The 115,343-nt window shown below is 62.9% G+C and carries 99 protein-coding genes, 2 pseudogenes and 1 riboswitch (2 of these 102 running past the window's edge); of the genes and pseudogenes, 48 read left to right on the top strand and 53 right to left on the bottom strand.

Annotated elements, in window-relative coordinates:
* On the bottom strand, positions 1-10,082 hold the 5' portion of the coding sequence (locus REH34_RS02125; protein ID WP_311970569.1) for an Ig-like domain-containing protein. The gene continues 8,047 nt to the left of window position 1, outside the view; 10,082 of the gene's 18,129 nt are visible here — the first part of the coding sequence; it begins with the start codon at positions 10,080-10,082; its stop codon lies off the left edge, out of view.
* Positions 10,083-10,443: 361 nt separating this feature from the next.
* On the opposite strand from REH34_RS02125, the gene REH34_RS02120 reads away from it, so the two are divergent.
* The gene (locus REH34_RS02120) at positions 10,444-10,758 is read left to right on the top strand and encodes an EthD family reductase (protein WP_311970568.1); all 315 of its coding nucleotides are present in this window, start codon (positions 10,444-10,446) and stop codon (positions 10,756-10,758) included.
* Between the two features lie 61 nt (positions 10,759-10,819).
* On the opposite strand, the gene REH34_RS02115 is transcribed toward REH34_RS02120, so the two are convergent.
* The 3 genes from REH34_RS02115 to REH34_RS02105 all read right to left on the bottom strand — a co-directional run bounded on the left by REH34_RS02115 (position 10,820) and on the right by REH34_RS02105 (position 13,505).
* Positions 10,820-11,176: an NUDIX hydrolase gene (locus tag REH34_RS02115; RefSeq protein WP_226504583.1), complete on the bottom strand. Its 357-nt coding sequence runs from the start codon at positions 11,174-11,176 to the stop codon at positions 10,820-10,822.
* Between the two features lie 291 nt (positions 11,177-11,467).
* Positions 11,468-12,835, bottom strand: coding sequence for a HAMP domain-containing sensor histidine kinase (locus tag REH34_RS02110; protein WP_311970567.1), 1,368 nt, complete (start codon positions 12,833-12,835; stop codon positions 11,468-11,470).
* Positions 12,813-13,505, bottom strand: a complete 693-nt coding sequence (locus tag REH34_RS02105) for a response regulator transcription factor (protein WP_226504581.1) — start codon at positions 13,503-13,505, stop codon at positions 12,813-12,815. The genes REH34_RS02110 and REH34_RS02105 overlap by 23 nt, the downstream gene beginning before the upstream one ends.
* Before the next feature lie 130 nt (positions 13,506-13,635).
* On the opposite strand from REH34_RS02105, the gene REH34_RS02100 reads away from it, so the two are divergent.
* The 4 genes from REH34_RS02100 (at position 13,636) to REH34_RS02085 (ending at position 17,058) form a co-directional block, all read left to right on the top strand.
* Positions 13,636-14,337, top strand: coding sequence for a response regulator transcription factor (locus tag REH34_RS02100; protein WP_311970566.1), 702 nt, complete (start codon positions 13,636-13,638; stop codon positions 14,335-14,337).
* A 104-nt stretch (positions 14,338-14,441) separates the two neighbouring features.
* Positions 14,442-15,740: a HAMP domain-containing sensor histidine kinase gene (locus REH34_RS02095; RefSeq protein WP_226504579.1), complete on the top strand. Its 1,299-nt coding sequence runs from the start codon at positions 14,442-14,444 to the stop codon at positions 15,738-15,740.
* Between the two features lie 107 nt (positions 15,741-15,847).
* Positions 15,848-16,519, top strand: a complete 672-nt coding sequence (locus tag REH34_RS02090) for a class I SAM-dependent methyltransferase (RefSeq protein WP_226504578.1) — start codon at positions 15,848-15,850, stop codon at positions 16,517-16,519.
* Positions 16,520-16,650: 131 nt separating this feature from the next.
* On the top strand, positions 16,651-17,058 hold the full coding sequence (locus tag REH34_RS02085) for a response regulator (protein ID WP_226504577.1): 408 nt from the start codon (positions 16,651-16,653) through the stop codon (positions 17,056-17,058).
* Here REH34_RS02085 and REH34_RS02080 read toward each other — a convergent pair whose 3' ends face one another.
* Complete coding sequence (locus REH34_RS02080) at positions 17,059-18,108, bottom strand: spermidine/putrescine ABC transporter substrate-binding protein (protein ID WP_311970565.1); 1,050 nt, start codon at positions 18,106-18,108, stop codon at positions 17,059-17,061.
* A gap of 319 nt (positions 18,109-18,427) precedes the next feature.
* Between REH34_RS02080 and REH34_RS02075 the strand changes: the two genes are divergently transcribed.
* Complete coding sequence (locus tag REH34_RS02075) at positions 18,428-19,033, top strand: LysE family translocator (protein ID WP_226504575.1); 606 nt, start codon at positions 18,428-18,430, stop codon at positions 19,031-19,033.
* A 14-nt stretch (positions 19,034-19,047) separates the two neighbouring features.
* On the opposite strand, the gene REH34_RS02070 is transcribed toward REH34_RS02075, so the two are convergent.
* Together REH34_RS02070 and REH34_RS02065 are read right to left on the bottom strand one after the other, a co-directional pair.
* Positions 19,048-19,869 carry an aldo/keto reductase gene (locus REH34_RS02070; RefSeq protein ID WP_311970564.1) on the bottom strand — a complete coding sequence of 274 codons (822 nt, stop codon included), beginning with the start codon at positions 19,867-19,869 and terminating at the stop codon, positions 19,048-19,050.
* Positions 19,870-19,945: 76 nt separating this feature from the next.
* A complete protein-coding gene (locus REH34_RS02065; RefSeq protein ID WP_311970563.1) occupies positions 19,946-20,830 on the bottom strand; it encodes a LysR family transcriptional regulator in 885 nt (294 codons plus the stop codon).
* A 160-nt stretch (positions 20,831-20,990) separates the two neighbouring features.
* Here REH34_RS02065 and REH34_RS02060 point away from each other — a divergent pair, with 160 nt between their 5' ends.
* From REH34_RS02060 to REH34_RS02045, 4 genes are read left to right on the top strand one after another with little or no spacing between them, the layout of a single operon-like run.
* The gene (locus tag REH34_RS02060; RefSeq protein WP_311970562.1) at positions 20,991-21,689 is read left to right on the top strand and encodes a CoA transferase subunit A; all 699 of its coding nucleotides are present in this window, start codon (positions 20,991-20,993) and stop codon (positions 21,687-21,689) included.
* A 30-nt stretch (positions 21,690-21,719) separates the two neighbouring features.
* On the top strand, positions 21,720-22,376 hold the full coding sequence (locus REH34_RS02055; RefSeq protein ID WP_226504571.1) for a CoA transferase subunit B: 657 nt from the start codon (positions 21,720-21,722) through the stop codon (positions 22,374-22,376).
* A gap of 60 nt (positions 22,377-22,436) precedes the next feature.
* Positions 22,437-23,855 (top strand): TIGR00366 family protein, encoded by a 1,419-nt coding sequence (locus REH34_RS02050; RefSeq protein WP_311970561.1) that lies wholly within the window; start codon positions 22,437-22,439, stop codon positions 23,853-23,855.
* Between the two features lie 48 nt (positions 23,856-23,903).
* On the top strand, positions 23,904-24,749 hold the full coding sequence (locus REH34_RS02045) for an AraC family transcriptional regulator (protein ID WP_226504569.1): 846 nt from the start codon (positions 23,904-23,906) through the stop codon (positions 24,747-24,749).
* 59 nt (positions 24,750-24,808) lie between these two features.
* On the opposite strand, the gene REH34_RS02040 is transcribed toward REH34_RS02045, so the two are convergent.
* From REH34_RS02040 to REH34_RS02030, 3 genes are all read right to left on the bottom strand, one after another.
* A complete protein-coding gene (locus REH34_RS02040; RefSeq protein ID WP_311970559.1) occupies positions 24,809-25,396 on the bottom strand; it encodes a LysE family translocator in 588 nt (195 codons plus the stop codon).
* Positions 25,397-25,611: 215 nt separating this feature from the next.
* Positions 25,612-25,860 (bottom strand): hypothetical protein, encoded by a 249-nt coding sequence (locus REH34_RS02035; RefSeq protein WP_226504567.1) that lies wholly within the window; start codon positions 25,858-25,860, stop codon positions 25,612-25,614.
* Between the two features lie 17 nt (positions 25,861-25,877).
* Complete coding sequence (locus tag REH34_RS02030; protein ID WP_311970558.1) at positions 25,878-26,204, bottom strand: hypothetical protein; 327 nt, start codon at positions 26,202-26,204, stop codon at positions 25,878-25,880.
* Positions 26,205-26,559: 355 nt separating this feature from the next.
* Here REH34_RS02030 and ilvA point away from each other — a divergent pair, with 355 nt between their 5' ends.
* Positions 26,560-28,071, top strand: a complete 1,512-nt coding sequence (ilvA, locus tag REH34_RS02025; protein ID WP_409373303.1) for a threonine ammonia-lyase, biosynthetic — start codon at positions 26,560-26,562, stop codon at positions 28,069-28,071.
* Between the two features lie 80 nt (positions 28,072-28,151).
* Here ilvA and REH34_RS02020 read toward each other — a convergent pair whose 3' ends face one another.
* Both REH34_RS02020 and REH34_RS02015 read right to left on the bottom strand, forming a co-directional pair.
* Complete coding sequence (locus REH34_RS02020) at positions 28,152-29,504, bottom strand: GntP family permease (protein WP_311970557.1); 1,353 nt, start codon at positions 29,502-29,504, stop codon at positions 28,152-28,154.
* An 88-nt stretch (positions 29,505-29,592) separates the two neighbouring features.
* Positions 29,593-30,132, bottom strand: coding sequence for a gluconokinase (locus REH34_RS02015; protein ID WP_311970556.1), 540 nt, complete (start codon positions 30,130-30,132; stop codon positions 29,593-29,595).
* A gap of 217 nt (positions 30,133-30,349) precedes the next feature.
* On the opposite strand from REH34_RS02015, the gene REH34_RS02010 reads away from it, so the two are divergent.
* Positions 30,350-31,366 carry a LacI family DNA-binding transcriptional regulator gene (locus REH34_RS02010; protein WP_226504563.1) on the top strand — a complete coding sequence of 339 codons (1,017 nt, stop codon included), beginning with the start codon at positions 30,350-30,352 and terminating at the stop codon, positions 31,364-31,366.
* 28 nt (positions 31,367-31,394) lie between these two features.
* Here REH34_RS02010 and REH34_RS02005 read toward each other — a convergent pair whose 3' ends face one another.
* From REH34_RS02005 to REH34_RS01995, 3 genes are read right to left on the bottom strand one after another with little or no spacing between them, the layout of a single operon-like run.
* The gene (locus REH34_RS02005) at positions 31,395-32,798 is read right to left on the bottom strand and encodes an efflux transporter outer membrane subunit (protein WP_311970555.1); all 1,404 of its coding nucleotides are present in this window, start codon (positions 32,796-32,798) and stop codon (positions 31,395-31,397) included.
* Between the two features lies 1 nt (position 32,799).
* Entirely contained in the window at positions 32,800-33,828 is a 1,029-nt protein-coding gene (locus REH34_RS02000; RefSeq protein WP_311970554.1) for an HlyD family secretion protein, read from the bottom strand.
* An 11-nt stretch (positions 33,829-33,839) separates the two neighbouring features.
* Positions 33,840-35,366: an MFS transporter gene (locus REH34_RS01995; protein WP_311970553.1), complete on the bottom strand. Its 1,527-nt coding sequence runs from the start codon at positions 35,364-35,366 to the stop codon at positions 33,840-33,842.
* A 125-nt stretch (positions 35,367-35,491) separates the two neighbouring features.
* Here REH34_RS01995 and REH34_RS01990 point away from each other — a divergent pair, with 125 nt between their 5' ends.
* The gene (locus tag REH34_RS01990; RefSeq protein ID WP_226504559.1) at positions 35,492-36,238 is read left to right on the top strand and encodes an IclR family transcriptional regulator; all 747 of its coding nucleotides are present in this window, start codon (positions 35,492-35,494) and stop codon (positions 36,236-36,238) included.
* Positions 36,239-36,303: 65 nt separating this feature from the next.
* Here the strand turns inward: REH34_RS01990 and REH34_RS01985 are convergent, their stop codons facing one another.
* A complete protein-coding gene (locus REH34_RS01985) occupies positions 36,304-36,633 on the bottom strand; it encodes a glycine zipper domain-containing protein (RefSeq protein ID WP_311970552.1) in 330 nt (109 codons plus the stop codon).
* 111 nt (positions 36,634-36,744) lie between these two features.
* Positions 36,745-37,104, bottom strand: coding sequence for a hypothetical protein (locus REH34_RS01980; protein ID WP_311970551.1), 360 nt, complete (start codon positions 37,102-37,104; stop codon positions 36,745-36,747).
* A 365-nt stretch (positions 37,105-37,469) separates the two neighbouring features.
* On the opposite strand from REH34_RS01980, the gene REH34_RS01975 reads away from it, so the two are divergent.
* Together REH34_RS01975 and REH34_RS01970 are read left to right on the top strand one after the other, a co-directional pair.
* Complete coding sequence (locus REH34_RS01975; protein WP_226504556.1) at positions 37,470-38,708, top strand: EAL domain-containing protein; 1,239 nt, start codon at positions 37,470-37,472, stop codon at positions 38,706-38,708.
* 89 nt (positions 38,709-38,797) lie between these two features.
* Positions 38,798-39,340: a glutathione peroxidase gene (locus tag REH34_RS01970; protein ID WP_311970550.1), complete on the top strand. Its 543-nt coding sequence runs from the start codon at positions 38,798-38,800 to the stop codon at positions 39,338-39,340.
* Between the two features lie 107 nt (positions 39,341-39,447).
* On the opposite strand, the gene REH34_RS01965 is transcribed toward REH34_RS01970, so the two are convergent.
* Positions 39,448-39,843 (bottom strand): helix-turn-helix domain-containing protein, encoded by a 396-nt coding sequence (locus tag REH34_RS01965; RefSeq protein WP_226504554.1) that lies wholly within the window; start codon positions 39,841-39,843, stop codon positions 39,448-39,450.
* Between the two features lie 101 nt (positions 39,844-39,944).
* Between REH34_RS01965 and REH34_RS01960 the strand changes: the two genes are divergently transcribed.
* Positions 39,945-41,066 (top strand): NADH:flavin oxidoreductase, encoded by a 1,122-nt coding sequence (locus REH34_RS01960; RefSeq protein WP_311970549.1) that lies wholly within the window; start codon positions 39,945-39,947, stop codon positions 41,064-41,066.
* Between the two features lie 49 nt (positions 41,067-41,115).
* Here REH34_RS01960 and REH34_RS01955 read toward each other — a convergent pair whose 3' ends face one another.
* From REH34_RS01955 to REH34_RS01920, 8 genes are all read right to left on the bottom strand, one after another.
* Positions 41,116-42,168 (bottom strand): substrate-binding domain-containing protein, encoded by a 1,053-nt coding sequence (locus tag REH34_RS01955; RefSeq protein ID WP_311970548.1) that lies wholly within the window; start codon positions 42,166-42,168, stop codon positions 41,116-41,118.
* Complete coding sequence (locus REH34_RS01950; protein ID WP_311970547.1) at positions 42,165-43,211, bottom strand: substrate-binding domain-containing protein; 1,047 nt, start codon at positions 43,209-43,211, stop codon at positions 42,165-42,167. The genes REH34_RS01955 and REH34_RS01950 overlap by 4 nt, the downstream gene beginning before the upstream one ends.
* A 26-nt stretch (positions 43,212-43,237) precedes the next feature.
* Entirely contained in the window at positions 43,238-45,337 is a 2,100-nt protein-coding gene (locus REH34_RS01945) for a TonB-dependent siderophore receptor (RefSeq protein WP_311972029.1), read from the bottom strand.
* A 358-nt stretch (positions 45,338-45,695) separates the two neighbouring features.
* Positions 45,696-48,110, bottom strand: coding sequence for a TonB-dependent receptor (locus REH34_RS01940; protein WP_311970546.1), 2,415 nt, complete (start codon positions 48,108-48,110; stop codon positions 45,696-45,698).
* A 100-nt stretch (positions 48,111-48,210) separates the two neighbouring features.
* Positions 48,211-49,356, bottom strand: a complete 1,146-nt coding sequence (ampC, locus tag REH34_RS01935) for a class C beta-lactamase (protein ID WP_311970545.1) — start codon at positions 49,354-49,356, stop codon at positions 48,211-48,213.
* A 50-nt stretch (positions 49,357-49,406) separates the two neighbouring features.
* Entirely contained in the window at positions 49,407-50,411 is a 1,005-nt protein-coding gene (locus REH34_RS01930) for a FecR domain-containing protein (RefSeq protein WP_311970544.1), read from the bottom strand.
* On the bottom strand, positions 50,408-50,998 hold the full coding sequence (locus REH34_RS01925; RefSeq protein WP_409373302.1) for an RNA polymerase sigma factor: 591 nt from the start codon (positions 50,996-50,998) through the stop codon (positions 50,408-50,410). Before REH34_RS01925 ends, REH34_RS01930 begins: the two co-directional genes overlap by 4 nt.
* Before the next feature lie 93 nt (positions 50,999-51,091).
* Positions 51,092-51,370, bottom strand: a complete 279-nt coding sequence (locus REH34_RS01920; protein WP_311972202.1) for a hypothetical protein — start codon at positions 51,368-51,370, stop codon at positions 51,092-51,094.
* Here REH34_RS01920 and REH34_RS01915 point away from each other — a divergent pair.
* The 4 genes and pseudogenes from REH34_RS01915 to REH34_RS01900 all read left to right on the top strand — a co-directional run.
* A pseudogene (locus REH34_RS01915) lies at positions 51,275-51,472 on the top strand (hypothetical protein); the annotation flags it as partial. The gene REH34_RS01920 and the pseudogene REH34_RS01915 overlap by 96 nt on opposite strands.
* 72 nt (positions 51,473-51,544) lie before the next feature.
* Complete coding sequence (locus REH34_RS01910; protein WP_311970543.1) at positions 51,545-53,692, top strand: PAS domain-containing protein; 2,148 nt, start codon at positions 51,545-51,547, stop codon at positions 53,690-53,692.
* 106 nt (positions 53,693-53,798) lie between these two features.
* Positions 53,799-54,578: an SDR family oxidoreductase gene (locus REH34_RS01905; protein ID WP_311970542.1), complete on the top strand. Its 780-nt coding sequence runs from the start codon at positions 53,799-53,801 to the stop codon at positions 54,576-54,578.
* Between the two features lie 403 nt (positions 54,579-54,981).
* Positions 54,982-55,224, top strand: a complete 243-nt coding sequence (locus tag REH34_RS01900) for a hypothetical protein (protein WP_311970541.1) — start codon at positions 54,982-54,984, stop codon at positions 55,222-55,224.
* A 6-nt stretch (positions 55,225-55,230) separates the two neighbouring features.
* Here the strand turns inward: REH34_RS01900 and REH34_RS01895 are convergent, their stop codons facing one another.
* From REH34_RS01895 to REH34_RS01870, 6 genes are all read right to left on the bottom strand, one after another.
* Complete coding sequence (locus REH34_RS01895) at positions 55,231-55,488, bottom strand: hypothetical protein (protein ID WP_311970540.1); 258 nt, start codon at positions 55,486-55,488, stop codon at positions 55,231-55,233.
* A gap of 112 nt (positions 55,489-55,600) precedes the next feature.
* Positions 55,601-56,452, bottom strand: a complete 852-nt coding sequence (gene copD, locus REH34_RS01890) for a copper homeostasis membrane protein CopD (RefSeq protein ID WP_311970539.1) — start codon at positions 56,450-56,452, stop codon at positions 55,601-55,603.
* Positions 56,453-56,455: 3 nt separating this feature from the next.
* Entirely contained in the window at positions 56,456-56,833 is a 378-nt protein-coding gene (gene copC, locus REH34_RS01885) for a copper homeostasis periplasmic binding protein CopC (RefSeq protein ID WP_226504541.1), read from the bottom strand.
* A gap of 201 nt (positions 56,834-57,034) precedes the next feature.
* Entirely contained in the window at positions 57,035-57,937 is a 903-nt protein-coding gene (locus tag REH34_RS01880) for a sugar phosphate isomerase/epimerase (protein ID WP_311970538.1), read from the bottom strand.
* A gap of 209 nt (positions 57,938-58,146) precedes the next feature.
* The gene (locus REH34_RS01875) at positions 58,147-59,934 is read right to left on the bottom strand and encodes an IlvD/Edd family dehydratase (protein ID WP_311970537.1); all 1,788 of its coding nucleotides are present in this window, start codon (positions 59,932-59,934) and stop codon (positions 58,147-58,149) included.
* A gap of 85 nt (positions 59,935-60,019) precedes the next feature.
* Complete coding sequence (locus tag REH34_RS01870; protein WP_311970536.1) at positions 60,020-61,210, bottom strand: fumarylacetoacetate hydrolase family protein; 1,191 nt, start codon at positions 61,208-61,210, stop codon at positions 60,020-60,022.
* 137 nt (positions 61,211-61,347) lie between these two features.
* On the opposite strand from REH34_RS01870, the gene REH34_RS01865 reads away from it, so the two are divergent.
* Positions 61,348-62,280, top strand: coding sequence for a LysR family transcriptional regulator (locus REH34_RS01865; protein ID WP_226504537.1), 933 nt, complete (start codon positions 61,348-61,350; stop codon positions 62,278-62,280).
* 37 nt (positions 62,281-62,317) lie between these two features.
* On the opposite strand, the gene REH34_RS01860 is transcribed toward REH34_RS01865, so the two are convergent.
* The 5 genes from REH34_RS01860 to REH34_RS01840 form a co-directional block, all read right to left on the bottom strand.
* Complete coding sequence (locus REH34_RS01860) at positions 62,318-62,566, bottom strand: DUF6555 family protein (protein WP_226504536.1); 249 nt, start codon at positions 62,564-62,566, stop codon at positions 62,318-62,320.
* A 172-nt stretch (positions 62,567-62,738) separates the two neighbouring features.
* Positions 62,739-63,665 carry a glyoxylate/hydroxypyruvate reductase A gene (locus REH34_RS01855; protein WP_311970535.1) on the bottom strand — a complete coding sequence of 309 codons (927 nt, stop codon included), beginning with the start codon at positions 63,663-63,665 and terminating at the stop codon, positions 62,739-62,741.
* Positions 63,662-64,432: a class II aldolase/adducin family protein gene (locus REH34_RS01850; protein ID WP_311970534.1), complete on the bottom strand. Its 771-nt coding sequence runs from the start codon at positions 64,430-64,432 to the stop codon at positions 63,662-63,664. Before REH34_RS01850 ends, REH34_RS01855 begins: the two co-directional genes overlap by 4 nt.
* Before the next feature lie 156 nt (positions 64,433-64,588).
* Positions 64,589-65,458, bottom strand: coding sequence for a transporter substrate-binding domain-containing protein (locus REH34_RS01845; RefSeq protein WP_311970533.1), 870 nt, complete (start codon positions 65,456-65,458; stop codon positions 64,589-64,591).
* Positions 65,459-65,591: 133 nt separating this feature from the next.
* Entirely contained in the window at positions 65,592-66,839 is a 1,248-nt protein-coding gene (locus REH34_RS01840) for an OprD family porin (protein WP_311970532.1), read from the bottom strand.
* 600 nt (positions 66,840-67,439) lie between these two features.
* On the opposite strand from REH34_RS01840, the gene REH34_RS01835 reads away from it, so the two are divergent.
* Positions 67,440-68,402, top strand: coding sequence for a LysR family transcriptional regulator (locus tag REH34_RS01835; RefSeq protein ID WP_226504531.1), 963 nt, complete (start codon positions 67,440-67,442; stop codon positions 68,400-68,402).
* A 2-nt stretch (positions 68,403-68,404) separates the two neighbouring features.
* Here REH34_RS01835 and REH34_RS01830 read toward each other — a convergent pair whose 3' ends face one another.
* Positions 68,405-69,391 (bottom strand): LysR family transcriptional regulator, encoded by a 987-nt coding sequence (locus REH34_RS01830; protein WP_409373229.1) that lies wholly within the window; start codon positions 69,389-69,391, stop codon positions 68,405-68,407.
* 175 nt (positions 69,392-69,566) lie between these two features.
* Here REH34_RS01830 and argH point away from each other — a divergent pair, with 175 nt between their 5' ends.
* The 9 genes from argH to mqo all read left to right on the top strand — a co-directional run bounded on the left by argH (position 69,567) and on the right by mqo (position 79,740).
* Positions 69,567-70,994 (top strand): argininosuccinate lyase, encoded by a 1,428-nt coding sequence (argH, locus tag REH34_RS01825; protein WP_311970530.1) that lies wholly within the window; start codon positions 69,567-69,569, stop codon positions 70,992-70,994.
* 16 nt (positions 70,995-71,010) lie between these two features.
* Positions 71,011-71,886: an amino acid ABC transporter permease gene (locus REH34_RS01820; protein WP_311970529.1), complete on the top strand. Its 876-nt coding sequence runs from the start codon at positions 71,011-71,013 to the stop codon at positions 71,884-71,886.
* Between the two features lie 12 nt (positions 71,887-71,898).
* Positions 71,899-72,663, top strand: a complete 765-nt coding sequence (locus tag REH34_RS01815) for an amino acid ABC transporter ATP-binding protein (RefSeq protein WP_311970528.1) — start codon at positions 71,899-71,901, stop codon at positions 72,661-72,663.
* A gap of 36 nt (positions 72,664-72,699) precedes the next feature.
* Positions 72,700-73,533, top strand: coding sequence for an ABC transporter substrate-binding protein (locus REH34_RS01810; protein ID WP_311970527.1), 834 nt, complete (start codon positions 72,700-72,702; stop codon positions 73,531-73,533).
* Between the two features lie 167 nt (positions 73,534-73,700).
* On the top strand, positions 73,701-74,549 hold the full coding sequence (locus REH34_RS01805; RefSeq protein WP_226504525.1) for a polysaccharide deacetylase: 849 nt from the start codon (positions 73,701-73,703) through the stop codon (positions 74,547-74,549).
* Positions 74,542-75,435, top strand: a complete 894-nt coding sequence (locus tag REH34_RS01800; protein WP_311970526.1) for a polysaccharide deacetylase — start codon at positions 74,542-74,544, stop codon at positions 75,433-75,435. Before REH34_RS01805 ends, REH34_RS01800 begins: the two co-directional genes overlap by 8 nt.
* Positions 75,432-76,799, top strand: a complete 1,368-nt coding sequence (locus REH34_RS01795) for an MmgE/PrpD family protein (protein WP_311970525.1) — start codon at positions 75,432-75,434, stop codon at positions 76,797-76,799. The genes REH34_RS01800 and REH34_RS01795 overlap by 4 nt, the downstream gene beginning before the upstream one ends.
* A 45-nt stretch (positions 76,800-76,844) precedes the next feature.
* A complete protein-coding gene (locus REH34_RS01790; protein WP_311970524.1) occupies positions 76,845-77,651 on the top strand; it encodes a transporter substrate-binding domain-containing protein in 807 nt (268 codons plus the stop codon).
* A gap of 433 nt (positions 77,652-78,084) precedes the next feature.
* Positions 78,085-79,740: a malate dehydrogenase (quinone) gene (mqo, locus tag REH34_RS01785; protein WP_311970523.1), complete on the top strand. Its 1,656-nt coding sequence runs from the start codon at positions 78,085-78,087 to the stop codon at positions 79,738-79,740.
* A gap of 96 nt (positions 79,741-79,836) precedes the next feature.
* Here the strand turns inward: mqo and hpxO are convergent, their stop codons facing one another.
* On the bottom strand, positions 79,837-81,030 hold the full coding sequence (gene hpxO / locus REH34_RS01780) for an FAD-dependent urate hydroxylase HpxO (protein ID WP_311970522.1): 1,194 nt from the start codon (positions 81,028-81,030) through the stop codon (positions 79,837-79,839).
* Positions 81,031-81,430: 400 nt separating this feature from the next.
* Between hpxO and REH34_RS01775 the strand changes: the two genes are divergently transcribed.
* The 6 genes from REH34_RS01775 to REH34_RS01750 all read left to right on the top strand — a co-directional run bounded on the left by REH34_RS01775 (position 81,431) and on the right by REH34_RS01750 (position 89,025).
* Positions 81,431-81,889 carry an Lrp/AsnC family transcriptional regulator gene (locus tag REH34_RS01775; RefSeq protein ID WP_311970521.1) on the top strand — a complete coding sequence of 153 codons (459 nt, stop codon included), beginning with the start codon at positions 81,431-81,433 and terminating at the stop codon, positions 81,887-81,889.
* A 347-nt stretch (positions 81,890-82,236) separates the two neighbouring features.
* Positions 82,237-82,848, top strand: a complete 612-nt coding sequence (locus REH34_RS01770) for a YitT family protein (protein WP_311970520.1) — start codon at positions 82,237-82,239, stop codon at positions 82,846-82,848.
* 29 nt (positions 82,849-82,877) lie between these two features.
* Entirely contained in the window at positions 82,878-84,071 is a 1,194-nt protein-coding gene (locus tag REH34_RS01765) for an amino acid aminotransferase (RefSeq protein ID WP_311970519.1), read from the top strand.
* Between the two features lie 187 nt (positions 84,072-84,258).
* Positions 84,259-85,464, top strand: coding sequence for a multidrug effflux MFS transporter (locus REH34_RS01760; RefSeq protein ID WP_311970518.1), 1,206 nt, complete (start codon positions 84,259-84,261; stop codon positions 85,462-85,464).
* Between the two features lie 99 nt (positions 85,465-85,563).
* Entirely contained in the window at positions 85,564-87,462 is a 1,899-nt protein-coding gene (locus REH34_RS01755) for a sigma 54-interacting transcriptional regulator (protein WP_311970517.1), read from the top strand.
* Positions 87,463-87,729: 267 nt separating this feature from the next.
* Entirely contained in the window at positions 87,730-89,025 is a 1,296-nt protein-coding gene (locus REH34_RS01750; protein ID WP_226504516.1) for a serine hydrolase, read from the top strand.
* On the opposite strand, the gene REH34_RS01745 is transcribed toward REH34_RS01750, so the two are convergent.
* Entirely contained in the window at positions 89,000-90,049 is a 1,050-nt protein-coding gene (locus tag REH34_RS01745) for a LacI family DNA-binding transcriptional regulator (protein ID WP_311970516.1), read from the bottom strand. The two genes, REH34_RS01750 and REH34_RS01745, sit on opposite strands and share 26 nt — an antisense overlap.
* Before the next feature lie 182 nt (positions 90,050-90,231).
* Here REH34_RS01745 and REH34_RS01740 point away from each other — a divergent pair, with 182 nt between their 5' ends.
* Genes REH34_RS01740 through REH34_RS01725 form a run of 4 tightly spaced genes read left to right on the top strand, consistent with a single transcriptional unit; the run spans position 90,232 to position 93,820 of the window.
* Positions 90,232-91,314 carry a fatty acid desaturase family protein gene (locus REH34_RS01740; RefSeq protein WP_226504514.1) on the top strand — a complete coding sequence of 361 codons (1,083 nt, stop codon included), beginning with the start codon at positions 90,232-90,234 and terminating at the stop codon, positions 91,312-91,314.
* Positions 91,315-91,348: 34 nt separating this feature from the next.
* Positions 91,349-91,684, top strand: coding sequence for a MocE family 2Fe-2S type ferredoxin (locus REH34_RS01735; RefSeq protein WP_409373227.1), 336 nt, complete (start codon positions 91,349-91,351; stop codon positions 91,682-91,684).
* A gap of 58 nt (positions 91,685-91,742) precedes the next feature.
* Positions 91,743-92,984 (top strand): FAD-dependent oxidoreductase, encoded by a 1,242-nt coding sequence (locus REH34_RS01730; protein ID WP_311970515.1) that lies wholly within the window; start codon positions 91,743-91,745, stop codon positions 92,982-92,984.
* Between the two features lie 2 nt (positions 92,985-92,986).
* Positions 92,987-93,820 (top strand): sugar phosphate isomerase/epimerase, encoded by an 834-nt coding sequence (locus tag REH34_RS01725; RefSeq protein WP_311970514.1) that lies wholly within the window; start codon positions 92,987-92,989, stop codon positions 93,818-93,820.
* Positions 93,821-93,871: 51 nt separating this feature from the next.
* On the opposite strand, the gene REH34_RS01720 is transcribed toward REH34_RS01725, so the two are convergent.
* The 5 genes from REH34_RS01720 to REH34_RS01700 form a co-directional block, all read right to left on the bottom strand.
* Complete coding sequence (locus REH34_RS01720; protein ID WP_409373226.1) at positions 93,872-96,280, bottom strand: membrane-bound PQQ-dependent dehydrogenase, glucose/quinate/shikimate family; 2,409 nt, start codon at positions 96,278-96,280, stop codon at positions 93,872-93,874.
* 115 nt (positions 96,281-96,395) lie between these two features.
* Entirely contained in the window at positions 96,396-97,178 is a 783-nt protein-coding gene (locus REH34_RS01715; RefSeq protein ID WP_226504511.1) for an ABC transporter ATP-binding protein, read from the bottom strand.
* Positions 97,175-98,212, bottom strand: a complete 1,038-nt coding sequence (locus REH34_RS01710; protein WP_226504510.1) for an iron ABC transporter permease — start codon at positions 98,210-98,212, stop codon at positions 97,175-97,177. The genes REH34_RS01715 and REH34_RS01710 overlap by 4 nt, the downstream gene beginning before the upstream one ends.
* The gene (locus REH34_RS01705) at positions 98,209-99,234 is read right to left on the bottom strand and encodes an ABC transporter substrate-binding protein (protein WP_311970513.1); all 1,026 of its coding nucleotides are present in this window, start codon (positions 99,232-99,234) and stop codon (positions 98,209-98,211) included. Before REH34_RS01705 ends, REH34_RS01710 begins: the two co-directional genes overlap by 4 nt.
* Positions 99,235-99,274: 40 nt before the next feature.
* Positions 99,275-99,472, bottom strand: a riboswitch (cobalamin riboswitch).
* A gap of 316 nt (positions 99,473-99,788) precedes the next feature.
* A complete protein-coding gene (locus REH34_RS01700; protein WP_311970512.1) occupies positions 99,789-101,231 on the bottom strand; it encodes an alanine/glycine:cation symporter family protein in 1,443 nt (480 codons plus the stop codon).
* A gap of 174 nt (positions 101,232-101,405) precedes the next feature.
* Here REH34_RS01700 and REH34_RS01695 point away from each other — a divergent pair, with 174 nt between their 5' ends.
* Positions 101,406-102,224, top strand: coding sequence for a helix-turn-helix transcriptional regulator (locus REH34_RS01695; protein WP_226504507.1), 819 nt, complete (start codon positions 101,406-101,408; stop codon positions 102,222-102,224).
* A gap of 211 nt (positions 102,225-102,435) precedes the next feature.
* Positions 102,436-102,966: a cysteine hydrolase family protein gene (locus tag REH34_RS01690; protein ID WP_311970511.1), complete on the top strand. Its 531-nt coding sequence runs from the start codon at positions 102,436-102,438 to the stop codon at positions 102,964-102,966.
* Positions 102,967-103,129: 163 nt separating this feature from the next.
* Here the strand turns inward: REH34_RS01690 and REH34_RS01685 are convergent, their stop codons facing one another.
* Together REH34_RS01685 and REH34_RS01680 are read right to left on the bottom strand one after the other, a co-directional pair.
* Positions 103,130-104,488, bottom strand: coding sequence for an amino acid permease (locus REH34_RS01685; protein WP_311970510.1), 1,359 nt, complete (start codon positions 104,486-104,488; stop codon positions 103,130-103,132).
* 133 nt (positions 104,489-104,621) lie between these two features.
* Complete coding sequence (locus REH34_RS01680; protein WP_226504504.1) at positions 104,622-105,233, bottom strand: TetR/AcrR family transcriptional regulator; 612 nt, start codon at positions 105,231-105,233, stop codon at positions 104,622-104,624.
* 157 nt (positions 105,234-105,390) lie between these two features.
* Between REH34_RS01680 and REH34_RS01675 the strand changes: the two genes are divergently transcribed.
* Entirely contained in the window at positions 105,391-106,521 is a 1,131-nt protein-coding gene (locus REH34_RS01675; protein ID WP_311970509.1) for an MBL fold metallo-hydrolase, read from the top strand.
* Between the two features lie 313 nt (positions 106,522-106,834).
* Here REH34_RS01675 and REH34_RS01670 read toward each other — a convergent pair whose 3' ends face one another.
* The 5 genes and pseudogenes from REH34_RS01670 to REH34_RS01650 form a co-directional block, all read right to left on the bottom strand.
* Positions 106,835-108,280, bottom strand: coding sequence for a hypothetical protein (locus REH34_RS01670; RefSeq protein ID WP_311970508.1), 1,446 nt, complete (start codon positions 108,278-108,280; stop codon positions 106,835-106,837).
* On the bottom strand, positions 108,258-109,304 hold the full coding sequence (locus REH34_RS01665) for a nucleoid-associated protein (RefSeq protein ID WP_311970507.1): 1,047 nt from the start codon (positions 109,302-109,304) through the stop codon (positions 108,258-108,260). The genes REH34_RS01670 and REH34_RS01665 overlap by 23 nt, the downstream gene beginning before the upstream one ends.
* Before the next feature lie 202 nt (positions 109,305-109,506).
* The gene (locus REH34_RS01660; RefSeq protein ID WP_226504500.1) at positions 109,507-109,701 is read right to left on the bottom strand and encodes a hypothetical protein; all 195 of its coding nucleotides are present in this window, start codon (positions 109,699-109,701) and stop codon (positions 109,507-109,509) included.
* Between the two features lie 103 nt (positions 109,702-109,804).
* Positions 109,805-110,053 (bottom strand): hypothetical protein, encoded by a 249-nt coding sequence (locus REH34_RS01655; protein WP_311970506.1) that lies wholly within the window; start codon positions 110,051-110,053, stop codon positions 109,805-109,807.
* A 264-nt stretch (positions 110,054-110,317) separates the two neighbouring features.
* Positions 110,318-110,653 (bottom strand): annotated as a pseudogene (locus REH34_RS01650) (queuosine precursor transporter); the annotation flags it as partial.
* On the opposite strand from REH34_RS01650, the gene REH34_RS30075 reads away from it, so the two are divergent.
* From REH34_RS30075 to REH34_RS01635, 4 genes are all read left to right on the top strand, one after another.
* On the top strand, positions 110,642-110,845 hold the full coding sequence (locus REH34_RS30075) for a DUF3077 domain-containing protein (protein ID WP_409373368.1): 204 nt from the start codon (positions 110,642-110,644) through the stop codon (positions 110,843-110,845). The pseudogene REH34_RS01650 and the gene REH34_RS30075 overlap by 12 nt on opposite strands.
* A 148-nt stretch (positions 110,846-110,993) precedes the next feature.
* A complete protein-coding gene (locus REH34_RS01645; protein WP_311970505.1) occupies positions 110,994-111,881 on the top strand; it encodes an RHS repeat-associated core domain-containing protein in 888 nt (295 codons plus the stop codon).
* Between the two features lie 214 nt (positions 111,882-112,095).
* Positions 112,096-112,899 (top strand): N-acetylmuramoyl-L-alanine amidase-like domain-containing protein, encoded by an 804-nt coding sequence (locus tag REH34_RS01640; protein WP_226504497.1) that lies wholly within the window; start codon positions 112,096-112,098, stop codon positions 112,897-112,899.
* A gap of 25 nt (positions 112,900-112,924) precedes the next feature.
* Complete coding sequence (locus REH34_RS01635; protein WP_226504496.1) at positions 112,925-114,358, top strand: MFS transporter; 1,434 nt, start codon at positions 112,925-112,927, stop codon at positions 114,356-114,358.
* A gap of 120 nt (positions 114,359-114,478) precedes the next feature.
* Here REH34_RS01635 and REH34_RS01630 read toward each other — a convergent pair whose 3' ends face one another.
* Positions 114,479-115,343: the 3' portion of a response regulator gene (locus REH34_RS01630; protein ID WP_311970504.1), read on the bottom strand. It continues 1,076 nt past the right edge of the window; the window shows 865 of its 1,941 coding nt (coding positions 1,077-1,941); its start codon lies beyond the right edge, outside the window — the gene reads right to left on this strand; the stop codon is at positions 114,479-114,481.

Here is a 115,343-nt window from a genome sequence, read left to right as displayed (position 1 = left end):
GCGTCGGTCACCGAGTAGGTGAAACTGTCGGCGCCATTGTAGTTGGCGGCCGGGGTGTAGGTGTATTGACCGTTGGCAGCGACGGTCAAGGTGCCGTGGGCCGGCCCGGTGGTGATGGCGAAGGTCAGGGCATCGCCGTCGGCATCGGTGGCGGTGGTGTTGAGGTTGATCGGCGCCGAGGTGTCTTCGGCCAGGGTCACGGTGGCATTGCCGGCCACCGGAAGGGTGTTGACCGCCGTGAAGGTGAACGTCTGGGTGGCGGTGCCGCCCAGGCCATCGGCGACGCTGACGTTGACCGTGTAATTGCCGCCTGCTCCGCCCGCACCATTACTGCCCTCGGTGGAGGCGCTGCTGTCGAGGGTGCCGGTGATCAGGCCGGTGGAGGCGTTGATGCTCAGGCCGTTGGGCAGGCCGGTGGCGCTGTAGGTCAGGGTGGCGTTGTCGGGGTTGTTGAAGTTGCCGGCCACGTTGAGGCTGACGCTGCTGTGATCGAACGCGGTCTGGGTGGCAACGGGCGTGCCGGCGGTAGGCGCGTCGTACACCGGGGTGACGTTGAAGGTGAGGGTCGCGGTGCTGGTGGCGCCGTCGGCGTCGGTCACCTGGTAGTTGAAGCTGTCGCTGCCGTTGAAGTTGGCGGCCGGGGTATAGGTGTAGGTGCCGTTGGCGTTCAGCGCCAGGGTGCCATGAACGGGCTGGCTGGTGGCGACGAAGGTGAGGGCGTCCTGGTCGGCGTCGCTGGCGTTGCTGAGCAGGGTGCCGGTAGCCGGAGTGTCTTCGGCCAGGGTCACGGTGGCATTGCTGGCCACGGGCACCGTGTTGACGGCGGTGAAGATGAAGGTCTGGGTAGCGGTGCCGCCCAGGCCGTCGCTGACGCTGACGTTGACGGTGTAATTGCCGCCAGGGCCACCTGCGCCGTTGCTGCCTTCGGTGGAGGCGCTGCTGTCCAACGTGCCGGTGATCACGCCGGTGCCGGCGTTGATGCTCAGGCCATTGGGCAAGCCGGTGGCGCTGTAGGTCAGGGTGGCGTTGTCGGGGTTGTTGAAGTTGCCGGCCAGGTTGAGGTTGACCGAGGTGTGATCGTTGGCGGTGACGTTGGCCACCGGTGCGCCGACGGTGGGCGCATCGTAGACCGGCGTGACACTGAACGTGAGGGTCGCGGTGGTGCTGGCGCCGTCGGCATCGGTGACCCGGTAGTTGAAGCTGTCGCTGCCGTTGTAGTTGGCCGCCGGAGTGTAGGTGTAGCTGCCGTTGGCATTGAGCACCAAGGTGCCGTGGGTGGGCTGGCTGGTGGCCGCGAAGGTCAGGGTATCCTGGTCGGCGTCACTGGCGTTGCTCAGCAAGGTGCCGCTGGCCGAGGTGTCTTCAGCCAGCGTGATGGTAGCGTTGCTGGCGGTCGGTACGGTGTTGACGGCGGTCAGGGTGAAGGTTTGCGTGGCAATGCCACCCAGGCCGTCGCTGGCGCTGACCTGCACGGTGTACACGCCATGGCCGCCAGGGCCTTCGGTGGAGGCGCTGCTGTTCAGGGTGCCGGTGATCAGGCCGGTGTTGGCATCGATGCTCAAGCCGATGGGCAGACCGGTCGCGCTGTAGCTCAGGGCGGTGTTGTCGGCATCGGTGAAGGCCGCGGCGGCATTGACGTTGACGCTGGTGTGGTCGTTGGCCGTGACCGCCTGGATCGTGCCACTGGCAACCGGGGCATCGTAGACCGGGGTGATATTGAACGTCAGCGTCGCGGTGGTGCTGGCGCCGTCAGCGTCGATAACCCGGTAGCTGAAGCTGTCGGTGCCATTGAAGTTGGCCGTCGGCGTATAGGTATAGGTGCCGTTGGCATTGAGGCTCAAGACCCCGTGTTGTGGTGCGGTCACGGGTGTGGTGTCGACATGCAGGGCATCGCCGTCCGGATCGCTGGCGTTGACCAGCACATTGCCGGTGGCGACGCTGTCTTCGTTGATGGTCAGGGTGCTGTTGTTGGCCGCAGGCGCCGGGTTGTTGACCGTGAAGGTGAAGGCTAGAGATGCGCTGGCGCTGCCGTCGCTGGCGGTGATCACCACGCTGAAGACACCGCCGACGCCGCCGGTACCGTTGCTGCCGGCTTGCGAGGCGCTGGTGCCCAAGGTGCCGCTTATCAGCCCAGTGGCCGGATCGAGGTTCAGGCCTGGCGGCAGGCCGGTGGCGGTGTAGGTCAGGGTGCTGTCGACATCGGTGAAATTGTTGGCGACGTTGAGGCTGAACGCACTGCCGTCGTTGGCGGCCTGGGCGCTGATGGTGCCGTTGGTGACCGGTGCGTCGTTGACCGGGTTGATGGTAATGGCGACGGTCGCGGTGACGGAACCGCCATCGGCGTCGACCACACGGTAGCTGAAGCTGTCGCTGCCGTTGTAGTTGGCGGCAGGCGTGTAGATGTAGGTGCCGTTGGCGTTGAGCGTGAGCACGCCATGGGCAGGGCCGGTCACCGGGGTGGTGTCGATGTGCAGCGCATCGCCGTCCGGATCGCTGGCGTTGGCGTCGGTCAGCAGGTTGCCGGTGGCGACGTTGTCCTCGTTGATGACCAAGGTGCTGTTGGCCGCCGTGGGCGCTGGGTTGCTGACATTGAGGGTGAAGGTCTGAGCGGCGGTGGCGCCTTGGCCGTCGTTGGCGGTGACGGTGATGCTGTAGGCGCCGGTGCCGTTGAGGCCGCCGGTGGAGGCGCTGCTGCCCAGCGTGCCGGTGATCAGGCCGGTGGCCGGATCGACGCTCAGGCCACTGGGCAGACCGGTGGCGCTGAAGCTCAGGGTGTCGCCGTCGACATCGCTGAATTTGTTGGCGATGTTGAGGTTGAACGCCGTGCTGTCGACGCCGGTCTGGGTGCCGATCGAGCCCGGCGTGGTGCTGGGCGCGTCATTGACCGGGGTGACTGTGAGGGTCACGGTGGCTGTGGTGCTGGCGCCGTCGGCGTCGGTCACGGTGTAGGTGAAACTGTCGGTGCCGTTGAAGTTGGCGGCCGGGGTATAGGTGTACACGCCCGTGGTGGCGTTGAGCACCAGGGTGCCGTGGCTCGGGCCGGTGGCCGGAGCGAAGGTGACGGTGTCATCGTCGGTGGCCACCAGCGTGGCGGACACCGCTGTGTCTTCGGCAGTGGTGACAGCGCTGTTGGCAGTCACCGGTACGGGGTTGCTGACGTTCAGGGTGAAGTTTTGCACCACGGTGCCGCCATGGCCGTCATCGGCGGTGATGGCGACGCTGTAGAGGCCATGGTTGCCGCCTTGCGATGCACTGCTGGCGAGGTTGCCGCTGATCAAGCCGTTGGCATCGATGCTCAGACCCGTCGGCAGGCCGCTGGCGCTGTAGCTGAGGGTATCGCCGTCGACATCGCTGAAGCGGTTGGCGACGCTGAGGCTGAACGGTGCGGCATCGATACCGGTTTGCGCGCCGATGCTGCCTACGGCGGCGGGAGCGTCGTTGACCGGTGTCACGGTGAGGGTCACGGTGGCGGTGACGACACCGCCATCGGCGTCGACCACCTTGTAGGTGAAGCTGTCGGTGCCATTGAAATTGGCAGCCGGGGTGTAGGTGTACACCCCGGTAGCGCTGTCGAGTGCCAGCGTGCCGTGGGCGGGTTGCGTGGTGGCGCTGAAGGTCAGGGTGTCGAGGTCGACGTCGTTGGCCGCCAGGGTGCCGGTGACGGCAGTGTCTTCAGGCGTGGTGTTGGTGCTGTCGGCGGTGGTCGGCACCGGGTTGATGACGTTGAAGGTGAAGGTCTGGTTGACCGAGGCACCGCTGCCGTCAGTGGCGGTGACGACCACCGTGTAGGCGCCCTGATTGCCGCCCTGGGAAGCGCTGCCGCCCAGCGTGCCGGTGATCAGGCCGTTGGCGCTGATGCCCAGGCCGGCGGGCAGACCGGTGGCGGTGTAGGTCAGGGCGTCGCCATCCGGGTCGCTGAACTGCCCGGCGACATTGAGGGTGACGGTGGCGCTGTCGTTGGCGGTCTGGTTGCCGATTGCACCGGTGGTCACCGGCGCTTCGTTGACGGCGGCGATGTTGAGGGTAACGGTGGCCGTGGCGGTGCCGCCGTCGGCATCGACGACCTGATACTGAAAGGTGTCCGTGCCGTGGAAGCGCGCGTTGGGGGTGTAGACGAAGCTGCCGTCGCTGTTGAGCACCAGAGTCCCGTTGGCCGGACCTTGTACCGGCGTGGTGCTGATCTGCAGCGTGTCGCCATCGGGGTCGGTATCGTTAGTCTTCACATTGCCCGTGATGGCAGTGCCTTCAGTGCCGTTGAAGGTGTCAGGGTTGCCAATCGGGGCGGGGTTGCTGACTATGAGCACGAAGCTCTCGCTGACCAGGCCGCCTCGGCCATCGTTGGCGGTGACCACGATGGCGTAGGCGCCACTGGTCACCGCCGTCGATGCATGGCCGCCGAGGGTGCCGGTAATCAACCCGGTGGTGGCGTTGATGGTCACGCCGGCAGGCAGGCCGGTGGCGCTGTAGGTCAGCGGATCGTTGTCGGCATCGCTGAAATGACCGCTGACATTGATGCTGACCGGCTGGCCGTCGGTGCCGGTCTGATTGGCGATGGCGGTGCCCACGGGCGCGATGTCCGCAGCGGCATTGACGGTGATGGTGACCGTGGAGGTCTCGCGAGTGCCGTTGGACAGCACCGTGTAGGTGAAGGTGTCGGTGCCTGTGAAACCGGTCGCGGGGGTGTACGTGGTGTTGCCCTGGGCATCGATGGTGACGGTGCCGTTGGTGGGGTTGGTGTGGCTTTCGATCACGCGGCCAGCGTTCTCGAACGTGTCGTTGGCCAGGACGTTGAAGGTCACCGGGTTGTTGGTCGTGGTGGTAGCGTAGTCCGGGACGATGTCGGCAACCGGGGTGATGGTGATCGGCAGGTCGACATTGACGTTGAGAATGCCGCCTGTCAGATGACCGAGCGCCAGGGTGATATTGAGCGGGCCGTTGTAATCGGCGCCGGGGGTGTAGACCAGGCTGTTGAGCGCGGCATTGATGGCCGCCGTGGTGCCGGAAAAATGCAACACCGAAGACCCTGTGCTGCTGCCCTCGGACAACGAAATGCCGGTGGTGTTGGTGAGGCTCAACTGCCCCAGCGGCACGCTGATGCGCAGGTCCAGAATGTCGCCATCGACGTTGCCGACCGTCAGGTGCTGGCCGACGATATTGGCGAATATCAGGGGGGTGTCTTCAGCCAGCAGCGGAATCGACGGCACCTGGATGGTTGGTAGATCGATCACCGGCACCACCACCACCGCAGCGTAACCAGTGGCTGTAGCGCCATCGGCGTCCTTGACCTGGTAAGTGATGGTGTCGATGCCGTTGTAGTTGGCGGTCGGGGTGTAGCGCAGCGAGCCGTCGTTGTTGATGGTCACGGTGCCGTGCAGCGCGGTGGCGCCCGTCACGGTGATGGTATCGCCATCGGGGTCGACCACGCCCAGCGCTGCGGCGGTGATGTCGATGGGCGTGTCTTCGTTGCCGGTCACTTGCAGCCCGATCAGGGGGATCGGGGCTGGGTTGGTGACCTGAATCACCAGGTTGCTGGTGGCGCTGGCGCCCGCCAGATCGGTGGCGGTGACCACGACATTGTAAGTGCCGGTGCCATTGAGGCCATTGACAGAGGCGTGGCCGTCGACCTGGCCGCTGATCAACCCGGTCAAGGAATTGATGGTCAGACCGGCAGGCAAGTTGGTCGCCGTGTAGTGCAGCACATCCAGCGGATCGACATCGGTGAAGGCCTGGGCGGTGGACAGCGCGACGGTCAGTTGGCCGTCGAGCAGCGGCACGGTGCCGAGGTTGCCATTGGACGTGGGTGCATGGTCGCCGACGCTGACATTGACCGCGACGGTCTCGGTGACGCCGCCGGAAGTTACGGTATAGGTGAACGTGTCCGCGCCCAGGTAGCCCAACGCCGGGGTGTAGGTGACCGCGCCATTGAGACCCAGCACCACCAGGCCGTGAGCGCCCTGGCTGATGCCGGTGATCACCGGAGTGCCGGAGAACGTATCGTTGGCCAGCGGGAAGAACGTCACGGGCGCCAATGGGCCTGTGGTAATGGTGTCGGCAACGCCGTCGGCCACCGGATTGATGGTCAGGGCGATGCTCGAGCTTTGCACCGCGGCGATACCGTCGCTGGCCTGCACGCTGATGGTAGCGCTGCCGTTGTAATCGGCAGTGGGCACGAAACTCATGCCATTGAGTGCGGCGTTGATCGCGGCGGAACTGCCGGAGAAGGTCATGCTGCCATCGGCGTTGCCGTCGCCGCTGGTGAAGGTCAGGCCGGTGGTCTGGTGCAGCGTCAGGGCGCCGTGGTTGGTGCTGAGGGTGACGGTCAGAATGTCGTTGTTCTGATCGGCCACCGTCACGGCATTGCCGTTGGCGCTCGAGAATACCTGGGAGATGTCCTCATTGAAGGTCAGCGAAGCCGGAGCGCTGATGGTCGGCGCGTAGTTGGGCAAGATGGCATTGATGTGGACGGTAGCCGTCTCGTACGTGCCATTGGATTTGACGGTGTAGGTGAAGCTGTCGCTGCCTGTATAGCCGGTCGTGGGGGTGTAGATGGCGTTGCCTTGGGCATCGATGGTCACGGTGCCGTGCAACGGCGTGGTGTAGCTGTCGACTACGCGGCCGGAATTTTCGAAGGTGTCGTTGGCCAGGACATTGAAGGATGCGGGCGTATCGAGCGTGGCGGTGACGTTGTCGTCGACGATGTCGGCCACCGGCGCGATGCTGATCGGCAAAGTGGCGTTGACGCTGATGATGCCGCCCAGCAACTTGCCCAGGCCGATGGTGATGTTCAGCGGGCCGTTGTAGTCGGCGGCCGGGGTATAGACCAGGTCGTTGAGCGCGGCGTTGACGTCGGCCGACAACCCTGAGATGCGCAGGTGTGTGCCGAGGGTGTCGCTGGTCTGGGTCAGCGATACGGCGGTGTGGTTGGTAAGGTTGGCGATGCTCAACGCACCGATGCCCACGGGCAGATCGAGGTTGATGGCCACGGCATCGCCGTCGATATTGCCGACGCTCAGTTGCTGGCCGAGCAGGTTGGCGAAGATCAGCGGGGTGTCTTCGAGCAACAGCGGAATCGATGGCAGGCTCAGCACCGGAATGTGCGGTATCGCCGCCAGGACCACGGCGACATAGCCGGTGGCCTGACCACCGTCGACGTCCTTGACGGTGTAGGTGATGGAGTCGAGGCCGTAGTAGTTGGCGTTGGGCTGATAGCTCAGCGAGCCGTCGTTGTTGATGGTCACGGTGCCGTGCGCGGCGGTGGCGCTGGTGATGCTGAAGGCGTCGCCATCGGGATCGACGATCGCCAGCGCGCTGACGCCAATACCGAGCAGGGCGTTTTCGGTACCGCCGACCTGCAGCCCCAGCAACGGAACAGGCGCAGGGTTGGTGACGGTGATGGTGCCAGTCGAGCTGGCGCTTTGGCCCGCCAGGTCAGTGGCGGTGACCACCACGTTGTAGGTACCGGTGCCGTTCACGCCATTGACCGAGGCGTGGCCGTCGACAATCCCGCTGATGGTGCCGAGCAGCGGATCGATGGTCAGCCCGGCAGGCAGACCGGTGGCGGTGTAGTGCAAGACGTCGAGCAGGTCGGCGTCACGGAATCCCGCGCCGGCGAGGACCAGCACCAAGCCTTTGTCGACTGTCGCCAGGGTGCCCAGGGTGGCGGGTGCTGTGGGCGCGGTATCACCGACCGTGACGGTAATCGGGATGGTTTCGGTGACGCCGCCCGAGGTGACGGTGTAGCTGAAGGTGTCGGTGCCGGAATAGCCGATCGCCGGGGTGTAGGTGACGCTGTTGCCTAGCAGCAGCGCCACACCATGGGACGGCGAACTGATGGAGGTGATGCTGGCTCCTGCCGCGAAGGTGTCGTTGGTTAGGGGCGTGAAGGTCACTCCGGTCAGAATTGAGGTACTGACGTTGTCGGTGACGCCATCGGCGACCGGGGTCAGGCTCAACGCCACGCTGGCGCTCTGCACCGCGGCGATGCCGTCGCTGGCTTGCACCGAAATATTCGCCGTGCCGTTGTAGTCGGCGACCGGGATGAACTGCAGGCCATTGAGGGCGGCGTTGATCGCCGCTGCCGTGCCGCGCACCACCATGCTGCTGTCGGCAGTGCCGTCACCGCTGGTAAAGGTCAGGCCGGTGGTTTGCGACAAGGTCAGGGTGCCGTGGGTCGAGGCGAGGGTGACGGTGAGGATGTCGTTGTTGGCGTCGGCCACGGTGATGGCGTTGCTGTTGGTGCTGGAAAACACCCGGCTGGTGTCTTCGTTGAACGTCTGGGTGGCGGCCGGCACGGTGATGGTCGGCGCGTAGTTGAGGAGGGTGGTGACGGTGACGGTACCGGTTTCGCTCTTGCCGCCGGAGGTCACGGTATAGGTGAAGGTGTCGGTGCCGGCATAGCCGGCGGTCGGGGTGTAGACCGCATTGCCCTGGGCGTCGATGGTGACCACGCCATGGGCAGGGTTGGTGAAACTGGACACTACCCGACCGGCGTTGGAGAAGGTGTCATTGCTCAGCACGTTGAAGCTCGCCGGGGTGCTTTGTTTGGTGGTCACCGTATCGGCGACCACGTCGGCCACCGGCGCCAGTACCAGGCCGACGGTGGACGTGGCGGTGCCGCCCAGCGAGTCGACAGCGGTGACGCTGAGGTTGATCGGCGCGGCGGCGGTGCTGTTGGCATCGGCGACCGGTGTGTAGACGAGGCCGTTGAGTGCGGTATTGACGGCGGCGACGGTGCCGCTGAACGTGACTGTCGAGGTGCCGCTGGCGCTGCCTTGGGTAAAGGTCAGGCCGGTGGCGGTGGACAGCGCCAGGGTGCCGGTCGGCACGCTGAGGGTGACGGTGGTGGTGCTGTTGTCGGTGTCGGCGATGGTGATCAGCTTGCCAGCGCCGGACAGCACGATCGAGGTGTCTTCGGTGCCATTGACCACGCTGGGCGCGGTGACGGTGGGGGGGTGATCGAGGGTCAGCGATACGGTGGCGGTGGAGGTCACCAGACCGCCCAGCAAGGTGAGCTTGTAGCCGAAGCTGTCGGCGGTGCTGGCGCCAGCCGTCGGCGTGTAGGTCACGGTATTGTCGGCGTTGATCACCACGGTGCCGTGGGACGGGGCAGTGGTAATGGTCACGCCTTGCAGCAAACCGCCGAGGGTATCGTTGGCCAATATGTTGATGACGTTGCCGGTGCCGTAATAGACCGTGGCCGTATCGTTGGTGGCCAGCAGCAGATCGTGATGCCAGTCGGTGGCCTGGATGGCGGTGGTCTCGATGTTGCCGACGTGGTCTTCCAGCACCCAGTCGCCATCCACCCCGGTGGTGTTGGAGGAGGCCGCGACGTCGGCATTCAGGGCACTGGCCAGCGCGACGACTGTGGCGGCGCCATCGGAGCCGGCGGCGAAATCGCAGCCGTAGATCAGCACATCGCCGGTCTTGCTCATGTGCGAGCCGATCTCGGCCAGCAACGCGTGGTACTGGCCTTCGATGGTGGCGGTATCGACGATGCTGTCGCCGATGATCACGGCGCCTTCGGTGGCGTGGGTGATGATATGGATCGCATCGACGTTTTCCCGGCCTTGCAGGGCAGCGGCGATTTGCGTCAGGCCGTCGCTGTGGCTGTCGAGGTAGACGATATCGGCGTGGGCCGGGAGGTTGGCGACCAGAGTGTTGAGGTCTGGCAGGCTGGAGTCGACGAAGAATATCTCTTGCCGGGCCGGCGCCAGATCCACGGGCGCGGTGGCTGTCAGCGCATCGTGCAGGGCATCGGTGGCGCTGGCGTGGTGCTGATCTGCGTCAGCGGTGGCATGGCTGGTGTCGGCGGCCGCAGGCGCGTCGCTGCTGTGCACGGCGGATTGGCTGCCGGTAGCGGCCAGCGTCGGATCGCTGTGGGTCGCGTCGCTGGGTGCCGTGGTATGCGCGTCCGTCGGTGCGGTGGCGTGGGCGTCCACCGCCGGTGCGGCCGCCGCAGCAGCCACGGCGGCGGCAGGGGCGTGGGCAGCGGCATCCGCGGTGACGACGGCCGCGCCGTCGAACATCATTCGGGTTTCCAGTGCGATGCGGATGGAAGAACTATGCGAATGACGTTTGTTCATGTGCGGGCAGGCCTCCGGCCGTACGACTTGATATTCCCCGCCTCTGGGTGCGCGTGCTCTCACGCACTTTATCCAGGGCATTGCTTATCCATCGGCAATGACAACGGGAAGATGACGCCGCCCGTCCGACGAAACATTGGCGCCCGACGAAACAGCGTTATTTGACTGTTTGTTGACGTCAAATCTAGTAGTGGCACTGTGACGCGTCAAGGCAGCGGGGATGAGCTGCACGGTGCAGCAAGACTGATTGGCTATTTGGCTATGGTCAGGTCTATGTATTGGCTATATGGGGGAGGGAGTTGGCGTGCTGCATGGCGTCGCTGCATACTGGCCGCTAATTTAAACGTCGAGGACCCGCTTCGTGATCAAAGTCAGCGTGCTGTACCCCTACCAGGCCGATGCCCGTTTCGACCACGACTATTACCGAGACAGCCACTTGCCGCTGGTCAAGCAGTACATGGGCGCCAGCCTGCTGCGCTACAGCATCGAGAAGGGCTTGGGTAACGGCATTGCCGGCGAGCCGCCGATCTACATCGCGGCCTGCCATCTGTATTGCGATTCGGTGGAATCGTTCCAGGCGGGCATGGGGCCACACTCCGATATCGTCAATGGCGATATCAAGAACTATACCGACCTGGTGCCGTTGATTCAGATCAGTGAGGTGGTGGTGGCGTAGGGGGCTCGTCAGGGCCGGTTCACTCGGGCTGGCTGGGTCGTCAGCCAGGAGGGCGTCTTGGTCAGCGCCCGAGCGCTTTCACCAGGCCCTTGATCGACGGATTGAGGTCGCGGTCGTTTAGCTCTTTCCAGGTGAGCCATTTGCAGTTGGCAATTTCGTTCTGCGCCGAGGCCTTGGTGGATTTCGGCACGTCGATGGCGAAGACGTGATGCAACACCTTGTTGCCTTCGTAGAGGGCGATGAAGTCGAGATTGGGCGCCAGCACGCCGGTTTCTTCGGCGAGTTCGCGCAATGCGGCTTCGAAGGGGGTTTCGCCGTCTTCGACCTTGCCGCCGGGCAGGTTCCACTTGGCCTTGGGCTTGCGCACAAAGAGGATTTCCTGATCGCGCTTGCAGAGAATAGTGGCGCGCTGCTTCATAGGTGCACCTGCTGTAATAAAACCTTCATCAATCTGTCATATGCAAGGCGCAAGCCAAACTTGTCATTGCCCCCGTCATAACTCTAGATCGGCCGGTCAGGCGCTTTCGATAGGGCAAAAGGCGCTCATTTCAGCGTGACGGTCGGCGATATTCAGGTGGTTGAGAGGGGTTGGCGGCGATTCGTTCAATGTAATCGCGCTCAATGACCGGTGGCCGACGAGGCGCTGCACCGGTTGTGGTCGTTCTGCACCCTGTTGATGCGCCATCAACAAGACGATGGGGGCCGCTGATCAGGCGCGTGCAGGCCTGAGCCGCAATTCGACCAGGCAGCCGGGTTGCGCGTCGCCGATGCACAGACTCATGTCATGCAGGCGCGCCACCGCCGCGACCATGCTCAAGCCCAGGCCATTGCCAGGGGTGTGTCGGCTGGCTTCGGCGCGGTACAGGCGGCGCAGCACTGCCTCGCGCTCGGCCTCGGCAATGCCCGGGCCGTTATCGCTGACGTGCAGGCTGACGCCCTCGGGGCCGTCGCTGATGCTCAAGTGCACTGCACCCTGGTCCGGGGAGAACTTGATGGCGTTGTCCAGCAGGTTGCAGGTCGCATCGAACAACAGCTGGACGTCGCCGGAGATCATCGGCGTGTTGGGCGAGGGTGCATAGGTGAGGCTGATGCCGCGCTCCTCGGCCAGGGGCTCGAACAACTCGGCGGCGTCCGCAGCGACAAGATTAAGGTCCACCGGTGCGAAGTGGCTGCGGCGGGCGCTGTCCTCTATCTCGGATATGCGCAGCAGTGCGCGGAAGGTCGACAGCAGCGCGCCGGCCTCGCTCAGCGCCGCATCGATGGTGCGCGCATAGTCGTCGGCCGTCACCCCGCGGCGCTGGGCGCGCTCGAGGCCGGCCATCAGCCGGGTCAAGGGCGTGCGCAGATCGTGGGCGATGTCGTCGCACACGCCTTTGACTTCGCTCATCAGGCGTTCGAGCTCGTCGAGCATGCCGTTGACCACCATGGCGATACGGTCGACGTCATCGTTGTTGCCGCGGGTGGGCAGCCGGCGTGACAGGTCGCCTTTGACGATTTCGCTGATCGAGTGGCTGAGTGAATCGAGGCGGCGACGGGCGAAATAGCCCAAGGCGATCGACCCCACCAGGCCGACCAGCAGCAACAGCACACCGCCGGAAATCATCGCGCGCACCAGCAGCTCGTTGAATTCATGAATGTCGTGGGCATCCTGGGCGACCATGAGGATGTTGCCGTCGTCGAGGCGGTGCAGCATGAAGCGCAGCGGGCGGTGGCGGTCGTCGGCCTTGTGCCAGTTGTAGTCAGAGGGGCGATCGAAGACCTTGGTGTCGGGCAGCTGTTTGACGGCCCCCGCCAGGTGGTTGCCTTCGGCATCGAACAGCGAGTGCGGGGTGCGTTGATCGGCGTCCTGGCGGTTGTGCACGAGGATTTCCTGCAGGCGGTCGACGCTGCTCAGGCGGCTGCGGTTGTCAGCCTGGCGATGCAGCGCGGCGTCGGCTTCGGCGCGCAGGTACACGGTGGTCTGCCAGTAGATGTAGCCGAACAGCGCCAGAAAGGAGAACAGGAACAGGCCCAGGAACATCAACCCAGTGCGGAAACTGATGGTGCGCGGGATATCACTCAGGCGCACGGAGTACATAGCCGGCTCCCCTGACCGTGTGCAGCATGGGCGGCTCTTGCTCGGCATCGATCTTGCGGCGCAGGCGGCCGATGTGCACCTCGATGACGTTGGTGCGTTCGTCGTAGCTGTAATTCCACACCGCTTCGAACAGCATGGTGCGGGTCACCACCTGGTCCGGGTTGCGCATCAGGTGTTCGAGCAGGGCGTACTCGCGCGGGACCAGTTCGATGACTCGCTCGCCGCGGCGCACGCTGCGCTTGAGCAGGTCGACCTCCAACGGGCCGACTTTCAGGCGGCTTTCACTGTGCGTTGCCAGCGGGCCGATGCGGCGGCGGTTGAGGGCGTCCAACCGCGCAGTGAGCTCGATGAACTCGAACGGCTTGGTCAGGTAGTCGTCGCCGCCGGCACGCAGACCGCGCACGCGTTCGTCCAGCGCGCTGAGGGCACTGAGGATCAGCACCGGGGTGGCTACCCCGGCAGCGCGCAGGGCGGTGAGCACGGCCAGGCCATCGAGGGCGCCGTGGAGCATGCGATCAAGGACGATGAGGTCGAAACTTTCGCTCAGAGCCCTGACCAGCGCGTCGCGGCCGTTGTCGACCTGGCTGACACTGAAACCGTGATCCTGCAGGGCGGCCTCGATTTCGCGGGCGGTGGTGAAGTCATCTTCGACGACCAGAACGTGGGTCATGGCGGTGCACCCCTCCTTGACGATGCGCTTTAACAATGAAGTTGCATGGCATAGTGTGCCACGGGGTGGGGGTGGCAGATGTCGTCGTCGCCTAAACAAAAGTTTAGCCACGCGGTGGCGGAGGTGCGGGTTGCGCGTGCTGGTGATAGAAGACGATGGTCCGACAGCCCATTACCTGTTGCGCGGGTTGACTGAAGGTGGCCATGTGGTGGATGTCGCCGTGGATGGCCACGGCGGGCTGGCCATGGCGCTGGAGGCGATCCACGACGTGCTGGTGGTGGATCGGCGCTTGCCGGGGCTCGACGGTCTGCAGGTGATCGCGCGGTTGCGTGAGCAGGGGGTGGCGACGCCGGTGTTGATGCTCAGTGCTCAAGGCTCGACCCAGGACCGCGTCGAGGGCTTGCGGGCCGGCTGCGACGATTACCTGGCCAAGCCGTATGCCTTCGCCGAGGTGCTGGCACGCCTGGATGCGTTGTGTCGGGGGCGCCAGCAGCAGGGCCAGTCGCTGGATCAGCCCCGGCGCCTGACGGTGGGCGAGTTAAGCCTGGATTGCGCCACGCGGATGGCCACGCGTCAGGGCCGAGTCATCACCCTGCAGCATCGCGAGACCCTGCTGTTGGAGAAACTCATGCGCCACAGCGGCCAGGTGGTGACGCGCGATATGCTGCTCGACAGCGCGTGGAACTATGCCTTCGACCCGAATGACAACGTCATCGACAAGCACATCCACCGTTTGCGGCGCAAACTTGACGAAGGCTTCGAGTATTCGTTGATCCGCACCATAGCGGGCGCGGGTTACTGCTTCGACGGCGGAAAATCAACAACCCCGTAGCGAGGTGCGAGACTTTCTGTACGTGTCGCAAGACTTGCACGCTACAACTGGTTATCTTCTGCAACGCTTTGCCTCTGGTCTGTCATAAGGAACACCGAATCACCATGGATTTCAAACAAAGCCTGGCGCAGCGCATTGTCATTGTCTTCGCGCTGATGAGCACCGTGGTGGCGGGTATTTTCGCTATCGGGATCGTGGCCGCCGTGCACGTGGTCGAGCGCCGCCTGACCGATGCCAGCATGGGCGGCAACCTCAATCGCCTGCTCAAGGTCGACAACGCGCAGGACTGGGTGCATCGCCCGGAGAAGGACGAGCTGTTCTTCGCCGACAACGGTCCGCGGGACCTGGCCCTGACTGACGAATTGCGCGCGCTGCCGATCGGTTTTCAGGACGCGGTGTTCAATCAGGACCCATATTTCGCCATGGTCGGCGAGGTCGACGGGCGCAAATACGTGCTGTTGCGCGATCGCCAGAGCGTCGAGCATCGCGAGCAGTTGCTGATTGCCGTGGTGGTCGGCGGTTTTGCCCTGAGCGTGGTGCTGGCGATGGTCCTCGGCCGTTTGCTCGCCCGGCGCGTCATGGCGCCGGTGATCCTGCTGGCGCGGCAGATCCGTCAGCGCGACGAAACCATTGCGTTGGCGTCGCCGCTGTCGACCGACTACGCCGCCGATGAAGTGGGCGAGCTGGCGGTGGCCTTCGATCAGACGCTGGGCAAACTACGCGCCGCTCTGGGCCGCGAGCAGCAGTTCACCGCCGACGTCAGCCACGAATTGCGCACCCCGCTGCAAGGCCTGCAGCACGCCTGCACCTCGTTGCTCGACAACCCTGACATCGATCCTCGTGCCCAGCGCCAGGTGGTACGTATCGCCCGCGCCAGTGCCGAAATGCATCAGTTGATCGAAACCTTTTTACTATTGGCCCGCGCCAGCGACCCTGCCGCCGGCTCCGGCCAGCAAGCGACCCTGCATCAGGTGGCCGACGATCTGGTGGAAATCTGGGGACGGCAGATCAACGAAAAGGGCCTGGAGTTTTCCTACGAGTGCGAAGTCGACAGCCCCACGCTGTTCAACCACACCTGTCTGTATTCGGTGATGGGCAACCTGTTGCGCAACGCCTGGCACTACACTGACCAAGGCTTCGTGCGCCTGACGCTGCAGCCCCATGGCTTTATGGTCGAGGACAGCGGCATCGGCATCCCCGAGGAAAAACGCAATGCCATGTTCCAGCCTTTCGTGCGCGGCGACGAGCGGCGCGGCGAGGGCCTGGGCCTGGGCTTGTCCCTGGTGCAGCGGATCTGTAACAGCCAGGGCTGGCATGTGACGCTCACCAGCCGTGAGCCCCATGGCTGTCGCTTTAGCGTGGAATGGGGCGCCGTTCATCTGCCGGCATTGGCAAAAGGCTGATCCGAGCGCCCAAGCCCCAGAAAACATGACAGTTTTTTCACAAATGGTTGGCCATGCTGCGCCAACTTACGCGGTAATCTATCGCTCATGCATAACCGGAGAGCGCCATGAGCGGCCCGATCACACCTCGTCAAAACGATCAGGAACATGCCTCGCGCGATTTTATGAAAGATCAGGCAACGCTCTCACGCAGACTGTCGCAGCACCGCGACGAACAACTGGCCCGCAAAGCGCTGTCGCGAGCGGGCGATCCGGGGCTGATCCTCGATCTGCCCTGCGGTAATGGCCGTTTCTGGCCCATGCTCGGCGAAAAACCCAACCGCGTGATCATCGCTGCCGGCAGCTCGGCGGCCAGCATCGAGGCCGCCAGCGCCCTGCAGCCCGCCGAACTGGCAGCGCGCATTCGGCCATTGCAGACCTCGGCGTTTGCCATCGACCTGCCGGACAACGCCGTCGACAGCATCTTCAGCATGCGCATGCTGCATCGTGTTGGCGATGCCGCACAACGCCTGAAAATGCTCAAGGAATTCCACCGTGTGACCCGCGAAACGCTCATCGTGTCGCTGTGGATCGATGGCAACTTCAAGTCCTGGAAACGCAAGCGTCTGGAGCAGCGCCGACACTTGCTGGGTCCGCAGCGTGACGAGCATCACCGTTTCGTGATCCCCCGTGCCACGGTCGAAGACGAGTTCCGCCAGGCCGGTTTTCGCGTGCAGGAACGTCTGGATGCCTTCCCGCTTTACGCCTTGTGGCGCGTCTACGTCCTGTGCAAAGCCTGAAAATCAAGTTTTTCCATCGCCAAATAGACAATCGGTTGTATCAAAAGTGAATCTTGTCGCTCTTAGTCGCTCACATCTTGCACAGGCTGTTGAAAATGCTCGATGGCGCCACTGACTACGGGTAACTGAACGTGAATGCAATCTTGAAGGAACGCTCCCCCGAACACCGGGGATTGGTATTGGTCGTTGAAGACGAGCCGATCATTCGGGACTTCGTGTGCGAGATGCTGGAGTTGGAGAAGTTTTCTACCTTTGCGGTGGAAAATGCAGACTTGGCGCTCGAGGAACTGAATAGACGTTCTGCAGAGTTCGACTTGCTGCTGACCGACATACGCATGCCGGGCAGCATCGATGGTGCCGGGCTCGCCAATGTCAGCCACGACAAATGGCCCGAGTTGCCGATTCTGGTGATGTCCGGCCATGAAACGCCGGAAAGCTCCGGGGTCGTGCATCCGGTGACTTTCCTGCGCAAACCCTGGACCATCGGGCAAATGCTCGACGGAGTCGACAAGGCGCTTGGCATTCAGCATCCCAGTTGATCAGGGCGCGGTCACCACGTCCCGCACCGCTGCGGTATAAGCCTGGTGCGTCGCATCGCTGACATCGCGTAGCAAATGCATCTTCAAGAGTTCTGCCGGTGTTGTGGTCAAGTTGGGAAACTTGGCCAGCAACGCCGGATCGACACCGTCCATCGCTACCCTGTTGGGGATCTTGTAGTCGACATTCTCGACCACCCAGACGTGATTTTTCGGCGTCAGGATGAAATTGACGAAGGCTTGGGCGTTATCGATATTCTTCGACTTCTTCAAAATCACCATGGTGTCGACCCACAGGTCGGAACCCTCTTTGGGCACTGCAAACTTGACGTCGGGGTTTTCCGCCGTGCCGTAGTTGCACCAGCCATCGAACGCATGGGCCATGTAGGTTTCGCCGGACACCAGTTTGGCGTGAAAGGTGGTGTCATCGAAGCCCAGGATGCGTTTGCGCGCTTTCAGCAATTGATCGCGCACCGCTTTGATATGCGCCGGATTGCTGTCGTTCACATCCCACCCGTTAGCCAGAAAACCCGCCGCCATCAGCCAGCGCTCGGTACTCAGCAAGGTCACCTTGCCCTTGAGTGCGTCGCTGGGATTGAGCAGTTGTTTCCAGCTGTCGGGCGCGGGTGACACTTTGTCGGCGCGGTAGCAGATGCCGGTGGTGCCCCAAGCGTAGGGCACAGAGAAGTGATTGCCAGGGTCATACTCGAGGCGTGTGGCCTCGGGGTAGAGATTCTTGAGGTTGGGTACCTTGGTGGGGTCGATCTCAGCCAGCAGGCCTTTTTTGTGCAGGATCTCCGCGGCGGGCGAGGAGACGAAGAGTACGTCGAAGCCTTCACCGCCGTTAGCCAGTACCTTGGTGAGGATTTCCTCGTTGGTGGCATGGATATCGGTAATGACCTTGGCACCGGTGAGTTTTTCGAAGTTGTCGGTGGTCTCCGGGGCCATGTAACCATCCCAGTTGGAAACTACCAGGTCGGCGGCGTGAGCGAGGGGGGCGCTCATCAGCATTGCAAGAGAAAGACGGGCAAAGCGACTGCTGGCTTTTTTCATGTCTACGGCTTCCCTGTACGACAAATGGTCTTATTGGCTCTACTTTCCCGGCGGCGGCGAAAGCCTCAAGCGGTACCGATCCTATCGGCCCCGGAAGTTGCTTCTGTAGGGGCACCCAAGGTGCACCGACGAAGAGAACTGCTGTTGCGTTGCAGCATAGACGCTACGGGCTGATCGCGCCGCTGCGCGAGGATGGATTGCGCGTGTGCCAGTACAGCGAAGTGTGATGTAACAATTTGTTTCGACTGTATGGGTTTCTGGCGCCTCGGAATGGCTACCGTGAGTGCATAACCAGAAACCTGAGCATGGATGTGTAGCGATGTCGTTTACCGTGGATCTGCTGGCTGCCTTTACTCTTTTCGCGTTCGTTTCTTCGATCACGCCGGGCCCGAACAACACCCTGCTGCTGGCATCGGGGGTCAACTTTGGTTTTCGCCGCAGCATCCCCCACGCCCTCGGGGTGAGCATCGGTTTCATGGTGATGGTACTCGCGGTGGGGCTGGGTCTGGGGGCAGTCTTCAAGGCGGTGCCCGTGGCGTACACAGTATTGCGCTACGCCGGGGCCGCGTATTTGTTGTATCTGGCCTACCGGATCGCCACGTCGGGGCCCATTAGCACGGACGGTAGCACCGGCGAGCGCCAGCCCATGAGCTTTTTGGCGGCTGCGGCCTTCCAGTGGGTCAATCCCAAGGCCTGGGTCATGGCGATCGGCGCCATTACCACCTACACGCCGGCCGATGGTTACATCGCTAATGTCTTTGTAGTGGCGCTGGTGTTCGCGGTCGTCAACCTGCCCAGCGTGTGCGTCTGGGTGGGCTGCGGCACCGCTTTGCGCCGAGTGTTGCAGGAGCGCCGCTGGCTGATGCTGTTCAATGGCCTGATGGCGGCGCTGCTGGTGGCGTCGTTGTATCCGCTGTTGAAGTAGGCTGGGGCGTGGTTCTACACCATCGATAGGCGCTGCTTGCGCTTGGGCGCCGCGAACGCCGCGTCGATCAAGGCGAAGTCTTCGGCGTCTAGACGCAGATCCGCTGCAGCGGCGTTTTCGGTGATATGGGCGCTGCTGCTGGCCTTGGGAATCGCGATCATCCCGGGATGGCGTAACACCCAGGCCAGGCACGCCTGGGCCGGGGTGATGCGGTGGCGCTCGGCGACCTGGCGTAGGGCCGGATGCTGCAACACGCCGCCGCCCTGCGCGATCGGGCAGTAGGCCATGATCGGCAGTTGCGCCTTTTGCGCCCAAGGCAGCAGGTCGAACTCGATGCCGCGGGCTTGCGGGTTGTAAAGCACCTGATTGGTGGCGCAGCGGGTGTCGGCCAGTTCCTCCATATCGGCAACGTCGAAGTTCGAAACCCCCCAACGACCGATCTTGCCGTCGGCCATCAGTGATTCGAAGCCTGCGACCGTTTCTTCCAGCGGTTCACTGCCGGGCCAATGCAGCAGATACAGGTCGATGTGCTCGGTGCCCAGGCGCTTGAGGCTGCGCTCGCAAGCGTCGCGCACGCCTCGGCGGCTGGCGTTGTGGGGGTACACCTTGCTGACCAGAAACACCTTGTCGCGCTGACCGCGAATGGCCTGGCCGACCACTTCTTCGGCGCCGCCTTCGCCGTACATTTCAGCGGTGTCGATCAGGCTCAGACCGTGCTCCAGGCCTTGTTGCAGTGCACGGACTTCCTGGGCGCGCTGGCTGGGGTCTTCTCCCATGCGCCAGGTGCCCTGGCCGATGACGGGGACGGATTGGCCGGCGAGTTGCAGGGTTCTCATCAGTGTTCTCCTGCCGTTTGGCAAATGAGTGGCGAATTGAATGTTCCTGTATTGGGCAGCCGCAGCGTGGGCGGGTTCAGCCCGATGCGCAAGCGATCAGCACCTCTTGCAGCGCTTGGGCGGCGGCGGACAGTTTGTGATCGGCCAGGTGCATCAGGCCGATGCGGCGTTCGATGCGCGGGGCTTCAAGGGGTACGCAGCGGGCGCCGAGTTCCTGCATCTGCTCGATGCACAGCGAGGGCACGGCGCTGACCCCCAGGCCACAGGCGACCATACGCCCGACCGTGCTCAGTTGATGGCTTTCAAAGGCGACCGCCAGCTTGCCATGTTGCTCGTGCAGGTCGGCCTCCAGCAGCAAGCGTACCGCCGATGGTCGCTGCAGGGTGATGAAATCGTGCGCGAGCAGTTCTCCCCAGGTCACCTGTGGCCGCTCGCTCAGCGCCGAATCCGCCGGTACTACCGCGACGAAGCGGTCGGTATAGAAGGGTATGAACACCAGCGACTGGGTGGATTCAGGTTCGAAACCGATGCCCAGTTCTACCCGGCGGTGACGGACCATTTCCAGCACCTGTTCATTGATCACATCGTGCACGGCGACATTGACCTTGGGGTGACGGTCGCGAAATCGCTTGAGTGCCTCGGGCAGGCGGTTGCCGGCAAAGGAGGGCATGGCCGCGATCGACACCTTGCCCAGCTGCAAGGTGAAATGCTGGCGCAGCAGTTCCTCGGTGTTGTCCCAGTCGGCCAGCAGTTGCCGCGCCAAGGGCAGCAGGGTTTCTCCCTCGGGGGTGAGGGCGACGCTACGGGTGGTGCGGGTCAGCAGCGCGCCGCCGAGATCATCCTCCAGGCTCTTGATCGCCAGGCTCAGGGCCGGCTGCGACAAATGCAGGCGTTCGCCGGCTTGCACGAAGCTGAGGTGCTGGGCCACGGCCAGAAAGGCGCGCAATTGCTTGAGGTTCACGGGTCGCCTCGATGGATTATTGATAAGGGATTTAAATGAATTTATCAGAAAAACAAAATTATCAAATGACTGCGCGCAGGGGAATATAGCCCTACGCTCTATGACGCGGGTCCCCGACGACCTGCGGCCGACTCTATAACGACAAAAAGGCGGATTTAGCATGGCGGGACTCGACAAACGTGTCGCAACCCTCGAACAAGCCCTGGAAGGCCTGACCGACAACATGACGGTGCTGTCCGGCGGCTTCGGCCTGTGCGGCATCCCGGAAAACCTCATCGCCGAGATCAAGCGCAAGGGCGTGCGCGGCCTGACCGTGGTCTCCAACAACTGCGGCGTCGACGGCTTCGGCCTTGGCGTGTTGCTGGAAGACCGGCAGATCCGCAAGATGATTGCCTCCTATGTAGGCGAGAACGCGCTGTTCGAGCGCCAGCTGCTCGACGGCGAGCTGGAAGTCGAGCTGACCCCCCAAGGCACCCTTGCGGAAAAGATGCGCGCCGGCGGTGCCGGTATCCCGGCCTTCTTCACCGCCACCGGCTACGGCACACCGGTGGCCGAGGGCAAGGAAGTACGCGAGTTCAACGGTCGCCACTACATTCTCGAAGAAGCCATCATCGGCGACTTTGCCATCGTCAAGGGCTGGAAGGCCGACCATTTCGGCAACGTGGTGTACCGCCACACCGCGCAGAATTTCAATCCGCTGGCGGCCAGCGCGGGTCGGATCACCGTGGTGGAAGTCGAAGAGATCGTCGAGCCCGGCGAGCTCGAGCCCAGTCAGATCCATACGCCAGGCATCTTCGTCGATCGGGTGATCCTCGGCACCTTCGAGAAGCGCATCGAAAAACGTACTCTCAAGGCCTGATCGCCGCCTACGACAACAAGAGGTTTCAGCATGGCATTGTCCCGCGAACAGATGGCTCAGCGTGTGGCGCGCGAGCTCAAGGACGGTTATTACGTGAACCTGGGCATCGGTATTCCGACCCTGGTGGCCAACTATGTGCCCGAGGGCATCGACGTCATGCTGCAGTCGGAAAACGGCCTGCTGGGCATGGGCGAGTTCCCGACCGAGCAGACCATTGACGCCGACATGATCAATGCCGGCAAGCAGACGGTCACCGCGCGCAAAGGCGCATCGATCTTCGATTCGGCGCAGTCATTCGCGATGATCAGGGGCGGCCATGTCGACCTGACCGTGCTCGGCGCCTTCGAGGTGGACGTGCAGGGCAATATCGCGTCCTGGATGATCCCCGGCAAGCTGATCAAGGGCATGGGCGGCGCCATGGATCTGGTAGCCGGTGCCGATAACATCATCGTCACCATGACCCATGCCTCCAAGGACGGCGAGTCCAAGTTGCTCAGCCGATGCAGCCTGCCGCTGACGGGCGCCGGGTGCATTCGCAAGGTGCTGACCGACCTGGCCTATCTGGAGATCGAAGACGGTGCGTTCATTCTGCGCGAGCGGGCGCCGGGGGTCAGTGTCGAGGAGATAGTCGCCAAGACTGCCGGCAAGCTGATCGTGCCGGAGCATGTGCCGGAAATGACGTTTTAGCGTGACGCTGTCTGGCTCTGCTCGCTGTACCCATAATAATTCCAACGAAGGTATGACCCGATGGCCGCTTCATTGCAGGAAAGCCGTTACGCCCTGTTCGCCCTGCGTTGTTCCAACTGGGCGGAACGCTGGTTTCCCGATTCCTATATCTTCGCCGCCGTCGCGGTGCTGGTGGTAGCCATCAGCGCCCTGGCCATCGGTGGCACGCCGACCGCCACGGCCACGGCCTTTGGTGACGGCTACTGGAGCCTGATCATCTTCACCCTGCAGATGGCCTTTGTGGTAATTGGCGGTTATGTGGTGGCCAGCTCACCACCCGCCGCGCGGTTGATCGACAAGCTCGCGCGTCTGCCGCGCAACGGCCGCTCGGCAGTGGCGTGGGTGGCGGTGATTTCGATGGTCGCCTCCTTGCTCAACTGGGGCCTGTCGCTGGTGTTCGGCGGCTTGCTGGTGCGGGCGCTGGCTCGCCGCACCGATTTGAAAATGGACTATCGCGCCGCCGGTGCAGCAGCCTATCTGGGGTTGGGCGCAGTCTGGGCGCTGGGGCTGTCGTCTTCGGCCGCGCAGCTGCAGGCCAACCCGGCGAGCTTGCCGCCGTCGATCCTGTCGATCACCGGCGTCATCCCGTTCACCCAGACCATCTTCCTCTGGCAATCGGCGGCCATGCTGCTGGTGCTGATGGTGGTTTCGCTGGTGGTCGCCTATGCCACCGCACCTGGGCCGCAGAGTGCCCGTGACGCCAAGGCCTGCGGTATCGATCCCGGTGTGAGTGTGGCCTCGATCACGCCGCGCACACGCCCTGGCGAATGGCTGGAATACAGCCCGCTGCTGACCCTGTTGCTGGTGCTGCTGGCGGCGGGATGGCTCTACCACGAGTTCTCGAGCAAACCGGCAATCACCGCGATCTCGGGCCTCAACACCTACAACTTTCTGTTCATCATGCTGGGGGCGTTGTTGCATTGGCGGCCGCGCAGCTTCCTCGATGCGGTAGCGCGTGCGGTGCCGACCACCACCGGGGTGTTGATCCAGTTTCCGTTGTACGGCTCGATCGCGGCGATCATGACCACGGTCAAGGGCGGCGACGGGCAGACCTTGGCGCATCACATTTCGAGCTTTTTCGTACAGATCGCCTCCCACGATACTTACGCCTTGCTGATGGGCATCTACTCCGCGGTGCTGGGCTTTTTCATCCCCTCCGGTGGCGGCAAATGGATCATCGAGGCGCCCTATGTGATGCAAGTGGCCAAGGATCTGCAATATCACCTGGGCTGGGCGGTGCAGATCTACAACGCCGCGGAGGCATTGCCCAATCTGATCAACCCGTTCTATATGCTGCCGCTGCTGGGTGTGCTGGGGCTCAAGGCGCGGGACTTGATCGGTTTTTCGTTCGTCCAGCTGCTGGTGCACGCGCCGCTGGTGCTGTTCCTGCTGTGGGCGCTGGGGTCGACGTTGGCCTACGTGCCGCCGGTGTCACCGTGACGGCGATGGGGTAAGCTTTGGGCACTGTGTCCTAGGGATGGAACTGCCATGTCCGTGTTCGTGCCTGCCTCGCTGAAAGCCGAGGCTGTTTCGCGTTTCTGGCGTGACCCGGCGCTGCCGTTTATCGAGGCGCGGGACGTCAGCGACGGCCGCTGGATCAGCCATGCCCTGCATGCCCACGAGAGTTTCTCGATTGGCGCGGTCACAGCCGGGCAGAGCACCTATCTCAATGGCGACCTGCGCTGCGACATCCAGGCGGGCACCGTGGTGTTGATGAACCCCGGCGCCGCGCATGCCTGTAATCCGCTCGACGACCAGCCCTGGGCGTATCACATGCTCTACGTCGATACCCCTTGGCTGGCGGCATTGCAGGGGCGCATGGGCATAGGCGACGGCACGCACTGGGTGCCGCTGGCGCCATTGCTGTCCAGCGATCGGGCTTTGTTCGATGGGGTAGTCGACCTGTACGCCTGCCTGGTCGACGCCGGCTGCAGCCATGCCGAGAAGGAGCGCATGGCGGTGGAATTCTTTACCGTCATGCTGCGCACGCTTGCCGTGGTGGATGACACGATGCAAGACGGTAGTGTGCGGTTGCAGCGAGTAGTCGACTTGATTCGCGCGCGGTGCACCGAGGCATTGACCCTGGAGCAGATGAGCGAGGTGGCGGGGCTGTCGCCGTCGTACCTGATTCGCGCCTTCAAGCAACGCTACGGCATGACGCCCCATGCCTGGCTCAACGATGCACGCCTGCAGCACGCGCGCCGGCAGTTGCGCGATGGCGTGGCGATTGCCGACGCGGCGCAGGCTGCGGGGTTTGCCGACCAGGCGCACTTGCAGCGGCTATTCAAGCGCAGCCTGGCGACAACACCTGGGCATTATCGGCAGGGACGGTGAGGGACGATGGTGGCGGTGAACAGACCATGAAACCCAGCGACACTGTCACTGAACGCTTGCTACTCCACCAGCAACCCCGCCGCACACAGCGTCAGCAGCACCGCCATCACCCGATTGAACAGGCGCACACCCGCCGCCTTGTCGAGGTGACGCTGCAGGTAGGTGCCGGCCACCGCCCAGCAGGCGATCGAGACAAAGCACACCACAAAGTAGATCAACGCAAAGCGGCTCACCGTACCACTGTCGCCATCGGCGGCGAAGGCGCCCATGCCCGCCAAGCTGGCCAGCCAGGCCTTGGGGTTGAGCCATTGCATGGCTGCGCCGCCGAGCAAGGTGGGGCGCGGCGAGGTGCCGTGCGCCTGCAGCCGGCCGTTGTCAGTGGCGAGTCTCCAGGCCAGGTAGAGCAGGTAGAGCACGCCGGCCAGGCGAATGCCGGTGGTCAACAATGGCCAGCGGATGAGTACCTCGTACAGCCCCATACCTATCAGTACCAAGAGCAAGGTGAACCCGGCCGTGGCGCCGGTGATATGCGCCAGTGTGGCGCGCAGGCCGTGGCGAGCGCCGCTGCCGAGCGCGACTAGATTGACGGGGCCAGGGGTGATGGACGAGACCAGCGCGAAGGCGGCCATCGAGAGCAACAGAGTCATGCGGGGGATCGCCAGATAGCCAGAGGAGGGCTGACCTTAGCGAGGTGAGAGGAGGGCGGTATTGAAGGAAATTGACATGCCTGAGAGTGTGGCAAGGGAGGTTACCCCCGAAAAATCCCTGCCGCCCTGCAATTTCCGATGGGGCGAAGATTTTTCGGCGCCGCAGGGCTGCCCCCTCGCTACAGGGTCTGGGGGCACGGCCGGGGGCGCTGGGGCTAACCGCCGTCTGTATCGATATCGGCATCCTTGGCGACACCCGGCTTGCTCTTGTCCGGATCGGGTTCAGGTGCGAAATCCGGGCTGAAGGCATTATCCTTGGCCTTGTCGTCGCCCGCGCCACTGGTGGTCTCGCTACCCTCAGGCAGCTTGCCATCCGGGTCGATCGCCGGGTCGTTGCGCCCAGCCGCTGGATCGGAGGGCGTACGTGGCGTGTCTTCATTCGGAGTTGGCGTTTGAGTGCTCATGCTGATCTCCCGTGCGGTTATTTGGCGTCGTCATCGTCGTCGTCATCATCGCCGGCGCTGTTGGCTTTGTTCGTCTGGCCACCCATCGAACTGCCCTCCGGATTGCCGGATTTCTGCGGGGTAATGTTGGCACCGCTACTGCCGGCCGAGCCGGTAGTCGCCGAGCCATCAGTATTACCGTTGGGCATGCCCTGGCTGGTACCGGCAGGCACACCGACAGTGGACGGATTGGTGCCCTTGGGCGCCGGATTAGTCGGGCCGGTGCTGTCGTCGGCCTGGGCGCCGATGCTGCAGCCCGCCATCGCCAGGGCGAAGGTCAGGGCAGTGAACGAAGTGCGTATCATGGTCGATCTCCGTTATTAGGGTCTCTTGCAGTTGGGCTGCCGCCGCGCGTCGCAGGTGCCATTGAGGCGACGAGTGGTTGACGACTGCCCACGCTACGGGTTAGTTTCCTTGCCATGAACCTGAACACGCCGATGTTTGCCGCCAACATTATTATTACCGCCATTCCTCACTTGGCGGGCTAGCGCTCATCTGCACCCAACCCGCCCAAGAGGCGGGTTTTTTCTCTGTCTCTGGGCGTACCGAAACCCGGAGACCTGCATGCCCACTACCCTCGCCACCCGCACCGACGCCACCCAGACGCCATCCCAGCCGCTTTTTCGCCCGGCGCTGGTGCCGGCCGCGGCGCTGGCACCGCTGCTTGCCGAATACGTGAAAAAAACCCTCGCCGCGCCGGTCTATGACGTTGCCGTGCAAACGCCGCTGCATGCCGCCCCGGCGCTGTCCGAACGTCTGGGCAATCAGGTGCTGCTCAAGCGCGAAGACCTGCAGCCCACGTTCTCCTTCAAGATTCGCGGCGCCTACAACAAGTTGGCGCAACTGACCGCCGAGCAGTGCGCGCAGGGGGTGGTCACTGCGTCGGCCGGCAATCATGCCCAGGGCGTGGCGCTCGCGGCACGGGAGCTAGGTATCGAGGCGATCATCGTCATGCCCACCACCACGCCGTCGCTCAAGATCGAAGGCGTGCGTTCGCGCGGTGGCCAGGTGGTGCTCAAAGGCGATGCCTTCCCTCAGGCGTTGGCCCACGCGCTCAAACTGGCGGAACAGGGCTACACCTTTGTCGCGCCCTTCGATGACGCCGACGTGATTGCCGGCCAGGGCACCGTGGCCATGGAGATCCTGCGCCAGCAGCCTGGCGCGCTGGACGCGATCTTCGTGCCGGTGGGTGGCGGTGGCTTGATCGCGGGCATCGCCGCGTACGTCAAGTATCTGCGCCCGGAGGTCAAAGTGATCGGGGTCGAGCCCCATGATTCCAATTGCCTGCAGATGGCGATGGCGGCAGGGGAGCGGGTGGTGTTGCCCCAGGTCGGCAGCTTTGCCGATGGCGTGGCAGTGGCGCAGATCGGCGAGCACCCGTTCGCGCTGTGTCGGCATCTGGTGGATGAAGTGATCACGGTCAGCAGCGATGAACTGTGCGCGGCCATCAAGGACATCTATGACGATACCCGCTCGATCACCGAGCCGTCAGGCGCGCTGGGTGTGGCCGGCATCAAGCGTTATGTGGCGCGTTACGGGGTAACCGGCCAAACGCTGGTGGCCATCGATTCCGGCGCCAACGTCAATTTCGATCGCCTGCGGCATGTGGCCGAACGGGCCGAAGTGGGCGAACAGCGCGAGGCGATCATCGCCGTGACCATCCCCGAGCGCCCCGGCAGCTTCCAGCGCTTCTGCCAAGCGTTGGGCAAACGCCAGATCACCGAGTTCAATTACCGTTATCACAGTGATCGCGCCGCGCATCTGTTCGTCGGCGTGCAGACCCACCCGCAGCACGATCCCCGCGCGCAATTGCTCAAGAGCCTGGGCCAGCAGGGCTTTGCGGTGCTGGACATGACCGACGACGAGCTGGCCAAGGCGCACCTGCGCCATACGGTGGGTGGCCACGCCCTGCATAACGGTGAGGAGTGTTTGCTGCGCTTCGAATTCGCCGAGCGGCCGGGGGCTTTGCTGACGTTCTTGCAGGCATTGGGCGAGCGCTGGAATATCAGCCTGTTCCACTATCGCAATCATGGTTCGGCGGATGCGCGGGTGTTAGTGGCGTTACAGGTGGCGCCCGGGGCGCGGGGGCAATTGCTGCAGGCGCTGAGCCAACTGGGTTATCGCTATTGGGATGAGAGCGATAACCCGGCGTATCGGATGTTTCTCAGCTGATGCCTGTGAGAGCGGCTCTGCCTGCAAAGCCTTTAACGGTCTCGCAGGCAGAACCTCCTCCCGGCAGGGGATGTGGTGTATCAGACCACCAGCGACAACAGCATGATCAGGATGATGCCCACCACCGAGAGGATGGTCTCCATCATGCTCCAGGTCTTGAACGTTTCAGCCACGGTCATGTTGAAGTACTGCTTGACCAGCCAGAAACCCGCATCGTTGACGTGGGAGAGGATCACCGAGCCAGCGCCGGTCGCCAGTACCAGCAGTTCGCGGTTGACGCCCGGGATCAAACCAACCACCGGGGCGACGATACCGGCGCCCGTGATGGTCGCTACGGTCGCCGAACCTGTGGCCACGCGAATCACCGCAGCCACCAGCCACGCCAGCAGGATCGGCGAAATCTCGGCCTGCACCGCCATGTGGCCGATGATGTTACCGACCCCGGTGTCCACCAGCATCTGCTTGAAGCCGCCACCCGCACCCACGATCAGCACGATGGCTGCGGTAGGCGCCAGGCTCTGGTCGAGCATCTTCATGATTGCTTGACGGCTGAACCCGCGCGCCGAACCAAAGGTGTAGAAGGCCAACAGCAACGCCGCCAACAACGCGGTGATCGGGTGACCGAGAAAGTCCATCCACTGCCGGAAGATATGATCGGCCGGCAGGATGATATCGGCGAAGGTCTTGAGCAGCATCAGGAACACCGGCAACAGAATGGTGATCAGAGTGATGCTGAAGCTTGGCAGGTTTTCGTGGGTCGATTCCTTGGCGATCTGGTCCATCAGTTCGGTGGACGGGTTGCCCGGAATGCGCTTGGAAATCCAGTTACCGTAGATCGGGCCGGCGACGATGGCAGTCGGCAGGGCGACGATCAGGCCGTAAAGGATGGTCTTGCCAATGTCGGCACCGAACACCCCGATGGCCAGCAGCGGCCCCGGGTGCGGCGGCACCAGGCCGTGGACTACGGAAAGGCCGGCGAGCAGCGGAATGCCGATTTTCACCAGCGATACGCCTGAGCGCCGCGCGACGATGAACACCAGCGGGATCAGCAGCACGAAGCCAATTTCGAAGAACAGCGGGATACCCACCAGGAACGCCGAGAACATCATTGCCCAATGGATGTTCTGCTTGCCGAACTTGCGGATCAAGGTTTGCGCGATCTGGTCGGCGCCGCCCGAGTCGGCCATCAGCTTGCCGAGCATGGTGCCCAGCGCCAGCACGATACCGACAAAGCCCAGTACGCCGCCGAAGCCGTCCTGGAAGGATTTCATCACCTTGGCCACCGGCATGCCGGAGGTCAGGCCCAAAAAGCCGGCGGCGATGGTCAAGGCCACGAAAGGGTGAACCTTGGCCCAGGTGATCAGCAGGATCAGGCCAATAATGGTCACCATTGCATCCAGCAGCAGGTACGTGTCGTTCGCTAATCCAAACATGGACTCAATGCCTCATCTTGTTTGTGGTTTTTTTCAAGGCCGATCAATGTGGGGTAGCGCTGTCTTTGCAACCCCACACATGCGCGTTTCAAGCCGTACGGGTCAGGGTCGGTGCACCGAGGTCGTCGATCCAGTGGTCGACCTGCACGGCGATGTCGGGGATAGGCACTGACGCGTCGACGGTCAGCGTCAGGGGTTCACCTGTCGGTGACTCGAGCGTGGCGAACTGGCTGTCGATCAGGCTGGCGGGCATGAAATGGCCTGGGCGGTGCGACACGCGGTAGGCGGCATCGCTGCGCGTCAGCTCGAGGAACACGAAACCCAGGTTGGGCACCGCGTCGCGCAGTGTCTTGCGGTAGGACTTCTTCAATGCCGAGCAGGTCAGGATGGGGCGATCACCGGCTTTGACGCAGCGCGCGAGCTCTTCGCCCAGCTTGGTGAGCCAACCGGCACGGTCGGTATCATCCAGCGGGTGGCCAGCACTCATTTTTTCGATATTGGCAGCAGGGTGAAAGCTGTCACCTTCGATCAGGTGACCGCCGCTGACTTTGGCAATTTCGGCGCCGACGCTGCTTTTACCGCAACCTGACACGCCCATGACCACGATCGCGGAAAGAGGGGAAACCATCGGTACCTCCAGGGGGGTCATTGCCGTCGTCGATCACCGCAAAAGGTGTCGAGGTTCGCCATGCCCTTGATTTTATTAATGTAGTTTGTGCAACGTTGTTATATTCGATTATCCGCGCAGCGTAGCAGCGCGTTACAAAGCAATATTGCCACTACGCTGAGACAGCGCTACCTTAGTGCCCGTTCCCCGTCCTTGCAAGTCGAAAAAAACAAAAATCATGACCCGAATCGGCACCCGTACCACCGGTCGTCCTACGCTCAGCGAGGTGGCCAAGCTCTCTGGCGTTTCGCCCATCACCGCTTCGCGCGCCTTGCGTGGCGTGCCTACTGTCGCGCCCGAGCTGGTGGCCAAGGTCCAGCAGGCCGCGGCCAGCCTGGGTTACGTGGCCAACACGGCGGCGCGCGCGCTGGCCAGCGCCCAGAGCCAATCGATCGTGGTGCTTATCCCGTCGCTGTCCAACCAGCTGTTCATCGATACCCTCGAAGCCATTCACCAGGTCATGCATGGCCGTGGCCTGGAAGTGCTGATCGGCAATTTCCACTACGATGTCGGCGCCGAGGAAAACCTCATCCGCAACTACCTGGCCTATCAGCCGCGCGGTTTTCTGCTGACCGGCTTCGATCGCACCGAGGCGTCGCGGCGCATGCTGGCGGCCAGCGGGGTGCCGTGTGTGCACATGATGGAGTTGCAGGCCCAGAGCGACGCGCCGTGCGTGGGGTTTTCCCAGCAACAGGCCGGGCAGGTGGCCGCCAGCTATCTGCTTGAGCGCGGGCGCCGGCATATCGGCTACGTCGCGGCGCAACTGGATCCCCGCGTGATGCAACGCGCCGAGGGCTTCCGGCAGACCCTGCGCGATGCCGGCTGTTATGACCCGGCACTGGAGTTCATGTCGCCGTTGCCATCGTCCATTGGCCTGGGCGGCGAGATGTTCGCCAGGGTGCTGCGCGAGCACCCGCAGGTCGATGGGCTGTTCTTTTGCAACGATGACCTGGCACACGGGGCGATCTATGAAGCCTCGCGTCAGGGCGTTGCGGTGCCGCAGCAGGTGGCGATGATCGGTTTCAACGATTTGCCGGCCTCGGCCCACGTGGTGCCGCGGTTGACCTCGATCCGTACGCCGCGCGCCGCCATTGGCCGGCACGCGGCGCAGAAGCTGCTGGACCTGCTGGATCACAAGCCCGGCGAGCCCCAGGTGCAGGACCTGGGGTTCGAGTTGATGGTGCGCGAGAGCTGAGAGGGTGATGGCGCAGAGGCCGTCAGCCTCAGCGCAACGCTTGCGGCCAGCCCCCACCCAGCGCCCTGTACAACTGCACTCGATCCAGCGCCGCCTGGGTCGCACTGCCCACCAGTGCGCTTTGCGTCTCCAGCAATGCCCGTTGCACATTCAGCACGTTGATAAAGTCGATCGCGCCCTCCTTGTAGCGCTGGCGAGCGGTGCTCAGTGCGAGCTGGTTCTGCTCGACCGCGCGATTCAACGCCGCATAATGCTGCTGCTCGGCGGCGTAGTCGGTGCGCGCGTCGTCCACTTCATGCCAGGCGGCCAGGACCGTCCGTTGGTAATCGATCGCTGCGGCCTGCTGCTGATGCTCGCGCAAGGCCAGGGTGCCGGTCAGGCGGCCGCCCTGGAAGATCGGCAGATACAGGCTGGGTCCATAGGACCAGTCACGGGAATTCCAGCTGCCCAGATCACTGCCGTCCAGCGCCTGAAAGCCGACGCTGGCGCCCAGGCTGATGCGCGGATAGAAGTCCGCCTTGGCCACCCCGATGGCCGCTGTGGCGCGGTGCAGGGCCGCCTCGGCGCGCTGGATATCGGGGCGCCGCTGCGCCAGCTCCGAGGGCAGGCCCAGGGGCACGTCAGGCGCCGCATGGGGGATCGCCTTGGGGGTCTGCAATTGGGCGTGCAAGGCGCCGGGCTCGGCCCCCAGCAGGAAGCTCATGGCATTGATCAGGCGCGCTTGTTCGGCCTCCAGCATCGGCAGCGTCGCTTGGATGGTTTCGACCGCAGCCGCTGCGTTGGCGGTGTCCAGGTTGGTGGTCACACCGTTTTCAAAGCGCGTCTGGGTTAGCGTCTGGTTCTGGCGGGCGATCTCGAGGTTTTGCCGGGCCACGTCCAGGCGCGCCTGAACACCGCGCAGGCGCACATAGTCATCGGCCATCTGCGCGGTAATGCTCAGCACCACGCCATCGCGCTCGGCCTGGGTGAGGGCGATCTCGGCGTCGGCGGCTTCCAGGCTGCGGCGCACATGGCCCCACAGATCGACTTCCCAACTGGCATCGACGGTGCTGTTCCACAGTTCATAGGGCGCCTTGCCGTCCTCGAAGGACGGGTCATTGAGGCCCACCCCACTGTTGCGAGCCCGCTGATAGCTACCCGTGCCACTCACCCCTGGCAGCTGCGCCGCCGCGCTGATCTGGCGGCTGTTGCGGCTCTGATCCAGGCGGTTGCTGGCGGTGCGAATATCGAGGTTGGCCTTGGCCGCGCGCTCGATCAGCGCCGTCAGCTGCGGATCGCCCAACAGCTGCCACCACTGGCGATCCACTGGTGCGGCCTGTGCCTTGTCGGCCTGCCATTGGCTGGGCAGCGCGGGCGTCGGCTTGACGAAATCCGGCCCGACGCTGCACGCGGCGAGGCTGGCGACACTCAATAACAGGGCAAGACGACGCATGTCACTGGCCCTCGCGAGTGTCGACATCGACCACCACCGACATGCCCACGCGCAGGGCATCCATATGCTGCTGACCGGGTTCGAAGATGATTTTTACCGGAATGCGCTGAGCGATCTTGGTGAAGTTGCCCGTGGCGTTGTCCGGGGCAATCGCCGAAAAGCTCAAACCGGTGGCAGGCGACAGGCTTTGCAGATGGCCCTTGAAGAGCTGATCCGGATGGCTGTCGGCATGGATGCTCACGGTTTGATTGGCGCGCATGTCGGCCAGCTGGGTTTCGCGGAAATTGGCCACCACGTAGATCTGGTCCAGCGGAACCACTGCCATGAGCGGCGTGCCGACCGGCACGTAGGCACCCGCCCGCGCTGAGCGCTGGCCAATCATGCCGTCCTGCGGCGCGGTGATGCGCGTGTAGCCGACGTTCAGATCCGCCTGGCGCAGTGCGGCCTGAGCGTGATCGACGGTGGCCTGGGCCACTTCGCGCTGGGCCTTGAGCACATCCAGGCTGCGCGCCGCTGCTACCTGCGCCGCAGCGTCGCGATCACGGGCGGCTTCGGCGCCTTGCAGTTCGGCATCCGAGCGCTGGCTTTCCTGCTGGGTGCCGGCACCGCTGCTCGACAGGTTGCGATAACGCTGGGCGTTGGCCTGGGCGTATTTGAGTGAGGCGCTGCTGGCGCGGGTGGCCGCCGCGGCCTGATCGATGATTGCGGCCTGACGGGCAATGCTGGCGTCGAGGTTTTTCAGCTCGGCGCGGGTCCCGGCCAGGGTCGCCGCCGCAGCGGCCTGGGCTGCGAGGTAATCGCCGTCGTCCAGGCGTGCAAGCAGATCACCGGCCTTGACCCGCTGGTTGTCTTCGACGGCCACTTCGCTCAGCTGGCCGGCGATACGCGGGGCAATCAATACCGAGTCGGCGCTGATATAGGCGTCGTCGGTGCTTTGCCGGGCATCGCTGCGCAGCAGGTGGAAGGCGCCATAGCCGACGCACAGGACGACGGCCAGGCTGACCAGGGAGACAGCGGTTCTATGTTTCATCAGACGAGGGCTCACGTGGGAATCGGGGGTTGCGGGGGAAGGGCGCGCTTGGGCAGGATCAACAACACCAATGCCAGGAGGGCGATCACTACAAGTACGGCCATATACGCGTCGGCGTAGGTCAGCACCAGGGCCTGTCGATGCACCCGGGCGGCCATTTGTGCGGTGTTGCTGTCCAGCAACGGTGCGACCAGGCTGTGACGGTTACCGAGCTGGTCGAGCAGCACGTTGGAATGAAAATGTTCACGGGCAGTGATGAAGTTTTCCAGGGCGACGCTGGCCAGTACCGAGGCCAGGCCGCGCATGCTGTTGACCATGGCCGAGGCGAACGGTCCTTCCATCGGATGGATCACGCCGGTGGCCAGCATCAGCAAGGGCACCACGATCATGGGCTGCGCTACCGCATGAATTGCCTGCAGCCAATAGAAATTGTCGCGGTTCCAGTCATCGGTCAACTGCGCGCCGCCCAGGCAGGCGACCGTCAGCAGCACCAGGCCGGTGGCGATCACGTAGCGGGCGTCGACCCAGTTGCGGTTGATCAGGGTCGCCACCAGCGGCGCCAGCAATAATTGCGGCAAGCCGATGCTCAGTGCCAGCGGCATGCTTTGCAGCGGTCGATAGCCCTGTACGCTCGTCAGGTAGGCGGTCGGAATGGCGGTGCCGGCCAGGCCCACGAACAAAAACAGCATCAGGGTCAGTACGCCGTAGGCGAAGTTGCGCCGTTCCAGCAGCTGGATCTTGAAGATCGGCAGCGGATGGAACCACTCGTTCAGCACAAACAGTGGCACGCACGCCGCGGCGCCCAGCAGCAGCCAGGCGATCAGCGGTGACTCCAGCCAATCGAGGCGTTCGCCTTGCGTCAGGGCAACGATCAGCATGCTCAAACCACCGGCGCCGAGCAGCGCACCGCGCCAGTCGAACTGCTTGAAGCGTTCAAAGCGGACCGGGTCCTGGGGCAAACCGAAGGCGATCAACGCGGCGCCCAGCAAACCGGCCGGTACGATCTCCCAGAACACCAGGCGCCAGTCGGCGCCTTCGGTCCACAGTGCGGCCAAGGGCAGCGCCAGGTTGGGGCCGAAGGTGGCGGTGAGCGCATAGGCCGACAAACCGTACAGTTTGATATGCCAAGGCAGAAAGCGCAGCGCCACCGTCATCAACAGCGGCGGCAGCGCGCCGCCGGCGAGGCCCTGCAGCACGCGCAAGGTCACCAGGCTGGCGACGTTGGGAGCAAAGGGGCAGAGCATGCCGAAAGTGACGAACAGCAAGGTGACGACGATAGCGAAGCGGCGCAGCGACAAGGTCACCGCAAACCATGGTGCCAGCAGCATCGCCGAGACTTCAGCGGCGGCGTAGGCGGTGCTGATCCACGTGCCTTGGTCATGGCCCAGGCCGAAATGTCCAAGCAGATCGATCAGCGCGATGTCGGTGACGCGGTCGTTGATGCCTGAGGTCAGGGCAGCGATCAGCACCCCGACAAGGCCAAGGGCCAGGCGCCAGGTAAAAGGCGCAGGGGCGGGTGGAGCAGGAGGCGGACTCATGACAGGGGTTTCATCGCAAGGGGGGGCTCGACAGGCAGCCTGCTGAAATAAACTGGCAGTGCCGAACACAAAATGGGCTAGAATTCGGTGCAGTGTACCGATCAGCGATACAGGGAGCAAGGCAGATGAGTTCCGATGATGCAGAGCGCAGTGGCATTCAAGTGATTTCGCGCGCGGCGTCTATCCTGCGCAGTCTTGAAGATGAGCCCAAGGGGCTGAGCCTGGGGGAGATAGCCAAGCGTATCGAGTTACCGCGTTCCACCGTACAACGGCTGGTCGATGCCCTGGCGCTCGAGCAGTTGCTCGAGGTGCGCGGCGCAGGCGGCGTGCGTCTTGGGCCTGCGCTGATGCGCCTGGCCGCGCGCAGCCACTTGGACATCACCCACCGCGCCCGGGCGTTCCTCGAGGCCCTGTCGCACCAGACCGGTGAAACCGCAGTGCTGACCCACGCCAATGGCCTGGAAATGTTGATCCTGCATTCAGTGGTGTCGCATCAGGAGCTGCGCGTGGCGCCTGGTTCGGGGACCTTCCTGACGGTCTATGCGTCGTCGGCAGGCAAGGTGGTGCTGGCATCGATGAGCGATGACGCGGTGATCGAGATGCTGACCGGCAAGATGAAACAGATGACACCCATGACGCGGACGCTGGAGCAATTGCTGGTCGAGCTCGCCGCAGTTCGCCGTGAGGGCTTCGCCTATGATGCGGGGGAGCACAGGACAGGGGTCGGTTCAGTGTCGACCAGCCTGCCGATCGATCAGGGCCACTATGCAGTTTCGGTCGTTGGCCCGACTGCTCGGATTGCCGAGGCCCATGACAGCATCAAGATGGCCTTGAAAGAGTGCCGTCAGGGGATCTTGCAAGTGGTCTTCTGACTTGAATGCAGGCCTTCCAAAGCGCTGCAGCGACTGCAATGGCAAATGGACTCAGGCTCTGAGGATCAGCGTGGTCCGTCACCGGGCGGGCCGCGACGATCATCGTGAAAGTGCTCGCCGCCGGGTCCACCTGGGCCACGCATCTCGGGGCCGCGGCCGCGCTCTTCATGATGATCGTGATGGCCGCCGCCGTGACCCTCATCCAGCAGGTTCGACACCACTGCGCCCAGCACGCCGCCGGCCACCGCACCGACTACAGCGCCCTGAGTGCCGGCGGCCTGATTACCCACCACGGCACCGGCAGCTCCACCGACCACCGCGCCCACCACTTCATTGGCGAGGGCGCCAGTGCTTGCCAGGGACAACGCCAAGGCCAAGGCAGAGAGGACTTTCATTCGCATGACTCACACAGGTAGAAAAAGGTGCGCGATGCTCATCGCTGCACCCGGTGTCAGGCAAGTGAAATCGAGTATCCAGCGAGTATCATGGTTGATACACGCCTCAATTCAGTCGTCGCCACTGCTATGGCATTCACGCCGGCTGTTATTGGCCACCAAGTTATTGGCCGCATGGCCGTTGATGCTCGACATGGAGTAGTCCATCAGCGTGACCTTGATCAGCCTGACCTCGATGCAGCGTACATCGGAGCCCTGCCACACATGGTTGAAAGTTTGCGGACCGATACTGTCGCCGGACTTGAGCGGCGCACTGAAGGTGACTTCGCCACCGGGCGCCGAGGTGCGTTTGCCAGCGACATCGTAAGGCGTGATGACCAGTGTGATGGAGCGGATTGCCACCGCCGAAGCGTTCTTGACCGCCACCGCAACATCGACGCTGTCGGTCGCGCTGTCGACCGACGCGTTCATCTGCGTGACCTGAACCGGAAAGTTGCTGCTTTGCCCCTCGGTAAATTGACCTGTGTTACAGCCTGCCAGAATGCAGCAGAGTCCCGTCGCTGCTAGTCGTTTCATAGACATCCCTTATCCGGTGTACCAATAGACTCAGCCCTGAGTGTAGGCATGCATTCGCGCTAGCACGAGGCAGGTCACTGTTTTTATCCATTACCCGGCCGAAATCCTTCGCATATCGACGGGGTGGCCATTAGTCAGATAATTGACGGCCGTTCGGCAGTTGATTCGCCGGCGTTACACAATACTGCTAATCTGAGAGCAGTGCTCCCCCTATACCCGCGTGTTTTATCTGTAGTCGCAGGCCACTGGAGGTCAATGGAATGTCAGCCGTTCAACTCGCCGAACTGATCAGCCTAAAAGATACCGTCGATGCCGATTCCGGTCATATCGAACGGGTCCTGCGCTCCCTGCGCAAGCATCTGGGCATGGATGTCGCCTTCGTTTCGCGTTTTCGCAGTGCCGACCGGGTGTTCATGCATGTCGATGCCGAGGGTATTTCGCCCATCAAGCAGGGCGATGTGCTGTCGCTGGAAGTGGGCTACTGCCAGCGCGTCGTCGACGGCGCATTGCCCGAACTGATCGCCGACACCTCCCAGGTGCCGTTGGCGATGAGCCTGCCGGAAACCGCCGCACTGCCGATCGGCTCGCACATGAGCGTGCCGATCTACCTCAGTGACGGCAACTTGTATGGCACCTTTTGCTGCTTCGGCTTCGCCCCCGACCAGAGTTTGAGCGACCGCGACATGCAGGTGATGCGTGCCTTCGCCGAGCTGGTCACCGAGCAGCTCGAGCTGGACCTCAAGGCGGTCAGCGAGCGGACCATCAAGCACCGCAGGATCAGCGCGCTGCTGCAGGAGTTTCAACCCTCGATCGTCTATCAGCCGATCTTCGACGCCAGGACCCTGGCCATCGGCGGCTGGGAGGCGCTGTCGCGATTCACCAGCGATACCGCGCGCACGCCGGACCTGTGGTTTCAGGACGCGACGGAAGCCGGCCTGGGGCTCGAGCTCGAGTGCCGGGCCATCGAGTTGGCGCTGCTGGGGCTGTCGCGCTTGCCTGATAACATCTATGTGAGTGTCAACTGCTCGCCGCAGTTGATCTTCAGCGGCCGCCTGACGCCGTTGCTGCACGGTTATTCGGCGCGGCGCATCGTGTTGGAAATCACCGAGCATGCGGTCATCTCCGATTACGAACGCCTGCAAACGGCGCTGGTCAACCTGCGTCGTGCGGGTGTGCGCCTGGCCATTGACGATGCCGGCGCCGGTTTCGCCAGCATGCGCCATATCGTCAAGCTGGCCCCCGACATGATCAAGCTCGACATGAGTCTGACCCGCGGCATCGATCAAGATCCAATCTTGCGCGCCATGGCGTCGGCACTGATCGCTTTCGCCCGTGAAACCGACAGCACGGTGATCGCCGAAGGGGTGGAAACTACCGGTGAACTGGATGCCTTGCGAGCCTTGGGCGTGCATCGGATCCAGGGCTTTCTGCTCGGCAGCCCGATGGAGTTGCATGATGCCCAGCGCCTCAGCGATGACGATCAGCCGCGCCAGGCCTGACGTGAGGAGGGGCAGTGCGGGAACATTTGATTGTAGGGGCTGCCCGTGGTCATTACAGTGGTTGCCCGACTTCTCTTCTGGAGCTGAGCATGAGCAACCTTTACACCATCCCCTTGACCACCATCGACGGCGCCCCACAAACCCTGCAAGCCTATGCCGGCAAGGTACTGCTGGTGGTCAATGTGGCGTCCAAGTGTGGTCTGACGGCGCAATACGAAGGCCTCGAAAAGCTCTATGAGGAAAAACATGCGCAAGGGCTGGAAGTGCTTGGCTTCCCGGCTAACGACTTCAAGGCGCAAGAGCCCGGCACCGAGGACGAGATCAAGGCTTTCTGCAGCCTGACCTACGGCGTTAAATTCCCGTTGTTCTCGAAGATCTCGGTAGTGGATGAAGACAAGCATCCGCTGTATCAGGCGCTCACGGCGGCCAGACCGGACGCGGTTGGCGAAGGGCCATGGCGTGAACGTCTGACTGGCAAGGGCATCCCGGTACGTCCCGTGCCGGAAGTGCAGTGGAACTTCGAAAAATTTCTGATCAGCCGCACCGGCGACGTGGTCGGGCGCTTTACTCCGGACATCGCTGCCCACGATCCGCAGCTGCTGGCGGCGATCGAGGCTGAGCTGGCCAAGTAGGATCCCGCTCCTGTAACGCGCAGGCTTGCCCCCGGAAATCGGCCTGGCACCCGGGGGTATCTGGGGGATCGGATCGGCGGCAAGCCCCCTCGCTACAAGCGTCGGGTTCAGTCAGTGGTTTCCAGCACCCGCTCATCAAACGCCTGCTGCGCCTGCAGCACTTGCTCTGAATGATTCACCGTCCAGTGATACAACGCCCGAAACGGCTCTTCCAGTGTCCGGCCCAGTGGCGTGATGCTGTACTCCACCGCGACCTGCGAGCTGGGAATCACTCGCCGCGCGACGATCCCGCTGCGCTCCAGGCGCCGCAGGGCCTGGGTCAGGGCCTTCTGTGTGATGCCATCGAGTCGTCGGCGGACTTCGTTGAACCGCAAGGGCTGCGGGCACAGCGCCGCGAGGATCAGGACCGACCACTTATCGGCGATCTGCTCCAGCAGCAAGCGGCTGGAGCAATCGGCGCGAAACACCTTGCGTTCGACGTGTTCATTTTGATCGGCGGGCATGACGGGTTTCCTCGGGTATACCTGATAGCTTTTCGGTGCCTGATTGATATCAGGTATACATCTTATACTATGGGCGTTCATTTCCACTGGAGCTTTCAACCGTGAGCCAATCCAGCCTCGATCCGTTGTTCAAGCCTTTCACGCTCAAGTCGCTGACCCTGAAGAACCGCATCGTCATGGCGCCGATGACGCGTTCGTTCGCCCCCGAAGGCGTGCCGGATGCCAACATCGCCGCCTATTACCGCCGTCGTGCCGAAAGCGACGTCGGCTTGATACTGTCTGAAGGTACGGTCATTGATCGTCCAGCTTCGCGTAACGACCCTGGCATTCCGTTTTTCCACGGCGAAGCGGCCCTGGCCGGTTGGCAGCAGGTGATCGACGAGGTGCATGCGGTTGGCGGCAAGATGGCCCCGCAGATCTGGCACGTCGGCGCGGTGGCCAGCTTCCTCACCGACTGGACCCCGTCGCACGGCATCGAAAGCCCGTCAGGCCTGGTGGCCCCGAATACTCCGCGTGGCGCCGCCATGACTGACGAAGACATCGCCGACACCATCGCCGCCTACGCCAAAGCTGCTGCCGATGCGCAGCGCCTGGGTTTCGATACCGTTGAAATCCACGGTGCCCACGGTTACCTGATCGACCAGTTCTTCTGGGGCGGCACCAACCAGCGCACCGATCATTTCAACGGCGCAACCATCAAGGAGCGCTCGCGGTTTGCCGCCGAGGTGGTCAAGGCCACGCGTGCCGCGGTGGGCGAGGACTTCCCGATCATCCTGCGCCTGAGCCAATGGAAGCAGCAGGACTACGCCGCACGCCTGGCCACCACACCGCAGGCCATGACCGACTGGCTGGTGCCTCTGGTCGAAGCCGGGGTGGATATTCTGCATTGCTCGCAGCGACGCTTCTGGGAAGCGGAATTTCCGGAGCTGGACGGTGAAGAAGGGCTGAACTTCGCCGGTTGGGCGAAAAAGCTCACCGGTGCGGCGACCATCAGCGTGGGTTCGGTGGGGTTGTCCGGAGACTTCATGGCCGCGTTTGGCGGGGAGAGCTCGCAGCCGACCAGTCTCGACAAGCTGGTCAAGCGTATGGAAAAGGACGAATTCGACCTGATCGCCGTTGGCCGCGCGTTGCTCAGCGATCCGCGCTGGGTCGCCAAGGTCCGAGATGGCGACCGTGAGAGCCTCAAGCCTTTCAATGCTGCCGATCTGGGCGAACTGGCTTAGTAACCCGGCACCTCAATGCAGCGAGGGGGCATGCCCCCTCGCTGCAGGGCTACAACCCCTTCAGCTTCTCGCGCTCTGTCGCCAGCTCCTCGGCACTCAACGGCACATACCCCTCGGCGGTATCACGCTGAGCCCTCACCAGCGCTTGACCCTCGTCGCTCAACGCCACTTGCAGGTACGCCTTGATAAACGGCTCCAGCGGCTGCCCCGGCGTGGCATTGACGAACAAGTGCAAGTACGACGACAACGGATAGGCGCCGCTGGCCACCTCGTCATAGGCCGGGCCATGGGCCGCCTGTCCCGGGGCCGTGCTCAACGCCACCAAACGCAAGCCCGGCGCGAGTTTGCCGGTGCTGGCCCAGCCGGTCAGGGCGATGCCATGACTGTCGCCGGCCACTGCCTTGAGCACCTGGGCGACGCTGTCCAATGCCTCGTAGTGGACGCTGAACGGCAAGCCGCCAAAGCGATCCATCCGCTGATTGGTGGCAAATCCGCCATCGTCGCGCAGGCCGTACACATGGATGCGCCGCGCCGCCCAGTCGCCGGTCAGCCCCAACTGGCCCCAGGTGTTGATATCGCCTGCTGCCTGCCCGGCGGTCACCACCTGCGCCAGCTGCTGCAGGCTCAACTGCGCCAAGGGGTTGTCCGGGTGCACATACACGGCCGGTGGCGTCTTGCCGCTGTCCCGCGGGCCCCAGCCGGAATAGCCGATGCGGATGTCCAGCGGCTTGCGCCCGAACACCTGCTCATAGCCGTGCATATCGCCCAGCCAGGGTTCCCGCGACAGCGGCGCGATTGCCGTGGCGCCTGCGGTCAGGGCCGGCAGGCCGACTGAGGAGCCTTCGCCGCGCACGGCAAAACGCAATCCCGGGTGCTGCTGGATGAACAGCGCATCGAGCTGCTCGATCAGCGGCTGCATACCGTCGTTGCCGATAATGGCGATGGCGCCGTCGCGGGTCACGTAGCTTGCTTTGGCGGGTACGCGAAAGTCTTCAGCGTGCGCCGCACCTGCGCCCAGTGGCGCGGCGATCAGCAGGGGCGCCAGCAAGGCGAAGCGGGCGGCGGCGCGTCGGGTCGATTTGATCAATGCAGGGCCCATCATTGCGGTGCTACCTCATCCAGTTTGGCCAATTCGGCACGGGCATCCGCTGCGCTCAACGGGAAATACCCCTTGGGCTGGGCGGCGATGATCTGCTGGCCTTGACGCGACAGCACAAAACGCAGGTATTCACGGGCCGCCGGGTCGATGGCCTTGCCGGGTTCGCGGCGCAGGTACAGATACAAGTAACGGCCATAAGGGTATCGGCCGTCGCGCACTTGCGCCGGGGTGCCGGTGGTCAGCGCGCCACTGGCGTCAGCGATCGGCAGTTGCTTGATGTGCGCGTTCTCCAGGCCGATGGCGGCCACGGCCAGGCCGGCGGGGTCGGCGGCCAGGCGTTCGAGGATTGCCTCGGTGTTGCCATAGGCCTCATAGCCCGGAGTCAACGGCCGGCCCCGCAGGTGGGCGGCCTGCATGTAGGTACCGAAGCCGGTGAATTCAGGCGTGCCGTATGGATGAATGCGGCGCAGGCGCCATTCGCCCGCGAGGCCCAGTTGGCCCCAGGTCGACAGGTCGCCCTCAGGGTTGCCGACGCTCAAGGCGCGGGTCACCTGCAGCGCGCTGAGCTGAGCCAGCGGGTTGGCACGGTTGACATACACCGCCAGCGACGTGGCCAGGTGCTGGGAGGTGTCGTTGGCTGCATAGGCGATACGGATTTCCAGCGGCGCGGTGCCGACGATCTTGCGGTAGGCGCTGGTTTCCAGCTCATTGATGCCACGGCCCATGGCACCGAACAGCGTTACGCCGTGGGTCAGCAATGGCACGGCACTGGTGGTGCCCTTGGATTCGTTGACGAAACGCCAGCCCGGATGCGCCGTGGCCAGCGCCGTGTTGAAGCGCTCGACGATGTAGTTCACGTGTTCGGCGCCGCCAATGCGGATGGCACCTGTGGCGTCCAGATACGAGGCGCCTGCCGTGGGGCTCAGGCTTTGTGGCTGGTAGTCGCTCAATCCGGCATCGAGCACGGGTGGCCTAGCCGCACTGGCGTGGCCGGCGAGCAGGGCGCCCGTGGCCAAGGCCAGTGCGCGCAGCAGGGTAACGGGCATGCAGGGTCCTTTCAAATAGGCAGGCATCAGAAGGCCACGGTCACTTTGCCGATGACCTGGCGCGGTTCGCCGATCACGATGGCGGGCGAGCCAAGGCCGCTGCTGCTGACGTAGTAGGTTTCGTCGAAGAGATTCTTGACGTTGAGCTGCAGGGTTACATCCTTGTGCTCGACCTTGAGCTTATAGGCGACGAAGGCATCGGCGACCTTGGCTTCAGGCAGGTAGTACTCGTGGTTGGCTGCGCCCGTTGCGCCGTCGTTGACCCCCCATTTGCTCATGTAACGCCCGCCGAAGCCTGCGCGCAGATTGCCGATGCCGACCTGTCCGAAGTCGCGGGTCAGGTACAGCGCGGCGGTGTTTTTCGACACGCCGTCCAGCGGGGTGCCCTTGAGGATCGGGTCTTCGGTCCATTCGGTGTCGGTGTAGGCATAGCTGCCGGTCACGCTCCAGGCGGCGCTGAGCTGGCCGGTGACGTCCAGTTCGACACCGCGCGAGCGCGCTTCGCCGCCGACCCGGGTGCAAGTCTCGGGGCCGCAGGTTTCGCTAGTCTGAACGTTCTTTTTGACGATATTGAACACCGCCAGGGTGGCGGTGACCTTGTCGTTCTGGAACTTGGTGCCCACCTCGTAGGACGTGCCTTCCTCGGGCGGCAAGTCGCCGATCGGCGTGGCGATCGAGGTGTTAGGCCGGAACGACTTGGTGTAGCTGCCATACACCGACCAGTCCGGGCGGATCAGGTACACTAGGCCCAGGCGCGGTACCAGCTTGCTGCGATCTTGATCGGAACCGACGATGAAGGGCCGGCCCTTGCCGGTGTATTCGGTGAATGAGTCGTAGCGCAGGCCGGCCTGCAGGATCCACTGGTCGTTGAGGTGCAGGTTGTCTTGTACGAAGAGCGCGTGGGTTTTGAGATTGTCGGTCTGGTCGCTGTCCTTGGCGCTGACGGTGCTCGGCACCGGCACGTTGCCGTACACCGGATCGTTGTAGTTGAAAGAGCTCTCGTTGGCGCTGCGCATCAGGTCGCCCAGGGTGCGGTCGTTCTTCATGTAGTCGACACCCACCAGCAGCTCGTGACGCATGCCGGCGAACTCGACATTGCCCAGCGCATTGACGGTGGCGGTGTGAGCGGTCTGCAAGGCATCGCGGGTGGCGTCGCCGCGGCGCACGATGGTGCCGGTGACGAAGTTGCCCGAGATGTAACGCTGCTGATGGTCATTGTAATAGTTGCGGCTGTAGCCATACGCGGCGCGCAGGGTCCAGTCGTCGTTGAGGCGATGCTCGGCGTTGAGGTTGAAGGCGTCCGAGCGCCCGGTAGTGATGTTGAAGTGCTCGTCCAGGCGCCGCGAGCGGGGGATGTCGAGGACCTTGCCGGTGGTGGTGTTGATCTGCGTGCCGCGGTCGAACGGCACCGAATACTCCATGTGCTCGTAGGCGGCGGTAAGAGTGGTGTCTTCACCGAACCACGACAACGACGGCGCGATCACTTCCTGATCGGTGCTGCCGAAGTTGCGCCAGTAATCGTATTGTTGCTTGTCATAGATAAAACGATAGGCCAGGCCGGTGTTGCCCAGCGGCCCGGTACTGTCGATCTGCGCGCCGCCGCCGCCGAAGCTGGTGTCCCAGGCAGAGATGGAATTGGCCTGGGTCAGTTGTGGCTTCTTGGTCACCACGTTGATCACGCCACCCGGGTCCTGAACGCCGTAGAGCATGGACGCCGGGCCCTTGAGCACTTCGACGCGTTCGGTGGTGGGGGTGAAGTTGCGCGCGTTCACCGATTGCATGCCGTCACGCATGATCGAGTTGTCGCGGTTGGTACCAAAGCCACGCTTGATGATCGCGTCCTGAGTGCCGCCCAGGGTGTTGCCCTGTTTGACGCCGCTGACCGCGTTGATGGCCTCGTCCAGGCTTTGCGGGGCGCGGTCTTCGATCACCCGATGGGTGACGACGTTGACCGACTGCGGCGTTTCGATCAGCGGGGTTTCGGTGCGGGTAGCCACGGTGGAGCTGACAGCCTGGTAGCTGACCTGACTTTTCTCGGTGGCGGTCTGCTCGGTGGTGCTGTCGATATTCACCGCGCCGATCTCGAGCGTGTCCGCAGCCCACACGGGTTGCCCCAGCGCCAGCATCAATACCCCGGCGGCGCACGCAGCGCTCCTGTAGCGAGAGGGCGTGCCCCCGATAATCTCCAACTGTGACGCCATCAGGGCGCCGGGCGCCATCGCAACAGGGTGTTTCATGAGTGGTGATCCGTATGAAGTGAGTGCGAACAAGATTGCTTTTCATTCACTACACGGAGACCGAGGGTAAACACCTCAGTAAAAAGTTTGAATAATTTTCATTCAGGCTGGATTTTATGCAACCTGTACCGGCCTCTTCGCCAGCAAGCTGTGCTCCCACAGAGCTGGAACTGTCGGCATGCATCTGTGGCAGCAAGGGTGCGAGTTCGGCAGGGAAGGGACCAGACGCCTCAGCGCCATTCACTGGTCAGAATTCCACACTACTCGACAACACTACCTGCCGTGGATCGCCCACCGATACCATGTACTGGCTCACGCTAGACGGGTAATACTCGCGGTTGAACAGGTTGTTCACGTTCAACTGCAACTGCATTTTGTGCCCCCCTACATGGGTGTCCAGCCGCGCGAAGGCGTCCGTCACCGTATACGCCGGCAGACGAAAGCTGTTGGCGGCGTCACCGGCGCGCTCGCCGACGTAGCGCGGGCCGCCGCCGATATGCACGTCGCCCAGGCCCATCAAACTGCCCATATCCCGGCTCGCGTACAACGAGCCACTCTGGCGCGGCACGTTCTGCAGCGGCTTTCCCTGCAACTGCGGGTCGCGTGTGACCCAGGCGTCGGTGAACGAGTATGCCGCCATCAGCTCCCAGTGCTCGGCGACGGTGCCACTGGCTTCCAGTTCGATGCCGCGCGAGCGCACAGCGCCCGCGTTGCGGCTGACGGGCTCGTCATTGACGGTTTCGCTGACCAGCACGTTACGCTTGCGAATGTCGTACAGCGCCAGGCTGGCGGTGAGGCCTTGATCGCGCTCGTATTTGAGGCCGGTTTCCCAGGCCTTGGCTTGTTCCGGGCGGATGGTGGAGTCGATGATCTGCGTGGTGGCAGCATTGAGCGGGGCGATGCTGGAGTTGGGCTTGAACGATTCGCTGTAGCTGGCGTACCAGGACCACTGCGGGGCGAAGCGATACACCAGCCCGGCGCTGGGCACCCAGGCGCTGCCGTTGATGTCAGTGTTGGCATGGAACGGCCGACCACGACCGGCGTACTGGTCGTATACCAGGGCGCGGGCGCCGAGGGTGGCGATCCATTGATCATTGAGGTGAATACTGTCGCGCAGGTACCAGGCGCTGGTGCGCAGGCGGTCCGACTGATCGCTGTCGCCGGGCGAGACAGTGGTGGGCGCGACTTCACGGCCGTACACCGGGTCCAGATAGCTGAAGGTGCTCAGGGCGCTCTGGCGCAGCAGATCGCCACGATAGTAGAGCCGGTGCTCGTTGCTCATGCCTAGCAGCAGGTCGTGCGCCTGGCCCCACAGCTGCGTGCTGCCGGACAGCTCGAGCTGGCCTTGCTGGTCGCGGCTGATGGAGTCCAGGGTGCCGTCCATGCGCCGCGTCAGGGTGCCGGTCTGGGTGTTCACGCCGCTGATGCGCACTTGATAGGCATCGTAGGATTCTTCGTTGTAGCTGTAGGCCGCGCGCAGCTGCCAGTCATCGTCCAGGTGATGGGTGTAGCTCAGGCGCAGCAGCTCCGAGCCCCCCGTCATGTCGTTGAAGGGTTCATCCAGGCGCCGGTCATAGGGGATGTCGAGTATATGGCCGGTGGAAGGGTTGATCACCGTGCCGCGGTCGAAGGGGGTGACGAAGGTGCGGTGCTCATAGCCGATCTGCACTTCATCGGCCTCGCCGTACCAGGCCAGGGACGGTGCCACCAGGGTTTCGCGGTGCTGGCCGTAGTTGCGCCAGTAGGTTTCGTCCTGATGATCGATGATCATCCGGTAGGCCAGGCCGGTGCTGCCGGTCGCGTCGCTGAACAGCGGGCCGGTGCTGTCGAGGGTCACATCGCCGCCATTGCGGCCTTGGGCAAAGCTCGAGGCCTTGCCTTGCAGCTCGTTGCGGGCACGCAGCTGCGGGGTCTTGCTGATCACGTTGATGACCCCGCCAGGGTCCTGAATACCGTAAAGCAGGGCGGTAGGGCCCTTGAGCACCTCGATGCTTTCGGTGGCGGCGTTGAAGTTGCGGCCTTGCACCACGGGCATGCCGTCACGCAGTATCGAGCCGTCGCGGTTGTCACCAAAGCCGCGCTTGATCAGCGTGTCCTGGGTGCTGCCGAGCGTGTTGCCCTGGGTCAGGCCGCTGACGTGGCGCAAGGCGTCGTCCAGGTTGCGCGGCTGCTGGTCGCGCAGTACGTCGTTACTGACGCGGCTGATGGCTTGCGGTTGTTCCAGCCAGAGCTGGCGGGAGTGGCTGATCCGGGTCACGGCATCGGGCTGATAGCCGCGCGGGCGGTCGCTATCGATGTTCAGGGGCTGCAGCTGGATGTTATCGCCCGTGGGCGCCGGTGCGCTGATCGCCAGGGTATGCATGTCGCTGCGCTGGACCGCCAGCGAGGTGCCGGCCAGCAGCCGCGTCAAGGCTTCTTCGGCGCTGAAAGTGCCTTTGAGGGGCGGCGCTTGCAGGCGATAGGGCAGGTCCTCGGCATACACCACGTTCTGGCCGGTCAGGCGGCTGACGGCGGCCAAGGCGTCACTCAGGGGTTGCGCGGGGAGGGCGAAACCGTAGCGCGGAATGCTGCTCTGGCCCAGGTCGGCGGCGAAGCCATTGGGCGCTACCGCGATGCCATTGAGCAAGAGTGCCAGCAGGGTATAGGGCAACCGGCAGCGCATCGCGGGCTAAGCTCTTGATCAGGGAAATTAATGCGAATATATCTCATTAACAATTGATGTGCACGCGTCAAGTGGGTGGCGCGCAGGCCTTCCTGTGGATTCAGTTGAGCAATGCATACGCCAGGCGCACCCGAGCTTCATTGGGGTAGTTCTTGTTGGCGAGGATGACGATGCCCTTTTGACGTGCGGGCATGAACGCCACATAAGCACCAAAGCCGTTGGTAGAGCCGGTCTTGTTGATCCAGCTGGCGGCGGACGCAGGCTGAGGTGGGTCGATCGCGGTGACAGGCAGGCCTTGGGTGATGACTTCGCCAGCATTGCCGGCCACCAATGCTGTCAGCGGCGCCGACGACGGGTATTGCTCCCAGATCAACGCCTGGGTAAACGGCCCGGCCCGATAGTAGCCGCTGTGGGTCATGGCGATGGCGCGGCCCAGTACCGAGTGCGGGTCGATGCGGCCGAGATTGGCGTCGACGAAGCGCAGCATGTCCCGGGCGGAGGTCTTCACGCCGTAGGCCTCAGTGGCAAGCACGCCCGGGTTGACGCGTACTTCACGGTTGTCCCTGGTGTAGCCGAACGCGTAAAAACGCTGCTGGCTGGCGGGCACTTCGATAAAGCTGTGTTGCATGCCCAATGGCTTGAAGATGTTCTGCACCACGGCATGATCGTAGGGCTGGGCGAGTGTTTGCGCGGCGATCACACCCAGCACGCCGATGCTGATATTGGAGTAGGTGCGGTAACTGCCTGGCGCCTGTTCAGGGTGCCAAGCGCTCAGGTAACTCAATAGTTGTTCATTGCTGCCGATCGAGTCGGGCACCTGCAAGGGCAGGCCGCCAGTCGTGTGGGTTGCAAGGGCCAGTAGCGGTAGCTGGCCAAACGCTGAACCTGCCAGCGACGGGACATACTTGCCGACACTGTCCTGGAGTTGCAGATGGCCTTCGATCTGCGCGACCGCTGCCAGGGTGGCGGTGAAGGTTTTGCTGACCGAACCTACTTCGAACAGGGTATCGGCACTGACCGCCGTGGCCGGCGCTCGGGTCGCCTGGCCGACGCTGTAGAAACGATGTTGGCCTTGCTCGGTAATGGCCACCACCATGCCGGGGATGTCGTATTGCTGCATGACCGCCCTAATGCGCTCGCGCACCTGTTGGTCTCGCGGGTCGGATGCGGATGCGGATGCGGCGCTGGCTCCGGTGGCGAACACGAGCACGGCCAACGACAGGAGGTTTCTTACAGTGATGGGCATAGCGGCAGCCTTGGCAGTTTTGTATCGGTTTGCACGCGCAGGCGCACGCATCAACGAATCAGCAAGGTACCGCCCGGCAGGCGCTGTTGGGAAAACCCCAGCACGGCCTGGAAGGCGGCCAGGACCACCGTCGGATCCTGACTGCTGAACTCGCCACTGACCGGGCGGGCGCCGAGGCTGCTATCGAGTAGCACGATACGCTGCGGGTAGTAGCGTTGCACCACGGCGAGGGCATCGGCCAGTGGCACGCGGCGAAAGCTCAGGCGGCCCTCGCGCCAGGCGAAGGCCTGTTGTGGGTCGACGCTTTGCAGGGCGCCGGCGTGGCCGTCGCGGTAGTCGATACGTTCGCCGGCGGTCAGCACCTGAGCACCGATGCCTGGCAACGGGCTGACCGCGACCCGGCCTTCTTCGACAGTGACTTCAGTGCCATGCGCTTCGCGGCGCACTTCGAAGCGCGTCCCGAGCACCGTCACCTCGCCCGTGTCAGCGTGCACCACAAAGGCCTGGCCGGTATGGCGAACCTTGAAGAACGCCGCCCCACGGCGCAGGTGCACGTTGCGAGCAGAATCGGTCACTGACACGTCCAGCGCGCTGTCGCCGTCGAGGGTCACTTCGCTGCCATCGGCGAGGGTCACGGTGCGCAGCTGCCCAGGCGCGCTGGAGTAGTCGGCCTGCAGGTTGTCAATCCAGCGCTCAGGCTGCCAGGCGAGCATCGAGACGGCCGCGAACAGCAGGCTCGCGGCAATCGCCAGCGCCGCCAGGCGTCGCCGTGGTCGCTGTCGGCCACGGCGCAGGATCGCTTGCAGCGCGGCATCTTCTTCGCCAGCCAGACGCGCCGCCGGCATCGCGGTCAGCTGCCACAACTGGCGGGCACGGGCGTAGGCCTGCGCATTGCCGGTGTCGGCGTCGAGCCAGCGCTGCAGGTCACCTCGCTCCTGAGGGCTCAAGCGCGCTTCGGCCAGTTGCCGGTTATCCGGCTCGGCCGCCAGGCGGGTGACCCACAGCAGGGCGACGTCTTCGCTCTGCTGGCGCGATGCAGGAGTGATCGGGGTCATGATCGGGCCTTCCGGTGGCTGTTACGGCTGGACGAGTCCATGTCGATGCTGTCTTTGCAGACCTGCAGGGCACGCATCATATGCTTTTCCACGGCGCTGGCGGAGATCCCCAACGCACCGGCGATTTCGCTGTAGGACTGGCCATGGATGCGGTTGAGCAGGAACACGTGGCGAGTACGCTCGGGCAGTGTCCGCAGCGCGGCATCGACCTGATGCAGATCGTGGTCGGCCTGGTGGCCATCTTCCACCGCGCTGGGCGCGCCCACCATCTGCTCGGGCAGCAGCGCCGATTCGGTGCGCAGGCGGCTGCGTTGGCTGCGCAAATGGTCGATGGCCAGATTGCGCGCGCTGCGCATCATGTATTGGCCCAGGTCTTCGACCTGCACATCCTTGCGCCGCCACAGGCGAATGAACAGCTCCTGGACCAGGTCAGCAGCCGTGGCGCGGCAAGCCACCCAACGGCTCAGCTGTTTTTCCATACGCCCCTGTTGCTGCAGAAACGTCTGCAGCATGGCCTCGGAGCCGCCGGCAGACGGCTCGGTGGCTGGAGGTGGGCCGCAGGGCTCGTGAGGAGGGAGCTCGGACATGGGCGTGGAAGGCTGACCAAGGGAAACGCGCATGATAAGCGCTCTTGATCGCGATGGGTATGCCTAACGCCCAACCCTGTCCACGGCCCGACCTCATCCCTCGCTACGGGCCAGCGGCGATTGCTCGTCCAGCAGCGCCGCGCGGATGAAGTGCAGGTAGCGGGTCGAGCGCGGTGACAACTGCGGTTGCTCGGGGGCTTCCTCCACTGCTGTCAGCGCGCGTTGGCGGTTGCTCGCCGAAGGCTCCTCGAAGGCCCGGATCAGCGAACGTCCTGGCTGCTGCCGGCGTACCGTCTGCGCGACCTCAACCTCTACGCCATCTATCCGTCCCGCCAGTTTCTCGATGCCAGGATCAAGACCTGGGTCGAACACCTGCGCGCCACGTTGTCCGAGGCCCTGCCAGCGAGGAGCGCGACTTGCAGGCAGATGCTTGAAGCACGTGAACACCGGCGATCGCGCCCAGTCGGAGATTGAACCGCCCTCGCAGATAGGCTATATAGCGCTCACTGCAAAACACGTATTTGCCCCCCTTTTTCGAGTGGCTCGATGTCCTTTCTATCTGATGACCATGGTTGCCCCGGCTGGCGCGGTGAAATGGCCGAGCGTATCCGCACGCTCGACTGGTCGACCACGGGCCTCGGGCCGCTGCAGCAGTGGAGCCCGGCGCTGCGTCAGGCCGTGCAGTATTTGCTGGCCTCGCCGATGCCGCTGGTGATGCTGTGGGGCACGGACGGCTACATGATCTATAACGATGCCTATGCCGTGTTCGCCGGTGGGCGCCATCCTTACTTGCTGGGCACCGCCGTCGAGCTGGGCTGGCCCGAGGTGGCGGAGTTCAACCGCTACGTGGTGGACACCTGCCTGGCCGGTGGCACCTTGTCCTATAGCAACAAGGAACTGGTACTGCTGCGCGATGGCCAGCCCGAAACGGTGTGGATGGACCTGCATTACAGCCCGGTGCCGGGTGATGACGGCGCGCCGGCCGGGGTCCTGGCGGTGGTGATCGAGACCACGAGCCATATCATCTCGGAGCAGCGGCGTGTCGCGGCCGAGAATGCCTTGCGCATCACTAACGAGCGCTTGCAACTGGCACTCAATTCCGGCGCCTTGCTGGGCACCTTCGTGTGGGATATCCGCATCAATCGGCTCTCTGGCGACGAGCGTTTCTCCCGCACGTTCGGTTTCTCTCATGAGCAGATGCTGGAAGGACGTCCCATCGAAGAGGCCACGCGCATCATCCACCCCGACGACCTCGAATACGTCAACCAGCAGATCGCTCTGGCCGTCGCCAATGGCAGTAACTACAGCGCCGAATACCGCATCCGCCGCCCGAACGGCCACTGGCTATGGGTGCTCGCCAGTGGCCGTTGCGATTTCGATGCGTCCGGCCAACCGCTGCGTTTCCCCGGCGTGCTGATCGATATCCACGAGCGCAAGATCGCCGAAGAGGCGCTGCTGAGCCTGTCGCGCACCCTCGAGCAACGGGTGATCGATGAGGTCCAGGCCCGCGTCGCCATGGAAGAACAACTGCGCCAGTCGCAGAAGCTCGAAGCGATCGGCGCGCTGACCGGCGGCGTGGCGCACGATTTCAACAATTTGCTGCAGGTGGTTGCCAGCAATCTGTACTTGCTGGCACGCCATGAGGGCGACAACCCCCGCGTGCAGGCGCGGGTGACTTCGGCGCTTGGTGCAGTGGACCGCGGGGCACGGCTTTCGGCGCAGTTGCTGGCATTCGCCCGGCGCCAGCCGTTGTCCCCGGCGGTGTACAACGTGCGCCACATCTATGAAGGCCTGGGCGATCTGCTGCAGCGTGCCTTGGGTGAAACCATCACGGTGGATGTGCAGATGCCTGAGGAACCCTGGAACCTGAGGGTCGACCGCAACCAGCTGGAAAACGCCATCCTCAACCTGGCCATCAACGCCCGCGACGCCATGGACGGCGAAGGCACCTTGCGCATCACCGGTGCCAATCGCCACCTGGACGCCGAGTTCTGCGCCGACAAGGAGCTGGTGCCCGGCGATTACGTATTGCTGGCGCTGGCCGACAGCGGCCGCGGCATGAGCGCCGAGGTGCTGCGTCGGGCGTTCGAGCCGTTCTTTACCACCAAGGCCGTGGGGCAAGGTACGGGGCTGGGGCTGAGCATGGTGTTCGGCTTCGTCAAGCAGAGCGGCGGTTACATGAGCATCACCAGCCAGCCCGGGCTGGGCACCACGGTGCACCTGCTGTTCGCCCGGTGTCACGATGGCATCGACCAGCCCCTGGGCGTCGAACTTGCCGACGACGACCCGTTGCGCGGGCACGAGACCGTGCTTGTGGTGGAGGATGACCCAGGCGTGCGCCAGACCGCCATCGAATTGCTACGGCTACTGGGTTATCAGGTCGAGGCGGCGAGCAATGGCGATGAGGCCATGGCGCTTTTGCGCCAAGGGCTGGCGGTCGACCTGATCTTCAGCGATGTGGTGATGCCCGGTCGAATCAAAAGCGCCGATCTGGCCGCCTGGGCACGGCAGCAGCACCCGCCGATTCCGGTGTTGTTCGCCTCGGGCTATACCCGCGAGGTCATTACCCGCAACAACGAGCTGCATGCCGGCACCTATCTATTGAGCAAGCCCTATTCCCCGCAGGACCTGGGCACCATGCTGCGCACGGTATTGACTCAGCAGCCCCTTGCGGCGGGTAGCGTTCAGGGCTGAACCGGCTGGAATTAGCCTTGGCGGCAACGGTGGCAGGCAGTCTATGCTGTAGGCCTTTGAGCGCACCGCTCTGCACCCGCTGCATAACTGCCCAGGAGTCATGACAATGTCCGATAACAACCCGACCACTCCCGCCCACGGCAAGATCGCGCTGGTGACAGGCGCCGGCAGTGGCATCGGCCGCGCCGTAGCCCTGGAGCTCGCCGCCGATGGCTATCGCCTGGCACTGGCCGGGCGTCGCATCGAGCCGCTGGAAGCCCTGGCGCAAGAGCTTCGCGCGCAAGGGCGCGAAGCCGTGGCCATTTCTACCGACGTGCGCGACCAGGCCAGTGTCGACGCCCTGTTCACCACCGTGGAAGAGGTCTATGGCCGCCTCGATGTGATCTTCAACAATGCCGGCATCGGCGCCAAGGCCGTGCCTATCGACGAGCTGCCCGTCGAGGACTGGCTCAACGTCATCAACACCAACGTGACCGGCGTGTACCTGTGCAGCCGTGGCGCCTTCGCACTCATGCGTCGGCAACAGCCTCAGGGCGGGCGGATCATCAACAACGGCTCGATCTCGGCCCACACCCCGCGGCCCTTCAGCGCTCCCTATACCGCCAGCAAGCACGCCGTGCTGGGCCTGACCAAGACCCTGGCGCTGGATGGTCGAGCATTCAATATCGCCGCAGGCCAGATCGACATCGGCAATGCCCTGACCGAACTGTCGGCGCGCATGACCAAGGGCGTGCTGCAGGCCAATGGCACTACAGCGGTGGAGCCGATGTGCGACGTGAAGGATGTGGCCGAAGCCGTGCGTTATATGGCATCGCTGCCGCTGTCGGCCAACGTGCTGAATATGACGGTGATGGCCACTAATATGCCTTTTGCCGGCCGTGGCTGACGTCACCAAGATGCCGGAAACTGCGATAAACCCTTCTAGACCGGGGGTTTACCGCCAGTGTGGGAATTATTGGCGCCAATATAGCGGTGTAACGAAAATCACTCGGAATTAGCGCGCCAAGTTGTCGTCACTTATAAAATCCATATAAATCAACAAGTTAAAAATAACGTGAAAATTTCGTTAGCTATATGACGTTATTCCGACGGGTGGCGGCCTTGGGCCATTGTTCGCCCTGATATCCAAGCGCAGAATCCGCCTCAATCGATGGGCAAATCCCCGTTTTGGCAGCCGCCAGGCGCTTCCCCATTGGCTATTTCCGCAGCCTTTCAGACCGTTTGTGGCAGCCATGCCCCGAGCACGGACGACTGTGGGTCACCGCCCGGCAAGCAAGGAGATCTCGGCAATGATGACAGTCTTTTTCGTAGTGATGACACTGTGCAGCGGTACGGAAGGGTGTGTCGACGAGCGCAAGCGCGTGGCGTATGCCTCGGAGGCCGAATGCATGGAGACGGTCAATGCCATGCCGGCACGGCGCGGCGTCAAATACCGTTGCCACCGGGGCCCGCAGCAACTGGTCAGTGAAGTGATCCGCAGCAGCGCGCCGCAGCCGCACCTGGTTACCACCAATGTCCCGGTGACGCCTTGATCGCTGTCAGCGCTTGCCCATCGAGCGGCGCGTGCCGTTAGGGGCGCGGCCCGGCGTCTTGTCGTGGTTGGATTTGCCAGCGCCCGGATAGTTGGCCGGGCCCGGCTTGGTCAATGCGCCTGCGTTGAAAGGAAAGCGGAAGGCCGGAACGGCAGCTTTGCTGTCTTGAGCGGGGGCGGTTTCGGGTGCGACCGCAGCGGCGTCGATGTCAGCCTCGATGCCGGTGTCTGGTGCGGCGGCGACAGTAGGGGGCTTGGCAGGCATAAACGACTCCGAAACGTACACAGTGGTAATTGAGCGCGGCAGTATACCCGGCCGATCACTGCGCCGCTGCGGATTTGCATGCGGCGCCGGACGAACTGCCGACATGACCGACTCAGTTGAGCGGCACAGGAGCCAGGGTACCCAGCAGCGATACCGCCGCCAACGCGCCGAAGCCCAGCAGCCATTCCGCCGAAACACTGGCGCGCAGGCGTTCCAGGCTGGCTGTCGCGCTGCAGCGGCGGTTGTAATTGGCCAGGATCAGCATCCCCAGCACCAGTACCAGTTTGATGACCAGCACCCAGGCAAAGCCTGACGCCCCAGGCAAGAAGGTGCCGGTCATGGCCCGCACGTTGATGATCCCGGAGGCGATGATACCTGCCACCAGCCACAGCCCATAGCCACTGAAGCGTGCCAGCAGGGCGCGCAGGTCGTCGTCCTGCGGGCGGTTCTGGAGCCATGCGAGCAAGGTCAGCGCCCCCAGCCAGGCACCGGTGCACGCCAGGTGCAGGGCTTGGTTGGCGATCAACAACACACCAGCGATACCGTTGAACATCGCGCCATGCCCGACCGGTGCCAGGGTCAGCAGCACCAGGCTGGCCAGCACCAGTGGAATGCGCGCCGACCGCCCGCCGGGAATACGCCAGTAGACCAGTTGCACCAGGCACAACACCACGTGCACGGCCCAGACCTTGCCGAAGAAGGTCTCGAACAGAACCTTGCGCAGCGTCTCGGCCTTGACGCCCACCGGCCATGAACCGGCCATGTCGGCGGCCGCCGCGAGCAGCCAGCCGACCGCGCTGAGAAACGCCAGCAGCGCGATGATGCACAAGAACGGGTCCATGCGCCGGCGCAGGCTGGCCAGCAGGGCCGGTGAGCCGACCAGCAATGGCCGAAACACGCTGACCCCGAACAACACCAGCACCGCCGAAAAGTGCACGAACCGCAGCAGGACCAGAACGCTCATGAATTACTGGCCAACCGTGAAGCTGTAGTCGCCGTTGCTCTTGTGGGTGTCCACCGACAGCACCTGCCACTGCACCTTGTATTTGCCGGCCGCCAGCGGTGCGGCGGGGGTCACGATCAGAGTCTTGTTATCGCCGGTGGCGGTGTTCAGTGCCTTGACCGCGACACTTTTGCCATCTGCACCGGTCACGGTGACCTGGCTGAAGCTCGGCTCGACACCTTCGGAAAAACTCAGGCGCAGCTCGGTGGGCGCGGCAACCGTGGCATCGGCGGCAGGCGTCTGGGTTTTCAGGTGGGCGTGGGCAAAGGCCAATGGCGACAGCAGGCAGCCGAGCAGCACAGAGGTACCGGCGAACAGCAGTTTCAGGCGGGAGGCAGGCATGGGCAAATCCTTGGCAGGGGGAAAAGGCTGCCAATAAACCATAACCAACGGGGGGGATAAAGCTTAAATATTGTTCAGGTGCAGGGCAGTGACATCATCCGAGCGCGCCGCTTCGCGGGCCAGCCTCGCTCCCACAGGTGTACGACGCTGGAACGTGGGAGCAGGGCTGGCCCGCGAAGCGGCCCTAAAGGCCGCCAGCAATCAACGAAAATACTTGTCCACGTACTTCTGGATTTCCTGGCGCATGAATTTGCCCGACTCATCCGCGCGCTCTTCCCAGCCGAACACGCACGCCGTGACGATACCGTCGAAGCCGGTCTTGGCCAGCGCGCCGAAAAACACGTCCCAGTCGATCTCGCCCTGATGCATGTCCATGTGCTGGTGCACCGTGACCTTCGCCCCCGGTGGATTGACGATATAGCGCAGCCCTGAGGACGCCTTGTGGTTGTAGGTGTCGGCGATGTGCACATGGGCGATCATCGAGCCCGCCTCGGCGATCATCTTCGCCATGTCGTCGCCGAAGTAATAGGTGTGCGGTGCGCAATACAGGAACTTGACGTTGTTCGAGCCGATGGTCTTGATGATGTCCAGCGCCGGGTTCAAGGTTTCGCACCAGTCTTCAGGGTGCGGTTCGACGTTCAGGGTGACGCCTTCGTGTTCCAGAATCGGCACCAACTCTTCCATCGAGCGCCACCAGGCCGCTTCACTGGATTCGTGGCTGTGCACGCCGCCACAGCAACTCACGGTATGGCCACGATCGGGTGACGGGCCGCGACCGAATTCCGAGTTCATGGTGGTGCAGCCCATGTCCACGGCGATCTGGATGGCCTGTTTCCAGTGTTCGACGGCGGTGCGTCGTTCGTCTTCATGGGGGCTGGCCCAGCGGTACATCGGCAGGATCGACGCCAACTGCACGCCATGATCACGCAGGGCCTTGTTGAATTCGCCGATGCGCTCCTTGTGGGCGCGCGGATGCACCCACCAGGGCAGAAAATCATCGCGCGGCGACATCTCCAGGTATTCGAAACCCATTTCGGCCGTTTTCCGGCACAGCTCGGGCAAGCTCAGGTGGCGGTGCATGTAGGGGTCGAGGGCGATCTTCATTGTTGTTCTCCGAAGCTCTTTATTGTTATGAACGCTCGGATTCGATGCTAGGCAGATGCAAGCGCGGCAGCAACAAGGGGGTTGAAGTAAACACGTCAAAAAGCCCTTGTCGCCTCCTGGACCCTGGCGCCCCCGGGCGCGCACGCCCGCTCCCAAAGGTTTACACAGGTAAATGTGGGAGCAGGCGCGCCCGCGCGGCGGCGAAGCGCTTAGTGGGAATGGCGCGGCTCGCCACCGGTACGGGCGATCACGCGCAGGTGCAGCGTCGCCGGCTCCAGGCAGCCGCCGGTCGACAGCTGGCCCACCAATTGGCGATACAACTCCTGCCAGGGCGTCTGCGAAGCCGGATAGCTGGGCGACCAGGCGGCGCGGCGCTCGGCCATCTCGGCCTCGTCCACCAGCAGGTTGACGCTGCGGTTGTTGAGGTCGACGCGCAGCCGGTCATTGGTTTTCAGCAGCGCCAGGCCGCCGCCCACGGCCGCTTCGGGGGACATGTTGAGGATCGACGGGCTGGCCGACGTACCGCTCTGGCGACCATCGCCCAGGCACGGCAGCGAGTCGATACCTTGTTTGATCAAGGCTGCCGGCGGCGCCATGTTGACCACCTCGGCGCTGCCCGGATAGCCCACGGTACCGGCGCCGCGAATCACCAGAATGCAGCGCTCGTCGATGTCCAGCGACGGATCGTTGATGCGCGCGTGATAGTCCTCGGGCCCTTCGAAGACGATGGCGCGGGCTTCGAAGCTGTTCTCCGCGCCAGGTTCCGAAAGATACGTCTTGCGAAACGCTTCGCCGACCACCGACATCTTCATGATCGCGCTATCGAAAAAGTTGCCGCTCAGCACAATGAAGCCGGCGCGGTGCTTGAGCGGATTGTCGTATGGCTGGATCACATCGGCATCGCTGCTGGCGGTAGCGCTGACGATCTGGCCGATGGTCTTGCCGCTGACCGTGGCGCAGTCTTCATGCAGCTGGCCGGCCTTGCGCAGCTCGTGCATCACCGCCGGTACGCCACCGGCGCGGTGAAAACTCTCGCCCAGGTACTTGCCGGCCGGCATGCAGTTGACCAGCAGGGGGACGTCTTCGCCCAGCGCTTGCCAATCCGCCAGACTCAGCTCGACGCCCATGTGCCGGGCGATCGCGATCAGGTGCGGCGGGCAGTTGCTGGAGGCGCCGAGTGCAGAGGCCACTTTGATGGCGTTCTCGAACGCCGGGCGGGTCATGATCTGCGACGGCCGGATGTCCTCGCGCACCAGGTCGCAGATGCGCTTGCCGGTGGCATAGGCCATCTGCCCGCGCTCGCGATAGGGCGCCGGGATGCTCGCGCAGCCCGGCAGCGACATGCCCAGTGCTTCGGCCAGAGCGTTCATCGACAGCGCCGTGCCCATGGTGTTGCAGTGGCCCACCGACGGCGAGGCGGCGGTGGTCATTTCCATGAAGCCTTCGTAGTTGATCTCGCCGGCGGCCATCAGGTTGCGGGCGTGCCACAGCACGGTGCCGGAGCCGATCAACTGGCCCTTGTGCCAGCCATCGAGCATCGGCCCGCCGGAGAGTACGATGGCGGGCAGGTCGGTGGTCGCCGCCGCCATCAGGCAGGCGGGGGTGGTCTTGTCGCAACCGGTGGTCAGCACCACGCCATCGAGCGGATAGCCATGGAGGATTTCCACCAGCCCCAGGTAAGCCAGGTTGCGATCCAGCGCGGCGGTCGGGCGGCGGCTCTGTTCGGCGATCGGGTGGACCGGGAATTCCATGGGGATGCCGCCCGCGTCGCGAATGCCGGCCTTGACGCGCTGGGCCAGTTCGATGTGATGGCGATTGCAGGGGGTCAGGTCACTGCCGGTCTGGGCGATGCCGATGATCGGCCGGCCGGATTGCAGCTCGTCGCGGGTCAGGCCGTAGTTCATGTAGCGCTCGACGTAGAGCGCGGTCATGTCCGCGTGTTCGGGGTCGTCGAACCACTGCTGGCTGCGCAGGGGACGGGGGCGGGTATCGCTCATGGCGGTGTGCTCTTGTAGTTATGGGAGTGCAGTCGGGGGCAAGCCCCCTCGCGATCGGTTGCAGGCTGGTCAATGGTACGCGCGGTCAGTGTGAGTCGGGTGACAGCAACCCGCGCCCGGCCAGATTGCGCAGCAGCGCGCCGACGCCGAAGGTCCAGGGCGCGGCGTCGCTGCTATGGGTGACCTGATTGCGCAGGGTGCCCAGCAGCGGCGAGCTGATGCTCACTTGGTCGCCCAGCTTGTGGGTGAAGCCGCCGCCGGCATGGTCGCGGTCCTCGGTGGGCGCGAACAGCGTCCCGAGGAACAGCACGAAGCCGTCCGGATACTGGTGGTTGGCATTCAGCGCCTGGCCGGCGAGGTCTTCGGGATCACGGCTGATCTGATCCATGGAGCTGGAGCCCTGCAGCACGTAACCGTCCTCGCCACGCACTTCAAGGCCGACTACGCAGCGGCGCACGTCGTCGAGGCTGAAGTGTTCATCGAACAGGCGGATGAACGGGCCGATGGCGCACGAGGCGTTGTTGTCCTTGGCCTTGCTCAGCAGCAGCGCACTGCGGCCCTCGAAGTCGCGCAGGTTGACGTCGTTGCCCAGGGTCGCCCCGACGATCTGTCCGCGGCTGTTGACCGCCAGCACCACCTCGGGTTCGGGGTTGTTCCATTCGGATTTTGGGTGAATACCGATCTCGCCGCCACTGCCGATCGCCGCCAGCACCGGCGCCTTGGTGAAGATCTCGGCATCGGGGCCGATGCCCACCTCCAGGTACTGCGACCACAGCCCTTGTTCGATCAGCACCGCCTTGAGCCTGGCCGCCTGTTCGGAGCCTGGCTTGATACTGCGCAAGTTATCTCCGATGGCTTGCTGCACGGTGGCGCGCACGCTTTCGGCCTTGGCTGGATTGCCCTTGGCTTGTTCCTCGATCACGCGCTCGATCATGCTGGCGGCAAAGGTCACCCCGGCCGCCTTGATCACCTGCAGGTCCACCGGAGCGAGCAAGAATGCCTTGCTCGGGTCGGTATGGGCGCCGCTATTGGCCAGCAGCTCCTCGACGCTGCCCAGGCGTTTGCCCGCAATGCCACGCACCGCTTGCAACGGCACCTCGGCCTCGAGCAATTGGCTCAACGTGCTGTAGCGCTCGGACAGATCGAACACCCCATCGGCGCGCAACACCACTGGCGAAGGCCCCGCGACCTGGCCCGGCACCCAGGCGCGACCGATCAGGGTGCCGGCCAGGCCGTCGGCGGGCAGGGTATTCTGGGCAGTGAGGGTGATCGTCATCGCAGGCCTTCCTTATTGTGTAAAGCCTTCACGCTAGAGGGGGTGACCGATAAACTCCAATGACATATCTTCAGTCATTGATAACGCCGGGTTATTGCCAACCTGCGCCCGTCACCCCCCACAACAAAGGCTTCCCCATGTCGGACCTGTCCTTTTCGAACTTCTGCAACTGGCTCAAATTTCGCCATCTGGTGCTCATCGATACCCTGGGCCGCACCCGCAACATGCATGCCGCTGCCGAGCAGATGAACCTCAGCCAGCCGGCCATCAGCAAAATGCTCAAAGAGATCGAAAGCCTGCTCGGCTTTGCCGTGTTCGAGCGCCTGCCACGCAGCATGCCGCCGACTGCCCTCGGTGAATACGTAGTGCGCTATGCCCATATCGCGCTCAACGACGCCCGCGGTTTCGTCGAACAGATCAGCAGCCTGCGCGAGGGCGGTCATGGTTATCTCAAAGTCGGCGGTATTTTTGCCGCCACCGCGGTGTCGTTGCCCGGTGCCATCGTCACCATCAAAGAGCGCTGGCCGTTGCTGTCGATCGAGGTGGTGGAGCAGACCAGCGATCACCTGATGGAGATGCTCGACGCCCGCACCCTGGACCTGGCCGTGGCGCGCTACACCGATGAGCGTCAGCAGCATCGTTACGACTTCACCGCGCTGGGCCCGGAGCCCTTCAGCATCGTCGTCAACAGCCGCCATCCGCTGTGCGAGTCGGGGCCGACGCCCTTGGCGGAGCTGGGCAAGTGGCCGTGGATTCTCTACCCGGTGGGGGTGCCGATCCGGGCGCGCATGGACGCTGCCTTCGCCCGTGCCGGCATCGCCACGCCGAAGAACACCATCGATACGATCTCGATGCAGACCTTTCTGCAGGTGTTGCAGAGCGGGCCGATGATCGCCATGCTGCCCGACTCGATGGTCGGGCCGCATATCGACAGTGGCTTGCTCAAGGTGCTGGAGACGCCGCTACGGCTGGCGCCACAGGATTACGGCATCCTCACCCGCAAGGGCGAGGCGCTGGTGGGGCCAGCGCAGGAGTTTGCGCAGATATTGATCGATAATGCTCAGCGTTGAGAGGCCAGTGAACAGGGTCGAGATCTCCCTCCCGAGCTCAGTCCGGCATCATCGGTGCCATCTCCGACGCGCGCCAGACCACATCGGTAATGCCGTACTTCTCGGCCATGGGCTTGCTGGTCTTTTTCACCTCGCTGCGGCCAAAACGGCCGATGCGTCCAATGCCGGCGTCGCAGCTCGCCCAATGCCAGGCTTCGGCGTTGTCCATCTTGTCGGCACGCAGGATGAATGACTTGTGCTCGCCATGCAGGTTGTAATCGATGACGTAGAGTTTTGCGTTTGGCATGTCTGGGGCTCCCCGGTGGCGATGATTAAATGATTCGGGGCAAAGCGCAAAATTCAGTCAAAAAATTATCAAAGGCGACGAGCGGCTGCTAAGGCCCTGATTGACCTGAATATCTACGGTCCGTCAAGGGTCTGGCGCGGCCTTTTGCCGGGGCAAATCAGCGCATCGGCACTCAGTAGCCCAGCTGACTGTCGACGGTATTGAGCAATGGCAAGCCGGCCTCGAGACGGTCGATGTTGGCCAGGATCTGCTCGGCGATCACCTCGAACGAAGCACTGGAGGCAATGTGCGGGGTTACGGTGACGCCGGGTGTCTGCCACAGGCTGTGGTCGGGCGCCAACGGCTCTGTTTCGAATACGTCGAGCAAGGCCGCGCGCAGCTGACCGCTGGCCAAGGCGTGTTGCAAGTCGGCGCTGCGCAGGTGCGCGCCGCGCCCGCAGTTGATCACCACGGCGCCGGGCGCCAGCTGGGCGAACGTCTCGGCGCACAGAATGCCGCGCGTGTGCTCGGTCAGGGGCAACAGGCACACGAGGATATCCAGGCCCTCGAGGAAGGCCGGCAGTTGCGAGCCGGCGAAGGTCTGCACGCCGTCGATCTGCTGCGCGCTACGGGCCCAGCCACGCGTATGGAAGCCCAGCCGGGCCAGCTGCACCGCCGCCGCCTTGCCCAGTTGGCCGAGGCCCATGACGCCGACGCGAGTCTGCTGCGCCGGCTTTTGCGCCAGCCGCTGCCAGTGTTGGCGCTGGTGATTGGCGAGTATCTGGTCGAACTGCCGGTGGTAATGCAGCACGCCCCAGAGCACGTATTCGAGCATGCCCTGGCAGTGCCCCGGATCGACGATCCGGCACACGGCCAAGGTGGCCGGGCGGCTGGGTTCACGGATGATCGGATCGGCCCCGGCTCCCACCGAATGCACCAGCTTGAGCATGGGCAAGGCGCCCAGGCTTCCGGGTGGCGGCGTCCAGCAGATGGCCACTTCGGCGTGCTGGGCTTCGGGATCGCCGGGGCGGCAGAACTGCAACTCGGGCCGGCGCTGCACCATGATCCGCTGCGCCTGGGTGATGTCGTTGCCCATATCGATCAACACGATCGGGCTCATGCGCAGTAGTCCTGGCGTTGCGGTTCGATCAGGGTCAGCGCGGCGTGCCAGCCGAGTTCGATCAAGCCACTTTCGTCATCGCCCTCATACTGCTGGGCAGTGAACTCGCAGGTTTCGGCATCCGGCAGGATCAACTCACTGTTGCCCGCCAAGGCCTGGATCTGCGCCTGGCAGGCCCGTTCGAGGATGAAGATAGTCTGGAAGGCTGCCGCCGCGCTCGGCCCCGCAGCCAGCAGGCCGTGGTTGCAGAGGATCATGGCGCTGTGCGGGCCGAGGTCGCGCACCAGTTGTTCGCGCTCGTCCAGGCGCAGGGCGATGCCTTCGTAGCGGTGATAGCCCAAGCGGTTGTAGAACTTCAACGCGTGCTGACTGATCGGCAGCAAGCCCTTGGCCTGGGCCGACACGGCTATGCCGGCGGCGGTGTGGGTGTGGATCACGCAATGCAGATCCGCGCGCGCGGCGTGGATGGCCGAGTGGATGACGAAGCCCGCGCGGTTGACCCGGTGATCGGGGAAATAGCGATCGACCACGTTGCCGTCGCCATCGATGCGCACCAGGTCGCTGGCTTTCATGTGCTCGAACAGCACGCCGTAGCGGTTGATCAGGAAATGCCCGGAGCCGTCCTCCAAGCGCAGGGAAATATGGGTGTCGATCAGGTCGGTCATGCGAAAGTGTGCCAGCAGCCGGTACAGGGCGGCCAGTTCGCAGCGCGCGGTTCGCTCAGGTTCCGGCATGCTGGTCAGCAAAGTGTTGGGCAGGGTGTTCATGGTGGGGTCATTCCTCTTGTGGCTGCTCAGGTATCGAGCAGGTGTGGGCGGTTGAGCGTGGCAGTGCAGTTTGACGGTCGGTCGGGCGTCCATGCGTGTCTTCGCTCATCGGCAGGCGCGGTCTTCACGTCAGGTTGTGCTTGATCCGCTGGCCTATCAATGGGCCAGGATAGCGTTGGCGGCGCTGTTATTACCGAGGTCGTATTTGGCCAGTGCGGTGGCATAGCTGCCGTCGGCCACGGCGTCCTTGAGTGCCTGGCTGACCGCATCGCGCAGGGCGCTGGACTGTTTGGGGAACGCGGCGACGATCTGCAGGCTGTTGAGCGGCTTGCCGATGGTCACGTAGGTGCCTTGTTCCAGCGCCATGCTGGTGGGCACCGATTCGCTGCTCTGCACGGCGACGTCGACGCGGCCTTGCTTGAGGTCCAGGCGCGCGGTGGCGGTGCCGTCAGTGGCTTGTACCTGCACGGCAGGCAGGCCTGCGGGCAGGCAGTTGGCATCGCTCCATTTGCGCATGGCCGCGTCGAAGCCATTGCGCCGGTTGGCGCCGACCTTGAGGCCGCAGATATCCAGCGCGCTGGCGATCGGTGCATGGCTGGCGAGCGCGTAGGGTTGCATGCCCGAGGTCAGGTAGGGCAGATAGTCGAGCCGGTCGGCCGCTTCCGGGGCGTCCAGCAGGCTGAAGGCCATGTCGACGCGGCCGGTGACCAGCGAGTTGATGGCCGATTCATAAGACACCTCCTGCCATTCGATGGCCACGCCCAGGCGCTTGCTCAGGTAGTGGGCAAGCTCGACGTCGACGCCCACCAGCTCGTTGGTGTCCGGCTTCTTCCAGGCCATGGGCGGGAAGCCGGCGAACAGCGCGATCTTGATTTTTTTTGCGGCCAGGATGTTGGCGGGCAGGGCGATAGCGGCCTGACGGGTGTCGGCGGCATTGGCCATGCCAGTGCACGAAAGCAGGGCGACGGCCAGGGCAGCATTGCCAATGGCCGCGGTACTCAGGTGACGAAACGTGCGCTTGAACATCGGTCACTCCAGTCACGAAAGGGGGAGCCACAGGCATCGCCCGTGGCTCGTGTCCGGCGGTCTGCACGGTGCTATCGATTCACCAGCCAGCGATTCACCAACGAGCCAATCACCATGCAAAAGCCTTTCCGGATTACAGGATGTTGAACGGGTACTCGGTGATGATGCGGATCTCGTCGATCTGCCCACCGCGATCGGAACTGCGATAGGCCGCCTGGCGCACCCGGAACGACAGGTTCTTGACCGGGCCGCTCTGCACCACGTAACGCGCTTCGATGTCACGCTCCCAGGCCTTGCCGTCGAGGTCGGCAGCGGTGCCGCTCTTGAAGTCGTAGCCCTTGATGTAGCGGGTCATAAAGGTCAAGCCTGGCACGCCGTAGCCGACCATGTTGAGGTCGTAGCGGGCCTGCCAGGACTTTTCGTTCTCGTAGTCGAAGTCCGAATACTGGACCGAGTTGGCAAAGTAGAAGTTGGCGTTGCCGTCCGGGCCATAGATGTAGTCACCGGTGCCCGATACCCGTTGGTGGGCGAGGGTGAAGGTGTGGGAGCCAATGCTGTAGGCGGCCGCCAGGCTCCAGATGCGGTTGTCCAGGTCGCCGCTGCGGGCCTGGCCGATGCTCTTGGTGTCGTAGCCGTTGAAGTCGAATTTCAGCGCTTGGGATTGGCTCAGAGGCAGCACGTAGTTGGCGTTGACGTAGTACTTGCGAAAGTAATCGTCGGTCTTGGCGTAATAGAGGCTGCCCGACAGCGCCTCGGTGAGCTTGTACTGGCCGCCCACATAGTCGACCGAAGTCATGCGGCCGCTGTCGTAGGACGATTGGTTGCGGTTGGTCAGCGCGGTGAAATGGCCGGCGTCCAGGCGCAGGTTCTTGATGTCCTTGCTGGTGGCCGAGAAACCGTCGACGGTCTCGGGCAGCAGGCGGCTGTCGGAGGTGCTCAGCACGGGGATCGAGAGGATCTGCGTGCCGTATTTGAGCACGGTGTTGGAGACGCGCATCTTGAACACGCCGCCGGCCTTGGCGTACTGGTCCTTGGGGCCACTGCTGTCGGTTTCCAGCAGGTTGGTGCCGCCACCGTAGCGTCCGCCGCCGGTGTCCAGCTTGATCGCATATTGCCCCAGCACGTCGACGCCGAAGCCCACGGCGCCTTGGGTGAAGCCCGATTCCAGCACGCCGACGAAGCCCTGCGCCCATTCTTCACCGTAGTTCTGTGCAGCGCCCTTGGCGTGGTTGTCGCGCTGCATGTACATGTTGCGGGTCTTGATGGTCAGATGGGTGCCTTCGATAAAACCCGTCGCATCCGACTGATCACTGGCCCAGGTTGCGGGGCTGGTGCAGGCGGTAGCGAGCAGGGCGGCGAAACTGATTTTGCTGACACTCATTGGAACGGCTCCTTTACACGATCGTCACCGCAGCAAGGCGCGCGGTGCAGTTGGGTGGGCAGTCTTTGGCGGACAGGGGGGCGGCTGACCGTTCAATGGACGGTCATGCCTTTAGGCGGGAAAGCGGCGTGCAGGCGGGCGGTGGCGACCGTATACGGCGTCACTGAAAACACGGTGGACGGGCTTTTACCGACGCGTTGAATCGCTCTTGTGGAGGGGCGCTATCTGGCGTTGAATCTATTGTTATAAGCGCCAGTGGACAGGTGCAAGAAAGCATTTCTTATAGTGAATATTGGTCTGCCAAATAAACAGCGTCAGCGCTTGATATTGATTTTATCCTGAGGTTATTAGATTGGGAGTAGGTTGCTTCATTCTGGGGCGCCAATCTAGATTATGCGCCATCGGCGGGCAATATCTTGGTCGGTATATTTAAAGTATCCGTCAATTCATATTGATCATGAACGCTTCAAGGTGAAACTATGGCAGTATTCAGTGCGCGCGTTGTGCTGCTATTGGAAACGGCTGTATAGAACGCTCGGGTCGATCTCGAGGGGCAGCGCATTATTGTTTTTTACATTCAGTATTTGAACGAGCAGTGATATGAGTAAAAGTCTGGGAAGGGTACGACCGAACCTGCGTTCCTCCAGTGAGCGGGTCGATTGGAACCTGTTGCGCACCTTTCAGGCCATTGCCCAGGAATTGAGCATCAGCAAGGCGGCGGTGCGCTTGCATCTGTCACAGCCTGCGGTCAGTCAGGCGCTCAAGCGGCTCGAAGAGCAACTGGGCACCGCCTTGATCGAGCGTCGCGGCCCGCGCTTCCAGTTGACCATCGCCGGCATCGAGACGCTGCGTATCGCCAATGACGTACAGGGGCAGTTCGCCCAGCTGGACGCCGCCATCGAGGGCTCCAGTGACCAGGTTGTGGGCAAGGTGCGGCTGCTGTCGATCGATGGCATCAGCTGCGCTGCCTACGATCGCAGCCTGGCCAGCCTGAACCGGCGTTTTCCTGGGGTGGCGGTGGAAATCGTGGTGCAATCCAACGACGAAATTCTCAGCGCCCTGGAGCAGAAAACCGCCACCTTCGGCCTGGCGATCACCCCGCTGAGCTACCCCTGGCTGGCTCAGGAATGCCTGACCCGTGAACATTACCGCTTCTATTGCGGCCCTGAGCATCCGTTGTTCGGCCGCGAAGACGTGAGTGTCGAGATGCTCAAGGACGAGCCGCTGATCCTGTTCACCAGCGACCTGCTGGGCGGCACCCTCAACGCTTTGGCCGAGTTTCGTCATCGCCACGGCTGGCGTGGGCCGATCAAGGGCTGTTCGGCCAACAGTCAGGAGGTCTTGCGCCTGGTGCTGGCGGGCTTTGGCATTGGTTGCCTGCCCCATCCGTTGTATCAGCGCGAGCGCGCGGCCGGGCATTTGTGGCCCCTGCCGCCGGAGCAGGTGTGCACCGTGGACGTCAATCTGCTGTGGAACAAGGAGCAGCGCCTGAGCCGCGCCGAGGCGCAGTTCCTGCAAGGCCTGCGCGAAGCCACGGCCGCCCTGGCAGACGCCACGGTCTGAATTCAGGCGCCGTTGGCGAGGATCGCGACGTTGTTGGCCAGGTGTTGCTGAAGGATTTCGAGGAACACATCCAGCAGCGGGTTGCTGCGGCCAGTGGGCTTGTGCAGCAGCTTGAAAGGGGTGGTGACGCGAAAGCGCTTGGGCTTTACCGAGCGCATCTGCCCGCGGTCGACGTAGTGCTTGGCCCAGTGGGTGGGCAGATGGCCCAGGTAGCGCCCGGTCAGCACCAGCATGGCTACGGCCTCGACCTGAGTGGCGATGGCGCTGATGTTGCGCGGGCCCAGCGGGCGGAATTTATCCTGGTGATTGGCGTAGACATGCTCGATGTATTCGGCCTGGGAGAGTTTGGCGTCGTCGATCTCGTCATCGTTCAAGTTGAAGAACGAGTGATCGCAAGAGCAGTAGAGCTCCGAGGTTTCCTTGTACATCGACAGCACCTCGAACTCGTGCTTGTCGGTGTACACCGGCACGATGCCGGCGGCGAACTGGCCCTTGAGGATGCCTTGTTCGATCTCTTCCAGGGGCGCGACGCTCAGTCGCATGCGTGCCTTGGGCGCCTTGGCCTGCCAGTCCTGCAGCACGCGCACCAGCGGCGAGTTGGGGTCGGAGCAGGTGTTGTCGATGACGGCGATATTCAGGTCGCCCAGCAGCTCGCCGCGGACATTGCCCAGGCGCCCGCGAAACTCGTCCAGCGCCGAAAACAGGTCGAGGCTGGCCTGATATATAACTTTGCCTTGTTCAGTCAAACCGAACTTCTCGCGCCCGCGCGTACATAAACGCATGCCCAGGCGAATCTCCAGATCGGATATCTGTTTGCTGATCGCGGCCAGGCCAATATTGAGTTCGGATTGTGCGGCGGTAAAACCACCGGATTCCACCACGGCCTTGAATACTTTGAATAGTTTAAGGTCCATGGCGGTGGCCATGGAAAGTGCAGTATCGCTGGCTCTTTTCGGTACATTGGCGGATTGAGAAAGTTGACTTTCCATTTAATGTATTTACCCCGTTCTGTCGGCTTTCTAGTATCCCTCTCATCCGGTCGATTCACCGCGACCTGTTTAATCGATCCTTTAGCAACTCTTCACAGAGTGGCCAACAAGCCCCTGCATAAAGGGGCTTGCGACAAAGGCAAATTGCAAGCTACGTGCCAATGGAGAACTGTACATGTCCGAGCCAACCGACCGCCTCTGGGGCGCCCGTTTCAAAACCGGCCCCAGTGAAGCCATGGCCAACCTGTCGCGCTCACCCAAGGCTTATTTTCGCCTGACCCCGTATGACGTCGCCGGCTCCAAGGCCCACGCTAACGAGCTGCAGCGCGCCGGTTTGCTGGAAGCGGCTGAGACCGCCCAGATCATCCAGGCCCTGCAGGGCATCGATGAAGATTTCGCCGCCGGGCGCATCGAACCGATCGCTGCCGACGAAGACGTGCACACCTTTATCGAACGCCTGCTCACCGAGCGCCTTGGCAGTTTGGGCGGCAAGCTGCGCGCCGGACGCTCGCGCAACGATCAATCGGCCAACGACATGCGCCTGTTTTTGCGCGATCAGGCACGGGTGCTGGTAATGGCGCTGCTTGAGCTGCAAAAGGCGCTGGTGGCCCAGGCCGAGCAGCACGTGCACAGCATTGCGCCGGGCTTCACCCACTTGCAGCAGGCGCAGCCGATCGTCTTCGCACATCACTTGATGGCCCACGCTCAGGCCATGCACCGCGACATCCAGCGCCTGCAGGATTGGGATCGACGCTTCAGCCTGTCGCCGCTGGGCGCCGCAGCCATGGCCGGCTCCGCCATCACTGGCGACTTGCACGCCTCGGCGGCCGAGATGGGCTACAGCGGCCCGTGCGAAAACTCCATCGACGCCGTGGCCAGCCGCGATCACGTGGCCGAATTCCTCTTTGCGGTGAGCATGCTTGGCGTCAACGTCTCGCGTCTGGCCGAAGAGTTCTGCCTGTGGACCTCGCGCCAGTTCAACTGGGTCAGCCTCGACGACGGCTACGCCACCGGCAGCTCGATCATGCCGCAGAAAAAGAACCCCGATATCGCTGAGCTGGCGCGGGGCAAGTCGGGCCGTCTGATCGGCACCCTGACCGGCATCCTCTCGGTGCTCAAGGCCCAGCCACTGTCCTACAACCGCGACCTGAGTGAAGACAAGCATGCGGTGCTCGACAGCCTCGACACCATTCACCTGGTGCTGCCGGCGTTCGCCGGAATGGTCGCGACCATGACGGTGCGCACTGACGAACTGCTGCGCCAGGCCCCGCTCGGTTTCACCCTGGCCACCGAAGTGGCGGACTGGCTGTCGCGGCGCGGCGTGCCGTTCAAGGAGGCCCATGAAGTGACCGGCAAGCTGGTACAGGCCTGCGAAGAAGCCGGTATCGGCCTGGAAGACGCCAGCCCCGCATTGCTGCTGCAAGTCGACGCGCGCCTGACCGAAGACGTGCGCAAGGCCCTGACGCTGGAGGCCGCGCTCGCGGCACGCAACGGCTGGAACGGCACCGCGCCGGCCCAGGTCAGTGCGCAGATCGAACGCTTCAAGCAGCAGTTGGGCGCCCAGCAGCAATGGGCGCTGGATTACTCCGGCCCGCGCGGCTGACCGACAGGGGACTCCCATGCCACAGACTCACGTTTTTGGCGCTGCGGCGCTGACCGCGCAAGACGCCCACTACGACCTCTCGACCTACAAGGTCGTCAAGCGTCGCTACTACGGCCGCTACGCCTCGGCGACGATCATCGTGCTATTGCTGCTGGGCCTGGCCCAGGCATTTGCCAAGGGCAATATCGAGTGGTCTTACGTGGAGCAGTTCCTGACGGCGCGCTCGATCATGTTCGGCTTGCTCAACACCATCGTCATGGCCGTGCTGGCCATGGCGCTGGGGGTGGTCCTCGGGGTGGTGGTGGCGATCATGCGCATGTCGCACAATCCGGTGCTGCGCTACGTGGCCAGTGGTTACGTGTGGCTGTTCCGCGGCACCCCGCTGATCCTGCAGTTGCTGCTGTGGTTCAACCTGGCGTTGATCTTCCCGACCCTGAGCATCCCCGGGTTGTTCGAGTTCAAGACCGTCGAGGTGATCACGCCGTTCGCCGCGGCCTTGCTCGGGCTTGGCATCAATCAAGGCGCCTACACCTCGGAAGTGGTGCGTGCCGGGTTGCTGTCGGTGGACAGCGGCCAGTACGAGGCGGCCAAGTCGATCGGCATGCCGCGCTTGCAGGCGCTGAGGCGGATCATCCTGCCACAGGCGATGCGCATCATCATCCCGCCGGTCAGCAACGAATTCATCGGCATGGTCAAGATGACCAGCCTGGCGAGCGTGATCCAGTACTCCGAGCTGCTCTACAACGCGCAGAACATCTACTACGCCAACGCCCGAGTGATGGAGCTGCTGATCGTCGCGGGCATCTGGTATCTGGCGGTGGTCACGGTGCTGACCTTCGGCCAGAGCCGCCTGGAACGTCGTTTCGGCCGCGGCGCCGGCAAGCGCAGCTAAGGGGACACGAACATGCGAAATATCGTCAAGGCGGTCAACGTCAACAAGTTCTTCGGCGCTTTCCAGGCGCTCAAGGACGTCAATCTCGACATCCCCCACGGCGAGGTGGTGTGCATCATCGGCCCCTCGGGTTCGGGCAAGAGCACCTTGCTGCGCTGCATCAACCAGCTGGAAAAGGTCGATCAGGGTGGCCTGTGGGTCAACGACGAACTGCTGGGCTATCGCTCGGTGGACCGCAAGTTGATCGAGCTCAGCGACACCCAGATCGCCCGCCAGCGCCTGGCCACCGGCATGGTCTTTCAGCGCTTCAACCTGTTCGCCCACATGACGGTGCTGGAAAACATCATCGAGGGCCCGGCCCAGGTGTTGCGCCGCCCGCAAAAGGAATGCCGCGAGCAGGCCATGGACCTGCTCGAGCGGGTAGGGCTGACGGCCAAGGCCCACAGTTACCCGATCGAGCTCTCCGGCGGCCAGCAGCAACGGGTGGCGATTGCTCGCGCCCTGGCCATGCGCCCCAAGCTGATGCTGTTCGACGAGCCCACCTCGGCCCTCGACCCGGAACTGGTCGGCGAGGTGCTGTCGGTGATGCGCGACCTGGCGGCCAGTGGCATGACCATGGTGGTGGTCACTCACGAGCTGGGTTTCGCCCGAGAGGTGGCCAGCCGCGTGGTGTTCATGGACGCCGGGCAGATCATCGAGACCGGCTCGCCGGAAGAAGTGCTGATGAGCCCGCGCAATCCGCGCACCCAGGAATTCATCGCTGCGGTACTCAACTGATTCCCATCCCTTTGTTTGCTGACTCTGGAAGCCGTTATGAAAAAGATGCTCGTTCTGACCGCAGCACTGTCCGTCTTCACCGCCGCTGGCGCCTGGGCCGCTGATCCGGCCGGGCTGCCCACCGCCATCAAGGACAAGGGCTTTATCACCGCCGGGATCATGCCCAACTATCCGCCGATGGACTTCAAGGACCCTGGCACCAACCAGCTGACCGGGGTGGATTACGATCTCGGCATGGAGATCGCCAAGCGTCTGGGCATCGAGGTGAAATGGCAGGAAACCGCCTTCGAGCAAATGGTCAGCGGCCTGGTGACCCAGCGGCTGGACATCGTGCTGTCGGGCATGACCGACACCCCCGAGCGGCAGAAGACCGTGGACTTCGTCGACTACTTCAAGACCGGCCCGCAGTTCTACATCCTGGACACCAGCAAGGACGTCAAGGTCGCCACCGACCTGTGCGGCAAGAAAGTCGGCACCAGCCGCCGCACGAACTTCCCGGTGGAAATCGCCAAGTGGAGCGCCGCCAACTGCGAGGCCAAGGGCAAGCCGGCGATCGTGGTGGTGGGCACCGAAGGCTCCGCGGACGCCCGTGCGCAGTTGCGGCAGGCGCGGTTGGATGGGGCGGTGCAGGGCAGCGAAACCCTGCCGTATATCCAGACGCAGGAGTCGGGTGCCTATCGGGTGATCGGCGAACCATTGACCTTTCAGCTCGCCGGTCTGGGCGTGGCCAAGGGCAATCCGGGCTTGAGCGCGGCCATCGTCGCCACGCTTGACGCCATGATTGCCGATGGCAGCTACGGCAAGATTCTCAAGAAGTGGAACCTGGAGCAGGGCGCGGTCGCCAAGGCGCAGTTGAACCAGGGGAGGTGATGCTCGCTCTGGCACACAACCGCGATAGCGGCGGTGTCCATCAGACCGCTCTCGCGAGCCAGCTTCGCTGCCACAGGTGCAAGGGATGTACACCTGTAGCAAGGCTTGCCCGCGAACAGGCCGTCACAGGCACGCCAAATCTTCGCCAATGACACGGAGCAATCCCGATGTACACCTCTAACGATCTGCGCTGGCCCGGCAAGGCCCGAGCCTGCGTGGCCATGGCGTTCGACCTCGACGGGCCAACGGGCGCGGCGATGCTCGACGGTTCCATCTGGCAGAAACCCGAGTACTTCACCTTTGGCGGCTATGGCCCCTATCGAGCCTTGCCACGGTTGCTCGACATGCTCGACGCGCACCGCACGCCCACCACCTTTTTCGTCCCGGCCTGGGTGGTCGAGAACTGGCCCAGGCAGTGCCAGGCGATCCTCGAACGCGGCCACGAAGTGGCCTATCACGGCTATCGCCACGAATCCTTCTTCGCCCTCGACCTGGCCGAGCAACGCTGGGTCATGGACAAAAGCGCCGAGGTCTTCAAGCGCCATTTGGGCATCACCGCCACGGGGTTTCGCACGCCGTCCGGTGACTGGCACAGCGAGACCCCGGCGCTGTTGATGGACTGCGGGGTGAAGTATTCCAGCAGCATGCGCGGCGACGATCGCCCGTACTTCATTGATACCCTCGACGCCAGCCGGCGCCTGGTGGAAATCCCGGGCCGCTGGGAACTCGACGACTACGCCTCGCTGGCCTATACCCGTGCACCCAATTACCCCGCCGGGCTCGACCGCATCGCCAGTTACGAGCAGACCCTCGACAACTGGTGCCGCGAGTTCGACGGCACCTACCGCGAAGGCCTGTGCATGACCACGTTGTTCCATCCCAAGATCTCCGGCAAGCCGGGGCGCATTAGCGTGCTGGAGCAGTTTGTGCAGCACATGCACAGCCATGCCGACGTGTGGTTCGCCACCTGTAATGAGGTCGCCGAATTCTGGGCGCGGGAGCACGGCAATGACTAGCCCCTGGCCCGCCCCCTATACCTGCGCCGTGGTCATTACGGTGGATTACAACGATATCCATGGGATTCAGACCCAGGTGCCAGCAATCGCCGGGCGCGAAAAAAGCCTTTCGGTGTGGCGTTACGGCACCACCCGCGGCGCCCAACGATTGCTGTCGATATTCGCCGAGCACGGCCTGCGCACCACTTGGTGCGTGCCGGGCATCGTCGCCGAACAGAATCCCGACGTCGTCACGGCAGTGCATGCCGCCGGCCACGAGCTGGCATGCAGCGGTTATCTGCATGAGGACTTCAGCGCGCTGACGCGCGAGCAGCAACAGGCGTCGGTGCTGCGCGGTTGTGAAGCCCTGGAGCGCTTGACGGGGCGGCGCCCGCGCGGCTTTCGCGCACCGGCGGGCAGCTATGCCCAGGGCCTGGCGGACGACCTGCGCAGCGCCGGCCTGCGCTGGTCGTCATCCTGGGGCGGTGACGATCTGCCCTATGTGCATCCCGCAGGCCAGGTAGCGGCGCCTTTGGTGGAACTGCCGCTGCACGTTGAGTTGGAGGACGAGCCGTATTTCGCTTTCAACCTGGCGCCGGCCGTGCCCGCCAGCCAGGCGCGCATCGCCAGTTACGCTGAAGTGCTGCTCAATTGGCAGCGCGACTTCGAAGGTTTCCAGCGTTTCGGGCTGTGCTACCTGATGCGCCTGCACCCGGAAATCCTCGGTACGGTGGGCCGCAGCGGTTTGCTCGACGAGTGGCTTGGTTGGCTCAAGGCGCAGCCGGGGGTGTGGTTCGCCACCGCCGAGGAGGTCGCGCAGTGGTGGGCGGTCGAGCATCCGCAGTTGCCCGACGATCATCCGGCCGCGGTATTTGCCCGGCATCAGGCTCAGGAGCCGCGCCCATGAATGCCTTGCACACATTGGCCGGGTTCGTCTGCGATACACCGTTCGCGGCGATCCCCGAGGCGGTGGTAGCCAAGGCGCGTCGACACTTTCTCGACACCTTGGGCGCCGCTCTGGCAGGCGCCAACACTGAGCTGACCCAACGCTGCCTGGGGGCGTTGCTGTGCAGCGAGCCGCCGGGCGACGTGGCCGTATGGGGCGGGGCGCAACGGCTGTCGGCGCGCAGTGCGGCGTTGGTCAATGGCGTCGCTGCCCACGCCCTGGAGCTGGATGATGCCGGTGGCTGCGATCACTCCGGCGCGGTGGTAGTGCCGGCGATGCTGGCAGTCCTGCCATTGTGTGCGAAGCCACCGAACGGCGAGGCCTTGCTGACGGCCATGGTGCTGGGCTACGACGTGGCCCGGCGCGTGCTGGAAGCGTGCGGTGGCTATTCGCCGCACAACGGCGCCGGCTGGCACTCCACCGGCACGTGTGGCGTGTTCGGCGCCGCAGCGGCCTGCGCGCGGCTGCTGCAGTTGAACGCCGACCAGACTGCCCATGCACTCGGGTTGGCAGCGAGCATGAGCGGTGGCCTGTGGTCGTTCATTCATGACGGCGCCGACAGCAAGAAGCTGCACGCCGGGCGCCCGGCCGAGGCGGGTGTGCTCGCCGTGCTGCTCGCCCGCCAAGGCATGAGCGGCCCCAGCCAGGTATTCGAGGACAGCTGGGGTGGTTTTTTGCGCACCTATGCGCAGGCCGCGGCCGAGCCCCAGGCACTGACCGCCGACCTGGGCCGCGTGTGGAAGCTCGCGCGCTGTTCGATCAAGCCCTATGCCGCCTGCCGCGGTACCCACGCGGCGATCGATGCGGTCGGGGAACTACTGGCCGAGCTCGGCATTGACGGCACGCAGGTCGAGCGTATCGATGTGCGCGCCAGTGCCTTTTTGGTGGACATGTGCGCGGGCGTCGACACCCGCACCCTGGCCGCCGCGCAAATGAGCCTGCCGTATGCGTTGGCGGTGCGCTGCCTGCGTGGCAATGCCGGCCTCGACAGTTACGAGGGGGCGGTCAGGGCAGCACCCGAGGTGCAGGGCTTGATGGCGGCCATCAGCCTGCGCATCGAGCCGCGCCTGGCGCCGCTGGACGAACCGTTCGTTCAGGTCACCAGCGCGGACGGTCGCAGCGCCACGCGTCAGGTCAAGCTGGCGCTGGGCGGCCCACTCAATCCGCTGAGCGACGAAGCCTTGATCGACAAATTTCGCTCGCTGGCGATCCGCGCCTTGCCCACCGCACAGGTCGATGGCCTGGTCGAGCTGTGCATGACGCTGGGCGCCGACACCGATGTGCCGCGGCTGCTTGGCCTGCTGCAAACCGCCTCACCCCTGTAGCGAGGGGGCTTGCCCCCGAACATTCTCGACCTCAAGGAGCGCCCCATGACCCCACGCCTGACCCAACTGCTCGCTACTGCCCTGATCGTCTCTGGCGCCACTGCCGCCAACGCCGCCACCACCCTGACCGTCGGCATCGAAGCCACCTATCCGCCGATGTCCTACCGCAACCCCACCACCAACGAAAGCACCGGCTTCAACATCGACCTGTTCAAGGTTCTGGCCAAGCAGATGAACGTCGACCTCAAGTTTGAGGAGATGAGCTTCGAACAACTCACCAGCGGCCTGGCCACCGGGCGCATCGATGTGATCGGCACGGCCATTACCGACCTGCCGACCCGCCGCAGCAATATGACCTTCGTCGATTATCTGCAGACCGGTGCGCAGATGTTCACCACGCGCGCAAATGCTCCAGCGGCAATGACCCCCGATGCCTTCTGCGGCAAAGCCATCGGCAGCCCACGCACCACCAATTACTTCATCGAACTCAACGCCTGGAGCGACAGGACCTGCGTCGGCGCAGGCAAGCCCGCCGCCCAGGCACAAGGCGCGGCAGGCGCGGCGGCGGTACGCCTGGACCTCAAGCAAGGCCGCCTGAACGCCGCCGTACTGGGGCCTGAGTACGTCAAATACCTGATGAGCGAAGAGCCCGATACCTATGTGCTGGTGGGCGAGCCGTTGTCGGTGCATTACTTCGGCTTTGCCGTGGCCAAGGGCCAGGACGCGCTGCGTGATCAATTGGTCAAGGGCCTGCAGGCGTCGTTGGCGGACGGCAGCTACCAGCGCGTACTCGACCAGTGGCACCTGCAAAGTCAGGGCATCAAACAGGTGACTGTGGATGGTGGGCAGTGACTGGCAATGCACCTGGCCTCTGGTCAAGGGAGCCCTAAAGATCTGCTCCACGCGGCCGTTAGATGGTCATCGCGACAGTCAAATCGCGCAACCGTTTCAGCCCACTCCTCGACTAGTGGCAATTAGACGCACCCCAGCATTGCAATGCTCTGGCGAAGCCGCTAATGTGCGCCCAAATTTTACAATTGCTTCAGTAAGTTCATGTTGTGCGCCCCGAAGCAGGGCCAGCCATTCATTGTTTCTCAAGTAGCTGAAGACAACCTACAAGAAGTCAGCGCAGGGGGCATGAGAGTGAGGACGATGCAGTTTTTATCGGCCTTGTATGTCCACCCCGCCTGTTCGCCGATTGCCCGCTTTGCTGGCAACCCGTGAGCCAGCAAACCACGCGATCGCAGCGGGCGGGCGGATGACGTTCTATCCTGGAAATCACAGTATGTTGAAGAAAGCGAACAAGGCTCTGCTGGGCCTCGCCCTGTCGATGGGCATGATTCAGGCACACGCCGAAGAGGCCAAGAAGGTCGACGTGCTGTTGATCGGCGGCGGCATCATGAGTGCCACCCTGGGCACCTGGCTCAACGAGCTGGAACCGACCTGGACGATGGAAATGGTCGAGCGTCTCGACGCCGTGGCCGAAGAAAGCTCCAACGGCTGGAACAACGCCGGTACCGGTCACTCCGCCCTGGCCGAGTCGAACTACACCCCTTACGGTAAAGACGGCAAGATCGAAATCGCCAAGGCGATCGAGATCAACGAGGCGTTCCAGGTCACTCGGCAATTCCTGTCCTGGCAGGTCAAGTCGGGCGTCTTGAAAAACCCGCACTCCTTCATCAATTCCACTCCGCACATGAGCTTCATGTGGGGAGACGATAACGTCAAATTCCTCAAGGCCCGCTACGAGGCGCTCAAAGCCAGCCCATTGTTCGGTGGCATGCAGTACAGCGAAGACCAGGCGCAGATCAAACAGTGGGTTCCGCTGATGATGGAAGGGCGTGATCCCAACCAGAAGATCGCCGCCACCTGGTCGCCGCTCGGTACCGACGCGAACTGGGGCGAAGTCACTCGCCAGTACGTTGCCAACCTGCAGACCAAGCCTAACTTCACGTTGAAGCTGTCGAGCGAAGTCGAAGAAATCACTCGCAACAAGGACGGCGGCTGGCACGTCGAATACAAAAATCTGAAAGACGGCACCACCCACGGCACCGATGCCAAGTTCGTCTTCGTCGGCGCCGGCGGCGGTGCGTTGAAACTGCTGCAAAAAGCGGACATCCCTGAAGCCCGCGAATATGGCGGCTTCCCGGTCGGCGGCTCGTTCCTGGTGACCGATAACCAGGACATCGCCATGCAACACATGGCCAAGGCCTACGGTATCGCGTCGACTGGCGCACCACCCATGTCCGTACCGCACCTGGACACCCGCGTGCTGGATGGCAAGCGCATGATCCTGTTCGGGCCATTCGCGACCTTCTCCACCAAGTTCCTCAAGCAAGGTTCTTACCTTGACCTGCTGTCGACCACTACGACCCATAACGTGTGGCCGATGACCAAGGTGGGCGTGGAGCAGTACCCGCTGATCGAGTACCTGGCAGGCCAGTTGATGATGTCGGACGACGACCGCTTCAACGCACTGAAAGAGTACTTCCCGCACGCCAAGAAGGAAGACTGGCGCTTGTGGCAAGCCGGCCAACGCGTGCAGATCATCAAGCGTGATGCCGAGAAGGGCGGTGTGCTGAAGTTGGGTACCGAGGTCGTCTACTCTCAGGACCGCTCTATCGCCGGTCTGCTGGGTGCTTCCCCAGGAGCTTCGACCGCAGCGCCGATCATGATCGACGTGCTCGAAAAAGCCTTCAAAACCCAGGTAGCCACCCCGGCCTGGCAAGAGAAGATGCATCAGATCGTGCCAAGCTACGGCACCAAGCTCAACGATTCGCCAGCACGTGTTCAGCAGGAGTGGGATTACACTGCCGACGTCTTGCTGCTGAACAAGCCTCCAGTGCTCGACGCAGCTGCCTACCCGGCTGCTGGCGCTGCGGCCCCGGCCAAGCCGGCCAAGCCGCAGGAAAGCAAACCGGCTCAGGACATGGCGCTGTAATAGCGGCCTGACCTTGAGTTGAAAAGAAACCCGCCTGGCAGTGATGCCAGGCGGGTTTTTTGTTGTCTGTGCCGGGCCTCAGTTGCCCATCGATTCTCAGCCTTTATCGCTGAGCAACTCGCCGCCACCGGTGGCCGTCTTCACCAACCCGGCAATCACGCGTTCGCCGGTTTCGTGCGCCAGCTCTGCGTACCACGCTTGCGTCTCGGCCGGTACGCCGCCATGGGTGACCTGCGAGCGTGCGCGGGCGCGCAGCATGATCTGCGCGGTGCGCTCGGCGCGGGCGGTGTTGTAGCGGGCGAGGGCAGCGTCGACATCGCCAGCGTCCAGGCAGCGGGCAAGTACCCAGGCATCTTCCATGGCCTGACAGCCGCCTTGACCCAGATCCGGCGCCATGGGGTGCGCGGCATCACCGAGCAGCACCACACGCCCCTTGACGAAGCTGGATGTCGGGACCATGTCGTGGATTTCGACCCGGCTGACGATAGCGGTGTCCAGGCGCTCGATGAGGTGTTGCACCGGCGCGGCCCAACCGCTGAAATGACTGCGCAGCTCGTCACGATAGTGGGTGCGATCATTGGGGGTGCCTGCTGGCAGGGGCACGTCGAAGAAGAAATAGAACTGGCCGTTGCCCATAGGCATCAGCGACACGCGCTTGTGATCGCCGACGAACTGCGTCCACTCGGTGGCAGGTGCCAGGTCGTCGGTGGCGTCGACGCGACCGTTCCAGTTGACGTAGCCGCAGTAATCGCGTGTCACCTCATGGCCCACGACATAGTTGCGCAGCCGCGAATGGGTGCCGTCGGCAGCCACCACCAGGTCGGCCTGGATCTGCTGGCCGTCGGAAAACTTTACCCGCATGCCGTCGCCGCTGGGCTCGACGCCTTCGCAGCTGACGCCCAGGGTGACGTTGTCGCGGCCACAGCCATCTAGGAGGATCTGCTGCAAGGCGGTGCGGGCGATAGGGCAGGCCCGCTGCTCGACCGCGTCGTACAGCGGCTGCAAGCTGAAGCGGGTGAGCAACGCGCCGTCGTGGGTGCTGTAGCTCATGCTCTGCATCTCGCCACTGGCCGCTTTGATCGCCGCGCCGAGGCCGAGTTTTTCGAGGACGTTGACGCCATTGGGCCATACCGAAATCGCAGCGCCGGCAGGTGTCAGGTCGGGTACCCGGTCGAACAGGCGCACGCGGTGGCCGCGTTGCTGCAGGGCGATGCCCGCCGACAGCCCGCCGATGCCGGCACCAATGATGACGATGTCCAGAGGCTGTGAGGTCGAAGCAGAAAGAGACATGGCGATGCACCGTGATTGAAATGACAACGTGATGAGGTTGGCAAGCTGGCCATAGAGGAGGGCAGTATAAAACCTGATCGTTTGGTCAGCTATTGCAGTTTGCCTGCCAGTTTTGTCATCGCTACTGGCGACTGAGGGAATTAATGCTGGTCACGCATGAGAATTCACCGAATGCAGCCTCAAGTCCAGATAAACAGAGAGTTGAGTGGGCACGCTGGTGCCTCTTGCGCTTGCCCCTCTATCGGTCTGGCGCACGCGGACTGCTGCATCGTGGCGCAACTTTTGGTTGGGGTGCGCCACTGTGGTGCGAATCCCTGCAGCCCATGCTAGAGGTGTGACGTCATGGATCCGCTTGAAGCTGTTAATCTGCGCGTCCTGTTTTGCGAGGAACGGTAGACCCATGACTGCGATTGACGAATTCGACCTGAAGATCCTGACCCTGTTGCAGGGCAATGGGCGCTTGAGCAATCAGGACCTGAGCGAAATGGTGGGCCTTTCGGCTTCGCAATGCTCGCGTCGGCGGATGAGCCTCGAACAGGCGGGGCTGATCCTTGGCTATCACGCCCGGCTGGCGCCCCAGGCGATGAATACCGAGATGGTCGCGATGATCGAGGTCAGCCTCAACAGCCATAGCCCGCAGACCTCTGCCGCGTTCGAAGCCTTTGTGGTGCATGACTCAGCGATCATCGATGCCTACAAGACCACGGGCGACGCCGACTACGCCTTGAAGGTCGCGGTAGCGGGGCTGGTGGAGCTCAATGCGCTGATGGGCCGGTTGTCGGGCAGCGCCACGATCGGCCATTTGAAAACCGCCGTGGTGCTGCAGCGTCTCAAGGAAGCGGGGTTGGTGGCGGGCTGAGGAAATGCACTGAGAAGGCTCCCACAGCGTCGGGTGATGGATAACATTACGGTTTTGGGCAAGCTGTGCCGGCCTCTTCGCGAGCAAGCTTTGCTCCCACAGGTGTAAGGCCCAGGGCTGCTTGCACTGTGGGAGCAAGGCTTGCCTGCGAAAGCGCCAGTGGCTTCACCGCAGATCTTGCAGAGCCGCGTGGACAGTCCAGAGCCATGCACACCTGGCTTATTTAAAGCCTATATATGCGCGATCCGTGCATTCAATCTTATTTATATACACGGATACGTCATTCTTGCTATTTTGCGTTCGACTTTTGGACCCGCCGATTTCCGCCCCGCAACGTCGAGCACCACATGACCACTGCAACCGTCACCCCCTATCCCCACAGCCGTGGCGAAGACGCCATGGCCTTGCTGGTTGGCACGCTGCTGATCGCCTTCGGTCTGATGCTGGCGCGCGAGGGCGGGGTCATGACCGGTGGCACCGCCGGCATCGCCCTTTACCTGCATTACGCGTTCGGCTATGCCTTTGGCCTGACCTTCTTCATGATCAATCTGCCGTTCTATTATCTGGCGTTCCGGCGCATGGGCTGGGTCTTCACCCTCAAGACCTTCGCTGCCATCGGCCTGGTGTCGCTGTTCTCCGATCAGGTGCAGCATTTCATTACCCTGCAGCAGATCCAGCCGTTGTTCGCAGCGGTCATCGGCAACATCATTCTGGGGGTTGGCTTCATCGTGCTTTTCCGGCACCGTGCCAGCCTAGGCGGCCTGAATATTCTTGCGCTGTTCCTGCAAGCACGTTTTGGCTGGCGCGCCGGCTGGCTGCAGATGGGCGCCGACGTGCTGATCCTGCTGCTGTCGTTGACTATCGTGTCGTGGCCGATTCTGGCCATCTCGGTGCTCGGCGCCGTGCTGATCAACCTGATCATTGCGCTTAACCACCGTTCGGGCCGGTACCACGCCTGATGTCTGCCTTTCTTGCTGGAGCTATTTGTATGCTTGACCACGTCAATTCCTACGCTGGCGATCCGATCCTGTCGCTGATGGACGCCTATCAGGCCGATGCCCGCGCCAGCAAGGTCAACCTCAGCATCGGCTTGTATTACGACGCCGAGGGCCGTATTCCGACCTTGCCGTCGGTGGCCGAAGCCCATCGCCGCCTGCTCGCACAGGGTGAGCGTCCGGCGTTGTATCTGCCGATGGAAGGGCTGACGGACTATTGCGTGCAGGTGCAACGCTTGCTGTTTGGCGACCAATCGCCGGCGCTGCGCGAAGACCGCGTGGCAACGATCCAGACGGTCGGTGGCTCGGGGGCGCTGAAAGTCGGTGCGGATTTTCTGCGTCAGTATTTCCCGCAGTCGCAGGTGTGGGTCAGTGATCCCACCTGGGAGAACCACCATGCACTGTTCGGCGGCGCCGGGTTCACGGTCAACACCTATCCGTACTTCGACCCGAGCACCGGCGGCGTGGCCTTCGCCGCCATGCTCGCGGCCCTTGGGCAATTGCCGGCGCACAGCATCGTGTTGCTGCATCCCTGCTGCCACAACCCGACGGGCGCCGACTTGCAGCCGGCGCAGTGGGACGAGGTGATCAAGGTGCTGGCCGAGCGGGAGCTGATTGCGTTCCTGGACACCGCCTATCAGGGCTTCGGCGACGGCATGCAGGAAGATGCCTACGCTATCCGCGCCATGACGGCCGCCGGCCTGACGCTGGTGGTGAGCAACTCGTTCTCGAAAATTTTCTCCCTGTACGGCGAGCGCGTCGGCGGGCTGTCGGTGGTCTGTGCCAGCGCCCAGGTTGCGGCCAACGTCCACGGTCAGCTGAAGGCCACCGTGCGCCGCAACTATTCCAGCCCGCCCAGCCACGGTGCTCGCCTGGTCAGCATCGTGCTCAACGATGAAGCCCTGCGCACCCAGTGGCTGGCCGAGGTGGAAGAGATGCGCGTGCGCATCGGCGCGATGCGTACCCAGTTGGCTTCACTGCTGCGCGACACGTTCCCGGACGGGCGCCATGACTATCTGCTGCGCCAGAAGGGCATGTTCAGCTACACCGGCCTGAGCGCCGAGCAGGTCGCCCATCTGCGCCGCGAATGTGGCATCTATCTGATCGACAGCGGGCGCATGTGCCTGGCGGGCTTGAATGCCGGCAACGTCAAGGTGGTGGCCGAGGCGATCGCGCGAATCGATTGATTCGTGGGCAGAGCCCTCCCACAGTGCAAGCAGCTGCGAAGCCGTACACCTGTGGGAGCAAGGTTGCGCGTTCGGCCGCGAAGGGGTCGACGCAGTCAGGTGGCCTGACGTTGTCCCACTCGAGGCTCGCCGCCGTGCAGGCTAGAGGGCTATCATTGCCTTTTTTGCGTAACGAGTGAGTCATTGCATGCAAGCCCAAAGCGGTACGCCCCGCCTGATCCTGTTGTTGGCCGCGCTGGCGGCTTTCGTGCCGCTGTCCATCGATACCTATCTGCCCAGCCTGCCGGCCATCGCCCGCGAGCTGGGCAGTTCCGCCGCGCTGGTACAAATGACCATCGGCGTGTTTCTCGGCGGCCTGTGCCTGGGCATGCTGGCCTATGGGCCGTTGTCGGATCGCTATGGGCGCCGTCCGCTGTTACTGGGCGGCATTGCGTTGTACATCGTCGCCAGCCTGGGGTGCATGCTGACGCAAAGCGTCGAGCAGCTGCTGGTCTGTCGTTTCGTCCAGGCATTGGGCGGTGCTTCGGCCTTGGTGCTGGCGCGTGCGGTAGTACGTGATCTGTTCCCTTTGGGGCAGGCGGCGCGGGTATTGTCGTTGATGCAGCTGATTACCATGGTCGCCACGTTGGTCGCGCCCATGACCGGTACCTGGCTGGTGTTGATCGACGGCTGGCGCAGCATCTTCCTGGCATTGTTGCTACTGGCCTTGATCTGCTGGCTGGCCACCGCGCTGTGGCTCAAGGAAAGCCACGCGCCCGCGCAGCGCAGCGCGAGCGTCGGCGCAGCGTTCGCCGGCTACCTGAGCGTGTTAGGGCATCGCCAGGCGATGTCGTTCATCCTGTGCATGGGGTTTTCTTCCGGCGGCATCTTTGCCTTTGTCACCGCGTCGCCGTTCGTGTTCATCGAGCATTTCGGCTTCTCGCCGCGCGCCTTCGCCTGGGTATTCGCGCTCAACATTCTAGGCATCATCCTGGCCTCGGTGATCAACGCGCGCCAAGTCAACCAGGTCGGGCCGTTGGCAATGCTCAAGGTAGGCGCCTGGGTCGCTGCGCTGGCAGGGCTGGCGCTCACGGCTGCCGGTTTGCTGGGTTGGGCGATACCGGCGGTGATCATTGTGTGCGTGGTGCTGTACATGACCACCGCCGGGCTGATCGGCGCCAACTGCACGGCGAGCCTGATGGCCCTGTTTCAGCGCCAGGCAGGCGCTGCGGTCGGCCTGGCAGTGGCGGTCCAGTTCGCCAGCGGCATGGCCTTCAGCTGGATGGTCAGCGCCTTCGCCGATGGCACGCCGGTCCCGCTGTGCGTCGCATTGGGCATCGGTGGTGTGGGATGCCTGCTGGGCTTTTGGGGTATCAGTGAGGAACAGGCCGAGGGTGAACCGGCTCGGCGATGATCGCTGATCCGCCTTTTGCGACGCCATCTGCCCCTGTTCAATCCCTTGGCAACGGCGTAGAAATACGAATCTTCGTAGCGGCTTTTCACGAGAATTCGTATGACCGACGATGACTGTCTCAGCGGCTGGGCGGACCTGGCCTATGGGTCACGGCACATGGTGTTCGAACACTGCAGTGAAGCCATCGCGCTGCTTGATCCTTATGGAGATCGCCTGGGGGATCTCAACATCGCCGCGTGCCAGTTGCTTGGCTACCCGCGCCACGAGTTGCTGGCGCTGCCCGTGAGCAAGCTGTTCGGTCATCAACTGGCCGACCTCATCGTGTTCAGTCAGGCCGTACTGGAAAAAGGCCGTGGCTGGACCGACGGGCTCAGTTGCAACTGCAAAAGCGGCGAGCGCATCGAACTCGAAATCAGCGCCACCACCCTCAGCATCAAGGGCCAGCTGCAGATCATCCTGGTGCTGCACGAGCGCAGCGAAAAACAGTACCAGCGCGATCAGGCCGACACCGCACGGACCATGCGCTGCGGCCTGCTGGAATGGCGCAATATCCTCAACCTGTTCCAGGAATCGGAGCGCGACAACCAGTTGCTGCTCAGCGCGGTCGGGGACGGTATCTACAGCATTGACAATCAGGGCCTGGCGACTTTCGTCAACCCCGCCGGCGCGCGCATGCTCGGTTGGCAGCCCAAGGACATGATCGGCAAGAACATCCACCGCATCCATCACCACAGCCACGCCGACGGTTCGCACTATCCGGTCGAGGACTGCCCGATCTACCGCGCGGTGCACGACGGTGTGGTGCACGAGGGGCGTCAGGAAGTGTTCTGGCGCCGCGACGGCAGTTCGTTCCCGGTGGAATTCACCAGCACACCGGTGATCGCCGACAGCCGCATCGTCGGCGCGGTGGTAGTGTTTCGCGACATCACCGAGCGGCGCACCACCGAGCTGCAACTGCAGACCGCGCTGGATGAACTCAAGGATCTGAAAAAACGCCTGGAGGAACAGAACGCTTACCTGCAGGAAGAAATCCACATCGAGCACAACTACCGCGAGATCGTCGGCCAGAGCGAGCCGATCCTCAAGATCATCAAGCAGATCGACGTGGTCGCGCCCACTGATGCCAGCGTGCTGATCCATGGCGAATCGGGCACTGGCAAGGAGCTGATTGCCCGGGCGATTCACCAGGCCAGCAAGCGTAGCGGCCACCCGCTGATCCGGGTCAACTGCGCCGCGATACCGGCGGAGCTGTTCGAGAGCGAGTTCTTCGGCCACATTCGCGGCGCCTTTACCGGCGCGGTGCGGGACCGGGTAGGGCGCTTCGAACTGGCCGATGGCGGCACCTTGTTTCTCGACGAGATCGGCGAGATTCCCCTGGATCTGCAAAGCAAGCTGTTGCGGGTGTTGCAGGAGGGCCAGTTCGAGCGGGTCGGCGAGGAGCGTACACGCAAGGTCGATGTGCGCATCGTCGCTGCCACCAATCGCAATCTGCGTCACGAGGTGGAGGCCAAGCGCTTTCGCGAGGACCTGTACTTTCGCCTGAACGTCTTCCCGCTGCAGTCCCCGGCACTGCGCGAGCGCCCCATGGATATCGCGCCGCTGGCGTTGCATTTTCTCCAGCAGATCGGTGGACGCTTGAACCTCACGGGGAGGCGCTTGTTGCAGTCCGATCTGGAACGCCTGCAGGGCTATCCGTGGCCGGGCAATATTCGCGAATTGCAGAACGTCATCGAGCGGGCGTTGATTACCTCCCAGGGCCGAGACCTGAAAATCGATTTGCCGGAGGTTACCGCGCAGCCAGGCGTCAGTCCGGCGATCAGCGCGACGCCGGGGATTCTCACCGACGAGCAGATTCGCCAGTTGGAGCGCGACAACACCCTGGCCGCGCTTGCGCAGTGCCACGGCAAGCTGTTCGGCAAAGGGGGCGCGGCCGAAATGCTTGGGCTCAAGCCCACCACGTTGGCGTCGCGGCTAAAGCGGTTGAACATCGAGGCGTGATGCGTCGAGCATGCGGGCCCCTTCGCCACTGAACGCGCCCCCTTGCTCCCATAACGGTGCAGTTCAGTTTGGTGGCGAAGGCGGCCTCGATGCCACCCTCGATGCCACCCAACAACCCCGGCATTCAGCACACCAGCCACGCCACTTGGCGGCTGGGAGGTTTATTGGCACTCCAGATCGGGTATAAATAAATATTCATGTATGTCGCTCGCCCTATGGCCGAGCGGTGTATCCCATGGCCGCTCGTGAACCGAGCAAGGACTGTGCATGCTGCAAGGTTTCGTCCGTATCGGGTGTGGGCAGTCAAGCGTTCGAGGCGCCCTGTTGCTGGCGATCGCCATCGGCCTGTGGGGCTGCGCGAGCAAACCTGCACCTTATCCTTTTGCCAACCAGCCGATAGGCACGGCCGAAGCGATGTATGCAGGCACGCTGAGCCCGGATATCGCCGTCAACACCTACCGCAATATCGACCGGCTGTTCCCCAGTCGCGTGATCAAGGCGGGCGGTCATGCCCAGCCATTGCCCTACGCCAAAACGCCCCTCACCGACATCAAGTTCACCTACCAGGGCCGCGCCTACAGCCTGGCCGAGTTTCTCGCGCTGGACAGCATCACCGGCCTGCTGGTGATCCGCGACGGCGAGATCGTCCACGAGAGCTACCAGCGCGGCAACACTGCGCAGACCCGCTGGATGTCGATGTCGGTGGCCAAGTCCGTGACCTCGACCCTGGCTGGCATCGCCATTCAGGAAGGCCGCATCAAGGGCCTCGACGCTCAAGTGGTCGACTACCTGCCGCAGCTCAAGGGCACGGCCTACGACGGCGTCAGTGTGCGCAATCTGTTGATGATGGCCTCGGGCGCGAAATGGAACGAAACCGCCACCGACCCGACCTCCGATCGCCGCGCCTTGCTGCGCCTGCAGATGGCCCAGCAACCGGGTGCGGCGCTGGTGCTGATGAGTCACCTGCAGCGCGCCAGTGCGCCCGGCACGGTGTTCAACTACAACACCGGTGAGGCCCAGGTGCTGGGCGAACTGGTGCGCGCGGCAACCGGCAAACCACTGTCCCAGTACCTGGCGCAAAAGGTCTGGCAGCCGTACGGCATGGAGGCCGATGCCACCTGGTGGCTGGATTCGCCCGATGGCACGGAAATCGGCGGCAGCGGTATCGCCGCCACCTTGCGTGACTACGGCCGTTTCGGCATGTTTTTCATGGACAACGGCCTGGTCGACGGTCGCACTATCCTGCCGCCTCATTGGGTCGCAGACGCCACCACCAGCAAGACGTTGGCCAACGGCAAGGAGGCCGGCTACGGCTATATGTGGTGGACCGCCTCGACCAAAGGCTCGCTGCAGGATCACGCCTACGCGGCGGTCGGCCTGCTGGGCCAGAACATCTACATCGACCCGGTGCAGAAGGTCGTGATCGTCACCTTCGCCGCCCAGCCCCGGCCGCTGAACAAGGACGCCATCAACCCGATGGTGTTTTTCGATGCGGTGGTCGATACCCTGCGCAAGCAGGATGCGGTCGGCCCGGTGGTCACAGCCGGGCGTTCTCGGCCGTGATGATCTGCAGCGCCACCTGGATGCGGTGCCGCTGCGCATCGAAGGGCTCGCCCGCCTGTAACGTCACCAACAGATTCATCAACGCTTGCGCCGTAGCGGTGGCTGGCGTGTCGATGACCGCGCGCACCAGGCCATCGCGCAACGCCTGATGGGAGCGGGCGGTGGACTCGGGCACGACGCAGCACAGCCGCGCGGGTAATGGCAGTTGGCGCAGTGCGCTGATGATGCCGTCGCCGCCACCCCCCACCACGCACAGCCCGCGCAAGTCGTCATGGCGGGCCAGCAGGTCGAGGGTGGCTTCCTCGCTGATGTCGCTGTTGTCCATGTTGATCAACGCATCGAGCAGGCGCAGGCCCGGCGCATGCTCGTGCAGGTAGCTGCGCAAGCCATCGACGCGGGTCTGATGGCCGATAAAGCGATGGCCGCCCAACAGCACGCCGACGCTGCCCTCGCGCGCACCGCAGGTATGGGCCAGCAGCCAGCCCAGCGTGCGACCGAACTCGTGGTTGTCGAGCCCGACGTAGGGTTCTTGAAAATGCTCGTCGATGTCCGACAGCAGGGCGACCACCGGCACTCCTGCGGCACGTATCTGGGCCAGGCACGCGTTGATCAGCGGATGGGTGTAACTGACCACCGCCAGCGCGTCGCATTGCACCGCGAGCTGCTCGATCTGCTCGACGATGGCGGCCGGGCTGCGGTCGTGGATGTACTCGAACTGGCAGGTCAGGTTGGCCGCGGGGTGATCGCGAGCGGCCTCGCGGATGGCGTTGGCGAGGTTGTTGTAGAAGTCCGGGGCGGTGCCCAGCAGCAGGATGCCGAAGCGGTAGCTGGGGCGTCGTTCGCGGATGCGCTGGCCGATCAGCCGCGCGGCGAAGTAACCGACGGCTTCTGCGGCGGCGAATACGCGCTGGGCGGTGTCCTCGCTGACCGGTGCGCGGGCATTGAGTACCCGGTCGACGGTGGCCACGCTGAGCCCGGCGAAGGCCGCGACCGTGGCGATGGTGGGGCGTTTCTTATTGTTCATGGCGGGGCCTGGATCAGGCCTTGAAAGAAAACTATCAAGGCGCATACGGCGCGAATGATAGCTTGAGAGGGAATGCCCTGCCAGTCTTGAGGGGCAGGAGGTGGCTGCCTATATTTCTGTTCAACGATGTGCACCGCATCGAAGCAAGTATTCCAATAATCAAACTTGCCGAGAACGTCAACATGCCTGAAGACCGCTCCACCTTCACTCCCCGGGACTACAGCCTGACCGGCCCCGAAGCCCGGCGGGCCGCCGAAAACGGCCTGGTCTCTGCCACCTGGTACCAATCTCCCGTTCCCCGCAAGCGCCTCAAGGAGCTGATGCAGCGCAGTGATGGGCCGGCCCTGCGCGATACCGCGATCTGGTTCCTGAGCCTTGGGCTGAGCGCTGGCGGCGCCGTGTGGTTGTGGGGCAGTTGGGGCTGCGTGCCGTTCTTGCTGGTGTATGGCGTGCTGTATGGCTCGGCCTCCAATGCGCGCTGGCACGAATGCGGTCATGGCACGGCCTTCAAGACCCGCTGGATGAACGATGCGGTTTATCAGATAGCGTCCTTCATGACCCTGTTCGAGCCCCATGTCTGGCGCTGGAGTCATGCCCGCCATCACACCGATACCGTTATCGTCGGGCGTGATCCGGAGATCGTCGAGCCGCGCCCGCCGCAGCTCGGCAAGATGCTTCTCAACCTCACACAGATCCCCCACGCCTGGAACACCCTCGGTTCGCTCTGGCGCCATGCCCAGGGGCGCATGACCGATGCCGAGCAGACGTTCATCCCCGAATCCGAGTGGCCAAAAGTGACCTTTACCGCGCGCATCTGGCTGACGATTTTCGCCGCTACGGTAATGAGTGCCGCAGTGCTGGGCAGTTGGCTACCGGTCCTGCTGATCGGCACGCCGCTGCTGTACGGCGGCTGGCTGTCGTACCTGTTCGGCGTGTCGCAGCATGTCGGGCTGGCCGAGGACAGCCTCGATCACCGCAGTAATTGCCGGACTATCTACATGAACCCGGTGCTGCGCTTTTTATACCTGAACATGAACTACCACCTCGAGCATCACATGTATCCGATGGTGCCGTACCACGCCCTGCCGAAGCTGCACGAAGCGATGCGCGATGACTGCCCAGTGCCTTATCCGAGCCTGTTCGCGGCCTACCGGGAGATCGTTCCAACACTGTGGCGCCAGCGTCGCGACCCTGAGTATTTCGTGCACCGAGTGACGCCGCAGCGCCAGGCCTCGCCCGACACCGCCCATGCCGTGACCGGTTGACCTGATTGCACTACCCATAACAAGGAATACAGCCATGACCGAATTAGTTCTGATCAATCAATGGATCGATGTCTGCGCCGTGGACGATGTCGACGAAGAAGATGTGCTGCGCTTCGATCACCAGGACCACACGTATGCCGTGTACCGCTCGCCGGACAACGCCTGGTTCGCCACCGATGGCCTGTGCACTCACGAGAAGATCCACCTCGCGGACGGCCTGGTGATGGACCATGTGATCGAATGTCCTAAACACAACGGCCGCTTCGATTACCGCAATGGCAAGGCCCTCGGTGCGCCGGTGTGCGTGAACCTCAAGACCTACCCGGTGCGCGTCGAGCAGGGCAGAGTGCAATTGGCGATTGGAGCATGAGTATCAGGGTGTCGCGACTGGCCTCTTGCCGGCGCAGATGGGTCCAGGAGTGCGCATCATGATCAACCAACCCGAGACCATCATCATCGTCGGCGCCGGTCACGCCGGGGGGCGAGCGGCATTGACCCTGCGCGAAGAAGGCTTCGATGGGCGCTTGATCATGGTCGGTGACGAGGTGCATCTGCCCTACGAGCGGCCACCCTTGTCCAAGGGCCTGCTGCAGGGCACCGCGCAACTGCGCAGCTACAGCCTGTGCGACGCCGCGCGCCTGGACCAGTTGGCCATCGAGCATATAGCCGACCATAGTGCTACGCGGCTCGACACCGAGCGGCGGGAACTGCACCTGGACGATGGCCGTGTGCTGCCCTACGACGGTTTGTTGCTGGCCACCGGCGGGCGGGCGCGGCGCTTGCCGCAGGTGCCTTCGCACTGGCCCAACGTGCTGTATCTGCGCACCCATGACGAGGCCCTGTTGCTGCGCGACCATCTGCAGCCCGGCGCCAGGCTGGTGGTAGTGGGCGGCGGTTTCATCGGCCTGGAGGTGGCCGCGACCGCGCGGGCGCTCGGTTGCCAGGTGATCTTGCTCGAAGCCGGTGAGCGCCTGGCCGCACGGGTGTTGCCAGAACGGTTGTCGGCGGCGCTGCTGGCTTTGCATCAGGAACAAGGCGTAGACGTGCGCCTGGCCGTGAAGATCAGCGCAGTACTGGGCGCCGAGCGTGCCGCAGCCGTGCAGTTGGCCGATGGCTCACAACTGGCGTGCGACCTGCTGGTGGTTGGCATCGGCATGCAGCCCAACGTCGATCTCGCCCGCGCGGCCGGGCTCGACATCGGCCAGGGTATCCAAGTGGACGCGTGCTTGGGCACCACCGCCGAGGGCGTCTACGCCGCCGGCGATGTGTGCGAGTTTCGCTTGCGCCCTGGCAGCCCGTTCCAGCGTCAGGAAACCTGGCGCAACGCCGAGGCTCAGGGCCGTCATGCCGCGCTCAATCTACTGGGCCGGCAACTGCCGTTCAGCGACTTGCCGGCGTTTTGGTCGGATCAATTCGCTTGGGGTCTGCAGACCGTCGGCAGTACCGGCAACAGCGCGCCCGATGCCACCCGCGAACTGCCCAACGGGGCTTTTTTGCTGTTTTACCTTGATGGCGATCAGCGCCTGCAAGGTGTCAGTGGCTGGGGGCAGGGCGCCAGTATCGGCAAGGACATCAAGCTCTGTGAGCGGCTGATCCTCGACGGCAAAGTGCTGTCGAGCACCGAACTTGCCGACCCGGGCGTGTCACTCAAGCAACTGTTGCGAGGTTGAACATGAAAGCATTCGTGGTGTTCCAGTCGATGTGGGCAATGCTCGACCATCGCGGCCAGAACGACCTGCCGCTCGAAGCCCAGCTCGAGCAGATCGCTGCGGCGGGCTTCGACGGCATTACCGATCACTTCTACCAGCCTGCGGCGGTCCAGCGCCTGGCCACGGCCGCCCACGGCCTCGGCCTGCAGATCGAAGGCCAGCTGTTCCCGCGCACAGTCGATGATCTGGCAGCGGCGCTGGATGTGATCAGTCGTTACGGTTGTCATCACCTGACCTTGCAAGCCGATGTGCGTCCGCGCAGCCTCAAGGAGGCCATCGGGCTGATCGAGGGCTGGCAGCGTCTGGCCGAGCAGGTGGACTTCCCGGTGCTGATCGAGACTCACCGCTATCGCATCACCAACGACTTGATCTTTACCCTAGACCTCCTCGATGCGCTGCCGGATCTGAAACTGCTCGCCGACCTGTCGCACTATGTGGTCGGCCGCGAGCTGCCGACCCCGGCCGATCCGGTGGACGACGCGCAGATCCGCCAGATTCTGCAACGCAGTTGGGCCTATCATGGCCGCGTGGCCAGTAGCGAACAGGTGCAGGTACCGATCAGCTTCGTCCAGCATCAGCCTTGGGTAGAGCAGTTCATGAGCTGGTGGCGCTATGGCTTTAGCGATTGGTTGGCGCGGCCGGATACCACGGGCAGCCTGTCGTTTACCTGCGAACTGGGCCCGCCACCCTACGCCATTACCGGCGCCGATGGCCGCGACATCACTGATCGTTGGGCCGAGGCGCTGTTGCTCAAGGACCGGGTGCGGGCGTTGTGGCACGAGGTAGCGAATGGCTGACGGACACCTGTGTCAGCGAGGTTTGCCCGCTCTCATAAGGGTCCGTGCAGTTCACTCCGGCAGCGCGTAGGCGATCACGTAGTCACCGCGATCCTGTGAGCCACGGCCGCCGCCGGCGGTGACCACCACGTACTGTTTACCCGTGGCCGGGTCGCGATAGCTGATCGGCGTGCCTTGGCTACCGACCGGCAAGCGGCCCTTCCAAAGCTCGCTGCCATTGCCGGTGTCGAAGGCGTGCAGGTAGTGGTCCTGGGTTGCGGCGATGAACAGCAGCCCGCCTTGGGTCGCCAGGGTGCCGCCCAGTGTTGGCATGCCGATCGGCATCGGCAGGTGCATCTTGATTCCCAGGGGACCGGTGTCTTGCACGGTCCCGATCGGCGCCTGCCAGGCGATCTGGCGGGTCTTCAAGTCGACGGCGGTAAGGGTGCCGAAGGGAGGCTTTTGGCAGGGGATGCCCAGCGGCGATAGAAACCGGCGCTTGACGCTGATGGCGTAAGGTGTGCCCTGCAGTGCACGTGGCGGCTTCTTGCCTTTGACCTCTTCACCCTGCGCCACGAGTTGGACCTCCAGGCCCACGCGCATGTCGTTGACGAACAGGTACTGGCGAGTCGGATCGATACTCAAGCCACCCCAGTTCATGTCGCCCAGCGAGCCCGGCAAGTTGAGCGTGGTCTGGGTGCCGGGTGGGGTGAACAGGCCGTCATAGCGCAGCGACTTGAACTCGATGCGGCACAGCAACTGGTCGAAGGGCGTGATGCCCCACATATCCGCTTCGCTGAGACGCTCGGTGCCGACCTGCGGCATGCCTACGGACACCGGCTGAGTGGGCGAATAGGTTTCGCCCGGGATATCACCGGCCATCACGGGTTGTTCCTCGACCTGGGTCAGGGGCTTCCCGGTCAGGCGGTCGAGCACGAACAGTTGCCCGGCCTTGGTCCCGAACACCAGCGCGGGGGTGCTGGTACCGTCGGCCTGGGGCAGGTCGATGAGGCTTGGCGGCATGGGCACGTCGAAGTCCCAGAGGTCATCGTGAACGGTTTGAAAATGCCATTTTTCCAAGCCGGTGGTGGCATCCAGCGCCAGCAGCGAAGCACCGAACTGGCGGTCCAGGGGATGGTGCTGCACGCCATAGAAGTCGATGGCCGCGCTGCCGACGGGCAGGTAGACGGTGTTGGAGGCCGGGTCGTAGGACATCGGCGCCCAAACGTTGGGTGTCGAGCGGCTGTAGGTCTGGCCGGGCGTTGGCAGTAAACGGACTTGCGGATTACCGGGGTCGAAGGCCCAGCGCAGCGCACCGGTCATCACGTCATAGCCGCGGATCACACCGCCGGGCATGTCGGTGCTGGCGTTGTCGGCAACCCGGCCGCCGACCACCACAGTGGTTCCGGCCAGGGTCGGCGCCGAGGTCAGCGAGTACTGATTGGATTCCACGCCCTTGCCGATCCCCGGCTTGAGATCGACTCGACCGCCGATGCCGAAATCCGTGCAGAACTGGCCGGTGTGGGCATCCAGCGCGATCAGTTCTGCTTCGATGGTATTGAGCACAATGCGTTGACGGCACAGCGCGCCAATCTGCGGCAGGGGTAATGGCACAGCCGTGGCACCGGCGACGCTGGGTTGCGACACCGGTTGATCGACATCGAAATAAGCCAGCCCGCGACAGCGCATCCAGGTTTTCTGCTGGGCGTTGATCTCGGTCTTCCACAACTGTTTGCCGGTGCTGGCCTGCAAGGCAATGACATTGTTGTGGGGGGTGCAGACGAACAGCTGCTGGCCGACCTGCAGCGGCGTGGTTTCGTCCTCGGCGCCGTTGCCGGTGGGGCTGATGGGTATATCACCGGTGTGGTAGGTCCAGGCCACTTGCAGGCGCTGGACGTTATCGCTGTTGATCTGGTCCAGGGCGACGAAGCGTGACGCACCTGGGGTGTTGCCGTAGTGCTGCCAATCGGTTTGTTCGTGACCGACTGTCACGGGAATACGCGGCGGGATGGGCGTCGAGGCGTGTACCTCTGCATGCGGCAAGAACATCGAGCCGCCGGCGCCCAGCGAAGCCAGTATTAGTACGGTGGCGCAGGCGTAAGTCGGGGTTTTCAAGGGGGGGCGACCTTCGCCGCGCCTGAGCCGCGGCAGGGTCAGCAGCACCGCTATCATCAATACGGTCAGCAGCTGCAGGCGTGACATCAATGGCCAGAAGGCCAGCCCCACATCCATGATTGCCCAGCCTACCGAGCCGATATACGCGACGCCGAAGAGCGCCACCCCTGCCGTTTTTGCCCGCACCAGTTTCGCGGCGGACAACAACAGGACCACGCCGCAAACGACGAAATAGGCGCTGCCGTGCAGCGCAAGCAATCGATAGCCGAACAGGCTCATGAACAGCCCGGCAGCACCGATCGACAGGCTCAGCAGCACGAGCCACAGTCGCATTGGTAACGACAGCGGCGTCTGGGGAATTGGCATGAGGAGGGATCTGGCCGAATGATAAATCGTAGTCACATCGACCCTGGCTGGAGCGTTTGGGTTCCAATTGATTAGGTTATGCCGGCGCAGACTGCATGAAAATCAAGCGCGCAGGTTAGTCAACCGGTCGAAAGCGCAACAGCCGCGCGCCATCTTCAGGATCGACCAGATAATGCGCATGCACGCCGAACGTCTTTAACAACAACTCCGGCACCAGGACCTCTTCGGGTGCACCGAGGGCAATCAAGCGACCCTTGTCCAACACCGCCACGCGGTCGCAAGTGAGTGCCTGGTTGAGGTCGTGCAGGGCGATCACCGTGGTCACTGGCAGGCGCTGGACCAGTCCCAGGATCGACAGTTGATGCTGGATGTCGAGGTGATTGGTGGGCTCGTCCAACAGCAGGATTTGCGGCTGCTGGGCCATGGCGCGGCCAATCTGCGCCCGTTGCCGCTCGCCGCCCGACAAACTGTGCCAGCGGCGCTTGCTCAGGTGCATGAGGTCCACGGCTTGCAAGGCTTGCTGGACATGCCGATCGTCCTCCGTCGACCACGGCGCCAAGGCGCTCAGCCATGGCGTACGGCCCAATTCCACCGCATCGCGCACGCTGATGGCGTCGAGTGTCTCGCTGTGCTGTTCGACCACGGCGATGCGCTGAGCGATATCGCGCCGCAGGTAGTCGGTCAACGGCTGGCCGAACAGGCGCACCTCGCCGGCAGACGCTGCGAGCACGCCGCATAGCAGCTTGATCAGGGTCGATTTGCCCGAGCCGTTGGGGCCGACCAGCGCCAGGGATTCACCCGCGTGCACCTGCAGATCGACTCCCTCAAGGATCGTCGCGCCTTGGTGGCGCCAGCCCAGTTGCGTACAGGCCAGTACTGGTGTGGGATGAATACTCATGGGCGTCTGGCCTTGATCAGGATGAGCGCGAACGCCGGCGCGCCGACCAGCGCGGTAATCACCCCGATGGGCAGCACCTGGCCGCTGATGAGGGTGCGCGAGATGACGTCAGCGGCAATCAGGAACACCGCCCCGGCCAAGGCGCTGGCCGGCAGCAGGCGTGCATGGCGCAGGCCCACCAGCAAACGCATGGCATGGGGGATGACCAGGCCGACGAAACCGATGGAGCCGACCAGCGACACCAGCACGGCGGTCATCAGTGCGGTGCTGCCGATCAGCACGTATTGCACCGGGCGCACGGCGACACCCAAGGCCGCTGCCGAGTCGCTACCAAAGGTGAAGGCATCCAGCGCGCGCCGGTGCCACAGGCATACCGACAAGCCCAGCAACACCACCGGCACCGCCAGGGTCACCGCCGGCCAGCGCACGCCGCTGAGGTTGCCCAGCAGCCAGAACATGATGCCCCGGGCCTGCTCGGCGTTGGCCGATTTGGTGATCAGGAAGGCCGTGAGGGCGTTGAACAGCTGCGAGCCGGCGATACCCGCGAGGATGATCTGCCCGCGGGCACCCGCCGCGTTGCCTGCGCGTGCCAGCAACACCACCAGCACGAAGGCGAGCACCGCGCCGCTGAACGCGCCCATCGACAACGAGATGGCGCCGCCACCGATGCCGATCAACGCCACCAGCACCGCACCCGTCGAGGCCCCCGCGGAAATCCCCAGCAGATACGGCTCGGCCAACGCGTTGCGCAACAGCGCCTGCAGCACCACGCCGCACGTCGCCAGACCCGCGCCGCAGGCCGCCGCCACCAGCGCGCGCGGCAGGCGGTAGTTCCAGATGATGCCTTGATCGATCGCATCCAGCGGATAGTTGCCCAGGCCCAGCTGGTTGGCCAATGTCTGCAGCACCACGCTGGGCGCCAACGGCGTTTCACCGATCGCCACACCGGCCAGCAAGGCCAGCGCCAGCAGCGGCAGCACCCAGCTCAGGCGCAGCAGCAGTTGGCGCAAGGCGACAGCGAGGCTGCGGGTCATTTCGGCAGCTTGAAGTGGTCGATTGCATCGGCGAGGCCATCGATGCCATCGAACATGCGCACCGTGGCTTCCATCGACTGCGCGTCAAGGATCACGATGCGGCCGTGCTTGACCGCCTCCATGTTGCGCGCCACCGGATCGTTCTTGAGGAATTCGAGCTTCTTCAGGTAGTCATCCGCCGGGAAGCGGCGCCGATCCATTCGCGCAATCACCAGCACCGTGGGATTGGCCTTGGCGATGCTCTCCCAGCCGACGGTGGGCCATTCTTCATCCGACTGCACCACGTTGTGCAGGCCGAGGGTCGTCGCCATGAAATCCGGCACGCCTTTGCGCCCGGCCATATACGGGTCGCTGGCCAGGTCCGGGCTGGAGAACCAGAACGCCACGGTGGCGTTGTTCAGCTGTTTGGCCGCGACCTTGGCCTGCGCCGCCGCCAGCCGCGCCGCCAATTCGGCGTTGAGCTGAGTGCTGCGGTCACTGACGTCGAAAATCGTCGCCAACTGGGTGATGGTCTTGTACAGGCTGTCGATACTGAACGGGCGCAAGCGGGTGCCGTCGGCGCCGACCAGATTGTCTTTGCCTTCGCAATCGGTGGGCATCACGTAGGCGGGGATGTGCAGGTCGTTGAACTGCTCGCGGGTGGCCACTGCGCCCTGCGGGCCGACCGACCATTCGAACTGCACCGCCACCAGGTCCGGGCGCTTGTTGATCACTGCCTCGAAGCTCGGTTGATTGTCGGCCAGGCGGGGCACCTTGGCGTCGATGCTCTGGTACGCCGGCAGTACCGGGTTGAACCACAGCGAAGTGCCGACCAGGCGCTCGCCAAGGCCTAACGCGTAGAGAATCTCGGTGGTCGACTGGCCGATGGTCACGGCTTGGCGCGGCGCCTGTACGAAGGTCAGCGGGGTGCCGCAGTTGTCCACGGTCAGCGGGTAATGGGTGGCTGCGGCAGACGCCGGACTACAGGTGATCAGGCCGGCCAACAGGCCGTTCAACATAAGGGCTGGACGAATCAATGACATGAAAAATGCTCGCTACGAACTCCGGACACCCCGCCGGTGGGTACTCGATACTGCGGCCGGCAGGTCTCCTGACTGGCGTGTCATGGCTGCATTCCAGCCTTCCCGGGAGGGCCCAGTGGCGGTACACGGAATGCGGCTCGACGCCTACAGTTGCGGGGGCAGTTCCGTTTCACGGCGGGTGGGCGCGTGACGGATTCCCTATTAATCCTGTGAAGGAACCAGCGGGGGTATGGTACGTGATTGTTTTTGCGGGAGGAAATGCTGATCTGCGTCGCGAAGGACGTGAGGTGCAGGTCGTTTGCTCGGGTTTGTTTCCAGGCGCCTGGAACGCTGCGCAGCCTCATTGGCACGCGTCTATTCCGGTGGATCGGGTAATTGATAGATCCTTACGCGTACGTCCAATCGTTGAGTAGCAAAAAAACAGGTTTTTGGATGTGGGACGATTCCGAAATCTGCGGGAATTAATCCTACGCAGCTCTGTAGCGGTGGATCTGGAGCGGTTTTTCCTCCACAAAAAAGCCCCTCGCAAGGGGCTTTTCGTTCTACTGCGTCAATCAGCGTTGCGCTTGTGCCAACTCGGCGGCGTAGTCGCCTCCAGCAACTTTCTGAGGCTCTACCGGCCAGGCTTTTTCATCGATGTCCAGATCCTGAAACTTGGCCGCATCGAATACCGGTTGCTTGACCCCGGCACGACGCTGTTCATCGTAGTCACGCATCACCCGCAGGCCGACCTTGAACAGCAAAAACAGCGCGGTCAGGTTGACGAACGCCAGGCCGGTCATGGTGATGTCGGCGAAGGCGAAGACGGTGGACAGGTCCTGGGTCGAGCCCCAGACGATCAGTACCATCACCAGTGCGCGGTAGCCCAGCAGCACGAAGCGATTGCGGCTGAGGAACTGCAGGCTGTTCTCGCCCAGGTAGTAGTTGTAGAGGATGCAGGTGAACACGAACAGCGACAGCGCGATGCTGACGAAGGTGCGCCCCCAGTCACCGACCACCGCCGCCAGGGAGTTCTGGGTCAGGGCAATGCCGTCGCCTTCGAAACCAGGGGTGTAGAAGCCCGAGAGCAGGATCAGCAGCGCGGTGCAGGTGCAGATCACGAAGGTGTCGAGGAACACGCTGAACGCCTGTACTACGCCTTGAGCGGCCGGGTGGCGCACGGAGGCGACAGCGGCGACGTTAGGGGCGCTGCCAAGGCCTGCTTCGTTGGCGAATACGCCGCGCTTGACGCCCATGACGATGGCGCTGCCAAGCAGGCCGGCGAAGGCCGGGTCGAGGCCAAACGCGCTCTTGACGATGGTGGCGAGCATGGCCGGCACGTGGTCGATCTGGGTGAAGATCACGTACAGGGTCACGCCGATGTAGGCCAGCGTCTTGATCGGTACCAACAAATCGGAGACTGAGGCGATGCGCTTGATACCGCCCAGGAACACCACGCCCAGCAACACGGCGAGGATGATGCCGGTGTAATGCGGGTCGTAGCCGAAGGCATTCTGCAGCGAGTGGGTCACGGTGAACGACTGCAGGCCCATGAAGGCGAAGCCGTAGGTGACCAGCAGCAGGATCGAGAACACGATCGCCATCCAGCGCAGATTCAGGCCGTGCAGGATGTAATAGGCCGGGCCGCCGCGGTACATGCCTTCGCCTTCGCTGCGCTTGTAGACCTGGGCCAGGGTGCACTCGAAGAAGCTGCTCGCCATGCCGACCAGGGCCGTGACCCACATCCAGAACACCGCACCTGGGCCGCCCAGGGTCACGGCGATGCCGACACCGGCGATGTTACCGGCGCCGACGCGCCCGGCGAGGCTCAGCATCAAGGCCTGGAAGGAGCTCAGTTGGCCACCCTGACCACGGATAGACTCTTTGAAAACACTGAACATGTGCACGAAATGGCGGAATTGCACGAATCGTGAACGCAGGGTGAAGTAGCTCCCCAGTCCGACGATCAGCACGATAAGGACTTTCCCGGAAAGGAAATCATTGATCATTTCAAGCATGTTAGGTGCTCCCTCTTGTTGTTTTGACCTGTAAAGACAAGCGCAACGGACGCGTCACCGCGAAAGGGGGGCATGATTGGCTGATACATACTCTGTGACAATTTCGCGGGTTGCTCCGATTTGGTGCGACTTGATGCTATTATGGCGTCTGTCGCACCAATTCAAAGCTGGGTCATGAGTCAACATTTCAGTACCAATCTAAAACTTGCCTGCAGCCACTACCGCTCTATCTCGGAAGTCTGTCGGCTGCTGGTGATCAACCGCGCGCAGTTCAACAAGTACCTTAGCGGGCAAAGCCAGCCAACGGCCTACAACCTCAAGCGCATCGGCGACTTTTTCGGGGTCGAGGATTACGAGCTTGGTTTGCCGCCCGAGCAATTCGCGCGTTTGATCGGTGCCCGCGCATCCTCCGCGCCGACGCCAGCACCGCAGGACCCGTTGCTGGCTATGCTGGCGCCGCTGCGGGAAAAGGCCGCAGATCTGTCGCGCTACTGCGGCTATTATTTCGAGTACTCCAACTGCATGTCGGTGCCGGGCACCATCCTGGTGTCCCTGGTGCATCTGCGTGAGGAGCAGGGCACGTTTCTGTTCGAGCGCCAGGAGCGTCAGGAGCGTTCCAGCACCAGCGATCCCCACGCCGACGACTGGGTGCGCTGCCGCTACCTGGGGGCCGCGTTCGCGTTGCAGGATCGGCTGTTTCTGGTGGATTTCGAATCGTTGACGGTCAACGAGATGAGCCAGACCATCCTTATCCCCAGCTTCAAGAGCCGCATTACGCGCCTCAACGGTCTTAAAACCGGGGTGTCCAGTGGCGACCGGCGCAACCCGGCCTGCACCCGTGTGGTGTGGGAGTTTCTGGGGCTGGAGATCAACCGCATCAACGCCTATCGTCAGGTGCGGCTTTATCATCCAGATGATGCGCTGATCGACGATGACGTGCGCAGGCGCTTGCAGGCCATTCCCAATGTGCACGGTTTGTACGAAGTCGAATGACGGTTGCGGGTTGACACTCTATTGCCAGCAAGGGCAGCATTGCCCCATGAACACGCACAAACTCGACCTCACGACCACCACCACGACCGCCTCTGGCGGCCCGTTGGTGTGTACCTGAGTCGAATCGGTATGCAACAAAGGCCCCGCCAGCAAACACTGGACGGGGCCTTTTGTTTTCTCCGTCCAGGCTGGCCAACGATGGAGAAGGACGATGAAAAAAGCTCTGCTGGTGATCGACATGCAAGTCGGTTTGTTTCATGGACCGCAAGCGCCTTTCGAGGGGGAGCGGGTGCTGGCCAATATCAATGCGCTGATCGTGGCAGCCCGAGCTGCCGGAGCGCCTGTGGTTGTGGTTCGCCACACCGGCCCCGAAGGCTCGCCAATCGCGGCCGGCAGTGCGCTATGGCAAGTGGTGCCGGAGCTCGGGGTTGATGTTCATCAGGATCATTTTGTCGACAAGACTCGACCTAGCTGCTTCTTCAACACCGGGCTGGCCGAATGGCTTGATGACGCGGGGGTAGGGGAGTTGGTGATCTGCGGGATGAAGACTGATTATTGCATCGACAGCACTGCCCGTCTGGCCGGGGACCTGGGCTTCAAGGCGGTGCTGGTGGCGGATGCCCATACCACGATGGACAGTCCGGTGTTGGACGCTGCGGCGATCATCGCGCATCACAATCAGGTATTGGCAGGGCCGTTCGTGAAATTGCTGTCGACTGCCGAGGTGAGCTTCCAGGGCTGATCCCGCCTGGTGGTTTGCTGCAGCCAGTGCTGGCCTCTTCGCGAGCAAGCTTTGCTCCTACGGGTGTACGACGCCATTCCAGTCGACTCTGTGGGAGCAAGGTTGCGCGTTCGGCGGCGAAAGCGATTGCCGCAACGCCACCGCCAGCCAGTCAAGCTGCTGGTTAACGCCCCGCGCGACGCAGCTTGCTTCTATAGGCCACTGCCAGCATGGCCAACCAGATCGGAATCAACAGCACCGATTCGTTGATGCCCGGCGTCATCGCCATGATCACCAGAATGCCTGCCAGAAATGCCAGGCAGATATAGTTGGTGATCGGGTAACCCCAGCTCTTGTAACTCGACACCTGGCCTGAAGCGCGCAGCGCACTGCGAAACTGGAGGTGAGTAATGGTGATCATGATCCAGTTGAGCACGAGCGCCGCGACCACCAGGGCCATCAGAATTTCCAGCGCCTTGGCCGGCATCACGTAGTTGATCAGTACGCACACGCCGGTGGCTGTTGCCGAGACGCCCAATGCTGCGAGTGGCACACCGCGAGCGCTGACCTTGAGCAGGCTCTTGGGCGCATTGCCCTGGTTGGCCAGGCCGAACAGCATACGGCTGTTGCTGTACACGCAACTGTTATAGACCGACAACGCCGCTGTCAGCACCACCACGTTGAGCAAGGTGGCAACGATGTTGCTGTCCAGTGCGTGAAAGATCAGCACGAAAGGGCTGCCGCCGGTGACGACGTTCTGCCACGGATACAGCGACAGCAGCACGGTCAGCGCGCCGACATAGAACAGCAGAATGCGGTAGATGACCTGATTGGTCGCTTTGGGAATGCTCACCTTGGGATCATCGGCTTCGGCTGCGGTGATACCGATCAGCTCCAGGCCACCAAAGGAGAACATGATGAAGGCCATGGCCATCAGCAGGCCGCGCACGCCATTGGGGAAAAAGCCGCCGTGCTGCCAGAGGTTGGCGACACTCGCGTCCGGGCCGCCATTGCCGCTGGCCAGCAGGTAGGCGCCAAAGACGATCATGCTGATGATAGCGATGACCTTGATCATCGAGAACCAGAATTCCATCTCGCCGAACACGCGCACATTGAGCAGGTTGATCAGGTTGATGGCCACGAAAAAGATCGCCGCCGACATCCAGGTCGGGACGTCAGGCCACCAGTACTGCATATAGACGCCGACCGCCGTCAGCTCGGCCATGCCCACGAGCACATACAGCACCCAGTAGTTCCAGCCGGCCATGAAGCCCGCCTGCGGGCTCCAGTAGCGCGCGGCAAAATGCGCGAAGGTACCGGCAACCGGCTCTTGGACCACCATTTCGCCAAGCTGGCGCATGATGAAAAACGCGATGACGCCGGCAAGGGCGTAGCCGAGGATGACCGATGGGCCGGCCATGGCCACGGTGTGAGCCACGCCCAGGAAAAGCCCGGTGCCGATGGCCCCGCCCAGGGCGATCAGCTGGATGTGACGGTTCTTGAGGCCGCGGCGCAATTGGCCGGGGCGCGCTTGCTGTTCCATTGAAAATCCTTCGTACTTGACACGGACTGACCTGTGCCGAACGCCGCAGCGTCTGCCATTGACGTTGGCATTGCGTGCAAGCTGGCGATCATTGTTTGTGGTGAAGCGAGAGGTAGGCCTTGCTGCCGGCCCGTTACACAGCATACCAGCTGAGGAACATGTCCAGCGCGCCATCGACTACTTCGGCCTGGCGCTCGGGCGACAGAAGTGATTCATTAAGTGTCACCTGCGGCCAAAAAGCGAAGGACTTCATCAGCGCGTGTATCTGGGTGGCAGCAAAACCGGGATCGACGGGCTTGAGGCGGCCGTCTTTCTGGGCTGCCCGCACCCACACGCTGACCGTCTCCTCGCGTTCGTTTATACGCGTGACCCACACCATGGCCCGATCAGGCGAATGAACCGTAGCGCCAATGGCGATACGCGCCAGATCGATGCAATTTTGGTCACACAAACTGGCCATCTTGGCTTCGAGCAGTTCGCGCAGTTGTTCGCGCAATCCCACATCGGGACGGTAGGGGTCGTCGGAAGCGGGCGGAAAGCGCGACCACAGTCGCTCCATGATTTCCGCGAAAAGTTCTTCTTTACTGGGGAAGTGGTTGTACACCGTGCGCTTGGAGACTTCGGCACGGGCCGCGATGCGGTCCATGCTGGTGACCTCGAAACCGTTATCGCGAAACTCGTCGATGGCAGCCTCGACGATGGCTTCGCGTTTGCGGTCGGTCAATCTCGGGGGCAGGGTGGTCATGGGGGCTCTTGAATGAAAATAAGTACACTGACCAGTTTACTTGGCTGGGAGAATGATGCAAGCTAGAAACTACACTGTGTAGTGTACCTCTTTCGTTTTACCGTCACTCGGTCGGGCCAGCCCGCCAGCGCCGCACCTTTCATGGAGTCATGCCGCCATGTCCCACCCCTCAAATACCCTCGCCCCCGTCAGCGCGTCCAGCCATACCCCAGCCACCCTGCGCCAGCTGGACGGTCGCTACGTCAACCACGCGCCGCGCCATCGCGCCGGCACCCTCAAGACCCTTGGGATCATCTGGAACAGCCTGTTCAACAAACCGGCCGATACCCGTCCTGCGGCACCTATTCCAGTGCAAGCCATTACCCGTCACCAGTTGCTGGCGGCGCCCGACAACGGCGTCTGGCGTCTCGGCCATTCCACCGTGCTGCTCAAGCTCAACCAGCGTTTCTGGTTGACCGACCCGGTGTTCGCCGAGCGCGCATCCCCGGTGCAGTGGGCCGGCCCCAAGCGTTTCCATCAGCCGCCCATCAGCCTTGACGAGCTGCCGCCACTGGCCGCGGTGATTCTCTCGCACAATCACTACGACCATCTGGATCACGCCACCATCCTCGCCCTCAAGGACCGCGCCGAGCACTTCATCGCGCCCCTGGGCGTCGGCAAGACCTTGATCGAATGGGGCGTGCCAGCGGCCAAGGTGCATGAACTCAACTGGTGGCAGTCGGTGCGCTTGTACGGCGTCGAGTTGGTGGCGGCACCGTCCCAGCACTTCTCCGGGCGCGGGCTGCGCGACGGCAACAAGACCCTGTGGGCATCGTGGGTAATCATCGCCGACAAGCATCGGGTGTTCTTCAGTGGCGACACCGGCTACCACAGCGGCTTCAAGCTGATTGGCGAGCGCTTCGGGCCGTTCGACCTGACGCTGATGGAAACCGGCGCCTACAACGTCGACTGGCCGGATGTGCACATGCACCCCGAACAAAGTCTGCAAGCGCATCTCGATGTGCGTGGGCGCTGGCTGATGCCGATCCATAACGGCACCTTCGACCTGGCCCTGCATGCCTGGCACGAACCGCTGGATCGCATTCAGGCGCTGGCATGGGAGAGCAATGTGCGCATCGCCACGCCGGAGATGGGGCAGCCGTTTTATCTGGATTACCCGAGCCCGTGTGCGCCGTGGTGGATTGGCGTGGTGGAGGGTGAGGTGGCCGCGGTGACGCAGGGGAACGAACAGAAGCCGGATTGGGAGGGGATGGCGCGGCCCAACGGGTCAGGGGTGAGCCAGAGTTGACGGTGGCGCCATCTGCGACTGAATTTACTCGCAGATGGCGTGTGCGATGTCCAAACAACAAAATTGATTATTTGGTTGTTGAACCTCAGCGGTGTGTGACGTGGCCTGAACCCTGTACGCCGCTCAAGGGCCTGGGCTATCGTCAGATCGAAGGCGAGACCAGAAGATAATTGCCTGTTTGGCAAGTCGCAGTTTATCCAAGCGCTGATCAGCTATGAGGGCCAGACCGTTTTCTTTGAACGATCTGACCAGGCAGCCCCTGGATGCTTTTCTTCATGGCGCTCATCAAGGCCAGCGTAGGTAATCAGCGGCTTCAATGTGTGGACCGTTGCCCAATCGTGAGCCGCATGAGTGGGGGATATTCAGTTCCTTCGCGCGTAGGCCCCTGATCCTCTGTTTCTGTGCTCGGTCCTGGCTCGACTGAAACAGGCTCCGTGCTGACGTATAGGAAACTGTTAACCACTGCAACGGTACTCAACAAAACCACCATCAGAAACCCGACGCCCGTAGACCACAGGTACACGCATTCCGAGTGTTCAGTAGGCGCAGTGACCATCTCTCTGTAATCCGCTGACGGCAAAAACCGATACAACCGCGGATGCCAGGCATCGCGAGCCTTGCGGCGGATCTGGATCAATCGCCAGCCGGCCCACAGTTCGATAAAACAATAGATACAGGCGACCAGCATGGCTGCGAAAACGAGCCATGGACTGATGTCGCTGCTGATGCGTGTGGCGATGACGGTGAGCCCCACGCCTAGCGCCGCAGCGACCTTGGTCAGGGCCTGCTGTGTCGCTTCGGTGGTTCTGGCCGCATCATCACAGACACTCCCGCGCAGGGCAGTCAGCGAATTCAGCGTATCGATGCCCAGCCCGCTCATATACAGCTGATACACCGTTTTCGCGCTGTCCAATGCGTTAGCCAGGTGGGCGGCGAAGTACCTCGCCGGTTCGCAGGGCTCCCGCCCTGCACGCGCAATTTCCGCTGAGAGCATCGAGTGGCGAAGGGCAGCCTCTCGGGACAGTTCATAGACCCATTGCGCCGCGGATTGAAGCTGAGAGAACCCGAGAGGGTCTATCTGCGGCCGTTGCGCGGGGGGCAAGTCACACGCTGGCAAGCGCAGTGCCGGCGGGCCATGGAACATCAGCGCGCCATCGTCTGCACCCAGCTCGTTGGCCAAGGCGCGGGTCAGCGCGTCAAAGGCCTTGCTGGCCCAGATGCTGTGCAAAGGATCCGTCATATCTATATGGCTGTGCTGAGCCAGTAGCCAGAACCGGATATCTTCTGGCACACGGCGGTTGGCTGCTGTTTCTCGGACCAGTGTGCGCGGAGGTTGGGTCTCGGCAGCCTTGTTGAAAGACAGCGGCGCTTGCCAATTGCCGTATGCCCGTCCTTGGGTCGTGAAGGAGTGCTCCAGCCGCGCCAGCCGCCAGCGATCGGCCGGGTGTCCGCGATCCAGGGTATCGCTGAAGCCTGTGGCAGTGAGCAGATACAGCGCGCCGTCATCTCGTGGAGGGACTTTATGCAGCGTCAGCCGATAGGGCGCGAAGTCTTGATCCAGGCTGGCGAGCGTGAATGGATTGTTCGCGCTGTCCACCAGCTGATAGCACCAGCCCAGGTGTTCGACAGCCATCGCCAATCTGCCTGCGCAACAGGCGTCGAGTCTGGATGTCAGGACGCAGTCTGGGGTTTCATTGATCCATACGCCGTGTTCGCTGGCGAGCGTATCAAGCAGCTCAGCCAGCGCGTCTAGCGACAAGGTCGTCTTCCGTGATCTGCTTGGTGTCGATGATGATGCGCTTGCCGGCAGCGCCATTGTCGAGGATCTGTACGGTTGATCCGGCGGCGTCGTCCGGGAAGATCACGATCACCCCCTCGGTGGTTTTCAGGCGCCTGGTGGGCGCTTGACGCAATACCTTGCGCACCGGCTTGAAGGTCAGGTTTTCGAGTTTGGCCCTGCGGATACGTTTTTGGGTTTCGTCCGTGATCTTCTTGGTCAATGTGGCATCGGTCGGGTTACCCGCGCCCTCGATAATCGCGTCGATGATCGCTTGATTATTGACCTTCGGCGCTTGGCCAAGAATCCCCCGCGCTGTCGCCAGTGCGGTGGAAACATCCTTATCGGGAAGAACAGCCTTGAACTTCTGCAACGTCGCCTGAACCACTTCAAGTGCCTTTTGGCTCAGCTCTGCATCGTCGACTTCGCGCGCTACCCCGAGGAAGTCCTGGAAGTAGTCCGAGAGCTCTGGCGCGGCCCGTTTTACCCGATCACGGGCCGATACTTCATCCTCGGCAACACCTGCGACTACGCGGATCAATGCGGCTTTCTGCACTGCACGGTTGTCGTCGATAAAGGCATTGATAATCCGCAGCAATACGCCGTCCGGCTGCTTCGGATCTTGCTGCAGCGCCTCGCGATAATCATATTTGATCAAGCTGTAGATGCGCACGTTGGGGTCTTTGACGCTCATTTCGAAGATGAACAACGCGCCATCACTGCTGCTGCTCACGTGCTTGCTGTTGAAACTCGACGCCAGCGCCTGAGCCCCGCGTTCGAAGGTATTCCTGCCGCTGGCGATGTCTTCGAGTTTGCGTTTGGTAGAAGAGTGAGTGTCAAAGCTGAACACCGGATCCACTGCCGTATCGATAATTTTGCCGATAAAAAACGCTTCGTGTTGCACTTGGCGGGCTGGGTTGGCTGTGAACGTCTGGGGGCCCACGACATGCAAAATCATACTCTCGATGGACAGCGAATCGATTTCTTCATCAGTAAAGAAACTCACACTAATCTCCTGCAAAAGCCTCTGATAGTCAGATGACGGGCTGTTTTGATTGTTTGGTCGATGGGAGAGGAACGGGATTCCCTTGCTACACTTTTACGAGTTCTGCGACGAGTTCTGCGACGAGTTCTGCGTGAGTGGCCATGAGTGCTCCTGGTGTCGAGATGCGAATGTCGCGCCTTGGTTCTTTGCGCGCGTTGAATGATTACGGTTTCTTTGCCGCGTCCAGGTCGCGTTCGCACTGGGCAACTGCCTCACGCAAACGTTGCTGATGCTCCTCTCGGCGTTGCTCCTGGGCGAAACTGCCGTCTCGACGCTCACAATCGCGCTCCAATTCTGCGAGGTAATTGGCCTTCGCGGCGTCGAGAGCGGCCTGCGCTTGTTCCACTGTCTGGGTCATCGTGTATGTCCTTGCAGTTATGGGGGCGGGTATCGTCCCCCTGTTGCCAAGCCGACCCGGTTTCATGCCGGGCCTGGGGAGTGCGCCTGGGCGACTACGCCCATCACCGGCGAGCACGCACCTGGCCGCACGCTTTGGTATTCGCCGCGTCAAGTTCCTGCGCAATCACCTGAAGTTCTGCATCGGTGATCAAGCCCCCGGCCCGAATGGCAAACAGGCCACCATGGGCACGGTTGTGAAAGGCCCGTCGTTCGCTGTCCTCTGTTTGCTCGCACAGCATGTCGATGTCCGCGCGTACATAGGCAATGGCATTTCGTTTATTTTCATGAGTCATGGTCTTGTCCTCGGTCATGACGCTACCCACATGATGTGTTGGTAGCGCCCGAACTCCCGACAAAGTTTGCCGGGGTGCGCCTAAGTTGATCTTCTTATCGATGGCAAAAGGGAAGCATTGCCCTGTAATGAATCGATCGAGGGCGGAAACTTACGCTATTGGTTTAATTAGGTGTTACTGATGATTTATCCATCGGTGCAGATGCTTGGTAAAACACAATGCAGATTGGGCGGTGGCGCTTGAAAAAGTGACAAAATATTTCAAGCACCTCGCCACTGTGCTTCAGGTCGGATGATTTGCCGGGATGTAGCGTCGGAATAATGCCCTGGCCCCGTAAGCGGGGAGGATATTAATAAATGCCAAGATCACTTTGATGGCGATTTGAACGTAGACCATCTTCAATATGTCGGCATTATCCAATGTTCCGTAGAACGCGATAAAGCAGAATAGAAAGCTGTCGAGGATGACTGTGAACAGCGTGCTCAGGAATACCCGCAGGAAAAGAAATCTGGAGTTGGTCAGTTCCTTGATCTTGTAGAGCAGATAGGCGTTGACGTATTCCGACACCAGGAAGGAGACTGCAGATGCGATTAAAACAGATGACACCTGCTGGATAACCCCCACATCCCGGCCACCGATGCGCTGGAACACGCCTCCATCCTGCAAGACTGCGCCAACAAGCTCATCTTCGAATCAGCTCTGGGCAACAGTGATCCGACCAAGCACCTGGCTCTGTCAGCCCTGTACCTCGGCGAAATGGCCAAAGCGATAATGGACGACGTCGCTCAGTCCATAGGATCGGATGGCTGATCCAAGGTGCGCGCGCTACGACTGTAGGAGCTCTTGGAGGATCGCCAATGCCGCAGCGCACATCACCGACCTAGCAGATCTGTGAGTAGACACTTGGTTGATCGACGCGGATAGTCGATCCGATAACCAAAGTTCGAGAGACCCAGTGGTGCACATCTACGGATCAACAAATATCTTGGCCGGCGTGGTGCAGGGCAGGTCAGTGACGCATTGGGTGGGAAAGGTGTCCCACATCAGGATCAGCTACTGCCCGTTCGGCTTTTCGCTTTCGCCCTCTGGCAGTTTCTGCGGGCAAAAACGTGAGCAAGTGACAGGCCACTATTTATTGGGTCATGGCTACAGGGCTTTCAATCCGGTGTTGCGGCGATTCAGCGCACCCGATGAATTGAGTCCGTTCAGCGCTGGAGGATTGAATGCGTATGTATACTGTGCGGGGGATCCGATCAATCGCTCTGATCCCTCAGGAAGAATATGGGAGTGGCTTAAAAAAACCTTCGCCCGGCCCCCAGTTTCATATCGACCGCTGCCTGCGCTCCCACCTGGATATCCATTTGCTTCTGGCTCACCGCCGCCATTGATAAGTGCTCCTGGTATGGAAAGGTTAATTGGTCTGGCCAGTTACCATGACGAGTTGACAGCGCGTATCATGGGTGCGACCACTGTGGCGCATACCTTACCGCTCGTGGCCGAGCGCCGTACTACTGCTGCTCGAATGCTCAAGATGGTTGCCGGTGTCGCAGACGTTTACCTTCCTCCAGGTCCAGGCGCTGAAAATCTTAATCCGTTCCGCTATATGCAGCCTCGTGGGACGGTTCCACCGGAGCCGTTTAACGTCGCAGGCCTTAATCACCTGATTCCGGATTATGAAACTTCGGCGCTACTAAACGGTACTCGTCAGCTTCCGCCTGCCTACCAGGTTGAAGCCCCTCTCGGACATCAGAGCACAAGAGGTCTCCCTCCAGCCTATTCGACACACACTTTAACGAGAGCTGAAATCAATGCCCGTATACGCAGTGATTGGTTCACGCATACGTGATCACTGGTGTAGTGCTGTAGAAGATTGCGCAATTTCGCCCATTAGACGTTCCATTCCTGATTAGCCTGAAGGACTCGCTGCGCGGTGGGATTTCGCATTGATGTTTGCATCCGCCCGATTCGCGGCAAATTTTCACACTCAACCCCCACTCACCCCATGTACGATACGCAGCGCGGCAATCTATACCCAGCCAATTACCGAAAAAGGGGGGGCGTTGAAGATCTTCAAGTGGATGCTGGCACTGCTGTGTGCCAGCGCGATCGGCCAGGCCAGTGCGGCGCTGGTGATGATCGACCCGGTCACAGCGCAGCGTATCGACAGTGCCTTGCACCTGCCGCGCAGCGACGCCAACGACGATGCCGGCGCGCGCATCGCTGCGGTGTCGGCGCAGTTCCTCGGTACGCCTTACCAGGCTCAGACGTTGATCGGCTCGCCCATGACTGCGGAAAAACTGGTGGTCGACCTGCGTAGCGTGGATTGCTTCACCTACCTGGATTACGTCGAGGCGCTGCGCAAGTCGTCGAGCTATGCCGGTTTCGTGCAGAACCTGGTGCGCACCCGCTACAGCGACAATCAGGTCAGCTACTTCCATCGTCGGCACTTCTTTACCGACTGGGCGGCGACGCAGCCGGTCAATGCCTACGACGTCACTCGCGAACTGAGCGAGCACAGCTTGAGCGTCACCAAGGACCTCAATCGCAAAGCCGACGGCAGTCCGTTCCTCGCGCAACTGGGCGTCACTCGCCGGCAGGTCAACTACATCCCCAGCCGTTATGTCGATCAGGCGCTGCTTGCGCGCCTGCGCACGGGCGACTACATCGGCATCTATACCCCCGAGCAGGGGCTGGATGTGACCCACGCGGGCATCTACATCGCCACCGAGCAGGGGCCGATGCTGCGCAATGCGTCCTACCGTGTGGCCAACATGAAGGTGGTGGATTCGCCGTTTCTGGCCTACGTAAAGAGTGTTCCGGGCATCGTCGTGCTGCGGCCGATGCCGGACACCGGAAAAATCTGAGCGTTTCAACCAAGGATGATTGCCCATGTCTAACCCGAGTCCGGCCATCGCCGCCAGCCCTGATCAGGCCACCACCACCCGAGCCCGCAATGTCGCGCTGTTGGTGGCGGTGACGTTTTTCATGGAGAACCTCGATGCCACGGTGATCACCACGGCCTTGCCGAAAATGGCCGAGACCTTCGGTGTGGGCGCGGTGGATCTGAACATCGGCATCACCGCCTATATCATCGCCGTGGCGATCTTCATCCCGCTCTCGGGCTGGATGGCCGATCGCTTCGGGGCGCGGCGTATCTTCGCCATTGCCATTGCCGTGTTTACCTTGGCTTCGTTGCTGTGCGGGCTGTGCACCGAGCTCGACACCTTTGTGGTCGCTCGCGTATTGCAGGGGATCGGTGGCGCCTTGATGGTGCCGGTGGGGCGTTTGTCGGTACTGCGCACCACCGAGAAAAAGGACCTGGTGAAGATGATCGCGCTGATCACCTGGCCTGGCTTGGTGGCGCCGATTCTGGGGCCGCCGTTGGGCGGCTTGATGGTGACCTATGCGACCTGGCCGTGGATTTTTTTCGTCAATATTCCGCTGGGCATCATCGCGATCGCCGGCGCGTTGGTGCTGGTGCCGGCCGGGCGTGACGACCATGTGCGACCGTTCGACAGCCTGGGTTTCCTGTGGCTCGCGGGCGCCTGCGCGACCATCATGCTGGGCCTGGAGTGGCTGGGCGAAGCGCAATCGCAGCGGCTCACCGTGGCGGTGCTGATGCTGGTCGTCGGGGTGGTGCTGGCGTGGGTCGCGATTCGCCATTGCCGTCGGCATCCGGCGCCGTTGCTGGCCCTGGACGCCCTGAAGTTCGCGACCTTTCGCTCCAGTATCTATGGTGGCTCGTTGTTCCGCATCGCCATCAGCGCCTTGCCGTTCTTGTTGCCGTTGATGTTTCAGGTCGGCTTCGGTTTGCCTCCGGTAACGGCCGGGGTGCTGGTGCTGGCGGTGTTCGCCGGTAACTTGCTGATGAAGCCGTTCACCACCGCGACCATGCGCCGCTGGGGCTTTCGCACGGTGCTGCTGGTCAATGGCGTGATCGGCGTGCTGTCGATCCTCGCCTGTGCGTTGCTGAGTGCCGATACGCCATGGCCGGTCATCGCGCTGGTGTTGTTTGTGGGCGGGCTGTCGCGTTCGTTGCAGTTCACCTGCTACAACTCGGTTGGATTCGCGGACGTGCCCAAGAGCGGCATGAGCGCCGCGTCGACGATGTTCAGCATGTTCTTCCAACTGGCGATGGGCATGGGCGTGGCGGTTGGGGCCTTGCTCCTGCGCTTGTCGATGGCCGTGCAAGGCCACAGCGACCATGCACTGACCAGCGATTTTCGCGTAGCCTTCGTGGGGGTGGCGGTGATTGGGTTGCTGGCGTTGATTGATATCTATGCGCTGGAACGCAAGGCGGGGGAGCATGTGCTGGAGCGGTGACGCAGGGATAGGCGGTGTTCTTGAGGGCCTCTTCGCGGGCAAGCCTTGCTCCCACAGGAGTATCACTCAGGCGCTGCCAATGCAGTGGGAGCAAGGCTTGCTGGATGTATCAATGCCTGATCAAGGCGCTAACAATGTCCGCAACCGCCCCAGCAAGTCAGCAATCCGAAACGGCTTGATCACCATGTCCATCCGCTCTTCAAGAAACGTCTGCAAATCCAGCGCATTCTCTGCATAGCCGGTCATGAACAGGATCGGCAACTGTGGATGTCGCTGGCGCACGCTGTCGGCCAGTTCGCGGCCATTCATCTGCGGCAGGCCGACGTCGGTCAGCACGATATCCACCGAGCTATCCGCCGCGAGTAGCGTCAAGGCCTGATCGGCGTCTTCCGTCAGGGTGCAGCGATACCCCGCATCCACCAGCACGTCATGCACGAACATGCGGACCGAGGCCATGTCCTCGACCACCAGTACGTGTTCGCCGGCGCCACGGTGCGGCTGCTCGATCAGCTCCGCTACCGGGGCTTCGACCGCCTGACCGGCCGGGAGAAACAGCGTCACCTCAGTGCCATGGCCAACCAGGCTGCGAATATGCACGTCACCACCCGACTGCCGGGCAAAGCCGTAGATGGTCGACAGCCCCAGCCCGGTGCCTTTGCCCACTGGTTTGGTGGTAAAGAACGGATCGAAGACCTTGTCGATCACGGTGTGGTCGATACCCACGCCATCGTCGCGTACCGACAGCACCACATAGTCGCCATCGGCCAGGCGACTGTCGCCCCGGGAATGAGCGGCATAGGTCGACAGCTTGATGGTGCCGCCGTCGGGCAGCGCGTCGCGGGCGTTGATCACCAGGTTGAGGACCGCGCTCTCGAACTGGATAGGATCGATCATGGCGATGGCGGCGATACCGGTGAGGTCCAGGGTCAAGATGATGCGCTCACCGATGGTGCGCTGCAGCAGGTCTTCGAGCGAGTGCACGTGC

Source organism: Pseudomonas baltica, assembly GCF_031880315.1.
Taxonomy (GTDB): Bacteria; Pseudomonadota; Gammaproteobacteria; order Pseudomonadales; family Pseudomonadaceae; genus Aquipseudomonas.
The sequence above is the reverse complement of the archived record's forward strand: the minus strand, read 5'-3'. Positions and strand labels throughout refer to the sequence as shown.

Excerpts from the sequence above, each read along its gene's own strand:
- REH34_RS01925 (WP_409373302.1), bottom strand. The coding sequence starts at position 50,998 with ATGTCCGAGCTCCCTCCTCACGAGCCCTGCGGCCCACCTCCAGCCACC.
- REH34_RS01800 (WP_311970526.1), top strand. The coding sequence starts at position 74,542 with ATGACTAGCCCCTGGCCCGCCCCCTATACCTGCGCCGTGGTCATTACG.
- REH34_RS01655 (WP_311970506.1), bottom strand. The coding sequence starts at position 110,053 with ATGACCGAGGACAAGACCATGACTCATGAAAATAAACGAAATGCCATT.
- REH34_RS01760 (WP_311970518.1), top strand. The coding sequence starts at position 84,259 with ATGCAAGCCCAAAGCGGTACGCCCCGCCTGATCCTGTTGTTGGCCGCG.
- REH34_RS01845 (WP_311970533.1), bottom strand. The coding sequence starts at position 65,458 with ATGTTCAAGCGCACGTTTCGTCACCTGAGTACCGCGGCCATTGGCAAT.
- REH34_RS02010 (WP_226504563.1), top strand. The coding sequence starts at position 30,350 with ATGACCCGAATCGGCACCCGTACCACCGGTCGTCCTACGCTCAGCGAG.
- REH34_RS02080 (WP_311970565.1), bottom strand. The coding sequence starts at position 18,108 with ATGAAAAAAGCCAGCAGTCGCTTTGCCCGTCTTTCTCTTGCAATGCTG.
- copD (WP_311970539.1), bottom strand. The coding sequence starts at position 56,452 with ATGAGCGTTCTGGTCCTGCTGCGGTTCGTGCACTTTTCGGCGGTGCTG.
- REH34_RS02060 (WP_311970562.1), top strand. The coding sequence starts at position 20,991 with ATGGCGGGACTCGACAAACGTGTCGCAACCCTCGAACAAGCCCTGGAA.
- REH34_RS02070 (WP_311970564.1), bottom strand. The coding sequence starts at position 19,869 with ATGAGAACCCTGCAACTCGCCGGCCAATCCGTCCCCGTCATCGGCCAG.
- REH34_RS01840 (WP_311970532.1), bottom strand. The coding sequence starts at position 66,839 with ATGAGTGTCAGCAAAATCAGTTTCGCCGCCCTGCTCGCTACCGCCTGC.
- REH34_RS01700 (WP_311970512.1), bottom strand. The coding sequence starts at position 101,231 with ATGCTTGAAATGATCAATGATTTCCTTTCCGGGAAAGTCCTTATCGTG.
- REH34_RS01740 (WP_226504514.1), top strand. The coding sequence starts at position 90,232 with ATGCCTGAAGACCGCTCCACCTTCACTCCCCGGGACTACAGCCTGACC.
- REH34_RS01685 (WP_311970510.1), bottom strand. The coding sequence starts at position 104,488 with ATGGAACAGCAAGCGCGCCCCGGCCAATTGCGCCGCGGCCTCAAGAAC.
- REH34_RS01805 (WP_226504525.1), top strand. The coding sequence starts at position 73,701 with ATGTACACCTCTAACGATCTGCGCTGGCCCGGCAAGGCCCGAGCCTGC.
- REH34_RS01990 (WP_226504559.1), top strand. The coding sequence starts at position 35,492 with ATGAGTTCCGATGATGCAGAGCGCAGTGGCATTCAAGTGATTTCGCGC.
- REH34_RS01875 (WP_311970537.1), bottom strand. The coding sequence starts at position 59,934 with ATGAGCGATACCCGCCCCCGTCCCCTGCGCAGCCAGCAGTGGTTCGAC.
- REH34_RS01715 (WP_226504511.1), bottom strand. The coding sequence starts at position 97,178 with ATGAGTATTCATCCCACACCAGTACTGGCCTGTACGCAACTGGGCTGG.
- REH34_RS02015 (WP_311970556.1), bottom strand. The coding sequence starts at position 30,132 with ATGGTTTCCCCTCTTTCCGCGATCGTGGTCATGGGCGTGTCAGGTTGC.
- REH34_RS02000 (WP_311970554.1), bottom strand. The coding sequence starts at position 33,828 with ATGAAACATAGAACCGCTGTCTCCCTGGTCAGCCTGGCCGTCGTCCTG.
- REH34_RS02055 (WP_226504571.1), top strand. The coding sequence starts at position 21,720 with ATGGCATTGTCCCGCGAACAGATGGCTCAGCGTGTGGCGCGCGAGCTC.
- REH34_RS01720 (WP_409373226.1), bottom strand. The coding sequence starts at position 96,280 with ATGCCAATTCCCCAGACGCCGCTGTCGTTACCAATGCGACTGTGGCTC.
- REH34_RS02115 (WP_226504583.1), bottom strand. The coding sequence starts at position 11,176 with ATGAAGCAGCGCGCCACTATTCTCTGCAAGCGCGATCAGGAAATCCTC.
- REH34_RS01880 (WP_311970538.1), bottom strand. The coding sequence starts at position 57,937 with ATGAAGATCGCCCTCGACCCCTACATGCACCGCCACCTGAGCTTGCCC.
- REH34_RS01755 (WP_311970517.1), top strand. The coding sequence starts at position 85,564 with ATGACCGACGATGACTGTCTCAGCGGCTGGGCGGACCTGGCCTATGGG.
- REH34_RS01985 (WP_311970552.1), bottom strand. The coding sequence starts at position 36,633 with ATGAAAGTCCTCTCTGCCTTGGCCTTGGCGTTGTCCCTGGCAAGCACT.
- REH34_RS01680 (WP_226504504.1), bottom strand. The coding sequence starts at position 105,233 with ATGACCACCCTGCCCCCGAGATTGACCGACCGCAAACGCGAAGCCATC.
- REH34_RS02110 (WP_311970567.1), bottom strand. The coding sequence starts at position 12,835 with ATGTACTCCGTGCGCCTGAGTGATATCCCGCGCACCATCAGTTTCCGC.
- REH34_RS01735 (WP_409373227.1), top strand. The coding sequence starts at position 91,349 with ATGACCGAATTAGTTCTGATCAATCAATGGATCGATGTCTGCGCCGTG.
- REH34_RS01930 (WP_311970544.1), bottom strand. The coding sequence starts at position 50,411 with ATGACCCCGATCACTCCTGCATCGCGCCAGCAGAGCGAAGACGTCGCC.
- REH34_RS02005 (WP_311970555.1), bottom strand. The coding sequence starts at position 32,798 with ATGCGTCGTCTTGCCCTGTTATTGAGTGTCGCCAGCCTCGCCGCGTGC.
- REH34_RS01830 (WP_409373229.1), bottom strand. The coding sequence starts at position 69,391 with ATGGAAAGTCAACTTTCTCAATCCGCCAATGTACCGAAAAGAGCCAGC.
- copC (WP_226504541.1), bottom strand. The coding sequence starts at position 56,833 with ATGCCTGCCTCCCGCCTGAAACTGCTGTTCGCCGGTACCTCTGTGCTG.
- REH34_RS01940 (WP_311970546.1), bottom strand. The coding sequence starts at position 48,110 with ATGCGCTGCCGGTTGCCCTATACCCTGCTGGCACTCTTGCTCAATGGC.
- REH34_RS01855 (WP_311970535.1), bottom strand. The coding sequence starts at position 63,665 with ATGAGCCCGATCGTGTTGATCGATATGGGCAACGACATCACCCAGGCG.
- REH34_RS01725 (WP_311970514.1), top strand. The coding sequence starts at position 92,987 with ATGAAAGCATTCGTGGTGTTCCAGTCGATGTGGGCAATGCTCGACCAT.
- REH34_RS01730 (WP_311970515.1), top strand. The coding sequence starts at position 91,743 with ATGATCAACCAACCCGAGACCATCATCATCGTCGGCGCCGGTCACGCC.
- REH34_RS01820 (WP_311970529.1), top strand. The coding sequence starts at position 71,011 with ATGCCACAGACTCACGTTTTTGGCGCTGCGGCGCTGACCGCGCAAGAC.
- hpxO (WP_311970522.1), bottom strand. The coding sequence starts at position 81,030 with ATGTCTCTTTCTGCTTCGACCTCACAGCCTCTGGACATCGTCATCATT.
- REH34_RS01690 (WP_311970511.1), top strand. The coding sequence starts at position 102,436 with ATGAAAAAAGCTCTGCTGGTGATCGACATGCAAGTCGGTTTGTTTCAT.
- REH34_RS01635 (WP_226504496.1), top strand. The coding sequence starts at position 112,925 with ATGTCTAACCCGAGTCCGGCCATCGCCGCCAGCCCTGATCAGGCCACC.
- REH34_RS02075 (WP_226504575.1), top strand. The coding sequence starts at position 18,428 with ATGTCGTTTACCGTGGATCTGCTGGCTGCCTTTACTCTTTTCGCGTTC.
- REH34_RS02030 (WP_311970558.1), bottom strand. The coding sequence starts at position 26,204 with ATGATACGCACTTCGTTCACTGCCCTGACCTTCGCCCTGGCGATGGCG.
- REH34_RS01995 (WP_311970553.1), bottom strand. The coding sequence starts at position 35,366 with ATGAGTCCGCCTCCTGCTCCACCCGCCCCTGCGCCTTTTACCTGGCGC.
- REH34_RS01750 (WP_226504516.1), top strand. The coding sequence starts at position 87,730 with ATGCTGCAAGGTTTCGTCCGTATCGGGTGTGGGCAGTCAAGCGTTCGA.
- REH34_RS01945 (WP_311972029.1), bottom strand. The coding sequence starts at position 45,337 with ATGCTGGCGCTGGGGCAACCCGTGTGGGCTGCGGACACGCTCGAGATC.
- REH34_RS01910 (WP_311970543.1), top strand. The coding sequence starts at position 51,545 with ATGTCCTTTCTATCTGATGACCATGGTTGCCCCGGCTGGCGCGGTGAA.
- REH34_RS01675 (WP_311970509.1), top strand. The coding sequence starts at position 105,391 with ATGTCCCACCCCTCAAATACCCTCGCCCCCGTCAGCGCGTCCAGCCAT.
- REH34_RS01710 (WP_226504510.1), bottom strand. The coding sequence starts at position 98,212 with ATGACCCGCAGCCTCGCTGTCGCCTTGCGCCAACTGCTGCTGCGCCTG.
- REH34_RS01905 (WP_311970542.1), top strand. The coding sequence starts at position 53,799 with ATGTCCGATAACAACCCGACCACTCCCGCCCACGGCAAGATCGCGCTG.
- REH34_RS01865 (WP_226504537.1), top strand. The coding sequence starts at position 61,348 with ATGTCGGACCTGTCCTTTTCGAACTTCTGCAACTGGCTCAAATTTCGC.
- REH34_RS01870 (WP_311970536.1), bottom strand. The coding sequence starts at position 61,210 with ATGACGATCACCCTCACTGCCCAGAATACCCTGCCCGCCGACGGCCTG.
- REH34_RS01895 (WP_311970540.1), bottom strand. The coding sequence starts at position 55,488 with ATGCCTGCCAAGCCCCCTACTGTCGCCGCCGCACCAGACACCGGCATC.
- REH34_RS01835 (WP_226504531.1), top strand. The coding sequence starts at position 67,440 with ATGAGTAAAAGTCTGGGAAGGGTACGACCGAACCTGCGTTCCTCCAGT.
- REH34_RS01745 (WP_311970516.1), bottom strand. The coding sequence starts at position 90,049 with ATGAACAATAAGAAACGCCCCACCATCGCCACGGTCGCGGCCTTCGCC.
- REH34_RS02040 (WP_311970559.1), bottom strand. The coding sequence starts at position 25,396 with ATGACTCTGTTGCTCTCGATGGCCGCCTTCGCGCTGGTCTCGTCCATC.
- REH34_RS01790 (WP_311970524.1), top strand. The coding sequence starts at position 76,845 with ATGACCCCACGCCTGACCCAACTGCTCGCTACTGCCCTGATCGTCTCT.
- REH34_RS01695 (WP_226504507.1), top strand. The coding sequence starts at position 101,406 with ATGAGTCAACATTTCAGTACCAATCTAAAACTTGCCTGCAGCCACTAC.
- mqo (WP_311970523.1), top strand. The coding sequence starts at position 78,085 with ATGTTGAAGAAAGCGAACAAGGCTCTGCTGGGCCTCGCCCTGTCGATG.
- REH34_RS01980 (WP_311970551.1), bottom strand. The coding sequence starts at position 37,104 with ATGAACGCGTCGGTCGACAGCGCGACCGACAGCGTCGATGTTGCGGTG.
- REH34_RS01660 (WP_226504500.1), bottom strand. The coding sequence starts at position 109,701 with ATGACCCAGACAGTGGAACAAGCGCAGGCCGCTCTCGACGCCGCGAAG.
- REH34_RS01950 (WP_311970547.1), bottom strand. The coding sequence starts at position 43,211 with ATGCCCGTTACCCTGCTGCGCGCACTGGCCTTGGCCACGGGCGCCCTG.
- REH34_RS01705 (WP_311970513.1), bottom strand. The coding sequence starts at position 99,234 with ATGTCATTGATTCGTCCAGCCCTTATGTTGAACGGCCTGTTGGCCGGC.
- REH34_RS01900 (WP_311970541.1), top strand. The coding sequence starts at position 54,982 with ATGATGACAGTCTTTTTCGTAGTGATGACACTGTGCAGCGGTACGGAA.
- ampC (WP_311970545.1), bottom strand. The coding sequence starts at position 49,356 with ATGCCCATCACTGTAAGAAACCTCCTGTCGTTGGCCGTGCTCGTGTTC.
- REH34_RS01955 (WP_311970548.1), bottom strand. The coding sequence starts at position 42,168 with ATGATGGGCCCTGCATTGATCAAATCGACCCGACGCGCCGCCGCCCGC.
- REH34_RS01810 (WP_311970527.1), top strand. The coding sequence starts at position 72,700 with ATGAAAAAGATGCTCGTTCTGACCGCAGCACTGTCCGTCTTCACCGCC.
- REH34_RS02105 (WP_226504581.1), bottom strand. The coding sequence starts at position 13,505 with ATGACCCACGTTCTGGTCGTCGAAGATGACTTCACCACCGCCCGCGAA.
- REH34_RS01860 (WP_226504536.1), bottom strand. The coding sequence starts at position 62,566 with ATGCCAAACGCAAAACTCTACGTCATCGATTACAACCTGCATGGCGAG.
- argH (WP_311970530.1), top strand. The coding sequence starts at position 69,567 with ATGTCCGAGCCAACCGACCGCCTCTGGGGCGCCCGTTTCAAAACCGGC.
- REH34_RS02045 (WP_226504569.1), top strand. The coding sequence starts at position 23,904 with ATGTCCGTGTTCGTGCCTGCCTCGCTGAAAGCCGAGGCTGTTTCGCGT.
- REH34_RS01850 (WP_311970534.1), bottom strand. The coding sequence starts at position 64,432 with ATGAACACCCTGCCCAACACTTTGCTGACCAGCATGCCGGAACCTGAG.
- REH34_RS01815 (WP_311970528.1), top strand. The coding sequence starts at position 71,899 with ATGCGAAATATCGTCAAGGCGGTCAACGTCAACAAGTTCTTCGGCGCT.
- REH34_RS02095 (WP_226504579.1), top strand. The coding sequence starts at position 14,442 with ATGGATTTCAAACAAAGCCTGGCGCAGCGCATTGTCATTGTCTTCGCG.
- REH34_RS02035 (WP_226504567.1), bottom strand. The coding sequence starts at position 25,860 with ATGAGCACTCAAACGCCAACTCCGAATGAAGACACGCCACGTACGCCC.
- REH34_RS02020 (WP_311970557.1), bottom strand. The coding sequence starts at position 29,504 with ATGTTTGGATTAGCGAACGACACGTACCTGCTGCTGGATGCAATGGTG.
- REH34_RS02090 (WP_226504578.1), top strand. The coding sequence starts at position 15,848 with ATGAGCGGCCCGATCACACCTCGTCAAAACGATCAGGAACATGCCTCG.
- REH34_RS01970 (WP_311970550.1), top strand. The coding sequence starts at position 38,798 with ATGAGCAACCTTTACACCATCCCCTTGACCACCATCGACGGCGCCCCA.
- REH34_RS01795 (WP_311970525.1), top strand. The coding sequence starts at position 75,432 with ATGAATGCCTTGCACACATTGGCCGGGTTCGTCTGCGATACACCGTTC.
- REH34_RS01770 (WP_311970520.1), top strand. The coding sequence starts at position 82,237 with ATGACCACTGCAACCGTCACCCCCTATCCCCACAGCCGTGGCGAAGAC.
- REH34_RS01775 (WP_311970521.1), top strand. The coding sequence starts at position 81,431 with ATGACTGCGATTGACGAATTCGACCTGAAGATCCTGACCCTGTTGCAG.
- REH34_RS01975 (WP_226504556.1), top strand. The coding sequence starts at position 37,470 with ATGTCAGCCGTTCAACTCGCCGAACTGATCAGCCTAAAAGATACCGTC.
- REH34_RS02050 (WP_311970561.1), top strand. The coding sequence starts at position 22,437 with ATGGCCGCTTCATTGCAGGAAAGCCGTTACGCCCTGTTCGCCCTGCGT.
- REH34_RS01965 (WP_226504554.1), bottom strand. The coding sequence starts at position 39,843 with ATGCCCGCCGATCAAAATGAACACGTCGAACGCAAGGTGTTTCGCGCC.
- REH34_RS01765 (WP_311970519.1), top strand. The coding sequence starts at position 82,878 with ATGCTTGACCACGTCAATTCCTACGCTGGCGATCCGATCCTGTCGCTG.